Below are 112,651 nucleotides of genomic sequence, written 5' to 3'. Positions count from 1 at the left end.
TCCTGTACAACCAGGCGTTCTGCGTGTGGCCGGACAGCACGAAGCCGGGGACGGGGACGGCGGTGTGCCGGACGGACGCGCCGAAGCCCGGCGAAATCGCGGCTTCCGGTGGCGGCGGCAACTATCTCAGCAATGAATCGATGTACCGCGGCAACCGGTTGCGTACGGGACTCGGGCTGACCGGGATCGCGGGCGGGCACCTGCACACGCCTGTGCTCGGCACGCCGACCGACCCGGCGGCGCTGACCGACGCCGCTTTCGAGGCGCGGCGGGCGGCGATCTCGTCGCAGATCGTCAGCCTGCTCACGGCCGCCCTCGGTGGCACCGCGGCTCCGAGCGCTACGCCCGCTCCAGGCGCTACGCCCGCTCCAGGCACTTCGCCCGCTCCAGGCACTACGCCCGCTCCGGGCACTTCGCCACGCGCCGACGTCCTCGCCACCCTCGGCACGACCCTCTAACCGCCGCGTTTAGTCCTCTAGTTGCGGTAGTTCGGCGCCGAACTACCGCAACTAGAGGACTAATTGCGGCGTAGTGGGCGCGCTAGATGAGTTCCAGGGGGTCGAGCTGGATCCGGATGGGTTCGGTCGCCTTGCGCGCGTCCCGCTTGGCGGCGGCCTCGTGGACGGCGGCGGCGAGCGCCTTCCCGTCCGGACGGGCGACACGCACCAGGGCGCGCTCACGTTCGGCGTTGCCGTCCTCGTCGACCTCGCCGAGCGGCACCGGGCCCAGCACCTCGCCGCTCTCCGGCAGGGCGAGGTCGTCGAGCAGCCCGGCGACCGCGTCCGGGGTGCCTTCGACGCTCGCCATCCGCATCGCGGGCGGGAAGCCGAGTTCACGCCGCCCGGCCAGTTCCTGGCCCGCGTGCCAGCCCGGGTCCCACCGCACCAGCGCCTGCACGACCGAGAGACCCGCTTCCGCGCCGACGAACACGCGACCGCCTTCGGTACCCGGCCGCACCAGCGCCGCGGCCGCCATCCAGCGGCGCAGGGTCTCCTCCCCCGCGCGCAGGTCCTGCCGCCCCAGCAACGCCCAGCCGTCCAGCAGCAACGCCGCGCCGTAACCGCCTTCCGCGACCGGCTCGGCTCCCGGCGTGCACACCACCAGCGCCGGTTTTCCGGGCACTGAAGCCAAAACCTCCGACGCGCCCGAGGTCCGCACCGGGAATCCCGAGAACGCGCGGCCCAGTTCCTCCGCGGTTCGCTTTGAGCCGACGACGACCGCCCGCAGCCGCACGGAACCGCAAGCGGCGCAATGGAAGTTCGTCTCGGGGACACCGCACCACCGGCAGGCGGGCGGCCTCGGCGCGCCGTCGATCAGCCCACCCGGCAAGGAAAGCGGTCCCGCGCAGCGACGGCAGTGCGCGGACGTCCGGCAGTTGCCGCACGCGAGCCCTGGAACGTACCCGCGACGCGGAACCTGCACCAGCACGGGGAATCCGCCTGCCAGCGATTGCCGCGCCGCCTCGAAAGCGACCGACGGGAGCCGTGCCGCCTTCGCCGCTTCGTCCCGAGCGACGTCGAAGTCCTCGCCGACCGGCGTCACCCGGGGCGCGGCGGCCCGCAGTTCAGGGCGGGCCGCCACCAGCGGTTGCGCCCAGCCCGATTCGACCAGGAACTGTGCCTCGGCGGTACGCGCGAAACCGGCGACGAGCATGGACCCCTTCGCGGCGTGCGCGCGGTCCATCAGCACATCGCGGACGTGTGGGTAGGGCGCGTGCTGGTCGAGGTGGACGTCGTCGCCGTCGTCCCACACCACGAACAGGCCGGGGTCGGCGACCGGCGCGAACATCGCCGCGCGCGTGCCGACGACGACCCGCACCGCGCCCCGCAGTACCGCGAGCCAGCGGCGGTAGCGCTCGGCGGGGCCCAGCCCCGCGATCAGCGCGACCACGGCATCGGCCCCCATCAGCTGGGAACACGCGTCGTGCAGGCGGGTGAGGTCACGGTGGTCCGGCACGACCATCACGACGCCACGGTGGCTTGTGGAAGCCGCCACCGCCGCGGCTTCGGCGAGCCGGCGCGGCCAGTCCTCCCCCGGCAGGGCCTGCCAGACGGCGTTGGCGGGCCGCCGTTCCGCGACGGCCTCCAAAAACGCCGGTCCGCTCTGGTACTTCTCCCAGGCGGTGGTCTCGGGCGCCTCCGGTGTCGGCGCGGGCTCGGCGGGCGGCTCGCCCTCGACCTTCGCGTGCCGGGACGGGATGGCCAGCCGCAGGACGTCGCTGAGCGTGCCGCCGTACCGGTCCGCGACCGAGCGGCAGAGCGTGTGCAGCGCCGGGGGCAGCACCGGCTCGCTGGAGGTCACGCGGTCGATGTACGCGAGCTTCCCGGTGAAGTCCGTGGTGTCGGCGCGTTCGACGAGATACCCGTCTACGAGCTGGCCCGCGAACCGGACACGCACCCGGCAGCCGGGCACCGCGGCCTCGTGCAGCTTTTCCGGGATCTGGTAGTCGAAGGTCCGGTCGAGATGCGTGAGCGGGATGTCCACGACGATCCGCGCGACCGGGTTCTCGGGCGCGGGGTTCTGCGCGCCCCGACGGCTGGCGCTTTTCGCACGGGACGGTTTGGCCTTCCGCGCCGGTTCGGCTTTCGGAGGCTCCGGAAGGTCCCACAACGGGGCCGGTTCGGGACTGCTGCTCACCCGGTGATCTCTACCAGACTCTCCCGACACAGCCTGTCACCGCCGTGAGATGAACGGAGCTTTCCCTTGCAAATTTTGCAGAGAAAGTCCCGTTCATCTCATTGGCAGAGCGTCGAAAATCAGGCGCCGGCGGCCGACTTCAAGGCCGCCGCCCGCGCCGTGCTCTCCCAGGGGAGACCCAGCTCGGGGCGGCCGAAGTGGCCGTACGCGGCCGTCGGTGCGTAGATCGGGCGAAGCAGGTCGAGGTCGCGGATGATCGCGGCCGGACGCAGGTCGAAGACCTCCGTGATGGCGGCCTGGATCTTCGACGGGTCCACCGTTTCGGTGCCGAACGTCTCGACGAAGAGGCCCACCGGGGCCGCCTTGCCGATCGCGTACGCGACCTGGACCTCGGCGCGCGTGGCGAGCCCGGCGGCGATGACGTTCTTCGCCACCCAGCGCATCGCGTACGCGGCCGAACGGTCGACCTTGGAGGGATCCTTGCCGGAGAACGCGCCGCCACCGTGACGGGCCATGCCGCCGTAGGTGTCGACGATGATCTTGCGGCCGGTCAGGCCCGCGTCACCCATCGGGCCGCCGATGACGAAGCGGCCGGTCGGGTTGACCAGCAGCCGCACGTTGGAGGTGTCGAGACCGAGTTCGGCGAGCTCCGGGGCGACCACGTGCTCGCGGACGTCGACGCCGAGCATCTGCTCCAGGTCGATGCCGTCCGCGTGCTGGGTGGACACGACCACCGTGTCGAGCCGCACCGGCTGATCGCCGGCGTACTCGATGGTGACCTGCGTCTTGCCGTCCGGGCGCAGGTACGGCAGCACGCCGTCCTTGCGGACCCGGGTCAGCCGCTGCGAGAGCCGGTGCGCCAGCGCGATCGGCAGCGGCATCAACTCGGGGGTGTCCGAGCAGGCGTAGCCGAACATCAGGCCCTGGTCGCCGGCACCCTGACGGTTGATCTCGTCCTCGTCGGACTCGACGCGGGACTCGTACGCGGTGTCGACGCCCTGCGCGATGTCGGGCGACTGGGAGCCGATGGCGACGTTGACGCCACACGAGTTGCCGTCGAAACCCTTGGCCGAAGAGTCGTAGCCGATCTTCAGGATCACGTCGCGGACGATGGTCGGGATGTCCGCGTAGGCCTCGGTGGTCACCTCTCCGGCGACATGCACCTGCCCGGTGGTGATGAGGGTTTCTACCGCCACCCGGCTGCGCGGATCCTTGGCCAGCAGGCCGTCTAGGATCGAATCGCTGATGGCATCGCAAATCTTGTCGGGATGACCCTCAGTCACCGATTCAGATGTAAACAGTCTACTCGTGGACGCGGTCACGGTGGCCGTCACTTCCTCACCTAGACGTCTGATGCCCAGAAAGTTAGGCACCCCTCAGTTGCTATAAGCCTACTTACTATCGTTCGAAGGCCGGTCAACGCTTCATCAAGTTCACCACCGCGTCCCACAATGTGGACGCCAGTTCGGACTTGGCGCCCAGCGGGATCGGGATCTCGGTTCCGTCGGCCCCCAGCAGCCAACCCGAATTGTCCTCGGTCCCGAACGCTTTTCCCTCGCCGACGGCGTTCACCACCAGCAGGTCCGCACCCTTACGCTTCAATTTGACCCGCGCGTGGTCCAGAACGCCGCCCTTGTCGTCGCCGGTTTCCGCGGCGAACCCGACGACCAACTGGCCTTCTGTCCGGTTCCGCACCAGTTCGGCCAGGATGTCCGCGTTGCGCGCCAGCTCGACCACCGGATCCGGCGCGTCGTCGGACTTCTTGATCTTGTGGTCGGCCCGGTTCGACGGCCGGAAGTCGGCGACGGCGGCGGCCATCACCAGGATGTCCGCGGCGGCGGCCTCGGCGTGCATCGCCTGGCGCATCTCCTCGGCTGTCGACACGTGGACGACCTTCGCGCCCGCCGGCTCCGGCAGCGCGACGGTGTGCGCGGTGACCAGAGTGACCTCGGCGCCGCGCTGGGCGGCGACTCGAGCCAGCGCGTAGCCCTGTTTGCCCGACGAGCGGTTGCCCAGGTAGCGGACCGGGTCCAGCGGCTCGCGGGTGCCGCCCGCCGAAATCGCCACCCGCACGCCTTCGAGGTCGCGCGGGAGGGCGTCCGGCACGGCGAGCAGGAGCCGGGCCAGGTCGACGATCTCGGCCGGGTCGGCGAGCCGCCCCTTGCCGGTGTCGGCGCCGGTGAGCCTGCCCGCGGCGGGTTCGGCGACGATCAGCCCGCGCGAACGCAGCAGCGCCACGTTGTCGCGGGTGGCCGGGTGCTCCCACATCTCGGTGTGCATCGCCGGGAAGAAGGCGATCGGGCACCGGGCGGTGAGCAGGGTGTTCGTCAGCAGGTCGTCCGCGATGCCGTGCGCGGCCTTGGCGAGCAGGTTCGCCGTGGCGGGCACGACCACCACCAGATCGGCTTCCTTGCCGACGCGGACGTGCTGGACCTCGGGCACCTCGGTGAACACACCGGTGTGCACCGGGTGGCCGGAGAGTGCCTCGAAGGTGGCCGCGCCGACGAAGTTCAGCGCGGCTTCCGTGGGGACCACGCGGACGTCGTGACCGGATTCGGTCAGCCCGCGCAGAACCTCACAGGCCTTGTAGGCGGCGATCCCGCCGCCTACGCCCAGAACGATCTTGGGTTTACTCAACGGTGTTCTCGGCGGTTTTGCGCGGGATCACCTTGACAGCCGCCGTGGCCATTGAGTCCCTACTCACCCTCGGTGTGCTCGAGCAGGCCGCCATGGATCTCGCGCAGTGCGATGGACAGCGGCTTCTCGCGCGAGCCCGGCTCGACCAGCGGGCCGACGTACTCCAGCAGGCCCTCGCCCAGCTGGGCGTAGTAGTCGTTGATCTGACGAGCGCGCTTGGCCGCGTAGATCGCCAGCGCGTACTTCGAGCTGACCTTTTCGAGCAGGTCGTCGATCGGCGGGTTGGTGATGCCTTCGAGCTCTTCGTGAATACCGAGCGTGGACATGGTCGTCACTCGTGGTGCTCCGAATCTTCAAGTGTCAGGTCGCCGATCACCAAGTTTAGCAACTGCTCGGCGGCGTCTCGCACGTCGGCGTTGACGACTCGCTCGTCGAACTCCCCGGCGGCGGCGAGTTCGCGCTCCGCCTCGGCCAGCCTGGCCTTCACCGCGGCCTCGTTCTCGGTGCCGCGGCCGGTCAGCCTTCCGACCAGTTCGTCCCACGACGGCGGCATCAGCATCACCAGCCGCGCCTCCGGCATCGCCTTGCGGACCTGTCGCGCGCCCTGGAGTTCGATCTCCAGCACGGCGTTGCGGCCTGCCGCCAAAGCCCGTTCCACGGGCTCGCGCGGGGTGCCGTAGCAGTTGCCGGCGAACTCGGCGTGCTCCAGCAGTTCGCCCGCGGCGACCATGCGGTCGAACTCGGTGCGGTCGATGAAGTGGTAGTGCTCGCCGTCGACCTCACCCGGCCTCGGCTTCCTGGTGGTCACCGAGACGCTGAAATAGATTTCCGGATCCAGCTTGCGCAGCTCCCCCGCCACGCTCGACTTCCCGACCCCCGAAGGCCCTGATACGACCGTGAGCCGGTGCCGGGAGGAAACTCCCGCCACCGGCTCACCGCCGCGGTCAGCGCCCGGGGTCACCGGGTGGTCCTGACCGACGCCGCTCACTCGCCGCTGAATTCGGCCAGCAGCGCCTTGCGCTGCCGGTCGCCGAGGCCGCGAAGACGACGGCTGGGTGCGATCTCCAGTCGTTCCATGGTCTGCTGGGCACGGACCTTGCCGACACCCGGAAGAGCCTCGAGCAGAGCCGAGACCTTCATCTTGCCGAGGACTTCGTTCTCCTCGGCCTGCTTCAGCACCTCGACCAGAGTGGTACCGCCCCGCTTCAGCCGCTCCTTCAGCTCAGCACGGATGCGGCGGGCGGCGGCGGCCTTCTCCAGCGCCGCAGCGCGCTGTTCCTCTGTCAGCTGGGGAAGTGCCACGTTTTCCTCCGGTAGTTCTCAAATCTGGGTGGGTGTGGCGACGGTACCCACCCGTTACCTCGGCCCACAATGCGGGGGTGGCTGGTCATGACGGATTCCCGGGCCTGCTATTGGCCGTTTTCCAGGGAACCGAGGGAATCCCGTGTCCTCCGAACGGCCGCACGCAACGCTTCGGGGTCCGGCCCGTGCTTGAGCACATCACGCGAAGACGCCGGGAGCACACCCGGCAGCCGCGGCCCGAAAAGGGCCCGCAAATCGGCCGGAGTGGCCCCCTGCGCCCCGAAACCGGGTGCCAGCACGGGACCGTTCAGCTTGCTCAGATCGAGCTCTCCCGGCGTGACGGTGGCACCGACGACGACACCGACGTCACCCAGTGGCCCGACGCCCGCGTTATGCGCGCCCGCCGTGTCGACGATGTCCTGCGCGACGGTCTTTCCGTTGGGCAGCAAGGCGTTCTGCAGTCCCCGCGCCTCCGGGTTGGAGGTGCGCGCGAGGACGAACAGGCCCTTGCCTTGCTGCTGTGCAACCTCGACGGCGAAGTCCAGCGAGCCGAACCCGAGGTACGGCGACACGGTGATGGCGTCGGCCTCGAGTTCCGCCCCCGTGGGCAGGAACGCCGCCGTGTACGCCGCCATGGTCGAACCGATGTCGCCGCGTTTGACGTCCAGCAGGACGAGCGCGCCCGCTTCGCGGCACACCTTCATCGTCTTGGCCAGAACGGCGACCCCAGGAGGCCCGTAGGCCTCGAAAAAGGCCGATTGGGGCTTGATCACCGCGACCTCGGGCGCGATCGTCTCAGCGGCTGTGAGCGCGAACTTCTCCAAACCGCCCGCGTCCGCCGGAAGCCCCCACGCCTGGAGCAACCCGGGATGGGGGTCGATTCCGGCGCAGAGCGGCCCCTTCTCCGCGATCGCCCGCGCCAGCCTCGACCCGAACCGCCCGCTCACGCCTTGGCCTTCAGCGCCGCCTGGAGGCTCTGCAGCGACCGCACGCCGATGTCGCCCTTGATGACGGCCTCTATCCCGTGCACGGCCGCCGCGGCGCCCTGCACCGTGGTGATACAGGGAATGTCCCGCGACACCGCGGCGGTACGGATTTCGTAGCCGTCGATGCGGGGACCGCTGTTGCCGTAAGGGGTGTTGATCACCATCTGCACCTCACCGCTGAGGATGACGTCCACGACGTTCTGCTCCCCTTCGGCCGAACCTTCGTAGTGCTTGCGCACGACGGTGCAGGGAATCCCGTTGCGCCGCAACACTTCCGCCGTACCGGAGGTGGCGAGGATCTCGAAACCGAGGTCCGCCAGCCGCTTCACCGGGAACACCAGCGAGCGCTTGTCGCGGTTGGCGACGGAGACGAACACCTTGCCCGACGTCGGCAGCGAACCGTAGGCACCGGCCTGGGACTTGGCGAACGCCTTCCCGAAGGAGACGTCGACACCCATGACCTCGCCGGTGGACTTCATCTCCGGGCCGAGCAGCGAATCGACGCCGTGCCCCTCGGGGGTGCGGAAGCGGTGGAACGGCAGGACCGCCTCCTTGACCGCGACCGGCGAATCGGCGGGCATGTGGCCCCCGTCACCCTCGGCCGGGAGGACGCCGGACCCGCGCAGGTCCTTGATCGACGAGCCGGTCATGATCAGCGCCGCGGCCTTGGCCAGCGGCACCGCAGTCGCCTTCGACACGAACGGCACCGTCCGCGACGCGCGCGGGTTCGCCTCCAGGACGTACAGGACGTCGTCCTTGAGCGCGTACTGGACGTTCAGCAGCCCGCGGACGCCGACACCACGCGCGATGGCCTCGGTCGAGCGGCGCACCGTCTCGATGTCGGTCCGGCCCAGCGTGATCGGCGGGAGCGCGCAGGAGGAGTCGCCGGAGTGGATCCCGGCCTCCTCGATGTGCTCCATGACGCCGCCGAGGAAGAGGTCGTCACCGTCGAACAGCGCGTCGACGTCGATCTCGATGGCGTCGTCGAGGAACCGGTCCACCAGCACCGGGTGCTCGGGGGTGACCTCGGTGGCGCGGTGGATGTAGCCGGCGAGGGACTCCTCGTCGTACACGATCTCCATGCCGCGCCCGCCGAGTACGTAGGACGGCCGCACCAGGACCGGGTAGCCGATCTTGTCGGCGATCCGCTTCGCGCCCTCGAACGAGGTCGCCGTGCCGTACTTCGGCGCGGGCAGTCCGGCGTCGGTGAGGACCTCGCCGAACGCGCCGCGGTCCTCGGCGAGGTGGATCGCGTCCGGGGAGGTGCCGATCACCGGGACACCTGCGTCAGCGAGGCGCTTCGCGAGCGAGAGCGGTGTCTGGCCGCCCAGCTGCACGATGACCCCGGTGACGGTGCCCGACTCCTGCTCGGCGTGAACCACTTCCAGGACGTCTTCGAACGACAGCGGCTCGAAGTAGAGCCTGTCCGAGGTGTCGTAGTCGGTGGAGACGGTCTCGGGGTTGCAGTTGACCATGACCGCTTCGAAACCGGCCTCGCGCAACGCGATGGCGGCGTGCACGCACGAGTAGTCGAACTCGATGCCCTGCCCGATGCGGTTCGGCCCGGAGCCGAGGATCAGCACCTTCGGCTTCTCGGTCTGCGCGGTGATCTCCGACTGGGCCGCGGGGTCGGTCTCGTAGGCCGAGTAATGGTACGGCGTCTTGGCCGCGAACTCGGCCGCGCAGGTGTCGACGGTCTTGTACACCGGCCGCACGCCGAGACGGCGGCGCAGCGCGCGGACACCGTCCTCGCCCGCCAGCTCCGGCCGCAGCGCGGCGATCTGCTGGTCCGACAGGCCGGTGCGCTTCGCCCGCCGCAGCAGCGGCTCGTCGAGCACCAGCGCGTCACGGACCTCGGAGCCGACCTCACCGATGAGGGCGATCTGGTCGATGAACCACGGGTCGATGCCCGACGCTTCGTGGATCTGCTCGACGGTGCCGCCGAACCGCAGTGCCCGCTCGACCTCGTAGAGGCGCCCGTCGTGCGGCGTGCGCAGGGCGTCCAAAATGGACTCGAGCGTCGCGCCATCGGGGTCGGGCCGGGTCCAGAAGCCGGTGGCCTTGGTGTCGATGGAGCGCAGTGCCTTGCCGAGCGCTTCGGGGAAGCTGCGGCCGAACGACATCGCCTCGCCGACGCTCTTCATCGTCGTCGTCAGCGTGGGGTCGGCGCCAGGGAACTTCTCGAAGGCGAACCGCGGAACCTTCACCACGACGTAGTCCAGCGTCGGCTCGAAGGCCGCCGGGGTCTCGCCGGTGATGTCGTTGCGGATCTCGTCGAGGGTGTAGCCGATGGCGAGCTTCGCGGCGATCTTGGCGATCGGGAAGCCGGTCGCCTTCGACGCCAGCGCGCTCGACCGGGAGACGCGCGGGTTCATCTCGATGACGACCATGCGGCCGTCGGCCGGGTCGATCGCGAACTGGATGTTGCAGCCGCCGGTGTCGACGCCGACCTCGCGCAGCACCGCGATGCCGACGTCGCGCATGTGCTGGTACTCGCGGTCGGTCAGCGTCATCGCGGGCGCGACGGTGACCGAGTCGCCGGTGTGCACGCCCATCGCGTCGATGTTCTCGATCGAGCAGACGACCACCACGTTGTCGTGCCGGTCGCGCATGAGCTCGAGTTCGAACTCCTTCCAGCCGAGGACGCTCTCCTCGATGAGCACCTCGGTGACCGGCGACTCGTCGAGCCCGGTGGAGGCGAGCCGCTCCAGTTCCGCGTCGGTGTGCGCCATGCCGGAGCCGAGCCCGCCCATGGTGAACGATGGCCGGATGACCACCGGGAGGCCGACCTCGGCGACGGTCGCGCGGACCTCGTCCATGTCGTGGCAGACCCGCGAACGCGGCACCTCGGCGCCGATCGTGCGGACGATGTCCTTGAACTTCTGCCGGTCCTCGCCGCGCTGGATGGCCTCGACGTCGGCGCCGATCAGCTCGACGCCGTACTTCTCCAGTACACCGCGCTCGTGCAGGGCGACAGCGCAGTTGAGCGCGGTCTGCCCGCCGAGGGTCGCGAGGATCGCGTCGGGGCGCTCCAAAGCGATGACCTTCTCGACGAATTCCGGGGTGACCGGCTCGATGTAGGTGGCGTCGGCGAACTCGGGGTCGGTCATGATGGTCGCCGGGTTCGAGTTCACCAGCGAGACGCGCAGTCCCTCTTCGCGGAGTACGCGGCAGGCCTGGGTGCCGGAGTAGTCGAACTCCGCCGCCTGGCCGATCACGATCGGCCCGGAGCCGATCACCAGCACGTGCTGGATGTCTGTCCTCTTCGGCATTAGTTTTCCTCACTCACCAGGCGCCGCAAACCGTCGCGGAAGACCTGAAAACTCTGGGAACGATTGTTCTCTACATCCATGTGTGGCGCGATATCACGGGCGGCGATCATCTTCGCCAGCCCCTTCTTGTGGTAGCCGTGCTGCTGGAACAAGTGCTCCAGCGCTTCCCACGCTCCACCAGGCACATCTTCCGGCTCTCGGAACTTGACCCGCTTCACCAGATCAAGGGAAACCCTGGGATAAGCCGCATGCACCGCCGGAACATCGCCGAGGAACCACGCTTCGAGTTCCTCGATCACGATCCGGAACAGAACAGCCTCGGCCGGAAGCCCGGCTTCCTTCGCCATCCGGGACAGCTGAGCCTTGAGCTCCAGGCAGTCATCGTCATCGCGGTCGACCAGCACCACGACTCGTGAGTTGACCGCCCTCCAGTAGTACGTGTACTCGCGAAACCGGTGCGGCAGCTTGCGGAGCAGGTCTTCCTTGCCGTCGAACGGGGCAATCCGAAAAGCCACGCCGGGCGTGATCTTCGGAAGCAAGGCACGCAAAGCCTCATCCGCCGAACGCTCTTCGACCAGCACCACGAGATTCACCGGACTGCCTGCGCTCACGCCTGCTCCGCGAGGGGGTCGCCGAACCGGAAGTAACCTTCGGTCCACAGATCACCGAGCGCACCACCGGATTCCACCATCCGAACCAACTGAGGCTGGACAGAAGCGTGCATCACCTCGGTGTTGCCGGCGACTCCTCGTGCGAACATCCAAACCTCGTTCGGCCGCGTCGCGTCGACGAAACGCGGTGAGTGCGTCGCGACGATCACCTGGCCGCTCTCCGACATCCTCGCTTCGTCAGCGAGTGGGTAGTGCAGCCTGGGGTGCACCTGGTTTTCCGGTTCTTCGAGCAACAAGACGGAAGCTGGATCGCGCATGGCGACCAGGTAGGCCAGCAGCGTGAGCGTCCCGTCCGAGATGTGGTCCGGCGAGATCAGTTCATCGGCGCCTCGCTCCTTCAACCGGACGATGAAACTGCCATCGCCCAGCTGCATCGACGAGAAATCCTCGAGCCTCGGAACATAGCGTCGTAGTGAACGGAGTATCCCGGCCCAGACCTCTGGGCGTCGTTCTTGGAGTTGCTCGACGACTATGGCGATGTTGTCGCCTGATGAGGAAAGCCGCGTAGCCTTCCCGCCCTTTTTGGCACCCTTGCGCATCTGTTCGACATCGATGTGCACCGAATGCCAGTCCAGCACGAGCTTCCGGAATTCGGCGACTCGGTTGTAGCGGTTGAGACGACCGAAGGTGTCCAAAGCCAGTGCCTCACCGTCGGCCAGATCCTCCCTGAGCCTCTGGTCACCGGACTCGGAGTACACGACGCCTTGCCCACCGTGGAACTCGAGCAGTGCCCGCCAGCCCGGCGCGCCAGCCGGCCGCCACCGCAGAATCTCCTCGGGGGCACCGGTTCCGTCGAAGGCCAGTCGATACTCGAACGCGCCTTCCTCGGTCTGATAGCCGACCTCGATCTCGACGCGCTCCGTGGAACCGATGGTCCTGATCTCCGGAAGGCCACCGCGACGGGCAAGCGCGAAACCCAGGCCGCGCTGTACAGCCTCGCTGACGAAGAGCAGCGCGTCCAGCAAGGTGGACTTGCCGCTGCCGTTCGGACCGAGAAGCGCCGTGATGGGCGTCAGGCCGTCCAGCTCGACGTCCCGAAGCACCCGGTAATTCCGGATCCGGATCCGCTCGATTCCGGTCGTGACCGTCATCGCCCGGCCTTCTTCTCCATCAAGCTCACGAACTCGTCGAACAGGGGGGCCGCGTCGTGCGGGCCGGCGGCGGCCTCGGGGTGGTACTGCACCGAGAACGCGGGGACGTCGAACACGCGGACACCTTCGACGGTGTCGTCGTTCGGGCAGTAGTGCGAGATCTGCGCGGCGCCGAACGGCGTCTCGAACCGCTGACCCGGCTCGCCTTCGAGAGCGAAACCGTGGTTCTGCGCGGTGATCGCGACCCGTTTGGTCGCCACGTCGATCACCGGGATGTTGATCCCACGGTGGCCGTAGCGCATCTTGTAGGTGCCCAGTCCCAGCGCGCGGCCGAGGATCTGGTTGCCGAAGCAGATGCCGAACAGCGGGATCTCCCGCTGCAGCACCGCTTTCGTCAGCTCCGTCGCGTGCGCGGTGGTCGCCGGGTCGCCGGGGCCGTTGGACAGGAACACACCGTCCGCCTCGACCGCGAGCAGTTCGTCCACAGTGGACGACGAGGGCAGGACGTGGACCTCGATGCCGCGCGCGGCCATCTGCCTCGGAGTGTTGGACTTGATGCCCAGGTCCAGCGCGGCGACGCGGAACTTCCGCTCCCCTTGCGCTTCGACGACGTACGACTGCTTGGTGCTGACCTCGCCGGCGAGATCGGCACCCTTCATCTGCGGACTGGCCTGCACCTGCGCGAGCATCTCTTCGTCACTGTCCAGCGCGTCACCGGAGAACACGCCGGACCGCATGGCGCCCCGTTCGCGCAGATGCCGGGTCAGCGTGCGGGTGTCCACTTCGGAGATCCCGACGACGCCCTGACGCTCCAGTTCCTCGTCCAGCGTGCGCTTCGAGCGCCAGTTGGACGGGGTGCGCGCCGGGTCGCGGACGACGTAGCCCGAGACCCAGATGCGCGAGGACTCGTCGTCCTCGTCGTTCCAGCCGGTGTTCCCGATCTGCGGCGCGGTCTGGACCACGATCTGCCGGTGGTAGGAGGGGTCGGTCAGCGTCTCCTGGTAGCCGGTCATGCCGGTGCAGAACACCGCCTCGCCCAGACTCCGCCCACGGGCGCCGTACGCGGAGCCGCGGAACACGCGGCCGTCTTCGAGGACCAGAGCAGCCGGTGCGCGGGTGCCGTTCGCGGTGCTCATCAGGCACCTCCCTTGATGTCGTTGCGAGTGTCTTGCAAAGCTTCGATCCATTGTGGATAGTCGTCTACGTCGTCGCCGCGGAATCCGGTGTCCAGCTCGACGTCGCCGGCCAGCCAGGTGATGACGAGCAGCGCGTCGATGCCCATCACCTTCCCGGCCATTCCCTTGTCCTTGCGGACGCCGGTGATGGAACCGCGTGGGATCCAGAAGTCCGGGGCACCGCCGCGTTCGATGGCGATGCCGTCGGCGTGCAGCCGCCAGACCGCGCCGGTGCGCAGGCCGGCGCCGCGGGTGACCACGCGCTCCTGCCAGTGCCCCGCCTTCGTCGTGCTGATGTAAACCCCGCTTGACTCCAGTTCGGCGAAACCGGGTTCGGCGGGGATCTCGGCGAACGGCGGTACCTCGACGCTCTGCGCGCGGGACTTCCGCCGCCAGCCGCGCCACATCAGCAGCACGCACAGCAGGAAGAAGGCGAAGACCGCCAGGGTCAGCAGAATCCGGTCACTCATGGGGCGATCTTCCCCTCCCGCGTGGTGATCCGCCCGCGCAGCAACGTCGCCGTCACCACGCCGGGGAGCCGCATTCCTTCGTACGGGGTGTTCGCCGCGATGCTCGCGAACTCCACGCCGCGTACGGTCCATTCCGTGTCCGGGTCCACCAGCGTCAGGTTGGCCGGTTCGCCGACCTCGATCGGACGGCCGTGATCGGACAGGTTCCCGATCTCGGCGGGCCGCTCGCTCATCACCCGCGCCACGCCCCGCCAGTCGAGCAGGCCGGTGCGGACCATGGTCTCGACCACGATCGACAGCGCGGTCTGCAGGCCGAGCATGCCGGGCCGGGCCGAGTTCCACTCACAGTCCTTGTCCTGGACGGCGTGCGGCGCGTGGTCGGTGGCGACGCAGTCGATGACGCCCTCGGCCAGCGCGGCACGCAGCTTTTCGGCGTCGGACCCGGTGCGCAGCGGCGGGTTGACCTTGTTGACCGGGTCGTAGGTGGCGAGCCGCTCGTCGGTCAGCAGCAGATGGTGCGGGGTGACCTCGGCCGAGACCTTGGTGCCGCGCTCCTTGGCCCACTTCAGGATGTCGGCCGTGCCCGAGGTCGAAACGTGGCAGACGTGCAGCCGCGCGTTCGCGTGCTGCGCGAGCAGGCAGTCGCGGGCGACGATCGACTCCTCCGCCGAGGCGGGCCAGCCGGTGTAGCCCAGGCGCGCGGCCTGCTCACCTTCGTGCGCCTGTGCACCGGCGGTCAGCCGGGGCTCCTCGGCGTGCTGGGCGATGACCACACCGAGCGCCGTCGAGTACTCCAGCGCGCGGCGCATCAGCAGCGGGTCCGCGACGCAGAGGCCGTCGTCGGAGAAGACCTTCACCCGCGCTTCGGACTTCGCCATGGTGCCGATTTCGGCGAGCTTCTCGCCCTTGAGGCCCACGGTGACCGCGCCGACCGGATGCACGTCGACCAGGCCGGCCTCCTGGCCGCGGCGCCACACGTGGTCGACGATCACCGCGTTGTCGGCCACCGGGTCGGTGTTGGCCATCGCGAACACCGCGGTGTAGCCGCCGAGCGCGGCCGCGGCCGAACCGGTGGCGATGGTCTCGGTGTCCTCGCGGCCGGGTTCACGCAGGTGGGTGTGCAGGTCGACGAAGCCGGGGAGCAGCACGTGGCCGCCCGCCTCGATCACTTCGGCCTCGTCCGGGACGTCGATCGAACCGATGTCGGTGATCACGCCGTCCTCGACGAGTACGTCGACCGGGTCGCCCTCGCCGTAGGGTCGGGCGCCCTGGATCAGGACGGTGGTCATGCGTCGGCCCCTTCGCTGGCGAGCAGGTGATAAAGGACCGCCATGCGCACGTGGACGCCGTTGCGGACCTGTTCGGTGATGGCCGAGGCCGGGGAGTCGGCGACCGCCGAGGCGATCTCCATCCCGCGCAGCATCGGACCGGGGTGCAGGACGACGGCGTGCTCGGGCAGCAGCTTCATCCGGCGTTCGTTGAGGCCGTACGCGATCGAATACTCGCGCGCCGAGGGAAAAAAGCTCTGCCCTGGCCCCCCGGCTGTCATCCGCTCCGCCTGGACCCGCAGCATCATGACCGCGTCGACCGCGGGCAGTTCGGCGTCGAGTTCGTGCGACACCGTGACCGGGAGGCTTTCCACCCCGACCGGCAGCAGGGTCGGTGGCGCGACGAGCACCACTTCGACACCGAGCGAGGACAGCAGGTGGATGTTCGACCGCGCCACCCGGCTGTGCAAAACGTCGCCGACGATCGCGATGCGGCGACCTTCCAAGGAACCGAGCCGCTCCCGCAGGGTCGCCGCGTCGAGCAGCGCCTGCGTCGGATGCTCGTGGGTGCCGTCCCCCGCGTTGACGACCGCCGTCCCGGCCTCTGCGAGCCAGCCCGAAAGCCGCAGCGCCGCCCCGGAGGCGGGGTGCCGGATGATCACGCAGTCGGCGCCGGCCGCGGCCAGCGTCAGCGCGGTGTCCCGCAGCGATTCGCCCTTGTTGACCGAGGAACTGGACGCGGAGACGTTGATCACGTCGGCGCTCATCCACTTGCCCGCGATCTCGAACGAGACGCGGGTGCGGGTCGAGTTCTCGTAGAACAGGGTGATGACGGTGCGGCCGCGTAACGTCGGCAGTTTGCGGACCTCGCGGCCCAGCAAGGTGTGCTTGAGCTCTTCGGCGGTGTCCAGCACGGCTGTCGCGAGCGCCGGGTCGAGCCCGTCGGTGGCGAGCAGGTGCTTCACGATCGGTCTCCTTCTGATTGCGCCCGCAACAGAACGGTGTCCCGTCCGTCCACTTCGGACAGCAGGACCTCGATCCCCTCGGTACGCGAGGTGGGCACGTTCTTGCCCACGTAGTCGGCGCGGATCGGCAGTTCGCGGTGGCCGCGGTCGACCAGCACGGCCAGCTGGACCGCGCGGGGGCGGCCGTGGTCGCGCAGGGCGTCGAGGGCGGCGCGGATGGTGCGGCCGGAGAACAGCACGTCGTCGACCAGGATCACCACCGCGTCGTCGATGCCGGTCGGCGGCAGCTGCGAATGCTCGAGCGCGCGGGGCGGGCGGCGGCGGAGATCATCACGGTAGAGCGTGATGTCCAGCGCGCCGGTCGGCGGACGGATGCCGGAGAACTCGGCGATCTTGTCCGCGAGCCGCAGGGCGAGCGGGGTACCCCGGGTGGGGATGCCCAGCAACACGGGCGGAGCCGAGCCACCCGCACCGAGAGCGGTCTTCTCGATGACCTGGTGGGCCATTCGGGCGATCGTGCGCGCGACATCGCCGGACGAGAGGAGCTCACGCTCTCCCGCCGGTTCCGCCGCGCCACGTGGACGTGACGACAAGGCGGACCTCCTTCCCCGCCTCTCTGGACGGGTCCTTAAAGGACGTCGACTTCCTGCGTGGCGAGGAAATCGAGTCGACACTAGCAGGATCGGGACCTCAGTCTTATGGGTGGCGCGCCCCAGGTGACGAACGCCTCTCGAAAGCAGCCGCTTGACCTGGTGACAACTATGCGTAACCATTACTCTGAGTATTCGACTCTAGAGTCCCCTGGACCGGTCACTTCGACCGGTTGGGGGTGAGGAAACGGAGAACCACCAGATGGGCGATTACGCCAAGGCGCTCGGGGCCAAGCTCCGCGGGATCCGCCAGCAGCAGGGCCTGTCCCTGCACGGGGTCGAGCAGAAGTCCGGAGGCCGCTGGAAGGCCGTCGTCGTCGGTTCGTACGAGCGCGGCGACCGCGCCGTCACCGTGCAGAAGCTCGCCGAGCTGGCCGATTTCTACGGCGTGCCGGTGGTCGAACTGCTGCCGGAGGGCCGGGTGCCGTCGGGTGCGGAGCCCGCCACGAAGATCGTCATAAACCTGGAGCGCCTACAGCAGCTCCCGGCGGAGAAGGTCGGACCGCTCGCCCGCTACGCGGCCACCATCCAGAGCCAGCGCGGCGACTACAACGGCAAGGTGCTCTCCATCCGCACCGAAGACCTGCGTTCGCTGGCGATCATCTACGACATGACCCCCGGTGAACTCACCGAGCAGCTGATCGACTGGGGTGTGCTGCCGCCCGAGGCTCGACCGTCCAAGGAGGACTAGAGGTGGCGACGTTTTCGGTCCGGGGGGACCGGAAACGCCACCGGCCCCGCCGAGCACGAAAACGGGCCGTGCCCTTGCGAAGAGGACACGGCCCGTTGTAGCACGTCTTCTAGAGGACCGCGCGAAGCCTGTCGGCGATCGTGCCGATCCGGCCGAGCACGCCGTTCACGAACCGCGGCGAGTCGTCGGTCGACAGCTCCTTCGCCAGTCCGACGGCCTCGTCGATGGCGACCGGGTCCGGCACGTCCTCGGCCCACAGCAGCTCGTAGACGCCGACCCGCAGCACCGCGAGATCGACCGGCGGCATCCGGTCCAGCGTCCAGCCCTGTGCGTGTTCCGAAAGCAGCTCGTCGATCTGGGTCTTGCGGGCGGTGACGCCCTCGACCAGCGAGATCGTGTAGTCCCCGATCGGGTCGACCTCGACCGAACCGACCCGGTCCGCCAGCAGCGTCACCGCGTCGGCACCGCGCTGGGCGGCCTCGTACATCATCTCGACGGCACGCTTACGGGCTTGCCGACGGCTGATCGGCCCGCCGCGGTTCGGCGACTTCTTGGATCGATCCGGCCCGGACTTGTCTGAGCCTGCCATCAGTTGGAGACGCGGCCCAGGTAGCGGCCGTCACGGGTGTCGACCTTGATCTTCTCGCCGGTGGTGAGGAACAGCGGCACCTGGATCTCGGCGCCGGTCTCCAACGTGGCCGGCTTGGTGCCGCCGGTGGACCGGTCGCCCTGCAGGCCAGGGTCGGTGTGCTGGACGATCAGCTCGACCGAGGTCGGCAGCTCGATGTACAGCGGGACGCCCTCGTGCACCGCGACCTGGACCTCGAAGTTCTCGAGCAGGTAGTTCGCGTTGTCGCCGACGGTCTCGGCCAGCACGGTGATCTGGTCGTAGGTCTCCGCGTCCATGAACACGAAGTCCGTGCCGTCCTTGTACAGGTACGTCATGTTGCGGCGGTCGACGGTGGCCGTATCGACCTTCGTGCCCGCGTTGAAGGTCTTGTCGACGACCTTGCCGGTCAGCACGTGCTTGAGCGTGGTGCGGACGAACGCACCACCCTTGCCCGGCTTGACGTGCTGGAACGCGGTGACGGTCCAGAGCTGGCCGTCGAGGTTGAGGACGAGCCCGTTCTTCAGGTCGTTGGTGGTGGCCACGAGTGTGCAGTCTCCTGTGTCGATCTTCCGGGCCGCCGTCAGACGACCACGAGTTCCTTGGTGCTCAGCGTGAGGAGTTCGGGCGTACCTTCCCGCACGACCAGCGTGTCCTCGATGCGCACGCCTCCGCGTCCGGGCAGATACACACCAGGCTCGACGGTGACGGCCATACCGGCGGTCAGTGTACCGACGCCGGTGGTGGCGAGACTGGGCGCCTCGTGCACCTGCAGTCCGACCCCGTGGCCGAGGCCGTGGCCGAAACTCTCGCCGCGCCCCGCGGCGGCGATCACGCCACGGGCCGCTTTGTCCACATCGGACACTTCCGCGCCGGGGAGGACGGCGTCGCAGCCCGCCTCCTGCGCCCGCTGGACCAGCTCGTAGACCTCTTCCTGCCACGCCGCCGGCTTGCCGAGGACGAACGTGCGGGTCATGTCGGAGTGGTAGCCGTCGACCGTGGCGCCGAAGTCGATCTTGACGAAGTCGCCGGTCGCCAGCACGGCCGAAGTCGGCCGGTGGTGCGGGATCGCGGAGTTGCCGCCCGCCGCGACGATCGTGTCGAACGACGGCCCGGTCGACCCGTGGCCGAGCATGCGATTCTCCAGGTCACGGGCGACGTCCAGCTCGGTGCGGCCCGGCCGCAGCCCACCGGCGGACACCAGGTCCTCCAGCGCCCTGTCCGCCGCCGCGCACGCCTGGCGCAGCGCCTCGATCTCCTGCTCGTCCTTGACCAGCCGCAGCCGCTCGACGAGACCGGGCGTCCGGACCAGCTGGACGCGGTCGAAGTGCACCTTGAGGTCCTCGTGCTGCTCGACATTGACGTGCTGGCTCTCGAACCCGGTCTTGCCGAATTCTTGTTCGGCCGCCAGCTCGGCGAGCTTGGCCGCGCTCGCGCGGTCCAGCACCCGTTCGAGGTCGGGTACCTCGGTCGCCGACTGGACCGTGTAGCGGCCGTCGGTGCAGAAGATCGTCTTGTCGTCGCCGCTCCCGTGGACGAGGAGAGCGGCGTTGGACCCGGTGAAGCCGGTCAGGTACCTGATGTTGAGCAGGTCCGTGACCAGCAGCGCGTCCACCCCGGAGTCGGTCAGCAGGGAACGCAGCGCCGCGCGGCGGCGAGAGAAGTATTCACGCACGGAATGGAGTTTAGGGGGTCGGCCGCCAACGCGAGGGCCGCTGCCGGACGACTCACGGCCCGCGTTTCGCCGAGGTGGTCCGTGAAGGCCCCCTTCACGTACTTAGGCGGCAAAGCCGAGATCTAACCGGCAGGCGGCTCTTCGTCGCCGCATGAGGCTGTTAAGGAAGGAATGGGGACGTTGAGTATCCCCATTCCTTCATCGTCGCGGAGGCACACCGGTCGCGGAGCTTCGTCAACAGAGGTTCGAGGCCATAACCCCAGGCACACACCCGAGCGGGGCACCAGCGATGCCAAGCTCGGACTACCACCAACAGCGCTGACCAGCAGCTCCGCGACTTTGCCGAGGCCCTGTACTGAGGCGCAAGGAAGGGGGCCTTCACGTACTTGCCGCCCGCGGCACCGAACGTGCGGGCGTGACGATCGCTACTCGCGAGTTAAACTCACCCCATGGCACCGTGGCTGACTCGTGGACTCGTGATGGCGCTGCTGCACGGCGTGGCCGTCACCGTGCTGGCCAAGTACGAGGTCTTCCACCCCACCGACAAGACCCTCGTCACCTCGCTCGCCCTCGCGGTCCTCGTCGGCGCGGCGGCGGGCTGGAGCGCCGTGGACGCCTGGCGGGGCAAACCCGAGCGTGGCCGGAACTGGTTCATCGCGGCGCTGCTCGCCGGCCCGGTCTCGGGCGTGCTGTACGTGATCGGCCGCGCGGTGTTCGTCGACCAGACCGGCGCCTCCGAACTCGGCGGCGCGCTCACCGGCGGCGCCGCGTTCTCGGCCCTGCTGGTGCTCATCCCGGCCGGGCTGGGCCTGTTCGCCGGCGGCCTGATCGGCAAGAAGGCGCCTGCCGAAGACGAAGAAGAAGCTCAGCCCGCGAGCGAGAAACCGGCAGGGAAGCCGTCCCAGGCCTGATCGCTGATCTCCTCGACGGCCGAGTCGTTCAGCGCCGCGGCCCCGGCGTCCGGCACGGCGAACAGCCTGCCGTCCAGCACCACGCCCATCCCGCGGCCGGGAGCGCGCACCATCCTCGCTCCGGCGCTCAACCGCGCGGCCTGCGGAAACCTGTCGACGACCTTGAGCCGCTGGTTCAGCACCTCACCGGCGAGCACCGCCGCCACCGAACGCCGGTCGACCCTGACCAGCTTTCCGTCGGCCACCAGATCGATCGTCCGCTGCGGCGACGGCATCGCGACGCCTTCGAACGCCGTCCGGACCCGGGCGTCGCCGTCGCAGGCCCGCGAGCCCCGGACGTCCAGGCCGAAATGCCTGAGGTCGGTCGGCGCCCCCGCGCCGCCGACGATCGTGGCGCGGACGACGTCGAACGGGACCCGGTCGCAGACGTCACCCGAAGAGAGCGGCGCGTGGCCGTCGGGCCGCCGGACCAGTCCGGGGCCCTCCTTCCAGGCGCCGGGGACGACCACCGGCCGGTACGGCTGCGCGGAGAAGTCCCTGGTCCAGAAGGTGAGCGTGGTGCCGGTGTCGGTCTCGTGCGCGATCACGAAAGCGTCGAGCGAGCCGACCCACATCAGGTCGGTGCTGAACCCGTCGACCAGTGAGCGGGTGCGGGGCGAGGTCGTCCCGGGCTTGGGCACGAAGCCCTGCTCTCCCAACGTCTCCACGCCCTTACTGAAGGCCGCGTTCTTGGCGCGCAGCAGGAACTGCCCGGCGCCGTTCCACCCGGCGGCCTTGGCCGTGGTGTCGGTGAAGAGCACGTAGAACCAGCCGTCGAGGTACACGGCCGAGGGCTGACCGGCGCCGTAGACGTTGGCGCGATGCACGTCGTGCGAGGGCACGATGATCGGCTTTCCGCCCGCGGCGCGGGTCCAGGTGAGGCCGTCGGTGCTGGTGGCGAGGCCGATCGAGTTGCCGAGCGCGTGGTCGCCCGCCGCGCCGGTGTAGTACATGTAATAGGTCGAGCCGACCCTGATCACCGAGGGGTCGCAGGTGTGCATCCCGTCGAAACCGCCGGGCGCGCCGGAGAACACCGCCGCCGGGCCACCCCCGGACGGGCCGGTGAAGGGCCCGTCGAGCGAGGGCGACTGCGCGTAGAGGATGTCGTCACCGGGAGGCTGGGCGCTGCCGTACTGGCTGCACCACCACATCCGGAGCTTGCCGCCGTCCCGCATCACGGTCGGGCCGTAGTTGTAGACCGCGTCCTGATCGCCGGCGCCGACCACGCCGGCGCCGGCCCGGGGATCGCTCGTGGCGAGTTCGACGTCCGTCGGCCGGGGCTGCTCGCTGGGCGGCGTCAGCTGGGCTCCGCCGATCCCACCGCCCTTGCCGTCGGCCTGGGGTTGGGCGAGGCCGTCACTGCACGCCGCGAGGACCACGCCGACCGCGAGGACGGCCACCACGACACGGGCGGGTCGCCGACCCCCACGAAAAAGGCGCATGATGGCCGAGTGTAGCGAGACTTAACCCAGCCGGGTGACGTCGCTCCCCGGTAGGGCTACCAACTCCACCTCGAACCCGTCGGTGTTTTCGAGGTAGGCGGCGTAGTGCTGATCACCGCCCGCATACGGATACTTGTCCGCGAACATCGCCGACCAGCCGTGTTCGAGAGCCTCCGAAGCCAAGTCGTTCACCCGATCGCGGGTATCGACGTGCAGGGCGAGATGGTTCAGGCCCGGCGCGGTGCGCTCGTGCTTTTCGCCGCTGAGCGCGGGAGAACGTTCGACGACGAGGTAGGTCGCGCCGTGCTTCCAGCTGACCCCGGCGGGCCAGCGCTGGAACTCCCGCCAGCCGAGTGCGCCGAGCAGCCAGCCCCAGCTCTCCTCGGCCCGCGCGAGATCCGGCACCCACAGTTCGATGTGGTGGGCCCGCCCGTGATCCGACGGCAACGCGACGAGCACGCGGTGCGGGCCGCTGCCGTAGTGGTCACCGCCGCCGACGTCCAGGAAACCCAACCGCCGCACCAAGTTCAGACTGGCCACATTGGACTCGCCGATCAGTGCCCACACCGACGACAGACCGAGTCCGACGAGTCCGTGGTCGAGCAGCGCGCTCGCGGCCTCGGTCGCCAGGCCCTGTCCGCCGTACGCACGCGCCAGGTAGTAGCCGATCTCCGGCACTTCGCCGGGCAACTCCGCCGACGGCCGCAGATGCGCGAGGCCGATCACCTCGCCGTCGCGTTCGATCGCCCAGTGCCCCATCCCGGCCGGGCCGTCGTACGCCAGCCGCCGTCCGACCATCTCGCGGACAAGGTCCGGTTCGGTGAGCGGAACCGCGAAATGCGCGCTCAACGCCGGGTCGGCGAAGAGTTCGACGATCGCCTCGGTGTCGGACCCGGCCAGCGGGCGCAGCCGCAGCCGCGCGGTCTCGAGCCCGGGCGGGTTGTTCATCCCGCGTTCGCGGCAATCCAACGCAGGGCCAGCGGGTAACCGTCGACCCCGAGCCCGGCGAGGACGGCGGTGGCGATATCCGAAAGCACGCTCTGGTGCCGGAACTGCTCGCGTTTTTGCACGTTGGAGATGTGCAGTTCGATCAGCGGCGCCTTGAGCTGGGCGGCGGCGTCGCGGACCGCGATCGAGTAGTGCGTCCACGCGGCCGCGTTGAGCACCACCGGCCAGCCGGCGTCGGCGGCTTCGTGCAGCCAGCCGACCATCTCGCCCTCGTGGTCGGTCTGGCGGACCTCGACGTCGATCCCGAGTTCCTTCCCGGTGCCGACACAGGTCGAGACCAGGTCCGCGTGCGTGGCCGAACCGTAGATCCCCGGTTCGCGCAGGCCGAGCCTGCCGAGGTTAGGGCCGTTGAGGACGAGCACCTTCACAGCAGCACGCTCCCGCCGGACTTGGGGGCCTCGCCCGCCACCACCGAGTACGCCGCCGCGAGCAGTGACGGGTCGGGGCCTTCCAGCCTGCCGGGCTTGGCGAGCCCGTCCAGGACGACGAAGCGCAGCACGCCCGACCGGGTCTTCTTGTCGCCCTTCATCGTCTCCAGCAGGTGCGGGAGCGCCTCCGGGTCGTAGGTGGTCGGCAGGCCCAGCAGCTTGAGCACGGCCGTGTGCCGCTCCGCGGTGGCGTCGTCGAGACGACCCGCCAGGCGCGCGAGCTCGGCGGCGAACACCAGCCCGACACTGACCGCGGCACCATGACGCCACCGGTACTTCTCGCGGCGTTCGATGGCGTGGGCGAGGGTGTGGCCGTAGTTGAGGATCTCGCGCAGGTTCGACTCGCGCAGGTCCGCGGCGACGACGTCGGCCTTGACCTGGATCGAGCGGCGGACCAGCTCGCCGATGATTTCACCGGTGGTGTCCAGCGCCGCGGCCGAGTTCTGCTCGACGAGCTCGAGGATGCGCGGGTCCGCGATGAACCCGGCCTTGACGACCTCGGCCATCCCGGCGACGAGTTCGTTGGGCGGCAACGTTTCCAGCGTCGCGAGGTCGACAAGGACCGCGCTCGGCTCGTGGAAGACGCCGACGAGGTTCTTGCCGGCCTCGGTGTTGATGCCGGTCTTTCCGCCGAGCGAGGCGTCGACCATGCCCAGCAGCGTGGTGGGGACGTTGACCAGCCGTACGCCGCGCATCCAGGTCGCGGCGACGAAGCCCGCCAGATCGGTCACGGCACCGCCGCCGAGCCCGACGACCACTCCTTGACGGTCCAGGCCCATGCGGCCGAGGACCTCCCAGCAGAAGCTGGCGACGGTGAGCGCCTTGCCGTCCTCGGCATCGGGGATCTCGACCCGGTGCGCGTCGATCCCGGCGGCGGCCAGTTCGTCGCGGATGGCCTCGGCGGTGGTCGTCAGCGTCGGCGGGTGGATCAGCGCGACCTTGGAGGCGTCGGCGAGCTGCTCGGCGAGCTCGCCGAGCAGGCCCCGGCCGATGACGACGTCGTACGGCTTGGCGGTGTTGACGGTGATGCGGACCGGTTCGGTCATCGTTTCCCTCACTTCGGCGGAAGCCGCTTGGCCCTGGCGACCTCGCAGGAGATCTTGCCCTTGACCGGGGTGTCGCCCGGGATCTCTTCGGTCACCTTCTCACCCGGCGTCATCCGGTCCTTCGCGAACAGCGCTTCACCGGAGGCCTTGCCCTCGGCGTCCTTGATCGCGATGGTGACGGCGTAACGCGCGTCCTCACCGGTGCTGTTCGTGACCTCGATGGTGACCTTCGGGGTGTAGCTGTTGCTGTCGCACTTCATGACCTGGACGTCGGCGGCGACATCGGTTTCGGGCGCGGCCGATGCGGTGGCCGAGCCGGTCGCCGCGGCGCCGGTCTGGATCACGTCCGCTCCGGCGGGCTGCTTCTCGTCGCCGCAAGCGGTCAGGGTCAGGGCCATGACGGCGAGAAAAACGCCGGTGATGGTGCGCTTCATGCTCGTTCCTTGCTGGCTTCGTTCAGCCCGGCGACGGCGGCTTCGACGACCTCGTCCGGGGTGCGGTGATCGGTCTCGATCTCGATCGTGGCCACCTCGCGGTACACCGGCAGCCGTGCGTCGAGGAGCGCCTTATAGGTGGCGCGGGGGTTCACCCCGGCCAGCAGCGGGCGCGCGGTCGACAGACCGGCGCGCTGAACGCCCGCGGCCATCCCGACGTTGAGGAAGACCACGGTGTGCCCGCCCAGCCGGGCCCTGGTGCCCGCGGTGATCGGCGCTCCCCCGCCCAGGGAGAGGACGCCGTCGTGCTCGGCCAGCGCCTTCGCGACCATCTCCTCCTCCAGCGCGCGGAAGGCGGGCTCGCCCTCGTCGGCGAAGATGTCGGTGATGGGCTTGCCCGCGCTCGCGACGATGTCGTCGTCGCTGTCACGGAAGGCGAGGCCGAGCCGGGCGGCGAGCGCCGGGCCGACCGTGCTCTTGCCCGAGCCCGGCGGCCCGATGATCACCGCGCGTGGGGTCACCAGCGCTCCTCGAGCGCCTTCAGGTACGCCTCGGCGTTGCGCTTGCCCTCGATCAGCGAGTCACCGCCGAACTTCTCCAGCGCGGCGTCCGCGAGGACCAGCGCGACCACCGACTCCAGCACGACCCCGGCACGGGGTACCGCGCAGACGTCGGAACGCTGGTGGATGGCCACCGCGGGTTCACCGGTCGTGACATCCACAGTGGACAATGCTTTGGGAACGGTCGAAATCGGCTTCATGGCGACGCGCACGCGCAGCGGTTCGCCGTTGGTGATGCCACCTTCGAGGCCGCCCGCCCGGTTGGACCGGCGGGTCACCCCGACCGGGCCGGTGCCGCGGTCGATCTCGTCGTGGGCCTGGCTGCCCCAGCGCTTGGCCGTGGTGAAGCCGTCGCCGACCTCAACGCCCTTCATCGCCTGCACGCCCATGAGCGCGCCGGCGAGCCGGGCGTCGAGCCTGCGGTCCCAGTGCACATGCGAGCCGAGGCCCGGCGGCAGCCCGTAGACGATCACCTCGATCACGCCGCCGACGGTGTCACCCGCCTTCCGCACGGCGTCGACCTCGGCGACCATCGCGTCGGTCCCCTCCTGACCGAACGCCCGGACCGGGCTCTCGTCGATGGCGGGCAGGTCCGCCGCCACGGGCAGCGGGCCCTCCGGCGCCGAGGCACCGCCGATGGACACGACGTGGCTGAGGATCTCGACCCCGAGCAGCTGCTTGAGGTACGCGCGGGCCACCGTGCCAAGCGCCGTACGGGACGCCGTCTCGCGGGCGCTCGCGCGCTCCAGCACCGGACGGGCCTCGGGGAAGCCGTACTTCTGCATGCCGGGCAGGTCCGCGTGGCCGGGCCGGGGACGGGTCAGCGGCTCGTTGCGCGCCAGGCCATCCAGCTCCTCGGCGGGCACGGGATCGGCCGACATGACCTTCTCCCACTTGGGCCACTCGGCGTTCTCGATCTGGACCGCGACGGGGCCACCCTGGGTGAGCCCGTGCCGGACACCTCCGGTGAACTCGATGTGGTCGGTCTCGAAGCCCATCCGGGGGCTGCGGCCGAAGCCGAGCCTCCGTCGCGCGAGCTGCTCGCCCACTTCGGCGGTGGTGACCTCGACCCCGGCAGGCATCCCTTCCAGGATGGCGGCGAGGGCGGGTCCGTGCGATTCCCCTGCGGTTATCCAGCGCAACACCTGACAGATCCTGTCACAGTCTCCCTCTCGTTCCTGGACAGGCCGGGCTATCCCGGACCAGGTCCGGCGAAGACGGCGAGTGCCCAGGCCGCGACCAGGAGGCCAGGCCCGTGCGGCACCGTGGGATGCCGGGGTCCGCCCACCGCGAGCGCCACGCTCAGCAGAGCCGCGGCGACGGCACCGAGCACGACCGACGGCCAGCCGGTCGCGGCGAGGACCGCGCCGAGGCTCCCGGCCAGCTTCACGTCACCGGCGCCGAGCGAGCGCGGCGACAGCACGTGGACGAGCGCGTGCGCGCCGCCGAAGACCAGCGCGCCGAGCACGGCCCGCCAGGCGATGTCCACCCCTCCCCCGGCCGCCGCGACCCCCAGCGCGACGGCCAGCGCCGGGTACGCGGGCAGGGTCAGGACGTCGGGCAGGCGGCGGTACTTGAGGTCGGCGAGCGCCAGCGGGACCGCGAAGACCGTCAGCACGGCCGGGACCGCGAGCCACCACGACGGCCAGGCTCCGCCTTGGTGACGGAGGCAGACCGCGAGGAGCAACGCGGCCGCGAGCGCCGCCGCCCAAGCCGTCACCGGCGCTCCCGCGCGGCGTAGGCAGGAGCGGGTGGCGAGCGCCGATCCGGCGCCCGCCACCGCGAAGGCGATCGGCATGAACACAAGATCAAGAGTGCGCCCGTCGCGCTCGGTGTGGCAAGAATTTTCTTTTCGTGACAGGGACTTTCACGAACTTTCGCCTGGTCGGGCCTTCCGCAAGTAGTCGACTACTTGCGGAAGGGAGGCCGTTCGTGGCGGTGGGACGGATGCCCACGTCTCACGCGGCGAAGGGAGCTTTCGCCGCGTCCGATGCGGGGAAAGCTCCCTTCAGCCCGCAGCGGCCGGTTGCGGGTCGGATGTGACCAGTAGTGCTCATGCGACCGGCTGGGCGCTTTCCGAGTACGTGAAGGCCCCCTTCACGTACTTAGGCGCAGGGTCACGGCAAAGTCGCAGAGCCACTGGTCAGCGCTGCTGCTGGTAATCCGGACTCAGCATCGCTAGTGACCCCGCGACGATGTAGGAATGGGGACACTCAACGTCCCCATTCCTACATCGTCAGCCTCACACAGCGACGAACAACCGCCTGACCTGCAAGACCTCGACTTTGCCGGAAACTTGGCGCTAGACGCAAGGAAGGGGCCTTCATGAGCGCCGCGGCGTGCTCTTCGTGCAAAGCCCGCATCAGCCGGTCCTCCGCGAATTCCTTCACCGATCCGTGCCTTCGCGGGCGAAGAGCAGGGGGAGGGCGAAGACCACGCAAACCACTTCGGTGATCAAGCCCCAGAACTCGGCCTGGGTGGTGAAGCGCTCCGAGACGCCGAAGAACCCTGTGGTCAGCGAAAGCACGTACGCGCCCAGTGTGGCCAAGCCGAAGCCGATCGCCGCGAACACGGAAAGCCAGTGGTGCCAGACCAGGACGGCGACCGCGATGACCACGCCGGCCACCACGTTCACCAGAAAGAGTGGACCGACCACGTCCGTTTCGGCCGCCCAGTCCTGCCATACGACGTAATGCACCCACGCCGAGCCGAGCAGGCCCGCCGCCACCACCGCCCGCGACAACCACCGGATCATGTCCGCGTCTCTTTTCCCGTGTTCGGTTCCCCCATGCCTGTGAACACGGAAAAGAGGGGTGCTCGGTTCAATTCGGCACCCGATGGTCGGCGAAAGTGAACCGGATGGGTGCTCCGACCGTGTGTAGGGGCATGACTGCCGAACTCCACTCCCGCCGCACCGTCCTGACCACCGGGGCCGCCGTCGCCGGCGCGGCCGTCGGTGCCGTGGCCATCACGGCCTGCGGAAGCGACACCCCGTCGTCCGGCTCGGCCGCCGCGCCGCCCGCCGCGGCTCCGGGCGAGACCCTGACCGCGCTCTCCGACATCGAGGTCGGCCAGGCGAAGGCCGCGAAGACAGCGGATGGCAAGGACGTCATCGTGACCAGGACCGCCGAAGGCGCCGCGGCCGCGTTCAGCGCGATCTGCACGCACCAGGGCTGCGCGGTCGTCCCGGACGGCGCGGAGCTCAAGTGTCCATGCCACAACTCGATCTTCGACGCGGCGACCGGCGCGGTCAAAAAGGGGCCGGCGGACAAACCGCTGCCCTCGGTCGCGGTCAAGGTCACGAACGGTCAGGTCGTCACGGCCTGAGCACAGCGAAGGGTCCCTTTAGGACGGAGAACGTCCTAAAGGGACCCTTTCGCGTAAAGCGTTCAGCTGTCCCAGGTGAAGATCGGGTCGCCCGCCTCGACGTCGCCGTCGATGCGCAGTCCGGAAAGGACCTCGGCCTTCGCGTCCAGCGCCACCACCGGCACGATCGGCGAGTAGCCGGCGGCCACGACCGCTTCGGGGTCCCATTCGACGACCGGCTGCCCGGCACGGACGGTCTCACCCTTGACGACGTGGAGGGTGAACCCCTCGCCCTTCTGCTTGACCGTGTCGATCCCGAGGTGGACCAGCACGCCGCGGCCGTCCTCGGTGGCCACCACGAAGGCGTGCGGATGCAGGGTCACGACCGTCCCGTCGACCGGTGAGACCGCGTCCTGGCGCCCGCCCGAGGGCAGGACCGCGAGTCCGGGTCCGACCATCGCCTGCGCGAAGACCGGATCGGGTACTTCGGTCATAGCGGTCGTCTTACCGCTTACCGGGCTCAGAATTTCGAGGCTCACATCAGGTCCTCGATGTCACTGGCGATCGTGTCGGCCTCCGGCCCCACGATCACCTGGACACCGGCTCCCATGCGCACGACGCCCATCGCGCCGGCGGCCTTCAGCGCCGCCTCGTCGAGCAGGCTCATGTCTTCGAGTTCACAACGCAGCCGGGTGATGCACCCCTCGACCTCGATGACGTTCTCGGCACCGCCGAGGCCCGCGAGGATTTTTTCCGCCCTGTCATCCGCCATCGCGGTCTCCCTGTTCCCTGTCGGTTTCCCACATGCGAACCAGCTGTACTACGCCGTTCGCCGACTCGCACGTGATCCCTGGCCACGAACGCGTAACGGTGGTTGACACCCGCTCGTGCGACGGAGCATCCTGCCCCATCGGACCATTGGTCTAGACCGGAACGTACCAATCTTCCGGACCAGATGCGAGTACGGGTTACCCGAAGCGACCGCCCCGAAAGGACGGTGACCGTCATGAGCGCTTCGGCGCAGCAGCCGCCGTCCGACCGTGTGATCAACGGACCGACGCCCAAGCACGCCCAGCTGCGGGAGATTCTGCGCCGCACGGTGGAGCGCGAGCTACCCCCCGGCTCACCTATCCCCTCGGAACGTGACCTCGCCGAGACCTATCAGGTGTCGAGGCTCACCGTCCGGTCGGCGATCGGCAAGCTGGTCGAAGAAGGGCTCTTGTCGCGCGTGCGCGGCAAGGGGACGTTCACCGCCGCGAGGCGCATGGAACTGCAGCTCTACCTGATGTCCTTCACCGAGGACATGCGCCGTCGCGGGATGACCCCGACCACGGAGGTCGTCAAGACCGCCACCGAGGTCCCGCCCGCCCCCTCGGCGCACGCCCTCGGCCTGACCGCCGGGACCCCGGCACACCGGCTGGTACGGCTCCGCCGTGCCGACGGGGTGCCACTGGCTGTCGAGCGTGGCTGGTATCACGCGGGCCGGATGCCCGGTCTGCTCGATCTCGATCTCACTCGATCGTTGTACGTCCAACTCGCCCAGTCGTATGACCTCCGCCCGGATCACGCGTGGCAGACGGTCTGGGCCGAATCCGCGGACCGCGAAACGGCACGCCTGCTCGGCATGCGCGCCGGCAGTCCGCTCCTTGTCTTCCGCCGGGTCTCCAGCGTCAACGGGGAACCGATCGAAGACATGACTTCCTGGTACCGGGGCGATCACTACCAGGTCACTATGCAGCTGGACCGGAACACCCCGGATTCCGGTCACCATCCTCACTACGGAGGTACCCGATGAGCTCCACCACCGCCGAGGGGGCGAAGAGCAAGGGCAAGGGACTGGCCGGGCTTCAGCGCTTCGGCCGCAGCCTCATGCTCCCCATCGCCGCTCTGCCCGCCGCCGCGCTCCTCAACAGGTTCGGTCAACCTGACCTGCTCGGCGAGGAAGGACTCGGCTGGACCAAAGTGGCCGAGGTTCTCGGTGCGGCGGGCAACTCGCTGTTCAATTGGCTGCCGCTCCTGTTCGCGGTGGGTATCGCCGTCGGCTTCGCCCGGAAGAGCGACGGCGCGACCGCGCTGGCCGCCGTGGTCGGCTTCTTCGTGTTCACCAGCGTCCTCCAGGTCTTCGCGCCGTTCTCCGAGCTGCCGGGCTGGAACCCCGAGAAGCCCGCGGGCCTGATGCTCAACCCGATGAAGTGGCCCTACAGTGTGCTGGCCGGTGTGATCGTCGGTTTGGTCACCGCCCTGTTGTGGCAGAAGTTCTATCGCATCAAGTTGCCGCCCTACCTGGCCTTCTTCGGCGGCCGCCGCTTCGTGCCGATCGTCACCGCCCTGACGCTGATGCTCCTCGCCGTGCCCTTCGGCCTGGTCTTCCACTGGGTCAACGAAGGCATCCAGGCCGCGGGAGAGGCAGTCACCGGCGCACCGGTCGTCGGTGGCGGTATCTACGGTGTCCTGAACCGGTTGCTGATCCCGGTCGGTCTGCACCAGCTGCTGAACGTGCCGGTATGGTTCATCTTCGACGGTGGTGACCTCACCCAGTTCTTCGAGGGCGACCCCACCCGTGGCACCTTCATGACCGGCTTCTTCCCGATCTTCATGTTCGCCATCCCCGCCGCGGCACTGGCGATCTGGCAGAGCGCGAAGCCCAGCCAGAAGAAGATCGTCGGCGGTGTGATGATCGCCGGTGCGCTGACCTCGTTCCTGACCGGTATCACCGAGCCGATCGAATTCTCGTTCATGTTCGTCGCGTGGCCGCTGTACCTGATCCACGCGGTCCTGACCGGCACGTCGATGGCACTGGTGAACGCGCTCGACATCCACCTCGGCTTCGGCTTCTCCGCCGGGGCGATCGACTTCGCGCTTAACAGCGGTCTCCCGGCGGCGAGCAGCAACGTCTGGCTGCTCATCCCGATCGGTTTGGCCTATGGAGTCCTTTACTACGTGATCTTCCGCTTCGTGATCAAGAAGTGGAACCTGCGGACCCCTGGCCGCGAGGACGACGCGATCGAGGCCGATCTCGAAGCCACCGCGGCCAAACCCGTCAAGTAGTTTCAGCACAGCAGAACCGAAGGCACGAAGGGAAAGAACATGCCGGAGAAACGCGTCACCGTGGCCAGCAAGGTGGGCCTGCACGCCAGGCCCGCGGCGACGGTCGCCAAGGCGGCCGCGGCGCAGCCCGTCGCGGTGTCCATCGCCAAGGCGGGCGGCGACCCGGTCGCGGCCGGCAGCGTGCTGAACCTGATGACCCTCGCCGCCGGCTACGGCGACGAGGTCATCATCAGTGCCGAAGGTGAGGGCGCCGAGGCGGCCGTCGACGCCATCGCCGAGCTGGTGGCGACCGACCTCGACGCCTGATCCCCTCCCTGCGAAGCCCGGGCCGCCCCGACCGGCCCGGGCTTCGTAGGGTGTTGGGCATGGAGAGCGTGCGCGAGATCGAACAGTGGCCGTCTGCCAACGCCGCCACGGCCGTGGTGACCGTCGCCGGTGACGTGTTGGGTACGCACGGCGACACGACGAAGGTCTACAAGCTGGCGTCGGTGACGAAGCCGCTGACGGCCTACGCCGCGCTGATCGCCATCGAAGAGGGCGTCGTCGAACTCGACACCCCCGCCGGGCCGGAAGGCTCGACGATCCGGCACCTGCTCGCGCACACCTCCGGGCTCGCCTTCAACGAGCACAAGCCGATGGCCGCGCCCGGCAACCGGCGCCTGTACTCCAACGCCGGGTTCGAGCAGCTCGCCGACGCGCTCACCGAGCACTCCGGCATCCCCTTCGCCGACTATCAGGCGGAGGCGCTTTTCCAGCCGCTGGGCATGAAGGCGACCAAGCTGACCGGCTCCCCCGCTTCGGGCGCCGAGTCCACCGTGGACGACCTGGTCGCGTTCGCCGCCGAGCTGCAGGCCCCGAAGCTGATCGCCGCCGAGACGGTGCGCGAGGCGACTTCCGTGGTCTTCCCCGGCCTTTCCGGTGTCCTGCCCGGCTTCGGCCACCAGAAGCCGAACGACTGGGGCCTCGGTTTCGAGATCCGCGACCACAAGAGTCCACATTGGACCGGCTCGTCGAGCTCGCCGCGGACCTTCGGCCACTTCGGGCAGTCCGGCACGTTCCTCTGGGTCGACCCCGACGCCGGTGCCGCCTGTGTCGCGCTCACCGACCACGCTTTCGGCCCGTGGGCGGCCGAGGTGTGGCCGCCCTATACCGACGCCGTCCTCTCGGAACTGCGCGGCCTCACTCCATGACGCGGACCGGCGAACCCGCCTGGAAGGCCGCGATGTCCTCGACCGCGTCGCGATAGAAGATCTCGTAGGTCTCGCGGGTGACGTAGCCGATGTGCGGGGTGAGCACGACGTTGTCCAGTGTCCGCAGCGGATGCTCCGAGGGCAGCGGCTCGACGTCGTAGACATCGAGCGCGGCGACCGCGATCTCCTTGCGGCGCAAGGCGTCCACCAGGGCGGCCTCGTCCACGATCGGGCCGCGCGAGGTGTTGACGAGCATCGCCGTCGGCTTCATCGCGGCGAGTTCCGGTGCGCCGACCAGTCCGCGGCTGCGGTCGCTGAGCACCAGATGAACCGACAAAACGTCCGCGCGGGCGAACAATTCGTCCTTCGCCACCGCCGTCACGCCGTGGGGATCGGCCTTCTCCTGGGTCAGGTTCTGACTCCAGGCGATGGTCTCCATGCCGAACGCCTGGCCGATCTTGGCCGCGCCGGCACCGAGCCTGCCGAGCCCGAGCAGCCCGAGGGTCTTGCCTGCCAGGACCGTGCCGACCGTGGTCTGCCAGCCGCCCTCACGCATGTTCTCCGACTCCACCGGCACGTTCCGCGCGGCGGCGAGGATCAGCGCCCAGGTGTGCTCGGCCGCCGGGGCCGCGAGGTACCCGGTGGAGGAGACGACCACGCCGTTGCGCCGGGCGGCGGCCACGTCGATCGCGGCGTTGCGGTGGCCGGTGCTCACCAGCAGCTTGAGCGCGGGCAACCGGTCGAGGACTTCGGCGGGGAACCGGGTGCGCTCGCGCATCGCGACCACGACGTCGAACTCCCGCAGGCGGGCGACCACGTCGGCGGGGTCCGCGAACGGCTCGGTGAACACCTTGGTCTCGGCGCCGAGGGAGGCCCAGTCCCCGAAGCCGAGCGCCACTTCCTGGTAGTCGTCGAGAATCGCGATCTTCATACCGCCCAGGCTAGGGTCGTGCCCGGAACCGTGCCCGAGGAGGCCGCCCCCTTCCTGGAAACTGCGGGACCGCACGTCATCGATTACGGTCGTTCCTTGGTCGCCGAAGACGGTCGAGAAGAGGCCTGGTCGAAGGAGCCGCGCGAGGCGATGGAAGCACTCAGACGGGCTTGAGGAAGAGGACACCGGGTATGAATGTGGACGAGGGCAAGGTGCTGGCCTGGACCGAGGCCGAGCGGCTGAGCGTGGCGGATCTGCTCGAAGGACTCGACGAGAAGGACTGGTCCGCGCACACCCTGTGCCCGAAATGGACCGTCCACGAAATGGCCGCCCACCTGGCGCTCTCGCCCCGGACCGGGCTCAAGGACACCATCCTGGGCGCCATCAAGGCGAAAGGGAATTGGGACCGGATGACCGCCGACCAGGCCATCGGCCACGCCACCCGGTTCGAGCCGGCCGAACTCATCGCCCAGATCCGGGAGGACGCGGGGTCGGACCACCGCTCCCCCGGCGCCAAGCCGATCGACCCGCTCGCCGACGTCCTCATCCACGGCCAGGACATCGTCCGCCCGCTGGGCCGCGTCCGGCCCATGCCCGAGGAGCCGGCGATCGCGTCGCTGGAGCACATCCTCGCCAGCCCGTTCTGGGGCGCCCGGAAACGCTGCAAGGGCGTGAAGATGATCGCCACCGACGCCGACTGGACCGGTGGCGAGGGGCCCGACGAAGTACGGGGCCCGCTCGCCGACCTGCTCATGGCGACGACCGGCCGGGGCACCGGCCTCGCCGCGCTCACCGGCTCGGGCAAGGCTCAGCTCGGCGCCCACTGCGATCCGCCGGTCTCGGTCTGAGACCTACCAGCGCGGGACGAACACGTCGACCCGCACCAGATGGTGGTCCGAGGCGTCGTTGAGCCGCGCCAGCGGTGAATCGGGCAGCGGCCAGAAAACCTCGGCACGCCAGGGGAACAGGCCCCTCGACGGCAGGACGTAGTCGATCCGCAGGTTCCCCGGCGCGTTGTCGTTGAAGTCGCCGGTGTCGAAGAAGGGGTCGCCCTTCTGGCCGATGTTGGCACCTGCCTGGTCCTGGGCGGCGCGCACCGCGCCTTCGCTGCCCGGGCGCGTCTCGAGGACGCGAGGCGCGTTCAGCAGGCGGGAGATCGCGCCGGGGACGCTGTCGCCGTCGAGCGGGTCGGAGTTGTAGTCGCCGGCGATGACGAACTTCTCGTGCGCGCCCAGCCCGCCGCGACGGCCGCGGTCGTCGTAGATGTAGCGGCCCTTGCCCGGCGTCACGTAATCCGCCCAGAAGCGGATTTCGTCGTTGTTGCGGGTGCCGTTGCGGTCTTCGGGGCCGTCGAAGGTGGGCGGTGTCGGGTGCGCGGCCAGGAAGTGCACGGTGGACCGGCCGACGCGGACGGGGACGTCCCAGTGCGACTTCGACGACAGGCGCAGCACGTCGAGTGCCTGCGGCGAGTACCAGTCGCTCGGCGCCGGGGTGGCCGGGTCGTCCGGGAGCAGCGCCCCCGGCATGTCCTTCCACCGGAACTTCTGGAACGTCCGCACGCTCTTGGTGTCGATGGGGTACTTGGACAGCACGAGCATGCCGTACTGCCCCTCGAAGAGGCCGAAGCCGTGCGCGTCGTTGCCCCCGCCGACCTGGCCGTTGCGGTCGAGGTCGACTCCCGTCGCGACACCGGTGTTCGACGGCGCGGTGAAGGCGTACGGGTAGTCGATCGGCGCGGCGCCGTTCTGGCCGCGCTTCAGGTAGTTCTCGCGGAACAGGTTCGCGGCGCGGTTTTCCGGCACGTAGTCGAACTCGTTGATCAGCAGCACGTCCGGCCGGTTGCGCTGGATCACCTCGGCGACTTCGTTCGCCTGCGCGTTGCCCGGCTGCGACAGGTCGGTCACCAGCTGACCCGCGGCTCCGCGGTTGAGCGAAGCGTTGTACGTCGCGAAGCGGACGTTCTGTCCGACGGTGGCTTCCGCCGGAGTGGCGGCCAGCAGGGTCCCTGCCAGCAGAGCGCCCGATGTGAGCACGGCGGCGATGCGTTTCACGGTCTTACCTCCCGGAGTCGGTGCGACCTTACGCACCCCGGGCGGCCGGGTGGGTGAGCTTCAGATGAACAGCACCTCTTGAACGTGTTCAAAATCTGGGCTACGGTTCTTCTTGAACACGTTCAAAAGGAGGTCCCCATGCAACCCGTAGTCGTGGCCTACGCGCTCTACCTGGCCATCACCGTCCCGCTGACCGTGCTGGTCGCCCGCACGCTGAGCAGGCACGGCAAGACGTTCCTGGAGGACGTCTTCCAGGAAAAGCAGGCACTGGCACATTCGGTCAACCAACTGCTCGTCGTCGGGTTCTACCTGGTCAGCCTGGGTTTCGTGGCCTTGTTCCTGACCAGCAACGACACCGTCCTCGACGCGCGCGACGTCTTCGAGATGCTGTCGGTCAAGGTCGGCACCGTCGCGCTCGTGCTCGGCGTGATGCACGTCGGGAACGTGCTGGTGTTCAACGGAATCCGCCGCAAGCACCTGAACCACGCCACCGCGTGGCCCGCGCCGACGCCGCCGCCCTACCCCGGCCACCCGGCGCCCGCTCCGCATCCCGCGCCCTGACCGGATAACGTGCAGTGGTGGCGAAGAGTGAGGAAACCAGGTCGCTGATCGTGGCGACCGCGTTGCGGCTGTTCGCCGAGAACGGCTACGACCGCACGACCATGCGGGCGATCGCGGGCGAAGCGGGTGTGTCGGTCGGGAACGCCTATTACTACTTCGCCTCGAAAGACCAGCTGATCCAGGGTTTCTACGACGAGATCGCCAAAGTGCACCTGACGACGGCACGCCAGTCGATCGAAGGTGAGCGGGACTTCAGCGCGCGGCTCAAGACCGTCCTGCTCACCTGGCTCGACGTCGCCGAGCCGTACCACCGCTTCGGCACCCAGTTCTTCGTCAACGCCGCCGACCCGGACTCGCCGCTGAGCCCGTTCAGCGAGGAGTCGACACCCGCGCGGGACGCCTCCATCGGCCTGATGCGCGACGTCATCGCCGACTCCGACGCCAAACTCGACCCGGACCTGCGCGACGACCTGCCCGACCTGCTGTGGCTGTACCAGATGGGCGTCGTGCTGTTCTGGGTCCACGACCGGTCGCGTGGGCAGAAGCGGAGCCGCGTGCTCGTGGAGCGGACGGTGCCACTGATCGCGCGGCTGGTGGGGCTGTCGCGGCTGCGGGTGCTGCGGCCGGTGAGCCGGGAGATCGTCTCGCTGATCCGGGACCTCTCGAAGCGGGACGACACCTGAGGCTCGCGCCGCAAGCACTCCGCGGGCCCCTCTGGTCACGACAAGTCCCGGGGCGGGTCCGGAAGTACAGGAACCGCGGCTTCGTCCGCAGGTTCGCGTACCACCGGGGGTCGGACTCGGCGATCGACTCTTCCGGCATCGGCTCCACCAGCCTGTCGACGGCGAACCCGGCGTCCCGCACGGCGCCGAACGTCCAGCTCAGCGGCCGCCGGTAGAACCGCACCTTCTGTCCCTGCGGGAATTCGTCTTCGAGCAGTTCGAGCTGGAAGTAGTTCTGCTTCTCGAACCAGCGCCAGTCCTCACCGGGATGGTGCACGGAGAACACCAGCAGCCCGCCCGGCTTCAGCACCCGCCGGAACTCCGCCAGCGCCGGAGCCCACTCCTTCAGGTAGTGCAGCACCAGCGACGCCGTGACGACGTCGATGGAGCCGTCCTCCAGGAACGTCAACGGCCGCGTGACATCGGCCGTCTCGAACTTCGCGACGTCGCCGAACTTCTCCCGCGCGATGGCGACCATGCCCTCGCTGGCGTCGACGCCGAGGACGTCCCCGCCCTTCGCGGCGAGCAACGCGCTGAGGTGCCCCGCCGCGCAGCCGACGTCCAGCACCCGCTTACCCGCCACGTCACCGGCCAGTTCGACGATGGCGGGGCGGTCGTAGTGGGCGTTGGTACTGCTGGTTTCGGCGTGCGCGGCGTAGAGCCGGGCGAAACCGTCGTATTGGGCGGCGCGGGCCCGTTCGATGATCTCGTCGATCACCTGGGTCTTGGCGTCGGCGTAGTGCTGGATGTACTTCCAGGTGCGCGCGGCCAGTTCGCGTTTCTTGGTCTCGTAGAGCTTCAGTTCGTCCTCGTGCGCGATCAACCTCTCCCGGAAGAGGCGGTAGCGCTCGGCCTGGCCGTTGTCCGGCGAGTAGACGTGCAGGTTGATGTCGGTGTCCGGGCCCTTGAAGCTGCGGTGCTTCTCCCAGTCCGGCTCACGGATGACGAGCTGGTAGCCCTCCGCCTCCAACTGCGGCAGGTAGGCGTCCTCGTCGTCCGAGTCCGGGACGATCAGCATGATGTCGATGATCGGTTTCGCGCAGAGCCCGGGCACCGACGTGGAGCCGACGTGCTCCAGCACCAGCGCACGCTCCCCCAGGATCCCCCTGATGCGCTTGGCTTCCCGTTCGAACAGTTCGGGCCACTCCGGGTCGTATTCGGCCAGGGTGACGGTGGAATTCAGTACCGGAGCCTGCTCGACCCACGCGTTGTTGATGTCGTCTTCGGTGTAGTCGTCTCGATCGGGTTTAGGCATCGACTCCTCGTTCCTCTCTCAAGGCAGTCGGCCAGATTATCGAACCCGAACGATCTTGTCAGCTGATTGGCAAGGAAAGGATCCCGCCGGTGGCCTCGCGCAGCGCGTTTCGCATCGCCGCCCGCGGCGCGGGCTGTCCGGTGAAGTACTCGGCCTGCCCGAAAGCCTGGTGCAGCAGCATGTCCAGCCCGGTCGCGAGCCTGCCGCCCCGGTCGGCGACGGCTTCGGCGAGCGCCGTCGGCCAGGGGTGATAGATGACGTCGAGGACGCAGCCGATGCCTGCCAGCTCGGCCAGATGGGGCCGGACGGCGTCCGGGGGCACGGTGTTGGCCAGCACCGCCGAGTCCGCCGCGAGCTTCCCGAAGTCGGCGTCGGCCCAGCGAAGGACCTCGACGTCCAAGCCCGCCCGCTTCGCCGCCTCGACCGTTTCCGTCGCCCGTGCGGGATCCCGCACGACGAGCCGCACCGTCCGCACGCCGAGTGAGGCCAGTCCGACGACGGCCGCCGCGGCCGTGCCGCCCGCGCCGAGGACGACGGCCGCGTCGTCCTCACCGGGCGAGTAGCCACCGGCGACCCGCAGGGCTTCGGTGACACCGTCGACGTCGGTGCAGTCGGCGAGCCAGCCGGTTTCCCGGCGCACCAGCGTGTTCGCCGCGCCGACCGCGGCCGCCCGCGGCGTGACCTCGTCGGCGTATTCCAGCGCGGCCCGTTTCCCTGGCATGGTCACCGACAGGCCGGTCCACTCCGGACCGAGACCGCGGACGAACCCTGGCAGCCCTGAACCGTCCATCTCGACCCGCTCGTAGGTCCAGCCGTCCAGGCCCAGCGCGCGGAAAGCGGCGCCGTGCAGTACGGGCGAGAGCGAGTGTTCGACCGGTTTCCCGAGGATCGCGGCCTTGCGGTCAGTAGACACCACGTTTTTGCGCGTCCAACCTGTTCTTGTTGTGCTCGTCGTTCGTCACCGCGAAGCAGGAGAGCCCGTTCTTCTCGCACTTGACGAAGAAGATCCATTCCCCGGCGGTCGGCTTCAGCGCGGCCTGGATCGCCTCCGCGCTCGGCACCGAGATCGGCGTCGGGGTCAGCCCGAGGGACTTGTAGGTGTTGTACGCCCCCGCTTTGTCCCGTTCCTCGGGTTTGGTGAGCAGGGTCGGCCGGTCGAGGATGTAGTTGACCGTCGAGTCCATCTCGAGCTTCATCTTCTCGTCGAGCCGGTTGTAGATGACCCGCGAGATCTTCCCGAAGTCGGCCTTCACCGCCTCACGTTCGATGATCGACGCGATGACGAGCGTCTCGTACGGCGTCCTGCCTTCGCCCTTCGACTGATCGCTCAACCCGGCGTCGAGGATGCGCTTCGCCGAGGTCTTCGCAACGTCGGTGAGCAGTTCTTCGGCCGTCCACCCGGGCTTGACGTTGAAGATGCCCGGGGCGATCAGGCCTTCGAGCCGCCGTTCCCTGCGCTCGGCCTTCGAGGCGGCTTCGACCGCCCACGACGGGATTCCCAGCTTCGCGAGGTCCGCCGTTTCGACCGTCTTGCGCAGTTCTTCGACCGGGACGCAGGTGCTCGTGCCGTTCAGGTCCGCACAGGAAGCCTTCGACAGCAGCGTGTAGATACCGGGCGTCACCTTGCCGTCGGGCTGGGTGATGTCGTCGAACTGGGTGTACGGCCGGATTTCGACCTGGCCGACCTTCGAAGCTGCCGCGGTCATCTTCTCGACCGCGCTGGCGCCGGACATCTTCGTCTTCATGACGTAGTAGCCCTGCTGCAACCGCGAGACGGCGGTGTTGTCCTCGCCCGCCTTCACGAACGCCTTGCCGCTGGCGACCACCCCGGCCGCTTGCAGCCGGTTGCCGATCGCCGACGTCGAGTCGCCCTTCTCCACCTGGACGAGGACGTCGCTTTCGCCGGTGCCTTCGAAGTCGTCGTAGCCGAAGATCTCGGTGAAACCGTAGTAAGCGCCACCGGCGAGCAGGACGAGCACGGCCAGCGCGGCCACCCAGCCCAGCGCGCGCTTCTTCTTGCGCTTCTTGGGCGGCGGTCCCTTGCGGTCCGGACGCTCGTCCTCGATACGTTCGGGCTCGGCGCGGTCTTCGTCCTCGAAGTCCTGTTCGTCTTCGTATTCGTCGTACTCGTCGTAGTCCTCGTACTCGTCGTACGCGTTTTCGCCGAAGATCTCGTCGTATTCCTCTTCGCTGCCCTGAGACGGCGGAGGAGCCGTGCCGGGGCGCCGGGCCAGTGGCGCCTCCTGGATCGCGGGGATGATGTCGGTCGGCCGCTCGTCCGGGAGCGGGCCGTCGTCCTCGCGGCGCCTGCGGCGGCCGGGACGCGGGGGCTCGTCCTGGGCGTAGACAGGCATGCCGGGACCACGGTCACCCGGCTGGGGGAACCGCCGTGGCGGTACGGGAGGAGAAGGCGGCGCGGTGGGAGGCAACGGTGCCACCGGTTCTGGAGCGCGCCTCGGCGCCGGACGCTGTACGCGGGGCGGCGGAGGCGGGGGCTCTTCAGGTGCGGCCCGGCGACGAGGCGGCGCCGGCGGGGGAACCTCATCGGGCTCCTGCCGGACGTGCCGCCGACGAGCGACGGGCTCCACCGGTGGTTGCGGCTCAGGACGGCGGCGAGGCGGAGCCGGTGGCGGGCTGGCCTCCTCAGGCTCTTCCCGCAACCTTCGTCTACCGCCCTGACGGCGCTCGGGCCGGCCGTGGGGCTCGGTCATGTATCGCCCTTCCGTGCGCGATGTGCCGCTACCGCGTCGATCCAGGCCTGCAGGATCTCGACCGCGGCCGCCTGATCGACGACGGCACGAAGCTTGCGTCCCTTCACCCCACGCTGCGACAGCATCCTGGATGCCGTCACCGTGGTCAACCGCTCGTCGGCCAGCCGCACCGGCACCGGAGCGATCCTGGTGGCGACCTTTTCGGCGTAGTCCAGCGCCGCTTCGGCCGCCGGGCCGTGACGGTCCTTGAGCGTCCTCGGCAAGCCGACGACGACTTCGACCACGTCGTGTTCCGTGACGAGTTCGACGAGCTGGTCGACGTCTTTGTCGCCTGCCGCGTCGCGAGTGAGGGTAACGAGCGGGCTGGCGAGGATGGGGTCGGGATCACTCAAGGCGATCCCGACCCGGACTGATCCGACATCCACGCCAAGCCGCCTGCCGCGCCCCGGATCGGTCTCCCCCGGCCGGTCCGGGCGCCGCCCGACGGCGTCGTCAGCCAACTTGGGCGACCGCCGCGCGCAGTGAGGCGATGGCCTCCTCGGCACCGGCCGGGTTGGTGCCACCGCCCTGGGCCATGTCCGGTTTGCCGCCACCACGGCCGCCGATCGCCTCGGCGAACGACGGGACGAGCTTGCCTGCCGCGATGCCCTTCTCCTGGGCCGCCTTGGTGGTCGCGACGATGAAGGCGACCTTCTCGCCCTGCGGCGCGAACAGCGCGACGATGCCGGGACGGGCGCCGAGCCTGCCGCGGATGTCCGAGGCGAGCGCGCGCAGACCGTTCGAGTCGACGCCCTCGCCGAGCTTCTCCGCGACGACCGCGATCCCGCCGATGTCCTCGGCTTTGTCCGCGAGCGAGCCCGCCGAGCCGAGCACCTGCCGGGTGCGCAGCTGCTCGATCTCCTTCTCGGCGTTCTTGAGCCGGGTGAGCACGTCGTCGATCCGCGACGGCAGCTGCTCCGACGGCACCTTGAAGGTGCTCGCGAGCTGCGAGACGAGCAGCTGCTCCTTGCGGACGTACTTGAGCGCGTCCGTGCCGACCAGCGCCTCGACGCGGTGCACGCCGGAACCGATGGACGAGTCGCCCACCAGCTTCACCAGGCCGAGCTGGCCGATGCGGTCGACGTGGGTACCGCCGCAGAGCTCGCGGGAGTACTCGCCCATGTCGACGACGCGGACGTCGTTGCCGTACTTCTCGCCGAACAGCGCGACCGCGCCGAGTTCGAGGGCCTTGTCCTTCGTGGTGACGAAGGTGTTCACCTCGACGTTGGTCTGGAGGTAGTCGTTGACCTCCTCCTCGACCTCGGTCAGCACGTCGGCCGAAACCCCGCCGGAAGTGGTGAAGTCGAACCGCATCCGGCCCGGCGAGTTGAGCGAACCGGCCTGCGCCGCGCGCTTGCCATACGCGCCGCGCACGGCCGCGTGGACCAGGTGTGTCGCGGAGTGGGACCGCTCGATCGACAGGCGGCGGTGCTGGTCGACCGAACCGGTCAGCGCGCTGCCGATGCCGACCTCGCCGTCGAGCACCTCGACGCGGTGCACGAACAGGCCAGGCACGATCTTCTGCACGTCGTGGACCTTGAGCTCGACGCCGTCGCCGAGCAGCACGCCGGTGTCGGCGACCTGGCCGCCGCTCTCGGCGTAGAACGGCGTGCGGTCCAGGACCAGCTCCGCCTTCTTGCCCGCGCCGACGCCGCGGACGGGAACGCCGTCTTCCAGCAGCGCGACGACCTTCGCGTCGGCCTGCAGGTCGCCGTAGCCGAGAAACTCGGTCTCGCCGTGCTGTTCGAGCACCTTGCGGTACTCGGACAGGTCGCCGTGGCCGGTCTTGCGCGACGCCGCGTCGGCCTTCGCCCGCTGCCGCTGCTCGTTCATGAGCGTGCGGAAGCCCTCTTCGTCGACGGTCAGGCCCTGCTCGGACGCCATCTCGAGGGTCAGGTCGATCGGGAAGCCGTAGGTGTCGTGCAGCTGGAACGCCTTGTCGCCGGCCAGCAGCGAGCCACCCTCGCGTTTGGTCTCCTCGGCTGCCATGTCGAAGATGCGCGAACCGCTGGTGAGCGTGGAGAGGAAGGCCTCCTCCTCGGCACGCACGACGTCCTCGATGCGGTCGAAACCGGAGAGCAGCTCGGGGTACGTCGGGCCCATGGTGTCGCGGACGACCGCGGCGAAGGCGGGCAGCACCGGCTCGTGCACGCCGAGCAGGCGCGCGGAGCGGATGATGCGGCGCAGCAGGCGGCGCAGCACGTAACCCCGGCCGTCGTTGCCGGGGGTGACGCCGTCGCCGATGAGCAGCACGCCGGTGCGGGCGTGGTCGGCGATGACGCGGAAGCGGACGTCGTCGGTGTGGTCGCCGCCGTAGCGGCGGCCGGAGAACTCCTCGGCGCGGCCGATCACCGGACGGACGAGGTCGGTCTCATAGACGTTCTCGACGCCCTGCAGGATCGTCGCGACGCGCTCGACGCCCATGCCGGTGTCGATGTTCTTCTTCGGCAGCTCGCCGATCGGCTTGTGGCCGTGCTTCGGGCTCTTCTCGCCCCGCACGTCCTGCATGAAGACGAGGTTCCAGATCTCGATGTAGCGGTCCTCGTCGGCGACCGGGCCGCCCTCACGGCCGTAGTCCGGGCCACGGTCGTAGTAGATCTCCGAGCACGGGCCGCCGGGGCCGGGCACGCCCATGTCCCAGTAGTTGTCCTTGCCGTCACGGGCCTGGATACGCTCGCCGGGCAGGCCGGTGAGCTTCTTCCACAGGCCCGCCGCCTCGGAGTCGTCCTCGTAGACGGTCGCCCAGACGCGCGCCGGGTCGAGGCCGTAACCGCCATCGCTGCGGGGCTTGGTGATCAGCTCCCACGCCGCCTCGATGGCGCCTTCCTTGAAGTAGTCGCCGAAGGAGAAGTTCCCGGCCATCTGGAAGAACGTGTTGTGCCGGGTGGTCTTGCCGACCTCGTCGATGTCCGGGGTGCGGACGCACTTCTGGACGCTGGTCGCGCGCGGGTACGGCGGCGGGACCTCGCCGAGGAAGTACGGCTTGAACTGGACCATTCCCGCGTTGACGAACAGCAGGTTCGGGTCGTCGAGGATCAGGGGCGCGCTCGGCACGCGCGTATGCCCCTTGTTTTCGAAATGGCTCAGAAAACGCTGGGTGATTTCGTGTGTTTCCACGGGTTCGTCCTTGTATACGGGCTCGCGCGAAAGCGCTGGGCTTTGCCGGCAAAGCGCCTGGGAGTGCGGACAGGCTGGAACGGCGGGGGGCTCTGGTCGCGGACGCGACCGAATCAGCCCTCCGCCCGGCGAGCTCGCCGGGCCGGGCGCCGCGGCTGTGCCGCGTGCCTGCCCGCAGGGCCTTCCAAGGCCGTGCTCAAGCCGGACCGCTCCGACACCATGTCGTGCAACTCCTGTTCCCGCTCGCTCATCCCGGCGCGGACCTCCGCGCCGAACGAACCGACGGCGCCCGCGAGTTCCCGCACGGCGTCGCCCAGGTTCGAGGCTAGCCCCGCGGGCGTGGCCTGGCGAGCGGTTTCGGTGGCCTTGCGTGACAGGGCGACGCCGGCGACCACGCCGACGCCGAGCCAGAACAGGCGCTTCACTTGCGGCCCCGCTTCTTCGCCGGGCGCGCGGCCTTCGCTTCCGCCTTCTTGCGGCGGGCCTTGATGGCCTTGCTCAGACCGTAGGACAGCGCGGCCGTCTTCACCAGCGGTCCACCGAGCGTGGCGGTGAACACCGACGACAGCGCGGACACGTTGCCGCTGACTGCCTGCGCGTTGGCGGTGATGCCGTCGACCCGCTCCAGCTGCGCGTTGACGTGCGTGATCGTCTCGTTCGCGCCGATCAGCAACGGGTCGGTGTTCTCATGCGCCTTGCGGATCGCGATCGTGGCCTCGTCCAGGGTCCGGCCGAGCTTGAACAGCACGATCGCCAGCAGCACGACGAGTACGACGAATGCTCCTGCGGCGATCAGCGCGGCGATCTGCCCTGCCGACACGGGCCCTCCTCAAGGGTCTGCGGTCTTGGTGCCCGTGAGGTTACCGTCCCGCCAGCCGTTCGGCGGTGTGACCCCGCCGGACGGTCACCCAGCGCAGTGAACCGGGACGGCGGGCGTGGCGAACGCTGTTCGCCTTGAGGACGACCTGTTCGGTTCTTGTGCCGTTCACCTCGCTCGGCAAAGGTCGCGCGCATGCCTGAACTGTCACGCCGCACACTGCTCGGCGCCACCGGCGCCGCGGCCGCCACCACCCTCCTGCCCCCGTCAGTGCACGCCGCGATGGCCGAACCCCTGCGGCGAGGCGGACTCGACGCCATCGAACACGTCATCGTGCTCATGCAGGAGAACCGGTCGTTCGACCACTACTACGGCAGCCTGCGCGGCGTCCGGGGCTTCTCCGACACCCATCCGCTGGAACTGCCGTCGGGGAAGTCGGTGTTCGAGCAGCCGAACCCGGCGGGCGGCACGGTGCTGCCGTTCTCGCTGCGCAAGGCGGCCGAACTCGCCGGCCGGAAAGCGGACGACATCCAGTACCTCGGCGACCTCGACCACAGCTGGAACGGCAGCGGCAAGGCGTGGGCGCGCGGCTGGAACAACGGCTGGATCGCGGCGAAGACCCCCGCCACGATGACGTACTACGAGCGCCGCGACATCGCGCTGCAGTACGAACTCGCGGACACCTTCACCATCTGCGACGCCTACCACTGCTCGATCTTCGGCTCGACCAACCCGAACCGGAACTTCCTCTGGACCGGGACCACGGGCTTCGAACCGGGCAGCACCACGAACCGCGCGGTCACGAACGCGGCGTACTCCTACGACCACAAGGGCTACGACTGGACGACCTACCCGGAGCGCCTCGAAGCCGCCGGGGTGCCGTGGCGGATCTACCAGGAGTGGGACAACTTCACCGACAACGCGGTCGAATACTTCGTGCCGTTCAAGAAGGTCGGCACGAAGATCCTGGCCTCGGTCGAGGAGAAGTTCCGCACCACCGAGGAGTTCTACTCCGCGCTGCTGGAGAAGACCCCCGAGGAGCGCAAGAAGCTGCAGGCACAGTTCGACGCCGGTGTCGCCACACTGACGCCCGCCGAAAGCAACCTGTTCAAGAAGGCGATGTACCGCAGCGAGCCGGAGACGCTGGTGACCCGGCTGAAGGCGGACATCCAGGCGCGACGGCTGCCCGCGGTGACCTGGCTGGTGCCGTCGGCGGTGGACTCGGAGCACCCCGGCGCGTCCACCCCGGTCGGCAGCGCGAACCTGATCTACCGCGTGCTCGACGCCATCGCGTCCGACCGCGAAACGTGGTCCAAGACGGTGCTGCTGATCAACTTCGACGAGAACGACGGCTATTTCGACCACGTCCCGCCGCCGATGCCGCCCGGGAACGCGGCGAACGACGCCGACCACTTCAACGGCCAGCCGCTCGGTTTCGGCCCGCGTGTGCCGATGACGGTCGTCTCGCCGTGGTCGATCGGCGGCAACGTCGACTCCACCGTGTACGACCACACCTCGGTGCTGCGGTTCCTCGAGCGCTGGACCGGGATCGCCGAGCCGAACATCAGCAAGTGGCGCCGGACCGTCGCGGGCGATCTCACCGGCGCCTTCGACTTCTCGCGCGCCGGACGCCAGCCGCGGGTGACGCGGCCGGGCCCGGTGCCCGCGCCGGTCAGCCGCTGGCGTCCGTCCGCGCCGACGGAGCAGGCCCTGCCGGTGGCCGAGCCCGGCAACCGGCCGTCGCGTCCGCTGCCGTACCAGGTCTCGGTGTCCGGCGTCGTGAAGTCCGGTTCCCTCGCACTTTCGCTGGCGAACAGCGGCTCGTCGTCGGCGCATTTCGCGCTGTACCCGTACAAGGGCGAATTCCCCGAACCCGCGCACCGCGATGTCCGCGGCGAGGCTTCGGAAAACGTGAAGCTGGGCGGTGACGAATACCGCGTCGTCGTCCAGGGACCGAACCGATCGTGGTGGGAACTGCGCGGAAACCGTTCCGGAGCCGCTGCGGGCGTCGACGTCCGGACTCGGTTCCTGACTTGGCGTTCGGGGGTCGAGTTCAAGCTCTCCAACTCGGGTTCATCGGCGCTGACGCTGCGGCTGTCGTCGTCGCGGTTCACGCGGGTGGTGCGGGTCGGCGCCGGGCGTTCGGTCACTGTGGACTGGCCGGTTTCGAACGGCTGGTACGACGTGAAGGTGACCGCGGACGGGGATCCGTCGTTCCTGCGGACACTGACGGCGCGGGTGGAGAACGGGCGGACCGGCGTCTCCTGCTGACGTCCCCGGGAATGGTGCCTGACGCAAGTAGTCCTCTAGTGGCGGTAGTTGCGTGTGCAAGGACCGCAACTAGAGGACTACTTGCGGCCGGTGGGCGTGAACGCTAATCCGGTGCGCGCCGCGGATACGGTCGCCTTTCGGTGCACCCTGGCAAGATCGGCCCGCATACACGCATCGAGGGAAATGGCGTAATAGCACTGACGGGATGTGGCCGGGAGCATGGCCATCCCCGAACCTTGTTGAAAGCCTGACTTACGCGCCGCCTCTCGAACAGCCTTCGATCTTCGACGGAGACCAGACCTGACGACGCACAGGTCCGCCTCGCTCTACGGCACAGGATGGAAATTGGTCTACACCTATTGACGCGCGCCTGGTCAGCGGCCCAAGCTGCTGAGACCGAGGGCCATCTTCCACTGTCGGAGGTTCGGCGTGCCAAGGAGAACCAGGAAACTACTCCCCCTGCTGGCGTCGCTCATCGCGCTGGCCGGACTCATGATCGTCGTCGTCACCCCGTCCACGTCGAACGCGGCAGGCCATGAGGACTGCCGTCCCGACGGCCTCTACCGGACGACCGGCGTCGACACCCCCTACTGCACCGTCTATGACACGAACGGCCGGGAATCGCTGGGGGCGGAACATTCCCGTCGCGTGATCGGCTACTTCACCAGCTGGCGCACCGGTAAGAACGGTTCGCCCTCCTACCTGGTCAACAACATCCCGTGGTCGAAGGTGACCCACCTCAACTACGCGTTCGCCCACGTCGACGCGCAGAACAAGGTTTCGGTCGGCAACCCGGGCGCGAACAACGAGGCCATCGGCATGGAATGGCCGGGCATCCCCGGCGCCGAGATGGATCCTTCGTTGCCCTATAAGGGACATTTCAATCTGCTGACCAAGTACAAGAAGCAGAACCCGAACGTGAAGTCGCTGATCTCGATCGGCGGCTGGGCCGAGACCGGTGGCTTCCTCAACCCGGACGGCACACGCAACGCGTCGGGCGGGTTCTACAAGATGACGCAAAGCCAGGCGAGTATTGACGTCTTCGCGGATTCCGTCGTGAAGTTCTTGCGCGACTACGGATTCAACGGCGCCGACATCGACTACGAGTACGCGACGTCGGCCAGTTACGCAGGAAACCCGGACGACTACTGGATCGCGCAGTCCAACCGCGGCACCCTGTGGGCGGGTTACGAGAACCTGATGCGCACGCTGCGCGAGAAGATCGACCGGGCCGGTGCCGCCGACGGCAAGCACTACCTGCTGACCGCGGCCGTGCCCGCGTCCGGCTGGCTGCTGCGCGGCCAGGAGGTCTACGGCGTCACACGGTATCTCGACTACGCCAACATGATGAGCTACGACCTGCACGGCGCGTGGAACCAGTTCGTCGGGCCGAACGCGGCGCTCTACGACGCCGGGAACGACGCGGAACTCGCACACTGGCAGGTGTACACGACACCGCAGTACGACGGTCAGGGGTATCTCAACACCGACTGGGCCTATCACTACTTCCGAGGCGCGATGCAAGCCGGCCGGATCAACATCGGCGTCGGGTTCTACACCCGCGGCTGGCAAGGAGTGAGCGGCGGGACGAACGGACTGTGGGGTAAGGCTCCACTACCGGATCAGAAACAGTGTCCACCGGGCACCGGATCCCAGGTCGGTTCGACAGTGCCCTGTGGTAACGGCGCGATCGGCATCGACAACCTCTGGCACGACCTCGGCCTGGCCGGGGGCGAGGTACCCGCGGGCGCGAACCCCATGTGGCACGCCAAGAACCTCGAGAACGAGATCACCCCGGACTACCTGGAGGCGTACGGGCTCACTCCCAAGACCGACCCGACAGACCGGGTTTCGGGAGCCTACAACAGGTATTACGACAACACGATGGTGACGCCTTGGCTGTGGAACAACGACAAGAAGGTGTTCCTGTCCACTGAGGACGAAGCCTCGCTCGCCACGAAGGCCAAGTACGTGGCCGACAAGGGCATCGGCGGCATCATGATCTGGGAGCTGGCCGGCGACTACGCCTTCGACGAGGCCAAGGGCCAGTACTTCATGGGTGACACGCTGATCACGAAGATCAACGACAGCCTCCGCGGCGCCGCCCCGTACGGCAACACCAAGTCGTCGCGTCCCGCGCCGTCTTCGGTGCTCGACGTGAACGTCAACCTCACCGGGTTCGCGCTGGGCGACGCGAACTACCCGATCACCCCGCGGATGCGCGTCACCAACAATTCGACCACCACCATCCCCGGCGGTACGAAGATCGAGTTCGACTACGGCACGAGCGCTCCCGGCACTATGTCCGACCAATCCGGCTTCGGCCTGACGGTCACGAGCAAGGGCCATAGCGGGCCCAACGTCGGTGGTATGAAGGGAGACTTCCAGCACGTCGCGGTGACCGTGCCGACCTGGCAGACGATCGCGCCGGGCGCCACGATCGAAGTCCGGTTGAACTACTACATGCCGATCGCGTCCCCGTCGAACTTCACCTTCACCTTCGGCGGGACGACCTACGCGATCGCGTCGGACCACCCGCGTGGCGGCGGTGCTCCACCGACGACCACGACGACGCCCACCACCGGTACGACGACCACGACACCCACGACAACGACCAGTTCGACGACCACCACCCGACCGACCACCACCACGCCGACGACGACGACCACGGCGCCGTCCGACGCCTGGAAGCCGAACGTCGACTACGCGACGGGCACCAGGGTGACCCACAACGGCACGGCCTACGTGTGCCGCCAGGGCCACCGCTCCCTGCCCGGCTGGGAGCCGCCGAACGTGCCGGCCCTCTGGACCCGCGCCTGACAAACCCGGCAGCGCGGGCCGTTCCCTAGCGCAAGTAGTCCTCTAGTTGCGGTACATGCACACGCAAGGATCGCAACTAGAGGACTACTTGCGTCGGAGGTCAGCGACGCCCAACGCTCAGCGTGCGGTGTCGAGCAGGGGCAGCAGGCCGGATTCGCGCAGCAAGCCGATTTCGGCCACCGGGAGCCGTCCGGCGAGGTCCCGCTCGGCCGCGTCCGCCGCCAGGGCGCCCGCCAGCTCGAGCGCCGCTTCGCGCCACACTTCGGTCATTCCGCCCCTTCCAACTCGATCAGCGCGTCGAGCGCCGTGCGAGTCGCCCTCGCCACCCCGGCGGCCACGACGTCGCGGTGCGGGTCGTAGGCCGACGGGTCGGGATGCTCGGGCCCCGCGTCGCCGTCGATCACGAGCACACCACCGGCCCGCAGGCCACGCAATGCCGCGAACACCAGCAGCGCGGAAAGTTTCCTCTCGCTGGCGATGACCCGCGCAGCCAGGTAATCGTCCATCGGGAGGGTGAGCACCAGCGGGCTGAACGCGGCCCGCGTCCACACCACGCCCCGGTGTGTCTCCGGGGGCGGCGAACGCCGGATACCGCGGCATCGGGGCGTCGTCGCCGGTGATCGTGAAGAACTAGAACACCCGCCGACCGACGTATAGGTCGTTATACGTCAGGCATGCCGGACGGTGCGAACCGGCGGAACCGGTTGCTCTACGCCGTCAGAAGCGACCCTGGGACTTGTCCGCGGCGGCGGCGGTGAAGATGTCCGTTTCCAGGAAGATCCGCCATTGGGCGGGCGATTCGCTCTGCAAGGCACGATAGGCGGCGGCCTGGACCTGGCTGCCTGCCCTCGCCCTGTTCCAGATCTCGCGGACCAAGGGACCTTCCTGGAGGTACCTGGCGTATCCGGCGTCGATACCGACGACGGCGGCGGCGCGCACCTTGATGGCGTCCACCTTGTCCTTGGCCGCGGCCTCGAAGATGCCGGTGTCGATGAAGGCTCGCCACTGCTCCGGCGTCCGGCTGCGGTACGCCCGGTTCCACACCTCGGAGTCCCGGGGCGCCAGGTCACGGGTCCAGATGTGCTCCACGAAGTACTCGTCCGTCAGCTGCGCGGCCAGTGCCGGGTCCATGCCCACCACGGTGGCGGCCTTCACCCGCACGTCGCGAAGCTTCTTTTCCGCGGCTTCTTTCTCGGCCGCTTCCTGCGCCGCGTCCAGGTCACGCTGGTGCTCGACGAAGATCGCGCGAACGATGAAGTCCTTCTGCTCCGCCGGTGTCCCGCCGAAAGCGGTACCCGCGGCGGACCTCACGAACGTTCCCCTTGCGGCCCGCTCCCACAACGCGAAGACGAAGTTCTTGTCATCCTGGGCCAGGAGGATCGAGGTCAGCTCGAAACCGAGCAGCGTGGCGGCGGGCTGCCGCTCCGCGCGCCGGGCCTGGTACACCGCTTCACGGTCCAGGTCCCGCTGATGCGCCTGATGGATGCCGATGCCCAGGAACAACGAGGTCCACTCGCCGTTGTAGGCGTCGACCGCCGCGAACTGAACCTCCCGCGCGATCTCGCCTTGCAGCTTCGCGGCCTTGTAGATCTCGTAGACGAAGTCACGCTCACTGATCCGCAGCAGCTGCGGAGTGATCGTGAGCCCGACGACGGCGGCGGCGCTGGTGCGCACCTCGTCCGGCGTCTGCGCCACGGCGGCCGAGGCCCCGGCCGGAGCGGCGGTCGCCACCGCCGGGGCAAGCACCCCGGTCATCACGGTCACCGCGGCGAGGACGGCGACAGAGGAGGCCATCAAGCCGCGAATCTCGGAATCACCCATAGTCGTCATAAGTTGAGGCTGTCAGTTTCGTTCTGCTCGCCGACGTGGTCGAGCACGAGGGAACCCCACCCAGAGCGACAACCCGGCGATCCCCCAGCCACAGGGGATATATCCCCCTGATCGACGAACGTTACCGATCTGTTCGCCGTTCGCCACGAATGGTGCGCCGCAACTTCGGCACCCGCTCGTGCAAGGTCCGCTCCGCCCCGCGCTGGGTCGGTTCATAGTAGTCCCGGCCGACCAGTTCGTCCGGCGGATACTGTTGCGCCAGAACCCCTTCCGGCACTTTTTGTGGATGCCGGTACCCCTTCGCGTTCCCGAGTTTCTCGGCTCCCGCGTAGTGCCCGTCACGCAAATGCGGTGGCACGGTCCCGATCCGCCCGGACCGGACGTCGCTGAGGGCGGCGTCGATCGAGGTGACGATGGCGTTCGACTTCGGCGCGGTCGCCAGGTGCACGGTCGCCTGCGCCAGCGCGAGACGCCCTTCCGGCATGCCGATGAACTGCACCGCGTGCGCCGCCGCCACGGCCGACTGCAGCGCCGTCGGGTCGGCCATCCCGATGTCCTCGCTCGCGTGCACGACCAGCCGCCTGGCCAGGAACCGCGGATCCTCCCCCGCCTCGATCATCCGCGCCAGGTAGTGCAGCGCGGCGTCCACATCGGACCCTCGGATCGATTTGATGAACGCGCTGATCACGTCGTAGTGCTGGTCGCCATCGCGGTCGTAGCGCACCGCCGCCTTGTCCACTGTGGACTCGACGATGGCGAGGTCGACCGTCTTGTGCTCGGTCGCGCTCGCGGCGTCCGCGGCGGCTTCCAATGCGGTGAGCGCGCGCCGCGCGTCGCCGGTGGCCAGCCGCACCAGATGCGCCCGCGCCTCTTCGGTCAGTGTGAGTTCGCCGCCGAGACCGCGTTCGTCGGTCAGCGCGCGGTCGATCAACGCGACGATGTCGTCGTCGGTCAGCGGCCGCAGCTGCAGCACCAGCGACCGCGAGAGCAGCGGGGCGACGACGGAGAACGACGGGTTCTCCGTGGTGGCCGCCACCAGCAGCACCGTGCGATCCTCGACCGCGCCGAGCAAGGCGTCCTGCTGGGTCTTGGAGAACCGGTGGACCTCGTCGATGAACAGGACGGTGTTCTCGGCGTTGTAGTTGCGGCGGCGACGGGCCTCTTCGATGACCCCGCGCACTTCCTTGACCCCGGCCGACAACGCCGACATCGCCACGAACCGGCGCCCGGTCGCGGCCGAAACGAGGTTCGCGAGCGTGGTCTTGCCGGTTCCCGGCGGACCGTAGAGCAGCACGGACGCGGGAGCGGCGCCCTCGACGAGCCGCCGCAGCGGCGCGCCCTCGCGCAGCAGGTGCTGCTGGCCGACGACCTCGCCGAGCGTCCGCGGCCGCATCCGCACGGCCAGCGGCGAGCCCGCAGGTACGGCGACCTCCCTCTGCTCGTCCGCCTCCGGAGGCGGCCCGAGATCGGGGTTCACGGTGAAGAGTTCGTCCTGTGCCACGGTGTCGACGGTAGCCGTTGCCACCGAAGTTCTCTGGCACAGGTCAGCGCAGCCGCTCCCGGAACGAGTGCCACATGATCACGGCCGCGTACGGCACGAACTCACGGCCCCGCCGCCACACCCACGGAAGTCCCTTCAGCACCAGCCAGCCGACGTGCCCGGCGGTGCTCGGCTCCACGCCTCCCGAGCAGGTCAGGCCGACCGGGCGCGGCACCGCGAACCCGGCCTCGGCGAGCCGTTCGGTGAAGCCGGACGCCAGCATCCGGTGCCCGAGTTCCGACGGGTGCAGCCGGTCGACACTCCACGCGGTGAGGTCGTAGGCGCCGGGCAGCAGTTCGAGGTCGAGACACGGCACGCCCTCGCGTTCGACGACGCCGTCGATGGCGGTGTTCAGTTCGGCCACCCGCTCGCTCAGCGCCCGCCGCAGCGACCGCGGGAGCCGGAACACCTTGCCGTGGTCGTGGTAGCGGACGGGTACCACGGTGGTGCCGACGGCGGCGAGCGAGCGGATCACTTCGGTCAGGTCAGCGGCGATCCGTTCGGCGCTGAAATCGGGACGCAGCGTGTCGTTCATCCCCGCCACCACCAGCGCGACGTCCGGCCGGTGCGCCACGGCCGCGGGAAGCTGCTTCGTCACCACGCACCCCATGCGCGCTCCGGCGAACGACGGGTTCAGGTAGCCGTCCGGCTCGACGCCCAGCGCCTCGGCGACGAGCGGGCCCAATCCGCGCCAGCCGCCTCGGTTCGGCAACGGGTCGCCCAGGCCCACGGCCGTCGAATCGCCGAGCACGACCAGTCTGCGGGCGGGGCGGGGTCCGGCAGGGGGCGGCGGAAGGAGAGGTTCGGGACTCGGAGTGACTTCGACACTGATCACGGTCACGGTAGACACCATCGGCCACGCAGACTCACCCGCGGTGATGCCTGGGTAACGCGACGAGGGCGGTCGAGCGAAAAGTCCGTGCGGCGGGGAGCTGAAGGGGACTTTCCCCGCATGACACAGGGGGAAAGCGCCCTTCACCGCGTCTTATGCGGGGATGGTCCCCTTCAGCTCAGCGGAACGCGGGGTAGAACGCCAGGTCCGCGTGCGGACCCAGCCGGGCGCCCAGCGCGGCGGCGACCCGGGTGGCGTGCTCGGAGATGTCCGTCAGGCGGGCACGCAGCGAGTGCTTGGCCAGCTCCCGCCACCAGGTCACCAGCGCGGCCTCCCGGCTGATCGGCGTGGCGTGCCGGTCCAGGTCCAGCTCCGGCAGGATCTCCCAGGTGATGATCCACAGCAGCAGCAACTGACCGTCCATCAGATGCTCGGCCAGCGCGTCCTCGTCCGCGAGCCCGGGCCAGACCGAGACGACCTCGGCCCGCCACGCCGCGATCATCGCCTCGCTCATTCCCGGCGGCAGCGCCAGCGCGTCCGCGGTCGACGCGAACGGCAGCCGCAGGTACGCCGCGTCCATCAGGGTGCTGCGCACCCGGCCGCGTTCGAAGTCGAGGAAACGCACTCCGTCGCTGGTCACAAGGTTGTTGTCCGGGCTGAGATCGGCCGGGCTGAACGCGCGGTAGGACGGGGAGCCCGCCCGCTCGGCGACCTCCATGACCCGTCGCTGCACCGGCTCCGGCGTCTCGACGTCGAGCAGTTCCTCCAGCAGCCCCGGCAGTTGGGCGCAGACCGCGGGCAGCGGCGCGTCCTCGTTCTTGACCGGGCCGCCGAGACGGCGCAGCAGGGCGTTGAAATCGGGCTCGCGGCTCGCGGTGCTCGCGTGCAGCCTGCCAAGCGACCTCGCCCAGGACAGCAGCGCGCGTTCGGCGCCGCGAGCATCACGGGCGTGGAGCTTGTCGTGCAGCGTCGGGACGCCGCCGAGGTCCTCGATCACCAGGACGCGATACCGGCCGTCGTGCGCCAGCAGTTCCGGGCACATCCGGTCCTCCGGCGCGAGCGCGGTGAACAGCTGATAGCTGACCGCCTCCTGCGCGAACGGGTCGGGCCGCCCCGGTTCGGGCGGATCGGGGTAATGCTTGATGACCAGAGTGCGTGGAAGCGCGAACGGCGACGACGCCACCCGCGCCCGCACGACCGTCGCCGGGCCACTGCCCGCGAGGTCTTCGGGTGCGACGAGGGTGATCGCGCTGCCGAATCGGCGTGAAAGGACCGACTCGCCGGCAGCCATTGCGGCTGCGACGGCCCGGGTTTCGACTCCGACTGTCGAATCATCGGCAGAGGAGGTATCGACTGTCATTGCCACCGACCCTACTCGTGACTGAGCGACCATGACCACTGAGATCCGGGCAATCGCGCGCACTGGCGCGATTGCGGTGTCATCCGCGTGAGAGCGGACGTTCCGTCACCCTCGATCGTTGCCCGCGACGGCGTAATGTCAGCACAATGGCCGCAGCTGCAACGATTCCGATGAGATTGACCAGCAGCTGACCGGCCGAATACAGGCACCGTTCCCACTGACCGGCAACCGCCGCGACCACCGCGTAACCCGCGGCGGGCACCGTGGTCACCGAGATGAAGACGCCCACCAGCGCGGCGGATTTGGCCGAAGTCATGGAAAGCATCCCCGCCGCGCCCGCCAGCAGCGCGACGATCAGCGACGCGATTCCCACCTGGTAAATGAAATCCGCTTCGTGGTTGTCCTCGAGCCTGCTCACCTCGAGCACGCCGGTGGCGTTGCCGACCAGGACGACACCGAGCGTGACCACCATGGCGATCGGAAATCCGCCGAACAGTGCCACACAACCCTGCTTCACCAGATCACTCCGGCGCAGCACCAGCCCCACCGCGATCGCCGCCAGCGGGCCGAACTCCGGCCCCACCACCATCGCGCCGACGATGGTGACCGACGAGTTCGTGATCACGCCGACCGCGGCCAGCAGGCAAGCGATGGTCAGAAACGCCTGAAATGTCCAGGTAAGCCGGGATTCCTCGCCGGTGCGGCCGACAAGTTCCTGCCACACCACCGCGTCCGCGCCCTCGCCCGGCGCGGCTTCCTCGGCCTTGTCGGCGGCGTCGGACACCGCGGTGTCCAGCGCTTCCAACGTGATGCCGCCGGTGTGGTCGAGGTCGAGACCGCACAGCGACTCGACGATCTCGTCGGTCGCCTCGCGGGCGACGTCAGCCTCGATCAGGTCACCCTCCGGAGCGATCGCCACCCCGTGATGCACGACGAGATGCGCGATCCCGGAGTGTGCCCGCAGGATCCGGATCGCTTCCGCGGTCCGGTCCGGCGGGCACACGGCTCTGAGATGGAGCATCAGTTCTTGGCGGGCGGTGCGGGCTTCGCGTCGATGCCCGCTTCCTTGCGCTGCTCCGGCGTGATCGGCGCCGGGGCGGCGGTCAGCGGGTCGAACCCACCGCCGGTCTTCGGGAACGCGATCACGTCACGCAGCGAATCGGCCTTGGCCAGCAGCATGACGATCCGGTCCCAGCCGAACGCGATGCCGCCGTGCGGCGGCGGACCGAAGGCGAAGGCGTCGAGCAGGAATCCGAACTTCTCCTGCGCCTCTTCCTCGCCGAGGCCCATCAGGTCGAACACCTGCTTCTGCAGTTCCTGCTGGTGGATACGGATCGACCCGCCGCCGATCTCGTTGCCGTTGCAGACGATGTCGTAGGCGTAGGCCAGTGCGCCGCCGGGGTCGTCGGCGAGCTTGCCGATCCACTCCGGGGTCGGCGAGGTGAAGGCGTGGTGCAGGGCCTTCCACTTGCCGCTGCCGACCGCGACGTCGTCGGACTCCTCGGCCGAGATGAACATCGGGAAGTCGACGACCCACACGAACGACCAGGCGTTCTCGTCGATCAGGCCGAGACGGCTGCCGATCTCCAGCCGGGTGGCGCCGAGCAGCGCACGCGCGTCGGCGGGTTTGCCGGCGGCGAAGAAGACGCAGTCGCCGGGCTTGGCGCCGACGGCCTCGGCGACGGTCTCGCGCTCCTTCTCCGAAAGGTTCTTCGCGACCGGCCCGCCGAGCGTGCCGTCCTCGTTCACCAGGATGTAGGCGAGTCCGCGGTGCCCGCGCTGCTTGGCGAAGTCCTGCCAGGCGTCGAGGGTGCGGCGCGGCTGGCCGGCCCCGCCCGCCATCACGACGGCGCCGACGTACGGCGCCTGGAACACGCGGAACGGGGTGTCGGCGAAGAACGCCGTCATGTCGGTGAGCTCGAGGTCGAAGCGCAGGTCCGGCTTGTCCGAACCGTACTTCTCCATCGCCTCGGCGTAGGTGATGCGCTGGAACGGCCGGGGGATCTCGGCGCCGATCAGCTTCCACAGCGCGGCGACGATGTCCTCGCCGAGCGCGATGACGTCGTCCTGCTCGACGAAACTCATCTCGATGTCGAGCTGGGTGAACTCCGGCTGCCGGTCGGCGCGGAAGTCCTCGTCCCGGTAGCAGCGCGCGATCTGGTAGTACCGCTCGAGCCCGCCGACCATGAGCAGCTGCTTGAACAGCTGCGGCGACTGCGGGAGCGCGTACCAGGAACCGGGCTTGAGACGGGCCGGGACCACGAAGTCGCGGGCGCCTTCGGGGGTGGAGCGGGTCATGGTCGGGGTCTCGACCTCGACGAACTCCTGCGCGTGCAGCACCTCGCGGGCCGCGCGGTTGACCTCACTGCGCAGGCGCATCGCGGCGGCGGGGCCGCTGCGGCGCAGGTCGAGGTAGCGGTGCTTGAGACGCACCTCTTCGCCGACGTCGACCCGGTCGTCGATCGGGAACGGCAGCACGGCGGCCTCGGACAGCACCTCGAGCTCGGTGGCCAGTACCTCGATCGCCCCAGTGGGGATCTCGGCGTTGGCGTTGCCCTCCGGGCGCTTCGAAACTTCGCCGACGATGCGGAGGCAGTACTCCGAGCGCAACTGGTGGGCGCGCTCGGCCATCTCGCCCTCGCGGAAGACGACCTGGCTCACGCCACTGGCGTCACGCAGATCGATGAAGATGACGCCGCCGTGATCGCGCCGCCGAGCCACCCATCCGGTGAGGGTGACCGTCTGACCGGCGTGCTCGGCACGCAAGGTGCCGGCTTTGTGGGTGCGAAGCACTGCGGGTGCTCTCCTTCGGCATCACGTTCTGCGATTCGACGGCTTTTCGCCGACGTCAAAGGCTAACGAATCGCCCCGGATGCCTCGCGACCAGGTGTTCTCAGATCGTCGGCCAGGCCTCGAGTGCCGCGACCATCCACCGGGTGTGCGCCAGGTAGTCGGGCACGGACAGGACGCGGGCGTCGATGTTCTCCAGCAACCAGCCCGCGGCCGCCTCCTTCGAGGCGAAGAACTGCGTGCAGACCAGCGCCTCGACGTAGTCCTGGCCGAGGGTGAGGTCGACGCCGGGCAGCCGCGACGCGGCGACGACGGCGTGCGGCGGGTCGACACTCAGCACGTGCGCACGGGTGAAGTGGACGCGGACACGCGCTCCGGTCGCCGGGCAGACCGAATCCGCGTGCACCGGTTCACCGGTGGCGACGGCCAGCAGGAACAGGTCCACCCGGAACAGGTCGGAGCCTGCCCGGTCGGCCGGGCCGGGCCGGGAGCCGCGGTCCATCACGACCAAGCCGTCGCGGATGACGAAACCCATCAGGTCCATCAGCCGGTGAGCCTCGGTGGGGTCCATGCCGACGGTGGCGGCGAGTCTGCCGATGGCGATGGGGTGTCTGCCCGCTCTGGTCAGCTTGGTCGCGGCCCAGGCGATGCGGACAGCGGCGGTGCGGTCGATCCGGGTGGTCAACAGGCACCTCCTCGCCTTCGTCCCTTCGAGATTAATCACGAAAGGAAGTTCCGCCAAGTGACTAAGCCGAACGGCCGAATCCGTTGTGACTCAGGAAGATTCACAGTGCGCACCGGACAGCGGGGAGAGATTTCCAGCGGCGGGCGGGTAGGCCTTGCGCACGTGACGTTCTTACGCGAAGTGTCTCGGCGTCGACCGCTTAGCGGCGGCGGATCAGCGCTGGCAGGGCACTGCGGGGCACATTGGTCGCACTGGCCGTTTCGCGTGATTGGTTGGACGGCACGGGTGACCAGCGGGACGACACGCGTGACGGAACGGACGACACACGCGCGCCCGGGCTCAGCGTCGAGTCGTCCCTCTGGACACGCGTGTCGTCCATCCCGTCACGCGAGTCGTCCCGCTGGTCACGCGAAACCGCCACCCGCGCACCGCAGTAGGTGCCTGAAACACCCTTGGCCCTAACCGTCCTTACCGCTCACAGCAGCTTGAGTTGTTCCGCCGTCTCCCCCGCGCGCTGCACGGGTATCGGCACCCGCATTCGGTCTCCGTCGTCCGTATGGGAACCGAAGCCGTGACGGCGCAACAGCGGACCGACGCGGGTTCCCAGCCGCTCCCGATAGGACTTCGGGAGATAGGCGCCGCGCGAGTACAGCTCGCGGTACTTCGGCACCAGTTCGGGATGTTCCCGGCCGAGCCAGCGCGCGAACCATTCCCGCGCGCCCGGCCGCAGGTGCAACGGGAGGACGGTGACCCGCGTGGCGCCCGCCTCGGCCAGCCGGGCGAACAAGGTGTCGAGCGCCTCCACCGAGTCGGTCAGATAGGGCAGCACCGGGGCGACCAGCACCGAGCACGGGAGCCCGGCGTCGCGCGCCTTGCGGATCAGTTCGAGCCTCGCCTTCGGGCTCGGCGTCCCCGGTTCGAGACGACGTTGCAGCCCCTCGTCCAACAGCGCTAACGAGATCGCCAGCCCGGCGGGCACGTCCTTCGACACCGACTCCAGCAACGGCAGATCTCTGGCCAGCACGGTGCCCTTCGTCAGGATGGACAGCGGCGTCCCCGAGTCCGCCAGCGCGGCGATGATGCGCGGCATCAGCTTGTACCGGCCTTCGGCGCGCTGATAGGGGTCGGTGTTCGTGCCCATCGCGACATGCTCGCGTGACCAGCTTGGCCGCCGTAGTTGCGCGGCCAGCACTTCGGGTGCGTTGACCTTGACGATCACCTGGGTGTCGAAATCGCGCCCGGAGTCGAGATCCAGGTACGTGTGGGTGTTCCGCGCGAAGCAGTTGTGCGTGACCATGCCGTCGGCGATGAAGTCACCGGTGCCGGTGGTGATGTCGAACAGGGGCAGCTCGATGCCGAGTGCCTCGATGGACGAGACCTTCCGCCGGGTCCGGCCGATGGCGAGGCCGTCGAGCGACCGTTTCCAGCCGACGGCGGGATCGGCGAGGTGGAAGAAACGCATCTCCTCCGACGGCCCGCCGAGCAGCTGAACCGTCCACAACGGACTGAACTTGACGTTTTCGGTCTTCACGTAACGGAAACCGAAGTTGTCGAGCGCGGCACAGAAGGTCGAGACGATGTCCTGCTCGTCGTGGGTGACGCGCAGCGCGCCGTGCCGGTAGCTGCCGGCGAGGTCGAACAGCCCGGCCAGGAATCCCCGCTGCCAATGGGAATCCGGTGACGGCGGCACCTGCACGAAGCCGACCGACGCGCCGAAGTCGGGCAGGTACCTGAGCGCGCGGTCCGCTGCGGCCTGTTCGGCCGAGAATCCGCCGGACCGCAGCATTCCGCAGAGGAACCCGGCGCGGTATCCGATGGTGTCGTCCTGGGTGCGGGTGAGCTTCCCGACCCCGACGAGTTCGGTTCCCCCGACCAGATGCGGTCGCTGCGCCGCGCCGAAGCGGGAGCCCGTGACGTGCTTCCACCCGCGGCCGGTGAGGAACCGGTGGTCGCCACTGGCCACGATGGACGTGCCGTCGTCGAGGGTCAGGCGGTACGCCGGTTTGAGCGTCGACCAGTGCGCGAGGACGGTCGTGGGCACCAGCCGACGCCCCGCGCCGCGCCCTCGCGTCCCGTAGATTTCGTCGCCGGGCGCCAGGTCCGCCAACGGTTTCGTCCGGCCATCGGCCGTCAGGACCGGTGTCCCGCCTTCGAGGCAGTACGTGCACGCGTGGGAGCAGCCACGATACGGATTCACCGTCCAGCCGAACGGGACCCCCGAGCCCTCGGGCACCTTGTTCAGCACGGATTTGGCGTGCACCTCGTGAAAGGTGACGCCGTCGAACTCGGGCGCGCGCACCGAACGCCGCAACCCGTCCAATCCGGGCAGGACCGGCTCGCCGCCGTCCGCCCGCTGTCGTTCCCATCGCACCCGGCCAGTCGAACACACGTTCTAGACCGGTGTCAAACAGGTGTTCGAACACGGGTGACCTTAGCCGCAAGTAGTCCTCTAGTTGCGGTAGTTGCGCGTGCAAGTACCGCAACTAGAGGACTACTTGCGGCAGGGTCAGAGCTTCGTGACTTCGTCGGTGACGTATCCGGCGGGCTGGATGAGACCAGAGCACCGGCTGTCCGCGCGCGGCGTCGCCGACCGGCGGCGCACCGTCACCGAGTAGAAGTCCTCACCACCGCGCACCGTGACCACCCGCGCGTCGGATTCGAGCAGCGGCTCCTCCTGGACGGCGAGCACGTCGTCCAGACCGGACAGGTTCAGCTGCCGTCGGATCGCGATCTCCGCGTACTGCGCCCACGCCGTCCGCGCGGACGTACGGCCGCGAAGCTGGTCCGGTTCGACCCGCCCGCGCAGGGCGGCCTTGGCGACCAGCGCGGCCTCCGCCGGGTTGAGCTGGCCGTGCAGGAAGCCATCGGGGACCACGAGGAGGTTGCCCGCCCAGCGGTCGCCGCCGACGTGGCTGACCTCCCAGGACCTGCCTGGGTGGTTGACGTTGAGCGCCGAAGCCAGCGGACGGCCGAGCACCGCGCAGCACATGTCCTTGGTGCCGTGCGTGCAGACCAGGAACAGCGGTCCGTCCTCGCGGGTGCCGAGTCCGCCGACGCCGTCCGCGACCGCCTCGAGGTCCAGCTCGGCCAATTCGCTCAGATCGCGGATCTCCAGGCGCTCCAGCCAGCGGTTACCCGGTTCGCCCCCGCCGACGTACACAGCGCGGGGGCGATCCGGGTCGCGCTGATGCTTGCCGGGACGGCGGATCAGCAGCGGGCGGAGCCCATGTGAACGTCGCAGGTTCTTGAGCAACTCACGGCGTTCGGCGGGGAAGGCCTCGTCGAGGACGTCTTCCAGCGCGTCCGCGGTCCAGGGGCCCGGCTGCTCGATGAGCAGCCAGCAGCGCATGTCGGCCGCGGTGCCGGCGGGGCTCGCGCCCAGCATGCGCGCGACGGTCGCGCAGCCCGGCAAAGCGGCGGGCGGCGCTGGGCTGGCCGGCACTGGGGTGTCCGAGAGCTGAACAGTCATCGGCCGCTCCCTCCGGACGTCACCTTAGGCATGCCTTAGCTTACCCCGTCCGGACTTCCTCCACACTCCTCGCCCCTTGTGACTTTCAGCCGATCGAGAGAAGCCCCTGTGTGGTGAGCTCGCCGAGGAAGGCCCGCACGGTCCCCTGATCGAGTTCGGACAGCTCGGCGAGTCGCTTGACCGCCTGGGGCGTGCCGTCGAGCAGTGCCTCCAGCACCGGGGCCGCGGCGGCCGCGAAGACGAACCGCTTACCCGCCGCGAACAGGGTCACCCGGCCGTCGCCTTCTTCGAGCACCGCTCTCGGGACGAGGAACCGGACCTCGGTCGCGTCGCCGTCCGGCAGCAGGCTGGCAGTCGCAGCCCAGGGCAGCCCGACCCGCGGATGCGCCGGGGCCGACGAGTCGCGCTCGGCGAGGAACCTGTCGACGACGTCGGTGGACAGCGTGGCTTCCAGTTCCGTGCGCAGGGCGGCGGCACGGTCCGCACGTTCCTCCGCCGTGCCGAACCTCGGGAGGTCCTGACGGAACACGGTGCTCGCCCGCAGCTTGTCGGCGAGCCAGGACACCAGGTCGATCCCGGTGGCCGGGCTGAAACCGAACGTGAGGTGCAGCGACATCTCCCCCACCGCGGTGACGTCGTGCCAGTGCCCGCGCGGGACGTAGAGGACTTCACCGTCTTCGAGGACGAAGTCGTCGATCGGCTCACCGGGCCGCTCGGGCTGTTCGACGTCGCGGTGCAGCGGAGCGGGCCTGGTCGGGCCGTGCATCCGCCAGCGCTTGCGGCCGGCGACCTGGATGATGAACGCGTCGTGGTCGTCCCAGTGCACGTCGAAGCCGTGAGTCACGCCCCAGCCGGCATACAGGTTGACCTGGACGCTCTCGCGGAGGTCGTGTTCGAGACTCCTGGCGAGATCGCCGATCGGGTCGCTGAGTTCCTGGATGGCGTCGAGCACCATCGTCGCGCCGCCGCGGAGGTGCTCGGTGAACGGAGCGGCCTGCAGGCGGGGGACGGTGCCACTGCGGCGGGTGGGGACGAGATCGGTGTAGCTCTCCATCGGCACCGGGGTGCCATCGAGCGCCAGGCGCAGCCGCGGGAACTCCAGGCGGTGCTGCCGGAGGATCGCGTTCAGCGTCGGCCAGGGCAACAGGTCGGCGAACCGGCCCGCGCGGCCTTCGAACCGGCGATAGGTCTTGCCCTGGACGTCTTGGAAGAACTGGCTGACCCCGAGCGGAGCCACGAGGTCAGCCAGTGTCGGCGTTTCGGGCACTCAGCCGTCGTTGCCGTCGTTGTCGGCTGCCGCGCCGTTGGCCTTCCCACGATCGACCGCGGTCGGGATCTTCTCGACCTCCAGCAGCAAACCACTGTCGGGAGCCTGCGTACCTGACTGTTCCTGCGCCATCCTGCCACCTTTTTCTGGACGAACGGACGGACCGAAAATCGGCCTGGAGCGTCGCCAAGCCTACGACACGTTTCGAGAAAATTCACCGCCCAGCAGGGAGAAATGGCCTGGCGAGCGATCTTCGACACCACGGCGCGTGTTCACTCGGACAGCGGTTCTAAGCTGCCGTCCATGGCTGATCCGGCATCCGTCCCGCGTCCGCGATGGGACGTGCTCGCGGCCGTCGGCGCGGGTGGCGCGTTGGGCAGCCTCGCCCGCTACGGTCTGTCGGTCGCGCTCCCCCATTCGCGGGGCCAGTTCGTGCTTTCCACCTTCACCACCAACGTTTCCGGCTGCCTCCTGATCGGTGTCCTGATGGCACTGCTGACCGCGGCGGCCGACCCGCACCGGCTGCTGCGGCCCTTCCTCGGGGTCGGGATCCTGGGCGGTTACACCACGTTCTCGACCTACGCGACGGACTCACTCAGTCTTGTGACGACGGGGCACCCGTTCACCGGGTTGGCGTACGCGTTCGGCACGGTGGCCGCCGCCTTGGTAGCGGTCTGCACCGGATACGAAATCACCCGCGCGGTGAAGAAATGACCGTCCTTTTCGTCTCGCTCGGTGGTGGCCTCGGCGCGATCCTGCGCTATCTGACCGACCTTCGGGTGCGGGCCTGGCGAGGTGCCGCCTTCCCTTGGGGCACGCTGGCGGTCAATGTCGTGGGCTCGGCGATCCTCGGCGTCCTCACCGGCTGGGCTCTGCACGGTGGCCAGCCGGACACGGTTCGCTCCCTGCTGGCCGTCGGCTTCTGCGGCGGGCTCACGACGTTCTCGACCTTCGGGTACGAAACGCTGCTCCTGTTCACCGGGCAGACGCGGCGCCGCGCCGCGCTGAACGTCGGCGTCACGATGGTCGCCGGGATCGGTGCCGCGGCAGCGGGGCTCCTGCTCGCCGCCGTCTGGCACTGACTTCAGTCTCCGGGCGCCATCCGCCACGCGGCCGCCGCGATCGCCTCGCGCTGTTCGACCGGAAGACCCACCGCCATCTCCTCCAGCTTCTCGACGACGCCTTCGTGAGCGGCGTTCGCGAGCCGGTGGCCCTCCTCGGTCAGGGTGATCTTCAGCGCCCGGCGATCGCAGGAATCCGCGACCCGCTCGACGAGCGCGCGCCGCTGCACCCGGTCCACCAGGCCGGTGACGCTGGACTTCTCCAGGTTCAGCAGCCGTCCGAGCTCGGTCATCCCGACACCCGTCTCCCCCTGCGCCAGCACGCAGAGCAGCTGCGCCTGCTGCGGAGTGAGGTCGTGGGAACGGCCGACGTCGATGAAAGCCCGCTGCACCAGATGTGAGAGCCGCACCAGCGCCGTCGCGAATCCGAGGTCTTCGGCCGTGGTCATGAACCCAGCTTACTTGACGATCGTTCGGAGTACGAACTACTGTAGTTCGCAGTACCAACATTCCGTATTATGAACTAAGGAGACCTCATGACCACGACCGTGGCCGTCATCGGCGGGGGATACGGCGGAACCACCGTCGCCAAGGCACTGGACTCGTTCACCGAGGTCGTCCTCGTCGAACCGCGCGAGGACTTCGTCCACCACGTCGCCGCGTTGCGCGGGCTCGTCGATCCCGAATGGACGGATCGGCTCTTCTACCCGTACGCCCGGCTTCTCGACCGGGGACGGGTAATCCGCGACCGCGCCGCGAGCGTGGATCAGGGCGGTGTCACGCTCGCGTCGGGCGAACGGCTCACGCCGGACTACATCGTGCTGGCGACCGGTTCGGCGTACCCGTTCCCGGCGAAGATCGATTTCCAGGACAGCGCTTCGGCGAAGGCGAAGATCCGTGCGACGCGGGAGGAACTCGTCGGCGCGGAGAGGGTGCTGCTGCTCGGCGCGGGGCCGGTGGGCCTCGAACTGGCGGGCGAGATCAAGGCGGTGTGGCCGGAAAAGGCCGTGACGATCGTCGACCCGGCGGAGGGGATCCTGCCCGGCTTCCCGGACGAGTTCCGCGCGGAGGTCCGCCGCCAGCTCGACGAACTGGGCGTCGAACTCCTGCTCGGCACTTCGCTGACCGAATCACCGGTCTCGGAACCGGGGCAGGCGAAGACGTTCACCGCCGCGCTGACCGGCGGCGGCGAGGTGACCGCCGACCTGTGGTTCCAGTGCTTCGGCGGCGCGCCGCACACGGCTTACCTCGACGGCGATCTCACCGCGGCACGGCAGGTGAACGGTCAGGTGGAGGTCACCGCCGACCTGCGGCTTCCGGGGCAGTCAAGGATTTTCGCGCTCGGTGACATCACCGCGCTGCCGGAGGCGAAACTGGCGAAGTCGGCCGGTGACCACGCGGAGGTCGTCGTGGCCAACATCCGGGCACTGGTCGAAGGCGGCGAGCTGCGGACCTACACGCCGGGCGGGCCGATGATTTCGCTGCCGCTCGGGCCCACCGGGGGCGCGACCTACGCGGAGGAGGTCGGCGTCCTGGACGCGGCGACGACGTCGGAGATCAAGGGGTCGCATATGATGACTTCGCGGTACGAGGAGATGTTCGGGACCGCGTGACGTGCCCCCGGGCGTGCCCGCTGGGCCGTGAAGGCCTCCATAACGGACCCAGGGTCCCTCAAAGTTCCCTTCATCCGCCACGGACAGCACCTGTGGTCCCAGTAACCCCACCAGCCACGATGACGGCGTATGTAAGGCCCCTTCCTGCGCTAGTGTCGCGTGAATCCTGCAGGTCTTACCCGTGATCAGACGGCGATCTCCGGAGATCGCCGTCCAATTACGCGAGATCGCCGTCTGATCACGCGTAACCGCCGTCTGAGCACGCGAGATCGCCGTCCGAGGAACGAAACCCAACGTCAAGCAAGCAGGATCACGCGACACTAGGCGCAAGGAAGGGGGACTTCCTGTACGTCAGACGGACAAGGCATGGGGAGACTCGCCACGCGAAGGACGCTTTCCCCGCATGCCATGCAGGGAAAGTCCCCTTCGGCCCCCACCCAGGATGTATCAGCTGTTTATGAACGGGACTTTCAGTGCAAAATTTCGCACTGAAAGTCCCGTTCATAAACATCGGCGGGCGTCAGCGCGGAGCGAGACCCCGCACGTGCGCGAACGGATCCTCACCCGTCGGCAGCAGCGCGATGATCGGCGTCGTCAGCCCGTTGTCCACATAGGACCGCACCTGCTCGCGACAGGAATCGAGGCTGCCGTGGACGATCAGGTCGTCGACGACCTCGTCCGGGATGACCTGGTTGGCCTTCTGCCGGTCGCCGGCCGCCCACGCCTCGTGCATCGGCGCCAAAGCTTCGCCGCGGCCGAGCCACTCGTGGAACGCCGCGTACACCGGCACGGTCAAATAGGACGAGATGAGCATCCGGCCGAGTCCACGCGCGGCGGCCTTGTCCTCGGTCGGGCAGACGAAGATCCGCGCGGCCAGCTCCGCGTCCGGCCCGATCTCCTTGCGCACCTTCGGCACATCGGAGGCGGCGAGCCAGTTGGTGATGGCGCCGTCGGCCTCCTTCGCGGCCAGCCGCAGCATGCCCGGCCGCAGCGCGGCGAGCATGATCGACGGCGGCGGGTCGGTGGGCCGCTCCAGCCGGAACTTGCTGACGGAGAAGGTCTCGTAGTCCTCGGTGACCTTCTCCCCCGCCAGCGCCGACCGCAGGAACCGCAGCGTGTCACGGGAACGCGCGAACGGGGCCTCGAACTCGGCGGCGTTCCAGTTCTTCACGATCACCGGCGACGACGCCCCGATGCCGAGCACGAACCGGCCGGGCGCCAGTTCCGCGACGGTCGCCGCGCTCATCGCCAGCAGGCCGGGGCCACGGGTGTACACCGGCACGATCGCGGTGCCCAGCCGCAGCTGCGGCGCCCACTGCGAAGCCAGCACCAGCGGGGTGAAGGCGTCGTTGCCCGCCGTCTCGGCCGACCACGCGTCGGTGTAGCCGAGATCGGGCAGCTGTTCGACCATCTCCTGGTGCGCCGCGAGCGGCACCCCGGTCAGCGGAATGGTGATGCCCCACCGTTTCATGCGTTCTCCTCGCTCTTCGCCGCGCCACCGGACAGCTCGCGCACGATCCAGTCCACCTGCGTGCGCATCAGGTTCTCCGCGACCTCTTCGGCTTGCGGCGTCATATGCGTCGCGCCGGCCAGCGGCAGGAACACGTGGGCGCGTCCCTTGGCCAGCAGTGCCGACGACAGGCGCAACGAGTGGGCGACGAAAACGTTGTCGTCGGCGAGGCCGTGCACGATCAGCAGCGCCCGCGACAGGTCACCGGCGCCGGCGATCAGCGAGTTGTGCTCGTACGACGCCGTTTCCTCCTGCGGGAGCCCGAGGTAACGCTCGGTGTAGTGCGTGTCGTACAACGACCAGTCGGTCACGGGGGCGCCCGCGACACCGGCGTGGAAGACGTCGGGACGGCGCAACACGGCCAGCGCGGACAGGTAGCCGCCGTAGGACCAGCCTCGGATCGCGACCCGCTCGAGGTCCAGTTCCGGATGGAGCGCGGCCGCCGCGTGCAGGGCGTCGACCTGGTCGGCGAGGGTGACGTCGGCGAGCTTGCCCGCGATCTCCTTCTCCCAGGCGGGACCGCGGCCGGGTGTCCCGCGCCCGTCGGCGACCAGCACCGCGAAACCCTGGTCCGCCAGCCACTGCGGGGTCAGGAAGGCGTTGCGGGTCTGCAGGACACGTTGGGCGTGCGGGCCACCGTACGGGTCGAGCAGCACCGGGAGCTTGCCTTCGCTCGCGTCATACCCCGTCGGCAGCACCAGCGCGGCGCGCAGGCCGCGCTCCCCCAGCGTCAGCCAGGTCAGGTTCGGCACGACGTCCGGATCCACGGGGTAGGAACCGATACGCGCCACCGTCTTCTCGCCGTCGACGACGGTCACCACCGGGCCGCTGCGGTCCAGGCTCCACGAAGAGAGCACGGCCAGCGAAGCGTTCCCGGAGCCGACGTGCACACCGTCCTCAGTGGACAGACGGCGGACCTCGCCGCCTTCGGTGCGGAAGACGTGGATCTGCGTCGGATCGGCTTCCGACGCGCTGAACAGCACCTCGGCGCCGACGTGCAGGATCGAGCGCACCTGCAGTCCCGGCGGGGTGACCGCGACCCCGTCGACGACCAGCCGGTGGTTGCCGTCGGCGGCGCTCTCGCGCACCAGACGGCCGTCGGTGGTCCACGCCGGGACGCCGGCGGCGATCTCGACCCAGTGCTCGTCGGTCTCGGTGTGCAGCACCTCGACCGAACCGTCCGCGGGGTCGACCGCCTGGATCTCCAGTTTCCGCTGGTCACGCGACTGCACGGACAGCAACGGCTTCCCCGCCGCCGACCAGTGCACCGCGGCCAGGTACTCCCAGCCGGCCTTCGCGACGTCGACGCGTGAGCCGTCGAGCCCGAGGAACGCCAGCGTCACGTCGGCGTTCGCCGTTCCCGCCGCCGGGTACGCGACGACGTTGGCGGGTGACTGCGGATTGGCCGGGTCGGCGATCGTCCAGCGTGGCACGCCCGCCCGGTCGGAGCGTTCGACCAGCAGGCTTTTCCCGTCCGGGGCCCACCAATAGCCCCTGGTACGGTCCATCTCCTCGGCCGCGATGAACTCCGCGAGCCCCCAGGCGATGTCTTCGCCGTCTTCCTCGACGAGCGCCCGGTCTTCACCGGTGGCGCGGTCGATCACCCGCAGGCGCCGGTCACGGACGTAGGCGACCCTGGTGCCGTCCGGGCTGGGCCGCGGGTCGACGACCGAGCGGTCGACCAGGACGGACACCGCTCCGGTGGTCAGGTCGAGCGTGTGGAGCTTGCCCGAGAGCGAGAACGCCGCGACGGTGAAGGCGTCGTCGACCGCGTAGCCGACCACACCCCCGCCGGTCTCCCGGCTGCGCTCGCGACGGGCCCGTTCCTCGGGCGGCAGGTCCTCTTCACCGGGCAGCAGCTCGGCCGCGTCGACCAGCTTCGTCTCCTCGCCCGACACGACGTCGAACGACCACAGGCTGTGCCGAGGGTCGGTGCCGGACTCGGACCGCAGGAACAGGATGCGGGAGCCGTCCGGGGCGACCTTGAACTCTTTCGGCGCGCCGAGGGTGAAGCGCTGGGTACGGGCCTGACGGCGGAGGAACGGGAGATCTTCGAGGCTGGTGTCGGTCACGTCCGCACTCTTTCAGAAAACACCGCCAGACGATCAGGGGGATACGCCAAGTACTTCCAGCTTCTTCAGTTCCGTCTCAGGGTCGAAGTCGGCCTGGGGGAACTTCGGGTCCATCTCCTCGATCGTCTCGATCAGGAGCCGCGCGACCAGCCAGTTGCGGTACCACTTGTGGTCGGCCGGGACGGCGTACCAAGGCGCTGTCGGCGTGGAGGTCTTGGCGAAGATGTCGGCATACGCCTTCTGGTAGTCGTTCCACTGTGCGCGGGCGTCGAGGTCGGCGGGGTTGTACTTCCACCACTTCGCCGGGGTCTCCAGCCTCGCCTTGAGCCGCCGCAGCTGTTCCTCCGGCGAGATGTCGAGGAACACCTTCACGACGGTGGTGCCGGCGTCGGCCAGTTCCTGTTCGAAAGCGTTGATCTCGGCGTAGCGCTCGCGCCATTCCGCGGCGGGCACCAGTTTCTGGACGCGTGGGACCAGGATGTCCTCGTAGTGGGAGCGGTCGAAGACCCCGACCTGCCCCGGCACGGGGAGCTGCTTGCGGATCCGCCACAGGTAGTGGTGGCGCCGCTCGGCCGCGGTCGGCTTCTTGAACCCCGAGTAGCGCACCCCCATCGGGTTGACCAGGCCGAGGACGTGCCCGACCGTGCCGCCCTTTCCGGAGGTGTCCATCCCCTGCAGGACGAGGAGGAGACTGCGGCCACCGCCGCCGACGCCTTCCGCATAGAGGGCTTCCTGCAGCTTCGCGAGCTTGTCGCCGGATGCGGTGAGGTCCCCAAGAGCCTTGGCCTTCTTGTGCGGTCCGACCGGGAACGATCCCGGATCGTGCCGCTCGGTTTTCTTGCCGATCCTCAGCGCGTCCCGGACGGAGACGTGGTCCTTTTTCGCCATCCGGCGACGATAACCGCGGTCCGCGTCACGCGCCTGCGGTGATCAAGTACGCCGATGCATGATTTCGCCGCCCGAAGGAGTTTATACGCAACGAACGACGGGTCAAAGCAACGTTTCCCGGATGAAGGCAGGCGGATAGGCGCCTAACCTGAACGCATGACGACCGCCGACTTCATCGCGCTCGACGAGCAGTGGAGCACGCACAACTACCACCCCCTGCCCGTCGTGATCGCCACCGCCGAGGGCGCTTCGGTCACCGACGTCGAGGGCAAGAGCTACCTCGACTTCCTTTCCGGCTATTCCGCGCTGAACTTCGGGCACCGCCACCCCGGGCTCATCGCCGCCGCGATCGAGCAGTTCGGCCGGGTCACGCTGACCTCGCGCGCCTTCCACCACGACCAGCTCGGACTGTTCTGCCGGGAACTCGCCGAGCTGACCGGTACCGAGATGACGTTGCCGATGAACTCCGGCGCGGAGGCCGTCGAGTCCGCGGTGAAGATCGCCAGGAAGTGGGCGTACCAGGTCAAGGGCGTCCCCGACGGGACCGCGGAGATCGTCGTCGCGGGCTCGAACTTCCACGGCCGCACGACGACCATCGTGTCCTTCTCCACCGACGAGACCGCACGCGCCGGCTTCGGCCCGTTCACGCCGGGCTTCGTCACCGTCAAGTACGGCGACGCCGAAGCACTGCGTGACGCCATCACCGAACGCACCGCCGCGATCCTGCTGGAGCCGGTCCAGGGTGAGGCGGGCGTGATCGTGCCGCCCACCGGCTACTTCACCGAGGCACGGCGGCTGTGTGACGAGCACGACGTCCTGCTGATCGCCGACGAGATCCAGTCCGGCCTCGCCCGCACCGGCACCGTCCTCGCGCTCGACCACGAAGGCGTCCGCGCCGACCTCTACACGCTGGGCAAGGCGCTCGGCGGCGGGATCATGCCGGTCTCGGCGGTGGTCGGCGGCCAGGCCGTGCTCGGCGTGCTGCGGCCGGGCGAGCACGGGTCGACCTTCGGCGGGAACCCGGTCGCCTGCGCGATCGGACGGGCCGTGGTCGGGCTGCTGAAGACCGGCGAGTTCCAGGAGCGTTCGCGAGAACTGGGCGCCCACCTGCACGGCAGGCTCGGTGAACTGGTCGGGAACGGACTGGCCGAGGTCCGCGGCCGCGGGCTCTGGGCGGGCATCGACATCGCGCCCGGCGGGCCGACCGGCCGGGAGGCGTCCACCGCGCTGGCCGGACGCGGCGTCCTGTGCAAGGAGACGCACGACCACACGCTGCGGATCGCGCCGCCGCTGGTGATCACCCGCGAGGAACTCGACCGCGGTATCGACGCGATCACGGAGGTCGTCAAGATCCGGTGAACCTTTCGGGCGGCCGGTACGTTGGCTGTCCATGGGAGACGAGCGGGAGTGGGTGGAGCGGCCGCTGGTCGGCACCGAGACGGTGTCGCCGGAGGACTGGTTCGCGAGGGGTAAGGCGCTGCGGGACGAGGCGCCGACGGCCGCGCACGATCACGCGGCGGCGGGCGACGGCCGTCCCGGGGTGGCGGAATGCTTCGCGCGGACCAACGAAGGCCGCCTGCCGGACCTGGTGGGGCTGCGGCGCGAGCGCATGCTCGCGTCGCCGTTCACCTTCTACCGCGGCGCGGCCGGACTGATGGCCGCGGATCTGGCGGGTTCGCCGTCGTCCGGGCTGACAGCGCAGCTCTGCGGGGACGCGCACGCGGCGAACTTCGGGCTGTACGGCACACCCGAGGGCCAGATCGTGATGGACATCAACGACTTCGACGAGTCCGTGCCAGGGCCGTGGGAGTGGGACCTCAAGCGGCTCGCCGCGAGTCTCGTGCTCGCCGGGCGTGAGGGCGGCATCGGCGAATCAGGCTGCCGTGAGGCCGCCGAAGACGCGGTGAAATCCTACCGGCGCACCATCCGGGGGCTGGCGGGGCTGCCGTTCCTGCGGTCGTGGAACGCGCTGCCGGACGCGTCGGTGCTGAGCGCGGTCAAGGCGCACGAGCTGATCGACGACTTCGAGGAAGCCGCCGAGAAGGCACGGAAGAACACCAGCGCCAAGGTCACCGCGAAGTGGACCCGGCGGATCGACGACCACGAGACCGGCCTCGAACGGCACCGGTTCGTCGAAGACCCGCCGGTGCTCACGCACGTCGACGACGCGACCGCGGAAGCCGTCGTCACCGGACTGGTGTCCTATGTGGACACCATCCGCGAATCGCGGCGGACGCTGATCTCGCGGTACCGGGTGTCCGATGTGGCCTTCCGGGTGGTCGGCACCGGCAGTGTCGGACTGCGCAGCTACGTCGCGCTGCTGCATGGAAACAGCGGCGAAGACCTTGTACTGCAAGTGAAGCAGGCCAATCCCTCGGCACTGGCGCAGTACCTCGGCCTGGCGGCGCCGGAGCACGAGGGCCGCCGGATCGTCGAGGGCGCGCGGCTCGTGCAGGCCGAGACGGACATCCTGCTCGGCTGGACGACCATCGACGGCTTGCCCTATATCGTGCGGCAGTTCCGGAACCTCAAGGGCGACATCGATCCCGCGGAGCTGAAGAAGGACCACCTCGACGACTACGGCAGACTCGCGGGCGCGTTGCTGGCTCGGGCGCACGCGAGGTCGCTGCATCCGCAGATGCTGGCGGGGTACTTCGAGGACGACGAAGACCTCGATGAGGCTATCGGGGCCTACGCGGTGCGGTACGCGGATCAGACCGAAGCGGACTTCGCCGCCTTCGAAGCTCTCTGACTCGCTTCGCCACCCGCTCACCAACACCGAACTCACGTGCCCGAATGGCGATCTCCCGTGATTAAACGGAGATCTCGCGTGATCAGATGGCGATCTCCCGTGGTTAGGCGGCGATCTCGCCTGATCACGGGTGTTCTCCGTCTGATCACGCGTGATCGCCGTCTGATCACGGGTGGGCGCCACCTACTTGCGGTGGGTCTTGCGTGATTCCCGCTACAGGCCGTTCTGGCGGGTGGTCACGTAATCTCGCCGGATGAGCGGAAGAGCGCCGTACGGGCTGGTAGCGACGACCTGCGCCGTGCTCATGGTCGTCCTCGGCCTGCTGGTCTCCGGCGAAGGCCTTTCCGGCCCTGACGCACTGGCCGACGAGTGGGTGCGGCGCAGCTTCGACACCGACCTTCTGCGACTCCTCGTGCTGCCGACCGAGGCCTACGTCCTGATCCCGGTCGCGGTCCTCGCCGCCGCACTCCGCCTGCTGGGACGGCGCAAACCCGAAGCGGCCTTGGCCATCGTCGGCCCGCTCATCGCCATCTTCGCCAACACCTGGGTGCTCAAACCCCTTTTCGGCCGCTGGAAGAACACGTGGCTCGCCTATCCCAGCGGGCACACCGTCGCGCTGGTCGCGGTGCTGACCGTGCTCGTCCTGCTCGCCAGGCCCGGCGTCGCGACGGTCGTCATCTCGCTCGTGGGCGCGGTGGTGCTCGGTGGTGTCACGATCGGCATGATCGGCCTCGGCTACCACTACCTGACCGACGTCGTGGGTGGCACGTTCTTCGCCGTCGCGGTCGTATGCGCGACGTGGATGCTGCTCAGCCGGGTTGCACGGCGTCGCGCGCCAGTGCTGTCAGGCGGCTGACGGCACGCAGGTACTTCTTGCGGTAGCCGCCGTTCACCATCTCCTCGGTGAACAGCAGCGGCACCGGCTCGCCCGAGACCATCAGCGGGATCGCGCGGTCGTAGAGCCGGTCGGCGAAAGCGACCAGCCGCAGTCCGACGTTCTGGTCGGGCACCGGGTGGATGTCGCGCAGGTGCACGCGGCTCACGCCGTCGAGAAGCCTGCCGTAGCGCGAAGGGTGCAGCCCGCCGAGGTGGTCGCACAACGCGTCGAAGTCGTCCACAGTGGACTCGGGGTGCGCGGCGGCGGAGGCTTCCAGCTCCTCCGGGCTCGCTGGCGGCGGCGCGTCCGGCAGGCCTCGGTGACGGTAGTCCGGGCCGTCGACGCGGCAGACGCCGAACCGGGCGGACAGCGACTGGATCTCGCGCAGGAAGTCCGCGGCGGCGAACCGGCCCTCACCGAGTTTGTCCGGCAGCGTGTTGGAGGTCGCCGCCACGAACACCCCGGCCGAGATCAGCTCCCGCAGCAGCCGGGTGACGAGCATGGTGTCGCCGGGGTCGTCGAGTTCGAACTCGTCGATCGCCAGGAACCGGTGCTCGGAAAGGCGTCGCACCGCCTCGGCGAACCCGAGCGCGCCGACGAGGTGGGTCAGCTCCACGAACGTCCCGTACGCCTTGGGCGAAGGCGTCTCGTGCCACGTCGAGGCGAGCAGGTGGGTCTTGCCGACGCCGAAACCGCCGTCCAGGTAGAGCCCCCTCGGCCCGGTGGGCGCGTCGTCCCCGCCGCCGAACAGCGCGCGCAGCTTCGACTTCGGCTTCCGGTTCGCGGCTTCCGCGACGCGCTTCGCGAACGCGCCACAGTCGACGACGGCCTCAGCCTGGCTCGGCTCGTCCGGGTTGGGCACGTAAGTGGAGAACCGGACCGCGTCGAACCGGGGCGGCGGGACGAGCGCGGTGATCAGCTCGTCGGCGGACAGCTCCGGACGGCGATCGATCAGGCGGGCGGGCATTCGCCGAGAGTAACCGCACCGGCGGCGGCCGTTCACCCTCCCTGACCGGGCGTATCCCCCGCTCAGCGGTGCCGTCGGGCTCGTGCTGGGATGGAGGTGTGCAGCTTTTGTGGCCAACGACACCGGCGGATCCCGTCTCCGACGCCGACCTGGAGCGGCTCTACGGGTATCCCGAGAACCTGACCCGTCCCTGGGTCCAGGTCAACTTCGTCAGTTCCGCCGACGGCGCGGTCGCGGTCGACGAGCTGTCCGAGGGCCTTTCGCACCCCGCCGACAAGCGGATCTTCCTGCTGGGGCGGCTGCTTTCCGACGTGATCGTGGTCGGCGCGGGCACGGCTCGCGCCGAGGGTTACCGCGGCGCGCGGATCAACCCCGAACGCACCGCCCGCCGGGTCTCGCTCGGGTTGTCCGACGTCCCGCCGATCGCGGTGGTGACCCGTTCCGGTGAACTCGACCCCGCGGGCCCGCTGTTCACCGACACCAAGGTCCCGCCGATCGTCATCACCACCGAGAAGGCACCACGAGCCGCGCTGGAACGCGCGGGCGCCGACGTGCTCGTCGCCGGAACCGATGACGTCGACCTCCACGAGGCGCTGAAACTCCTGGCCGGGCGAGGGCTGTACCGCGTCGACTGCGAAGGCGGGCCGACGCTGTTCGGTGACCTGATCGCGGCCGACCTCGTCGACCAGCTGTGCCTGACCATCGCTCCGCTGCTGGCGGGTGCTGGCGAGCGCCGGATCGCCGACGGCCGGCCCGCCCCGGAACCGCGCCGGATGGACGTCGCGTCGATGCTGTTCGAGGACGGATTCACCATGCTGCGCTACCGCCGCCGGGAGGGCGGGTGAGCGAGCCCGCGCCGGTTTCGGACCAGGAACTGGTGACCAGAGCCGCCAGCGGGGACCACGGTGCCTTCGACACCTTGGTGCGGCGCCACACGGCCCGGATGTACCGCGTGGCGCTGAGGATCACCGGCAGCGCGTCGGAGGCAGAGGACGTCGTCCAGGAGGCCTGGCTTTCCGCGTGGCGCGCGCTGCCAGGGTTCCGGCACGAGTCCGCGTTCTCCACGTGGCTCTATCGGGTGACGACGAACGGCGCGCTCGGTCAGGTCCGGCGCCGGAAACCGACCGTGCCGCTCGACGAGGGCGACGCCGGGATCGTGCCTGGCCCGGAGGGTCACGTGGTGAGCGCCGAGCAGGTCGGCACCGTGCTGCGCGCGATCGCCGAACTCGATGTCGGCCAGCGGATCCCGCTGATTCTGCGAGAATTCGAGGGGATGACCTACGAGGAGGTGGCCGAGGTTCTGGAAGTCAGTGTGCCCGCCTTGCGTGCCCGACTGCACCGCGCGAGGGTGGCGCTGCTGGCGAAGCTCGGCGAGACTTTCAGACCGGGGGAACGGTGAAGAGCGAGGATCCGCGCGACGACCCCCGGTGGGAGCAGGTGCGCGCCGCCGCGAGCCGCCCCGTGCCGACACCGCCAGGGCTCGTCGAACGTGTGCTTCGCTCGGTCGGCGGCGCCCGCGGCAGGCACACCACGGCACCGCTCGACCTGCCCTCGGCAGGGGGGAAGACCCAGGTGTCGGAACGGGCACTGGTCCTGATGACCAGGGGGCTCGCCGCCGAGATCGGCCGCGACCTCGGCGGGGTCCACGTCTCGGCCGTCGCGCTCGAAGACGACGTGCTCCAGGTGCTGGTGACGGTCCGGTTCGGCGTCGAAGCGGTCGCCGCGGAACTGTTGCGGCACCGCGTCACCGCGGCGCTGACCGGCCAGCTCGGCTCGGCCCCGCCCGCGATCAACGTCCACGTCGTCGACGTCCACCCGGACTGAACCCCGGAAGTGATTACCCCGTTCGGGGGACATCGCGGGACGGCTCGGCATGCGCGTGTGTCCTGGTCGGTGAGAGCGTTAGGAACGCCGCGCGCGCAGGTCGCGCGGCGCAAGTGCGAGAAGGAGCGAACTTCATGACGCAACCGAGCGCGAGTAAGCCCGACACCCTCGTGACGGGGTCGTCCCTCAACGAGGAAGGCGCCGCCGGCAAGACCACGATCTCGTCGGTGGTGGTGCAGAAGGTGGCCGGTCTCGCCACCCGTGAGGTGACCGGGATCCACGCGCTGGGCGGCGGGGTCTCGCGGGCCTTCGGCGCGATCCGCGAGCGGATCCCCGGTTCCGGCACGGTCACCACGTCCGGTGTCTCGGTCGAGGTCGGCGAGAAGCAGGCGGCGATCGACCTCGACGTGGTCGTCGAGTACGGCGCGCGCATCGTCGACGTCGCGCGGGCGGTGCGCCGCAACGTGATCGGCCAGGTCGAGCAGATCACCGGCCTCGAAGTGATCGAGGTCAACATCGCGGTCAACGACATCCACCTGCCCGACGAGAACGGCGGCGAGACCGAGACCTCGCGGGTCGCATGATGAACGGAACCCAGACCGGCCTGCTCGCCGGGCTCATCCTCGGCCTCGCCGCGACACAGGGTTTCACCGCGTTCCTGGTGACTCTGGCCGTCGGCGTCATCGGCCTCGTCCTCGGCCGCGTACTCGACGGCGAACTCGACCTCGGCGACCTGTTCGGCCGGGGCCGCGACAAATGACCGTCCCGCCCGACCCCGGCACCCCTGACGATCGCGGCTCCCTCACCATCGCGCCGTCCGTGGTCCGCAAGATCGCGCAGCACGCCGCGGACCAGGTCGACGGGACCATCCTCGCCGAGCGGCGGATCGCCGGACTCGGGCTGGGGACCCACGGCGCGAGCGCGAAGGTCGGCGGTGAGGGCAACGACGTCGACCTCGTGCTCGACGTTGCCTTGAAGTACCCGGCACCGGTGCGGCGGGTCGTCGGCGATCTGCGCGCCCGGGTCACCGAGGAGGTCGAACGGATCACCTCGTACCAGGTCCGCGACATCTCGGTGACGGTCTCCGCGCTCCTGCCCGACATCGCGCCCCGCGTCCGTTAAGGAGCATCCGCATGCGTTTGTTCGTCCGCCTGCTGTCCGCCCTGATCGGGCTGGCGCTGGCCGCCGCCGGGGTCCTGCTGGCCTTGGAGGTCGGCTGGGGCTGGTGGCGGCCGGGGCGGGGACCGCTGTTCGTGCCGTGGGACGACTGGCGCGACAGGCTCGCGGAACTGTCCTGGAGCGCTCCGGCTGTCCGGTACGTCGCGATCGGCGTCGCGATCGTGGGGCTGCTGCTGATCCTGGCGGCGGCCTCGGCCGGGCGGCGCGCCATCCGGCTGACCGATCCGGCGAACGAGGTCAGCGTGACCACGTCGCCGCGTTCGCTGGCCCGGCTGGTGGGGGTGACCGTGCGGGCGCAGGACAACGTCGCCGGCGCGAAGGTCACCGCCACCGCCAAGAAGGTCCGTGTCCGCGCGACGAGCAGGCTGGAAACCGAAGGGCAGCTGCGCCCGCGGCTGCTGGAGACGGTCTCCGGCCTGCTTGACGATGTCCCCCTGGTGCGACGGCCGAAGGTGTCCGTCGTCGTCGACTCCCCGAAGGACCGCCGATGACCCGTTCGGTCTCCGCCAAGGCGCTCGGCCGGTCCACCGGCACGGAACGCACCCTGACCGTCCTCATCGGACTCCTCGCGCTGCTCGGCGGGGCCGCCGTGCTCGTGGTCGGCGCGGGGTGGCTCGGCACGTACCGCGCCGGCCGCTCGCTCGTGGATCCGATCGCGCTCGACTGGCTCTCGCAGCACGCGCCCGCCGCCCGCGTCGGCGCGATCGTGCTCGGCGTCCTCCTGTTGTGGCTGGGACTGTGGTGGTTCTTCCGGTCGTCGCGTCCGGAAGGCCGTCCCGACCTCGAACTCGACGACGACCTCGTGGTGACCTCCTCGGCCATCTCCGAGGCCGTCCGCGCCGACGCCGAGACGATCGACGGTGTCGGACGCGCCAGGGTCCGCGCGGTCGGCGACAGCGAGAACCCGGCTCTGCGGATCACGCTCTGGCTGAGCGAGGGCACCGACCTGAAACGGGTTTGGGAGCAGCTCGACCTCACCGTGCTGGCCCGCGCGCGGGAATCACTCGGGGTCGACGTGCTGCCGACCGCCGTCCGGCTCGAACTCGACACGGGAGCACCGCAACGGGTGCGCTGAGCACGTCGCCTGCGCGAGAATGGCCGTCATGTCGCTTCCCTTGACACCGCCGGTCAAACCGATGCTCGCCAAACCGGCGAAGGCGATCCCCGATTCCGGCGGCCTGCTGTTCGAGCCGAAGTGGGACGGGTACCGCTGCCTGGTGTTCCGCGACGGCGACGAGCTGACCCTGCAGTCGCGGTCGGAGAAGCCGCTCAACCGGTACTTCCCCGAGGTCGTCGAGCGGCTGAAGGCGGCGCTGCCCGAACGGATCGTGCTCGACGGCGAACTGGTGGTCGGCCGGGACGGGAAACTGGACTTCGACGCGCTCACCGACCGGATCCATCCCGCCGAAAGCCGGACCAAGCTGCTGGCGGAGCAGACCCCGGCGGAGTTCGTCGCGTTCGACCTGCTGGCGCTCGGCGACGAGTCCTATCTGGACGAACCGACGTCGAAACGGCGGGAACTGCTGGAGAAGCTGGCCTCCGACGGCATCCACCTGACCCCGGCCACCTCGGATCCGGCGATCGCGCGGCACTGGTTCGAACTGTTCGAGGGCGCCGGTCTCGACGGCGTCATCGGCAAACCGCTCGACGAGCCGTACACCCCCGGCAAACGGGTGCTGCTGAAGTACAAGCACTCGCGCACCGCCGACTGTGTGCTCGCGGGACTGCGGTGGCACGTCGACGGCGAAGCGGGCGAGATGGTCGGCTCGTTCCTGCTCGGGCTCTACGACGAGGACGGCGTGCTGCACCACCCCGGTGTCGTCGGGTCGTTCCCGGTCACCCGGCGGCGTGAACTGGCCGAGGAACTGGCGCCGCTGATCACCGACGGGGCCGATCACCCGTGGCTGGGCGACAACGTGCGAGAGCACCAGCGGATCCCCGGCGGGGTCACCCGGTGGAAGTCCAAGGAAGCCCCGTGGGTGCCGCTGAAACTGGAAAAGGTGGTGGAGGTCGGCTACGAGCACACGGAAGGCGGTTACCCGTCGCGTTTCCGCCACACCGCGCAGTTCAAGCGCTGGCGTCCCGACCGCGAACCGGATTCCTGCACCTACGCCCAGCTCGACGAGGTCGCCCGGTACGACCTGGACGCGGTGTTCCGCGGCGAGGTCAAGCGCACCCGCTAACCGTGTCCTGACATCCGACCTGCGAAGCTCTCCTCAGAGCTTTGTCATGCCCGGAAAGTGAGGACCAGCCCGTGCGCCCCGCCAGCACCGTCCGCCGCAGGCCACGGCTGATCCTGATGACGGCCATGGTCGCGACCGTGCTCGCGGGCTGCACGGCCGGGCCGTCGGTCCGGCCCGCAGTGATCGACAACGACGGCAAACCCACTCCCGGCGGTTCGTCGTCGGCGCAGCCGGTGCCGCTGCCGCCACTCACCGAACCGCGGTCGCCGTCCATCAAATGGGAGGACTGCGACGAAGCGACCCGGCAGCGGCTGGGCCAGCCGCCCGTGCCGGACACGCTGAAGTTCTCCTGTGCCAGGGTGCCCACCACGCTCGACGCGCCGGACCTGCCCGGCCGCGGGCTTTCGCGGCTGTCGGTGGTCAGGACCGGGGGCGGGCCGATCCCGCTCGTCGTGGTCAACGACGTCGACGGTGAACCCGGGTCGCTTTACGCCGCCCGGCTGGCCGCGACGCTGCCGCCCGAGTACCTGCGGAAGTTCTCCCTGATCGGCGTGGACCGGCGCGGGACCGGGACTTCCGCGCCGGTGCAATGCATCCCCACGGAGATCCGCACCGACCTGCTCGGCGGCGATCCGGCAGCCGGCGACCTCGAAGCCGTGGTCGACGCGGCGCGCAGGGCGGGCCAGCAGTGCACGATCGAGCTGGACGACTCGCAGGTCGCGATGGACAGCTGGCGGGCCGCGGGTGACCTCGACGAACTGCGGGAGCAACTGGGGCTGGACAAACTGCACGCGTTGGGACGCGGTGACGGATCGAAGGTCCTCGCCGAGTACGCCGTGCGGTTCCCCGCGCAAGTCGGCCGCGTCATGCTCGACGGGCTGCCCGACCCGGCCCCCGACGCGGCCGCCGTCCAGGAATCCGTCGCCGCGAGCGCGCAGGCCACCCTCGACGCGTTCGGCGCCGACTGCCTCGCCAAGGGCTGCCCGATCGGCGACGCCCGATCGGCCGTGACCGCCGTCGCGGACCGGCTTCGCGCCGCTCCCGCGACGACCTCCGACGGGGTGGAGATCACGCCGGGGATCGCGCTGTACGCCGTCCATTCCGGGCTCGCGCAGCGCTCGCGCTGGGTGGAGCTCGCCGAGGCGCTCAAGACCGCGCGGACCGGCGACGTCACGCCGCTGGCCGCGTTCGCCGAACCGGTGCTGAAGGACTCCCGGGCACGGCCGTCCCGCCTGGACGGCACGCTCGCGACCAAGTGCAACGACAGCGCGACGCGGCTCTCGGCCGAAGAACTCACGCGCGTGACCACGACCTTGCGCGACAAGTACCCGCAGTTCGGCGTCTTCGCCGCGCAGCAACTGGCGTGGTGCAGCCCGTGGCCCGTCCGCCGCGAACCACTTCCGCCAGCCGGCGCCCCGGGCGCCCCGCCGATCCTCGTCGCGGGCACCGCGACCGACCCGGTCACGCCGGAACAGGGCACCGGCCGGGCCGCCGACCAGATGCCGAGCGCGGTGACGATCACCTGGCAGGGCGCCGGGCACGGCGCGCTGAGCCTCTCCCCCTGCGTCACCGACGCGACGCGGGCTTTCCTGATCGACGGGAAGATCCCGGTCGACGGAACGCTTTGCCCGGTCTGAGGCACCCTCGCAAGCTGAAGGGGACTTTCCCCGCATGACATGGGGGCAAAGCGCCCTTCACCGCGTGAGACGCGGGGAAAGTCCCCTTCAGCCCCCGCCGGAAAGCGCTACTGCCGGTAGGACTCGACCTCGCTGACGGGCCGCGCCGAAGCCTGGTCCGGGTCCTCGTCGAACTCGACCCGCGCCCGCCGCTGCCGCAGCAGGTCCCAGCACTGGTCCAGCTGCTGCTCCACACCCGCGAGCCGGGCGCGGTCGTCCGAGCTCAGCCCGGACCCGATCGCCCGCGAGCGGAGTTCGTGCTCCACGCTGACCAGCTCGTCGATCCGGCTGAGGATGTCTCCGTCGGCCATGCGCACCTCCTTCTGAGTTGCTCCACCGCAGACGCTACGCGCTCTCGCGGGAATGTGCGTCCGGCCTGTTTCGTTACGCCGGTCATGAGCACAGTTGAGCTGACCGCCGCCAACTTCGATCAGGTCGTGTCCGAGAACGACTTCGTGATCATCGACTTCTGGGCCGGCTGGTGCATGCCGTGCCGCCAGTTCGCGCCGACCTACGAAAAGGTGTCGGGCAAGCACGACGACATCGTGTTCGCGAGCGTCGACACCGAGGCCGAGCAGCAGTTGGCCGCCGCCTTCGACGTGCGCTCGATCCCCACGCTCGCGGTGATCCGCGACAAGACGGTCATCTACGCGCAGCCAGGCGCGCTCCCGGAGAAGACCCTCGAGGACCTGATCCAGCAGGCGCGCGACATCGACATGGACAAGCTCAAGGAAGAGGGTCAGGAAGCCTGAGAAAACGTAAGAAGGGGCCCTTCCCGGCGGATTTCGCCGGGAAGGGCCCCTTTGTACTTCAGCGGAACCGTGCCACCAGGGACCGGGTCAGCCCCGGGTGGCGAGTCCGCGCAGGAAGAACGCCAGGTTCGCCGGGCGTTCCGCCAGCCTGCGCATGAAATAGCCGTACCATTCGTCGCCGTAGGGGACGTAGACGCGCATCGTCTTACCGTCACCCGCGATCCGGCGCTGCTCTTCGGGACGGATCCCGTACAGCATCTGGAATTCGTGATCGTCCGCCTTGCGGCCGGTGTCCATCGCGAGCTTCTCTGCGATCGCGATCATCCGGGGGTCGTGTGAGGCGACCATCGGATAACCCTTACCCCGCATGAGGATCTTCAGGCAGCGCACGTAGGACTTGTCCACTTCGGACTTGTCCAGGAACGCGACCTCTTCGGGTTCGGCGTACGCACCCTTGCACAACCGGACGCGGGAGCCCTCCCCGGCGAGGTCGCGGCAGTCCTGTTCGGTACGCCGCAGATAAGCCTGCAGCACCGCGCCGACCCACGGGTACTCGGTGCGCAGTTCCCGCAGGATGCCCAGCGTCGAGTCGGTGGTGGTGTGGTCCTCCATGTCGAGGGTCACCGTGGCACCGACCGCTTCGGCCGCCGCACAGATCTTGCGGGCGTTCTCCAGCGCGACCTTCTCACCGTCGGCCGGCAGGAACTGGCCGACCGCGGACAGCTTCACCGAGACGTCCGCGCCGAACGCGAGGCCGTCGGCCGCCAGCGCGGACAGCAGTTCCTCGTAGGCACGGACGGTCGTCGTGGCCTGCTCGGCGTCGGTGGTGTCCTCGCCGAGGTGGTCGAGGGTGACCCGAAGACCGTCGTCGGCCAGTTCGCGGACCACCCTGGCGGCGTCGGGCGTCCCGGCGCCGGCGACGAACCGACCTACCACCGATCGGGTGGCGGGGACGACCTCGACCAGCTTGCGCATCCGCTGGGATCGAGCGGCGGCGAGCAGCGGGGCACGCAACATCACGGACTCCTGGAGAACTCAGCCCTGGTGGGGGTAACGGACGCTGGTCGGCGGAACGAAGGTCTCCTTGATCGAGCGCGGGCTCGTCCAGCGGAGGAGGTTGAACACCGAACCGGCCTTGTCGTTGGTGCCGGAAGCGCGGGCACCGCCGAAGGGCTGCTGGCCGACGACCGCGCCGGTCGGCTTGTCGTTGACGTAGAAGTTGCCGGCGGCGAAGCGAAGCGCCTCGGCCGCCTTCGCGACGGCCGTGCGGTCGTTGGCGATGACGGCACCGGTGAGCGCGTAGTCGGCGGTCTCGTCGACCAGCTTCAGCACGTTGTCGAAGTCCGCTTCGGTGTCGTCTTCGTAAACGTGGATCGAGAGGATCGGGCCGAAGTACTCGGTGCGGAAGATCTCGTGCTTCGGGTTGTCCGAAACGAGGATCGTCGGGCGCACGAAGTAGCCGACGCTGTCGTCCGCGGTGCCACCGGCGATGACCTCGACCTCGGCGTCCTCGGCGGCGCTCTTCAGCACGGCGGCGTGCTTGTCGAAGGCACGGCGGTCGATCACGGCGCCACCGAAGTTGCTCAGGTCGTTGACGTCGCCGTAGGTGATGGCCTCGGTCTCGGAGACCAAGTCGTCCTTCAGGCTCGCCCAGAGCGAACGCGGGACGTAGGCGCGGGACGCGGCCGAGCACTTCTGGCCCTGGTACTCGAACGCGCCGCGGATCAGCGCGGTGCGCAGGATGTCGACGTCGGCCGAGGCGTGCGCGAGCACGAAGTCCTTGCCGCCGGTCTCGCCGACCAGGCGCGGGTACGTGCGGTAGCCGCCGATGTTGGCGCCGACGGTGCCCCACAGGTGCTGGAACGTCGGGGTGGACCCGGTGAAGTGGATCCCGGCCAGGTCGCGGTGGGTCAGGGCGACCTCGGAGACGGCCTTGCCGTCACCCGGCAGCAGGTTGATCACGCCCGGCGGCATACCGGCCTCTTCGAGCAGACGCATCAGCATGTGCGCGGCGTAGCTCTGCGTCGGCGACGGCTTCCACAGCACGACGTTGCCCATCAGCGCGGGCGCGGTCGGCAGGTTGCCCGCGATCGCGGTGAAGTTGAACGGCGTGATGGCGTACACGAAGCCCTCGAGCGGGCGGTGCTCCATCCGGTTCCAGATTCCGGGCGAACTGACCGGCTGCTCGGCGAGGATCTGACGGCCGAAGGCGACGTTGAAACGCCAGAAGTCGATCAGCTCGCAGGCGGAGTCGATCTCGGCCTGGAGGGCGGTCTTCGACTGACCGAGCATGGTGGCGGCGTTCAGCCGGGCACGCCACGGGCCGGCCAGCAGGTCGGCGGCACGCAGGATGATCGCGGCGCGGTCGTCGTAGGACAGCGCGCGCCAGCCGGGAGCGGCGGCCTTCGCGGCGGCGATCGCGTCGTGGGTGTCCTGCGCGGTCGCGCTGTGGATGACGCCCAGCACCGCCTTGTGGTTGTGCGGCTGGACGACCTCGATCTTCTCGCCGCCGCCCTTGCGCTGCTCACCACCGATCGTCACGGTGAGGTCGATGGGGTCCGCGCCGCCCAGCGACTTGAGCGCGCCCTCGAGTTCAGCGCGCTCGGCGCTGCCCGGTGCGTAGTTCAGCACCGGCTCGTTCTTCGGGGCGGGGGTCTGGGTCACGGCGTCCACTGACTGCTCCTGACTTCACTTCGCCGGTTAGAGGTCTCACCCCGAACGCTAGACCGGACGCCTCCGCTACGGCTTGTTCAACTGGCTAGAATCAGGGTGACCATCTTGTCCGATCGGCTTAATTCGGTGATTACAGCGACTACGGATTTGACTACTGGCGCTTCCCTGCGGCATGTCCTCGCCACACTCGGGGAACCGCTGGTCAGAGTGCTCGCGGCCCCGGGCGGACTCGGGGATCAGGTGGAGGACGTCGTCATCCACGATCCGGAGGATCCGCCCGACGCCCATCCGGGTGATCTCGTCCTGGTGATCGGGGCTCGCGGCCGGGCCGCCGCGGGCGCGATCCGGGCGGCGGGGCGGTCCGGCGCGGCCGCCGTGGCGGTCAAGAACGGCTCGGCCGTCGTCAACGTCGCGAGCGACTCCGGGATCGCACTGATCGAGGTCGGCCACGAGGCACGCTGGGAACAGGTCGAGGCGCTGGCCAGGGGTGTCGTCGACGCGGCCCGCGCCGGTGGCGAAGCGGACAGCGGCGAGGTGCTGGGCGACCTGTTCTCGCTCGCGCAGACCATCGCGACGCTCACTGGCGGCCTGGTCAGCATCGAGGACACCTCGAGCCGCGTACTGGCCTATTCGCGGGCGGGCGACGAGGTGGACGAACTGCGCCGTCTCTCAATCCTCGGCCGCGAAGGCCCGGAACGGTACCTCGCGATGCTGCGCGAATGGGGTATCTACCAGCGGCTTCGCGCCGGGGAAGGCATCGTCCGCGTCGACGAGCGGCCCGATCTCGGCATCCGGCGCCGAATCGCGGCCGGGATCCACGCCGGGTCACAAGCGTTAGGCACGATCTGGGTGCAGGAGGGCACGCATCCGCTCACCGAACGCGCGGAAGTCGCGTTGCTCGGGGCGAGCCGGGCGCTCGCGCCCCAGCTGATCCGGCACCGGACCCTGCCCAGCCCGGAACTCCGGCTGCGCGAGGACCTGCTGGCTGGGCTGCTCGACGGCCGTTTAGAGGTCGAATCCGTGGCCGACGACATCGGCGCGGATCCCGGGAAACCCGCCATGGTGCTGGGGTTCTCGCTCCCCCGCGACCGGGCGGCGACCGACCGGCAACTGCGGCGAGCCGAACTGGTGCACCTGATCACCGTGCACACCGCCGCGTACCGGCGGAGCGCGCTGGTGAGCGTGATCGGCGGCCGGGTCTACGCGCTCCTGCCGGATCTGCCCGAGCACGCCGAGACGCGGATCCTGGCGCTGGCCAAGGAAATCGTCGGCACCGCGCAACGACATCTCGACGTCCGGGTGCGCGCGGCGCTGGGCGGTGTCGTCCCCCGGCTCTCCGACGCGGCCGCCTCGCGTGGCGACGCGGACCGCGTGCTCGCGACGATGGCGCGCGGGCACGGCACCGCGGACGTCGCCTCACTGGCCGACGTCCGCGCCGAGGTCCTGCTGTCCGAGGTACTCGCTTTCCTCGGTGAGCAACCGAGAATCCGCGACCCTCGCTTGCTCGAACTGATCGCGCACGACGCGGAGCACGGCGGCATCCTGGTACCCGCGGTGCTCACGTACCTCGACGCGTTCGGAGATGTCCGGCGCGCCGCGCGGGAGCTGAACATCCACCCGAACACGGTGCGGTACCGGGTGCGGCGCGCCGCAGAGGTGTCCGGGATCGACCTGGACGACCCCGCGCAGCGCGTCCTCACCCAGCTTCTCTTGCGCCTCTAGCGTTTCGGACCATCGTGCCGGCGACGCGCACGATCATCGGCCACGTCACCGAAGGCTTCGGCAGGCAGCCGCGGGACGAGCACGATCTCCGCGGACGAGTACGACCGCCTCGGCCGCGCCGACACCGCGGACCGGCTGCGCGCCGAGGCCGCCGTGCTGGAACACGCCCTCGCCCAAGACCGCAAGTAGTCCTCTAGTTGCGGTTGTACGCGTCACGAACTACCGCAACCAGAGGACTAAACGCGCCGGACCCACTCGCGCAGACGTCCGTGAAGGCCTCCTTAAGGGACTCTGGGTCCCTTAAGGAGGCCTTCACGGACTTCACGCAGCGTCACCCGCAGCCCTGAGCGACTGGTTCATGAGTGGGGAGGATTGGGGACGCTGAACGTCTTCAATCCTCCCCAGCGCCACAGGCCAAGCCGCAAGTAGTCCTCTGGTTGCGATAGTTGCGCGTGCAAGGACCGCAACCAGAGGACTGAACGCGAGGGGTCGTCAAGCCAGGGTCAGGCTGAACCGCCGGTTCTGGACGTCCAGCTTGTCGAGCCGCACCGCGACGGCCGCACCCGCGGTGAGCGGACCGGCACCGCCGACGGTGGGCAAGAGACCTTCCATCCCTTGGGCCACTTCGACGAACGCGCCGAACGGCAGCACCCGCGTGACGACGCCGTCCAGCACACCGCCGTCGGCGTTGGCGACGACGAAATCACGCCAGTTCTCGTTGGGGGACATGCGATTCACCTCCTCTCCGCGCATCGTCCACTTCGCAGGGACACACGCGGAGGCGGGCTGCGGGCCCGCGCGGAGATCAAATGTCGGCCGGGGAACCCGTCCGCTCACGGCACGAGGCCGACCCGGCAGTCATGGCCGCGACACTAGCAAGGATCACGACGCCGCGGCGAGACTCCGCAGCCCCGCCACTTCGGCGAGGGCCCGATAGGAGTCCAGCCGGTCGGCTTGGTCGAAGGTGCTGGTGGTCACGAGGATCTCGTCGGCGCCGGTCTTGGCGACGAGGCCGGACAGCCGGTCGCCCACCTCGTCCGGAGTGCCGGCGAGCTGACCGTCGAGCGCCCGGTCCAGTCTCTCCTGGTCCCGTTCGGACAGTGGCCCCGCGAGGATCTCCTCCACCGGCGACAGCGGCGGGAAAACCCCGTGCGTGCGCGAGTAGACCGTCGACCACGCTTCGGGGATCAGCAGTCGTCGAGCGGCTTCGGCCGTCTCCGCGACCGCGATCGCCGTGGACATCACGACATACGGTCGCGAAGCCTGCGCGGACGGACGGAAGCCGGAGCGGTAGCCCTCGATGGCTTCGAGCAGCGGCCCCTCGCCCCGGACCGGCGCGATCACCAGCGGCAGCCCCAGTTCCGCGGCCAGCCGCGCCCCGGCACCGGTGGCCAGCAGGAACGCGGGTACGCGCAACCCTTCCGCCGGAATGGCGTGCACACCCGGATACGCCGTCTGGTCACCCGCCAGGAAGCCCAGCAGTTCCCGGACCTGGTCACCGAAGTCGTCGGCGTCGTCCTTCTCGTGCCCGAGCGCTTGGCGGACCCCGCCGGTGAACCCGACCGACCGGCCCAGCCCCATGTCGATCCGGCCGGGGAACAGCGATTCGAGGACGCCGAACTGTTCCGAGACCACCAGCGGCCGGTGGTTCGGCAACATCACGCCGCCGGTGCCGACCCGGATCCGCTCGGTCGCCGAAGCGACCGCGGCCGCCAGCACCGTCGGTGCCGAACCGGCCACGCCGGGCACACTGTGATGCTCGGAAACCCAGAACCGGTGATAGCCCAGCGCTTCGATGTCCCGTGCGAAGGCGACCGTGTCCCGCAACGCGCGGGGCGCGTCGCCACCGCGGCGGGTCGGGGACCGGTCCAGTACCGAAAGCGTGATCACCCCCGGATCAACGCGCCCGGCCCCGCCTGGCATTCCCCGCTCAGGGGCGCCAGCGTTCGCTGTAGTCCGGATGGTCGGCGTGGGGAAGGGCGAGCAGCCGCAGGGTCAGGCACCAGTTCGTCCCGGCCTCGTCGGCGGGCACGTTGCACGTCTCGCACCAGTACTCGTTGCCGTACAGGGGAAATCCCGGGACCTTCTCCGAAACCGTGGTGCGGTGCGCCTGCAGGAGCCGCCGGGTCGCCTCGATCTCGTTGATCATCTGATTGACCACGTCGAGTTCGATGTCGTGCAGCGACCGGATCTTCTTTTCGATGACGACCTTGGTCTCACCACGATTGAGGGATTCGCTGATCTCGGTTTTCTTGACCGCCTGCATGATCAACGCCTGGCGCTGTCCGACACGCGCGGCGAGAAAGGCGATCAAGTCGTCCACAGGCACTCCTTCGTCTCCCCCACCGTAAACGTTCGACGGGAATTGTCGCTGGCAGGAGCCCTGCCGTTACGACTGGGCCGCACGCGTCACACAGTCTCGTATCGGTTCGCCGTGGAGCGGTAACAGGTTTCTCGATCGACACGAAAGCGCAATCACTCTGCGAGCAAAGCGAAGAAGAGACGGATGACAAGTACGAATTCGTCACCGAAACCGCACGCACCGTCACGAAATAAGAAGCCGCTTGTGGCCGGGCTCACTGTGGCGCTCACCTTTGGGCGCGGGCATCGGCGTGGTGGCGGCCACATCTCCGAGAGCGCCCGCCTCGCCGATGGCCGCCGCGACGGTCACCGTCACGGCGGAGGCCGCGCCCGCGTCGACCGTGACTGTCTCGGCGCCCCCGGACCGGCGCCCGGCGGCAACGGGCTGTGTCGCACAAGCCAGTTTCGGGACATCAGACGTCGCGAAAGTGGCTTTCGCGACACGCTCGGCCGCGCTCGACGCGTGGGTCACGGGTCCGTCGGGTGGGCCGTGAGTGAAAGGGTGCCTGGTGTCCTGACCGGCCTTCACAGCATCAGCACCCCAGGTGGCTTAGGTGTCGTCGCGCGCCTTGCTGGGCTGGACCCGCTTCGGCTCGCCCGGCATTTTCGGGTAGTCCGGCGGATAAGGCATCTCGCGGAGGCCGTGATCGCGCTCGTCCCGCGCGTACCACTCCAGCAGCGTCTCGATGCCGAACGCCTGCTCGTCCATCGGCACGTGGAGGTCGCCGCGCTCGGCGTAGAAGGCACCGGCGGTGAGGACGTCGAAGTCGTCCGGGTCGACCTCGGTCAGCAGGTCCCAGGTGAGCGGGGTCGACACGGTGGCACGCGGGGTGCCGCGGACCGACCACGCCGAGGCCACCGTGCGGTCGCGCGCGGCCTGGTTGTAGTCGATGAAGACCCGGCCGCCGCGTTCTTCCTTCCACCACGCGATGGTCGCCTTCTCGGGGATCCGGCGCTCGACCTCGCGGCCCAGCGCGATCACCGCGTGGCGGACGTCGATGAAGTCCCATTCGGGCCGGATGCGCACCAGGACGTGCACGCCGCGGCCGCCCGACGTCTTCGGGTAGCCGACGAGCCCGGCCGAGTCGAGCACCTCACGCACCACGCCGGCGACCTCGACAGCGTCGCTGAACCCGGCCTCGTCCGGCGGGTCGACGTCGATGCGGAGTTCGTCGGGGTGGTCGACGTCGGGACGCCGCACCGGCCACGGGTGGAAGTCGAACGTGCCCAGGTTCGCCGCCCAGGCGAACACGGCGGCCTCGGTCGGGCAGACCTCCTCGGCGGTCCGGCCCGACGGGAAGGTGATCTTCGCGGTCTCCACCCACTCCGGGGCGCCCTTCGGCACGCGCTTCGCGTAGAACCACTCGCCCTCGACGCCATCGACGTAACGCTTCAGCGTCGTGGGCCGCTCCCCGACCGCGCGCAGCAACGGCTCGCCGATCGCGACATAGTGCTCCACGACCTGGCGCTTCGTGATCCCGCGGGCCGGGAAGTACACCTTGTCCGGGCTGGACACCCTGACCTTGCGCTCGCCTACCTCGACTTCGATCGGCTCACCGTTCTTGGGCATGCGCCCACCGTAGCCAGTCCGGCGCGACTCAGGGCCGTGGATCGTTCTTCAGAAGTGCCATCGTGATGACGTCATGCCACTCGCCGTCCCACCACAGGGCTTCCCGCTGAAGCCCCTCGCGGACGAACCCGCACTTCTCGTAGACACGTTGGGCCCGCAGGTTGAACTCGAACACCTCCAGCGAGACGCGATGGACACCGACGATGTCGAACGCGAAGTCCAGGATCAGCTTCGTCGCCTCGGTGCCGTAGCCCTTGCCGAAGACGTCGGGCCCGGTCAGCGCGATCCGGAACGCGGCGGAGCGGTTGTCCTCGTCGAAGTCCGAAAGCACGACTTCGCCGAGGTAGACCCGATCCGCCTTGCGCAGGATCGCGTAGTCGGCCCGGTCGTCGAGGCCCGGCCGCGAGGCCAGCCACTCGCGGATCTGGTCCTCGGTGAAGACGGTGTGCGTGCCGGTCAGCCGGGTGGTCTCCGGCTCCCGCAGGGCCCGCCAGGCGGACTCGAAGTAGGACTCGTCGAGCTGCGCCAACACGACGTTCTCGCCGGTGAGTTCGGGCTGCGCTCGCAGCGCCTCGGTGTCGATCACAGCGAATACCGTACGGTTGACGCGGTGTCCGGCCGTACCAAATTGATTCTCGCGCTCACCGTGCTCGCCCTCTTCGTGACGGCCGCGGTGCTCCTGCCGATCCCGAGCCCGGCCGGGCTGCGGGCCTGGGCGGCCGGACTCGGCCCGGCCACACCGCTGGTGTTCTTCCTGATCTATTCGGTACTCACCGTGGCACCGATCCCGCGCACCGTGTTCAACCTGGCAGGCGGCCTTCTGCTCGGCGCCACGACGGGCATCGTCGTCGGCATCCTGGCGACCACGGTCGCCTCCGGCCTCTCGTTCACCCTTTCGCGGGCACTCGGCCGCGACCTCGTCACCCGGCACCTGCACCGGGCCAAGGTCCGCGCGGTCAACGACCGGCTTTCCGACGGCGGGGTACTGGCGATCACCTCCTTACGGCTGATCCCGATGGTGCCGTTCGCTCCGTTCAGTTACCTGTGCGGAGTGTCGTCGGTCCGTTTCGTTCCGTATCTGATCGGGACCGCGCTCGGCAGCCTGCCGGGGACGGTCGCGGTCGTCGTCCTCGGCGACGCGCTGACCGGGGAAACACCGCCCGCCCTCCTGGTCTGTTACGCCGTGTTCGCCGCCGCGGGGGCCATCGGGCTGGTGCAGGTCTTCCGGCGGAAGGCCGTTCCGGTGGCCGAACCGGTCGATGAGGAAGATGCGCCCGCATCCGCACCGGCGAGCTGACGGGGAACCGAAACCGTCGCCCGCTACACTCGATCGGGTGCGCGCGACCATCACGACCGCGTAACGCCACCGTCACCCCGGAATGTGCTAGTCAAAGAATGTGTCAGGAGCAGTCGCCATCGACACCGGTCAGCTGATCGCTGGGCACTATCGCCTGGTCGAGCAAATTGGTAGCGGTGCCATGGGGGTGGTCTGGCGTGCCATCGATGTCCGCCTCGAGCGCTCGGTGGCGGTCAAGCAGATCCTCCCGCAGCCAGGTGTCTCGGAGGCCGAGCGCGACAACATGCGCCAGCGCGCCATGCGCGAGGCGAAGAACGCGGCCCGTTTCCAGCATCCGAACGCGATCGTGGTGTTCGACATCGCCGAACACGGCGGCGACCCCTGCCTGGTGATGGAGTACCTGAACGGCCCGAGCCTCTCGGCGATCATCTCCGATGAGGGCACGCTGCCGCTGGGACGCGTCGCGAAGATCGGCGAGCAGGTCGCGTCGGCGCTGGTCGCCGCGCACCGCGCCGGGATCGTGCACCGCGACGTCAAACCAGGGAACATCCTGATCGACGAGTCCGGCACCGCGAAGATCACCGACTTCGGCATCTCGCGCGCGGCGGGCGACATGACGCTCACCCAGACCGGCCTGATCGGCGGCACCCCTGCCTACCTCGCGCCCGAACTGGCACGCGGCTCGGACCCGGTGCCCAGCTCCGACGTCTTCGCGCTCGGCGCGACGCTCTACCAGGCGATCGAGGGTCAGACGCCGTACGGGAACAGCTCCAACCAGCTCGCACTGCTGTACGCGGCCGCGAACGGGCAGATCAACCCGCCGCAGCAGGCGGGCGCCGCGACGGCGCTGCTGATGAGCCTTCTGCGCACCGAACCGACCGAACGCCCGACCATGGCCGAGGCCCGGGAGCGGCTCGCCGCGCTGGCGGCGAACGAGTCGGGCGCGGGCACGGCGGCCTCGCCGCGGCTCTTCGGATCGGGCGGCGGCGGCAGACAGCCCGCCGTGCCTGACACACCTGGGCACGGCATTCCCGGCGGGGACCGGCCGCCGTGGCAGCGGACCGAGAAACCGGCCCAGTCCGCCGCCACCCCTCCTCCGCCTCCTCCCGCCAAGCAGCACACGCCGACCGCCGCGTTCATGCCGATGCGCTCGCAGGCCGCCCCGCCGAACACCCCGCCGCGCCCGGTCGCCGCGATGAGCCAGCCGCCGTCCGCGGCCGCCCCGATGCGACCGTCGCCGGCGAAGCCCTCGGACGGCAAGCGCAAAGCCGTCCTGTTCGCGGGCGCCGGCGCCGCGGTCGTGGTGATCGCCGTGATCGTGTTCCTGGTGCTGAATTCCAGCAACGGCGGCGGCAACAACCAGGGCGGCAACAACGCCGGCGCCAACCCCCAGCCCGGCACCTCGACCTCCAAAACGACTCCCCCGTCGTCTTCGAAGGCGAGCCAGGCGGGGCTTGGCAAGACGGAGAGCGAGCGGGTCACCAACTACTCGAGCGTGGGCACCTTCGTCCTCGAATTCTTCGACACGGGCAAGATCGGGACGTCCGCGAGCTGGAAGAAGCTCACAGACGCCGCGAAGGGCGTCTACGGCTCGGAGCAGGCTTTCGCCGATTACTGGAGCACCCACAAGGTCACCGGTGCCGACACCGCTCGAGCGGACAAGGGCGGCGGCAACGCCGACGGCTCGATCGACATGAACATCACGCTCAACAAGGGAACGCGTCCCGCGCTGCGTGTCGTCCAGGTCGGCGGGGAGTACTTCATCGACGCCGACACACGAGTACTCGGTAACTGACGCAACGTGGCGGTGGTGAGACCCGCCTCGCCAGTGGTAGGCCAATCGCCGCTTTTGGCTTACTGTTGCTGGTATGGCCGATAGCGGACCTTTCGGACCTGGCCAGAATCCTCGGTTCGACGAGGACCTGGTAGGTCTCGACCCGTACGACCCCGAAGCTCGCGCCTTCGCCGAGCATCTGGACCGCATCGAGCGCTGCGGCCCCAACTTCACCGTGGAAGCCTGCCTCGACGGTGTCTCCGAATTCGCCGACTCCAGCAATCGCCTCGGCGGTCTGCGCTGGTGGATTTCGGCATTGGTGGTGATCCTCATCGTGCTCGGCGTGATGGTCACCGCATGGGACATCATCGGCCGGGCCATCGCGTGGCTCGCGGGGTAACGTGGAACCGGTGAAAGGCATGAAACCCGTTGTCGGAGCCACGCCACGCGTGGTCAAGTCCGAGCAGGAATGGCGGGAACAGCTCAGCCCCGACGAGTACGCCGTGCTCCGCCAGGCGGGTACCGAGCGCCCCTTCACCGGGGAGTACACCGATGCGAAGACCACCGGTGTCTACCAGTGCCGCGCCTGTGGCGCCGAGCTGTTCCGCAGCGACACGAAGTTCGAGAGCCACTGCGGCTGGCCATCGTTCTACGACCCGGCCGATACCGACGCCGTCCTCCTCCGCGAGGACACCGCCATGGGGATGCGCCGGATCGAGGTGCTGTGCAAGTCGTGCCACAGCCACCTCGGGCACGTCTTCGAAGGCGAGGGATACGCCACGCCGACGGATCAGCGGTACTGCATCAACTCGATCTCGCTGACGCTCGTTCCCGAGTCGTAACCAACCGAAGCGAACCACCGCCCTCCTCGACGCGTTCTCGATGGACAAGACAGCGTCGGGGAGGGCTTTTGGGTAGGGGGCTTTGCTGTCGTATGAACGAACCCTGGGGTATCAGCGGACCGGGCTTCGCCTGGCTGTACGGCTGTCTGGTCGCCATCCCGTTCGCGCTCGCCGGGGTAGCGACCGGGTCGCCGACACCGCCGTCGCCTGCCTGCTCGAGCGGCAGGGTCTCCGGCTCGACGGCCCCGGAACCCTGTACCCGGTCAGGCCCGCTCCAGCCGATCCCTTCGAGCACGCGGTCATTTCGTTCGTACCCGGCAGCGGCATCGGTCTCCGCCATCTTCGGTCACGGATGGCACGGCACGCGGTCATCAAGGACCTTCGCGACGACTTGCAACGAAGGGGCCTGGAGGTCGCCGGGTGGGCTGGCAGTGCGCGTTGGTCGCTTACGTGGCCGTTCTCGTCGTGGGGACCGCGCGCCTGGCGAACGCCGTTCCGGCGAAGCGGCCCGCCGACATCCTCATCGTGCTGATCCTCGCCGTGCTCGCGGCCATCGGCCTCACCGGCTGGCTCCAGCGGCCGGACCGGGCCGGCCGCGCGACCACCGCCGGCGAGCTGGCTCCACTACGGCGACTGGGATCGTGACCTGGCCAGGTAACTCTTCGCGGTTTGAACGCCTTCCCCGACCCGATTCTCGCGGCCACGCTGGTCAGGACGGGCGACGTAGGGTCGACGGGCACGGCGAGTACGTGTGGCAAAGGCGCGTCCTTCGCCGTCGGTTCCTCGTGCGGCGGTGGCTCGTCGTGCGGAGGCGGAGGCGGAAGTGGTTGCGGCCGCTGACGGTCCAACTACCGTCGCGAAAGTCCACTCCGGCTGTTCGAATCACGGAAACCATGACCGGACGGAAGAGCGTCCGACTACGGTAAGCGCATCTGCTCGTGAAAGGCCCGTGCGATGGAAGACACCTGGGGCATCCCCGGACCCACTTTCCTGGCGGTCTACGCCGCCCTGCTGGTGCTGCCGCTGGTCGTCGGTCTCTTGTGGACGATCACGGTCAAGCTGGGCCGCAAGGCACCACGTGCCACCGTGAGCGGACCGCTGCCGACGGTGTACGAACTCGCCTACCTCGCCGGCGGCCCGGACAGGGTGGTCGACACGGCCATCGCGGCGCTGGTCGACCGCGGGACGTTGCGGGTCAGCAGCTCGAAGCAGCTCCAGCTGACCGGTCCGGAGCCCGCCGACCGGATCGAGAGGGCCGTCGCCAAGGGCGCCAAACCGGGTTACAACGCCACGACTCGCGGCATGCGCGACCGGCTTCGGATGTCGGGGCCGATGCAGGCGCTCGGCCAGGGTCTGGAGGCGCGGGGACTCGTGGTCGTCAACCAGGCGCCGCGGATCCGCCGGGTCGTGTTCTTCCTGTATCTCGCGGTTCTGGTCCTCGGGGTGGTGCGCCTGTTCGCCGGGATCTCCGCCGACCACGCCGTCGGCTTCCTGATCCCGCTGCTGATCGCGGCCACGTTCGCGACGCTGGTCGCCAGGGCCGTCAAGAACAAGCGGACGGGCCCGCGCCCGACCAGCGAAGGCAACCGAATCCTCGGCAGCGCCAACCGTGCGCTGGCGCGGGAGCGCGGAATCCCCGACCAGCCTGCCGTGGGCGGCATGGCCGGTGGCGCTCTGCTGGGCGGCGCCGCGGCGGCGGTCGCGTTGGGCGGACTCGCCTTCTACCCGGACGAGGAGCTGAGCGCGGCGCTGATCCCGCCGCCCGTCTCGGGTGCCTTCGGTGGCGGCGGTTCGTCCGGCGGCAGCACCTGCGGCACCGGTGGATCCTCGTGCGGCGGCGGGAGTGGCGGTGGCAGCTCCTGCGGTGGCGGGGGCTGCGGTGGCTGACCGGCCAGGGCACCTCGGGATCGGCATCGGCTGGCGGCATGAGCTCGACCTGTCGATCGCGCGGCTGCCCGGCGTCGACTGGGTCGAGGTCGTCGCCGAGAACCTGCACGCCGGGCAGCTCCCCGAAACGCTGACCGCCTTGCGGGACAAGGGAATCCCGGTGCTGCCGCACGCGGTCTCGCTGTCGCTCGGCGGGGCCGAACCGCTGGACACCGCGCGCGTCGAGCATCTCGCGGAGATCTCCCGTGAACTCGGCGCGCCGCTGGCCAGCGACCACGTGTGCTTCGTGCGCGCGGGCGGCCTCGACTCGGGCCACCTGATGCCGCTCCCCCGCACCCGGGACGCGCTCGATGTCCTGGTGGACAACGTCAAGCTGACCCAGTCCATCGTGGACGCGCCGTTCGCGGTGGAGAACATCGCGGCGGTACTGGAATGGCCGGACGCGGAGTTCTCGGAGTCGGAATTCCTGCGGGAACTGACCGATCGGACCGGCTGTCTGCTGATCATCGACGTCGCCAACCTGTACGCCAACGCCCGCAACCTCGGCACCGATCCCGAACGGTTCCTCGACGAGATCCCGTGGGAACGGCTGGCGTACACCCATATGGCGGGCGGCGTCGAACGCGACGGCGTCTACCACGACACGCATGCCCATCCGATCGTCCCGGAAGTGCTGGACCTGCTGCGCGAACTGCGGCGGCGCACCGAGCCGCCCGGTGTACTGCTGGAACGCGACGACGACTACCCGCCCGACAGTGAACTGGCGGCCGAGCTGGCCGCGCTGCGGGAAGCGGTCTCGCCATGACTTCGCCCCGGGAGCGGCTCGCCGGGCAGCAAGCCGAGCTGCTCAAGGCGCTCCTCGCCGGAGGCGACGCCCCGGCGGGTTTCGAGGCGGACAGGCTCCGCATCGAGGCGAACGTGCTGCGGAACAAGCAGCGCAGGCTCGCCGCCTTCCTGCGGCCCGACCTCGCGGAAGCGCTCGGCGACCGGTTCGCCGCCCTGTTCCGCGAGTACTCGGCGAGCCACCCGAAGACCGACACGATCCGCGCGCGGGCCTACGCGGACGAGTTCGGCGCCTGGCTCGTCGAACGCGGCGCGATCCCGAAGCCACGGAGCCGGTTCACGAGGTGGGTGCGCAGGAGCTGAAGGGGACTTTCCCCGCATCTCACGCGGCGAAGGGCGCTTTCACCTCATGGCATGCGGGGAAAGTCCCCTTCAGCTACCACACCGGGCGGTCGCTCCCCGCCACATGCGTTCCTTCTGTCCACTGTGGATTCGCACCCGGCAGCACGCCCGCCATCTTGACCCGGGTCAGCCGCCCGAGCGGACTGTCGACGTCCTCCAGGAATTCGGTGGCGTCGAACTCGGTCGCGCCGGCTTCCTTGCGTCCCAAGGAATTCAGCCACTCCGCGGTTCCGGCCAGCGAGGTGCGGACGTGCCGGCTGCCGCCTTCGGTGGCCGCTCGGCGGACGGCGGTCATGATCGCCGCCGCGGTGAGCCAGCCGGTCGCGTGGTCGAGCGCCTGCACCGGCAGCGGTCCCGGGCCGTCGATCCCGGCGGTCCTGCCGCCTTCGTCGGCGATCCCCGACGCCATCTGCACCAGGCTGTCGAAGCCACGCCTGCGCGCCCACGGCCCTTCCCAGCCATAGGCGGACAGGTCCGCGACCACGATCCCCGGCCGGAGTTCGGCGATCGCCTCCGGCGAGAAACCCTTGGTCACCAGCGATCCCGGCCGGAAGCCCTGCAGGACGACATCGGCGCGGGCGATCAGCTTGCGCAGCCGCGAACGCCCGGCTTCGGTCTCCAGGTCGACGTACGCCGAGAGTTTGCCCATCCCGGTGTCCACGGCCAGTGGTGGCACGGTCGGCAGCCGATCCGACCCGATGTGCATGACGGTGGCACCGTGCGCGGCGAGCACCCGGCCCGCGACAGGCCCGGCGATGACGTGGGTCAGGTCCAGGATCCGCACCCCGCCCAGCGGCCGATCGGACTCGAACAGCCGCACCGGCTCCGACGGCCCGAGCGACCGGATCTCGGCGATGGGCTGTCCGCTGGCCACCTGTCCTTGCTTGTGCGCCAGCCACTCCTCGCGGGTGCGCAGCACGGCCGCGGCACCGCCGGCGCCGATCACCGCCGACTCGACCTCGAACTTCGACTTGGCCGCGACGACCTTCTCGAACGCCTCGCGGGTCGCCGGTACGCCGAGGCCCCAGCACACGGCGGAGACGTGCCGCGGATAGTTGCAGTGCAACCGCACCCAGCCGTCGTTCGCGCGGTAGTCGCCGGACAGCGGCGCGCTGAACGGCACCGGCTCCCCGTCGACGCGGATGTACTGCTCGCTGTGGAACGACGCGGCGGCGTGCCGAGTGTCGACCGAGACCCGGCCGGGCTCGATCCCCCGCAGCCGCAACAGTTCCCCTGCCGCCAGTGTCGCCGCGGCGATGCTGGTCGTCGCCGCCTCCTCGACCCGGAAAATGCCGGGCAGCACGGAATCGGGGCCGGTGACCTCGACGGCGTCTTCGGCGAGCGTGTCGCCGGTGAGCGTGGTCCAGACGCGGGAGTCCAGTGGTGCGTTCACTAGGGCAGCAGGGTGATCAGCTCGGCGGGTTCCACCTTGGTCCCGGTGTAGAACGGGATCTCCTCGCGCACGTGGAGGCGGGCCTCGGTGCCGCGCAGGTGACGCATCAGGTCGACGATGCGGTGCAGTTCGTCGGCCTCGAAGGCCAGGATCCACTCGTAGTCGCCCAGCGCGAACGACGCGACCGTGTTGGCGCGGACGTCCGGATAGTCGCGAGCCTCCTTGCCGTGATCGGCGAGCATCTTGCGGCGCTCGTCGTCCGGCAGCAGATACCACTCGTAGGAACGCACGAACGGATAGACGCAGATGAACTTGCGGGCCTCTTCACCGGCGAGGAACGCCGGGATGTGGCTCTTGTTGAACTCCGCCGGGCGGTGCAGCGCGACCTGGCTCCACACCGGCACCGAGGCGCGGCCGAGCGGCGTGTGCCGGAAACCGCTGTAGGCCGCCTGGACCTGCTCGATCTCCTCGGCGTGCCACCAGACCATGTAGTCGGCGTCGGCCCGCAGCCCTGAGAGGTCGTAGAGGCCGCGGACGATGACGCCCTTGCCCTCCAGCGCGTCGAGGTACTCGGTGGTCTCCGCGGTCGCTCGCGCGCGGTCGTCACCGAGCTTGCCCTGCTCGGCCCGGAAGACCGACCAGGCGGTGTAGCGGATGGTGTCATTGAGCTCGTTGTAGTTCAGCCGCGCCATACCGCCATCTTGGCACTGCCGGTGCTCAGGAGCCCTCGTGGGTCGGTGTGATCCCGGCGATGCGGCGGGCGGCCGCGTCGGCGGTGGCGATGCACGCCGGAAGCCCCACACCGTGCAGCGTCGCGCCTGCCACGGCGAGCCCCGGCACGTCCGCGACGGCGCGTTCGATCCGCTCGACGAGTTCGAGGTGGCCGGTGCCGTACTGCGGGAGCCCGCCGCCCCACCGGGTCACCCGGGTTTCGATCGGCGCGGCGGCGACCCCGGTCAGCCGGGCGAGGTCGTCGCGGACCACGCGCACGAGTTCGTCGTCGTCGGCGTGCAGGGCGCCCAGTTCGCCGAACCGGCCGACGGAGCCGCGCACCAGGACCGGGCCCTCGCCGTACTGCGCCCACTTGCGGGAGGAGAAGGTGAACGCCTTGGCGGCGAACGGTTTCCCGGCCGCGTCCCGCTCCCCCGCGCCGATCAGCACGCCGGACGACTCCGGCAGGTCGGTGCCCGGCGGAAACGCGAGCGCGATCACCGCCATCGACGCCAGTTCGACCTCGGCGAACGCCGACGACGCCACACCCGCGACGCCGTCGAGCAACCTCCGGGCCGAGGGCGCGGGGACGGCGAGAAGGACGAAGTCGGCTTCGAGACCGTCGACCATCCAGCCGGTCGCGGTGCGGTTCAGCGCCGTCACCGTGACCCCGGTCCGGATCTCGGCACGCGAAAGCTCCGCGAGCCGCTGGATCAAGGTGCCGAGCCCGCCAAGCAGGGTTCCGAAGACCGGCTCCGTACTCGGCGAGGCGGGCATGAGCGAGGCGGCGCCTTCGGTGAGCGAACGCGCGCCGCGATCGACCGCCGACGCGAGACCGGGCATCGTCGCGCGGAGGCCGAGGCCGTCCGCTCCCCCGGCGTAGACTCCGCCCAGCAGCGGGTCGACCAGCCGGTCGACCAGTTCGTCGCCGAACCGCTCGCGCAGCAGCGGGCCCAGCGGGGTGTCCCCGGCCGGAAGTTCCACCGGCTTCAGCGAAGACTCGGCCTCGACCAGGGCGCGGCCCTTCTCCGACAGCACTCCGGAGACCGCGTCGGCCGAGGCGGGAACGCCCATGACCGTGCCAGGAGGCAGGCCGAGCACGGATCCACCGGCGTGGATCTTGGCACGGGCCTTGGTGGGGTGGACGAGGCTTTCGCCCAGCCCGACCTCGCGGACCAGGGCGAGCGCCTCAGGACGGCGGGCGAGGAAGGCCTCCGCGCCGACGTCGTAGCGCTCACCGGCGAGTTCGATCGTGCGGAGCTTCCCGCCGAGGGACTCCGTCGCCTCGAAGACGACGATCCGCGCGTCTTCGCCGAGCAGCGTCCGCAGGCGGTAGGCCGCGGTCAGTCCCGAGATACCGCCACCGACGACGGCGGCGATCTTCACGGCCGGAGCTCGTGCACCAGCCCGACCACGCGCGTCAAGACGTCCGGGTCGACGCCGGGCAGCACGCCGTGGCCGAGGTTGAAGATGTGGCCGTCGGCCGCGCGGCCTTCGGCGTGGATGCGCCGGACCTCCGCTTCGAGCACCGGCCAGGACGCGTGCAGCAGCGCGGGGTCGAGGTTGCCCTGGACGACACCGCCGCCGAGGCGCCGGACGGCCTCGTCGAGCGGGATACGCCAGTCGACGCCGACCACGTCGGCGCCCGCGTCACGCATGGCCACCAGCAGCTCGCCGGTGCCGACGCCGAAGTGGATACGCGGGACCCCATACCCGGCGACCGCGGACAGGACCTTCGCCGAATGCGGCAGGACGAACTCGCGGTAATCCCGCTCGGAGAGCGCGCCCGCCCATGAGTCGAACAGCTGGATCGCGTCGGCTCCGGCGTCGAGTTGCGCGGACAGGAACGTGCTCGCCATATCCGCCAGGCGCCCCGCCAGCTCGTGCCACAGCTCCGGCTCGGAGTGCATGAGCGCCTTGGTGTGCTCGTGGTTGCGGCTCGGCCCGCCTTCGATGAGGTAGGAGGCCAAGGTGAACGGCGCGCCGGCGAAGCCGATCAGCGGCGTCTCGCCCAGCGACCCGACCAGCAGCCGGACACCGTCGGCGACCCGCTCCACCTGCTCCGGGGCCAGGACCGGCAGCGCGCGCACGCCCGCGGCGTCACGGATCGGCTCGGCGACGACCGGGCCGGTGCCCGCGACGATGTCGATGTCGAGGCCCGCCGCCTTGAGCGGGACGACGATGTCACTGAAGAGGATGGCCGCGTCGACGCCGTGACGGCGGATCGGCTGGAGCGTGATCTCGGCGAGCATCTCCGGGTCGAAGCACGCGTCGAACATCGAGGTGCCTTCGCGCAGCGCCCGGTACTCGGGCAGCGACCGGCCGGCCTGGCGCATGAACCACACGGGAGTGCGGTCCGGGCGTTCGCCACGCGCGGCGGCCAAGAACGGCGAACCGGGCAGGGCGCGACGGGCCGACGAGACGGTCTGCGCGGAAGAAGCAGCTGAAGGAGACATCACGGTTCATGGTGCCATGGGCGCTCCGCGGCCTTACTCTCGGCGCGTCTGCGCCCCGAACCGGACACTCGCGTCTTACAGTCGGTTGGTGACCGCGATGACGTCAGTACCCGACCTCTTCCGTGAAGCCGTCGCGGCGTTGCAATCGGTCCGGCCCCGCCCCGAAGTGCAGCTGGAGACGATGCGCCCGCCGCAGCGACTGGCGCCATGGTCCTACGCGGTGAGTTGCGAGGTGGAAGGTCCGGCCGACGTGCTGGCGTCGGGGCGGCTCGTGCTGCTGCACGACCCGGACGGCCAGGAAGGCTGGGACGGGGTCCTGCGGCTGGTCATGTACGTCCGCGCGGAACTCGACCGGGAACTGGCGACCGATCCCTTCCTTCCCGCCGTCGGCTGGTCGTGGCTGACCGATGCGCTGGAAAGCTCCGGCGCGGAGTGGACGGCGCTGGGCGGCACGGTCACCGAGACGTCGTCGGCCCGCTTCGGCGACATCTCCGGCCCCGCGCGCACCGACGATCTGGAACTGCGGGCGTCCTGGACGCCGACCGACGCCGCGCTGCGGCCGCACGGGCAGGCCTTCTGCCAGGTCATGGCGAGTGTTGTCGGACTGCCGCCGGTCGGCGTGACCCTCTTCGAGCAGCGTCAGTCCTCCTGAAGCCCGCCGGCCTCCGAAACTCCAAGTCCGCGAAGGCCTCCTTCCTACCTTGAGGTCAGGTCCCGGCAAAGTCGAGGTCTTACAGGTCAGGCGGCTCTTCGCCGCTCCGGTAGTGGAGCTTGATCAACAAGGGTTCAGGAAGACATGCCCCCGGCACACGCCGAGTGGGGAGGATTTCGGACGTTCAACGTCCGAAATCCTCCCCACTCGGCCCCTGCAGGCACCAGCTATGCCAAGCCCGGATCACCACCAGCAGCCCTGCGACTTTGCCGGCCCCTGACGCTCAAGGCAGGGAAAGAGGCCTTCACTACGTCGCCTCCCGGCGTGGGGCGAGAGCGCCACGACCTTGAACCGTGAAGGACGCCTTCCCCGCATGCCATGCGGGGAAAGTCCCCTTCACCCTCACTCGACGAAGGACCATGCCCTCCGGAGACCCGACACGCCGGAGTCCCAGTAATCGAGACATAGCATTTGGGTTATTCTGCGATTTGCGGCCATCTAGCGCCGCTAGGAAAGCTAGCGGCACTAAAGGTCCCTTGCTCCCCCGCCCGAAACGACGGCCCGAGTACGTGAAGGACCCCTTCACTGAGCCCAACGCAAGCAAGGGGCCCTTCACGTACTGTCGACAACCCGCGAGAACCCCGAAGCGCCTTCACGTACTCCGGACTCAAGCCCCCCAGAGCGACCGTAGGCCATCGAGACGACCGCCAGGGCCAGATGGGCTCCGACCAGCGGCGAGCGGGCCGTCCGGAGGTCTGGACCACCCCGTTCGTGCTACGCACAGTGTCACCGTCAGCGACAGGATCAAGCCTGCCGGAACCGAGCGCCCGGACACCTCGAGACGCTTTCGGAGCGTTACCATCGCGGTCACCGAACGAAGCGATCATGACGCTCCGCGAAGTTGATCAGGCCCCAAGCCGGAGGGGGTTTCCGACGTTCGAAGCGCTGGTCTCCCAGGGTCCCGGGCAGAGGCACCGGCAGCTGCACGGCCCATCTGCACAGTCGGTTGCACCCCGGTAACTGGAGTCCATCGTGTTCTTTGGGCGATGTGTTAGCCACCGGCTGTGTACTAGCCCGATCGTGTTACAACGAACTCCCTGAGTAACCACTGGTTTGAGATAGATACCCATTCGATCCCCCCGTGAAGGCCCCAGGGCGGCTACAGTGCCAACGACGACACCACTTTCGGTCTAAAGCTGGCGCGGCTAAACGGCCGAAAGTCCCGGTGCCGGTCGGGGGGCACGACCGACTCCAGGGAGGTAGTGACGTGGCTACCGTCGGCATTTCTCAGGCCGTCCGATCCACGCCAGCCGGTTCATTGCCGGCGAGCATGGTTCCGCATCCGCGGGAAGAGCTTTTTTCCGTGTTGGTGGTCGATGACCACCCGCTGTTGAGGGAGGCAATCTCAGCAAGACTCGCACAGATGGGTGCGGGCACCGTCCACGAGGCCGCCACGGTGGCCGAGGCGAGGGCGCGAGCACAGGCCACTGGGCCTTGTGACCTGGCGATCCTTGATCTCGGACTGCCGGATGGCAGCGGCATCGAGCTGGTTACGGAACTCCGTAGCCATGGCTGGCCTCGAGTAGTGGTGCTCGCTTCATCGGACGACCCGTACGCGGTCAGGTCGGCGTTCCAGGCCGGCGCCCAGGCATACCTGCTCAAGTCGGCATCGCCGGTCGTAGTGACCGACGGCGTCCGCAGGGTGCTCGAGGGCGGCGTCTACGCGGACCCGAGCGTCGCACCGGTCTTGGCCACCGGCACCCGAGTCGCCGGCACCGACAACACCCCACGCGAGCTTTCGGCGCGCGAGGTCGAGGTGCTGCAGCTCGTGGCCGACGGCCAGTCCAACAAGGAGATCGGCGAGGAACTCAGCCTCTCCGCTCTCACCGTGAAGTCTCACCTCTCCCGCATCGGGCGCAAGCTCGGCACGGGTGACCGGGCTCAGATGGTGGCGCTGGCCATGCGTGCCGGCGTGATCCGCTGACAAAGGCGAACTGCCCTGCGGGGCGGGCGGACCAGGCGCGGCCCGCTCGTCCCGTAGGGTCTTCACCTATGGAAGGCGACCGACCCGGAGAACCGCAGGCGGACTCTATGACCGGCACCGATGACACCAGTGCCGCCGTCTTGTTACGCGAGCCCGCCGAAGGCACTCCACCGGTGATCGCCGACGCGACGGCTCTCGCCGAAGCCTGCGCGAAGATCGCGGGCGGCAGCGGGGCCATCGCCGTGGACACCGAACGCGCGTCCGGCTACCGATACTGGCCGAAGGCCTACTTGGTACAGATTCGCCGTGAAGGTGCCGGTTCCTTCCTCATCGACCCCATTCCGCTCGAAGGGCAGCTCGAACCCCTCGCGGAAGTCCTCAACGACGCCGAATGGGTGTTGCACGCGGCCTCTCAGGACCTGCCGTGTCTCGCCGAACTCGACCTGCGCCCGAAGAGCCTGTTCGACACCGAACTCGCCGGACGGCTCGCGGGGTACGAACGGGTCGCCCTCGGCACCCTCGTCGAACTCCTCCTCGGCTACCAGCTGGAGAAGGGGCACAGCGCCGCCGACTGGTCGAAGCGCCCGCTTCCCGTCGACTGGCTGAACTACGCCGCCCTCGACGTCGAACTGCTCATCGAACTGCGCGAGAAGCTCGAAACCGACCTCGCGGCCCAGGGCAAACTCGAATGGGCCCAGCAGGAATTCGAAGCCGTCCGCAACGCGCCGCCACCCGCCCCTCGGGCCGAGCCGTGGCGTCGGACGTCCGGAGTGCACAAGATCCGCAGTGCGCGCGGGCTCGCCGCCGTGCGCGAACTGTGGCAGGCGCGGGACGAACTCGCCCGCAAACGCGACCGCGCGCCGAGCCGGATCCTGCCCGACAGCGCGATCATCAACGCCGTCACCGCGGACCCGAAGACCGTCGATCAGCTGCAGGCGCTGCCGGTGTTCAGCGGCCGGGTCCAGCGCAAGTACACCGCGAGCTGGCTGCGGCATTTGCAGGCCGCCCGCGCGCTCCCCGCCGACGAATTGCCCACCCCGGCACAACAGACCGACGGTCCGCCGCCGGTGAACCGGTGGTCGGACAAGGACCCCGACGCCGCCGCCCGGCTCTCGGCCGCCCGCGCGGCGCTCGCCGCGATCGCGGAAGATCGCAGGCTGCCGGTGGAGAATCTGCTGCTGCCGGAACTCGTGCGCCGCACCTGCTGGCGCCCGCCCGCGGACCTGAGCGAGGATTCGGTCGCCAAGGTCCTCGGTGACGGCGGCGCCCGGCCGTGGCAGATCGAGCTGACCGTGGCGGCGCTGAGCAAGGCGCTCCACGCCACCCCCGCCTGACCCGGTTTCAGTCCTCCAGCAACGTGCGCGCGGAAGCCCGCAGTTCGGCGTCCGGTTCCCCGAGGCCGGCGAGCCGCAAGACGCTGTCCGCACCTTCGACGGCGTGTGCCTCGACGTCCAGATCCGGGTGGTCCCGCCGGACGATCGCGATGCTCTCGATGAGTCCGAACACGAGGTCGGTCCGGATGCCGAGCAGGTCGTCGCGGACGCCGGACGCCGCGACGAGGGCGCCGTAGACGTTCTTGAGCTCCGTCCGTTCGGCTCGGAAGCGCCCCAGCCTCGGCGAGGAGATCTCCGGTAGCAGGTACAGGGCACCGAGGTTGTGGCGCGCGCTGCCGAGCAGGTGGATGTCCGCGTACGCCAGCGCCCACAGCCGCGCGCCGACGGGCGCCAGCTGCACTGACAGGCCGCCCGCGACGTCCAGTGACGGCCGGACGGTGTCCTCCAGCAGCGCCGCGAGAATGTCCTCTTTGGACGGAAAGTGGTAGTAGAGCGACGCCTGGCGCAGGCCGGCGCGTTCGGCGATGGCCCGTGTGGTCGTCGCCGCGTACCCGGCGCCGGTGAACAGCTCCCCCGCCGCGTCCAAAACCGCGAGCCGCGCTTCCCGCTTGCTCGCGGCGGCGCCGCTGGCTCTCGGCCTGCCCACCCCGGTCGTTTTAGTCATCTATCCGATCCTGCCATTTCTTCGCGGCGATCTTTGTTACGTCCGGCGGTCGGCTCAGGTTACCGAATCCGGTATCTGTTAACACCGCGCTTACCCGGCGGAGATCGGAAGGACCCCGCACGCGCTTAATTTCGGTCAGCCGATCGAAATTCGGCCCTTCAGACAGGAGCCCCCGTAATGCCGTCCGAAGACCTTTCCGCCTTCGGTTACCGTCAAGAACTACGCCGGACGCTGGGCGGTTTTTCCGCCTTCGCCGCCGGATTCTCCTTCGTTTCCATCCTGACCACGGTGTTTCAGCTGTTCGCGTTCGGCTATTCCTTCGGCGACACGCTGTTCTTCTGGACCTGGCCGCTGGTGATCATCGGCCAATTGCTCGTCGCGCTGAACTTCGCCGAACTCGCGGCCCGATTCCCGCTGGCCGGATCGGTTTACCAGTGGGCGAAACACCTCTCCCCCGGATTCGCGGGCTGGCTGGCGGGCTGGATGATGCTGGTGGGCTGCGTCGTCGCGCTCGCCGGTGCCGCCATCGCGTTGCAGGTCGTCCTCCCGTCGGTCTGGGGCGGCTTCCAGCTGGTCGGCGGGGACCCGGCGATCACGTCTCCGACCGGCGCCACCAACGCGGTACTGCTCGGTGCCCTGCTGGTCGTTTTCACCACCGCGATCAACGCGGGCGGCGTGCGGCTCATGGCGCGGATCAACGACGTCGGGGTCGCGGCCGAACTCGTCGGCGTCCTCATCCTGATCACCGGGCTCGCACTCTTCGCAGTCCGCGGACCGCAGGTCGTGCTCCAGCCGACGGGCGAAAGCCCGGGAGCCGGCGGGGTCCTCGCTTCGGCGCTGATGGCCGCGTACGTCCTGTACGGGTTCGACACCGCGGCTTCGGTCGCCGAAGAGACCAAGGACGCCCGCCGCACCGCGCCACGCGCCGTGCTCCGCGCGCTCCTGATCTCCGGCATCGGCGGCCTCGCCGTCGTCATCACCGCTCTGATGGCGGCGCCGAGCCTCACCGACGGTCAGCTCGCCGGGAAGGGCCTGCCGTATGTGATCACGGCCGTCTTCGGGGACACACTCGGCCGGATCTTCCTCGCCGACGTCGCGGTCGCGGTCGTCGTCTGCACCCTGACCATCCAGACCGGCACCGTCCGGCTGATCTACGCGATGGCCCGCGACGGGGCGCTTCCCGGCGCCAAACGGCTTTCCGCGGTCAACGCCCGCACCGGGACGCCGATCGCGCCAGCCGTCCTGTCCGGCGTACTCGCCATCGGGCTTCTGCTGCTGAATCTGGGGAATCCGACGATCTTCAGCACCATCACCGGCACCTCGGTGGTCGTGGTCTACCTCGCCTATCTCCTGGTGACCGGACCACTGCTGGTCCGGCGCCGCCAAGGCCGTTTCACCGCCGAACCCGGCCATTTCTCCCTGGGGCGATGGGCTATTCCGGTCAACGTCGCGGCAGTAGGGTACGGCGCGATGATGATCGTCAACATCGCTTGGCCACGAGCCGAGATCTACGACCTGGCGGGCACCGGCTCCGTCTGGGCCCTGTTGTTCCCGATCGAGTTCGTCGGCGCCGCGATCCTCACCGGCTATCTCTGCTGGCGCCGCCGCTCCGCGCTCACCACGGTTCCCGTCCCCGCGATCTGAAGGAAGGTCCCATGAGCACGACATCGACCACGTACGGCGCTCGCGACCACGCGCGCGCCCAAGCGGGCACGGTGACCGAAGCGATGCCCGCGATCCCGGCGTCCACCTGGCCGGATCCGCCGCCCGGGATCGACCCGGCGAAGCTGGTCTGGGCCGAGACCGTCGCCGGTGGCGGCTACACCCACAAGGTCCTCGCCCGCGGCACCGAACTGCGGCTGACCGACATCGAAGGCGACGCCTGCGCGCATCTGCTGCTGTTCAACGCCGACCAGCCGTGGGAGCGGCTGAACGTCGCGGACACCGTGAAGGTCCAGTGGAACGCCTACCTCGGCGAGGCGATCGCGCTGCTGTCGGATCAGGCACGGGTGCTCGCGACGGTCGTCACCGACGAGAGCGGCAAGCACGACGCGCTGTGCGGTACGTCCACTGTGGACGGTAACGCGGAACGCTACGGCGACGGCGGCCCGCAGGGTGGTTCGCCGTCCGGGAACGCGCTGTTCACGCTGGCCGCCGCGAAGCACGGCCTCACCCCGCGCGATCTGCCGCCGAGCCTGTCCTTCTTCCAGGGCATCCACGTGGAGACCGACGGCGGGCTGACGTTCACCGGTTCGGCCGGACCTGGTAAATCCGTGATCCTGCGGACCGAACTCCCGGTCGTCGTCCTGATCGCGAACGTGGCGCATCCGCTCGACCCGCGCCCGGACTACACGGTCACCCCGTTGCGCGTCCTCGCCCAGCACGGCGCTCCGTCCACTCCGGACAGTCCTGAATGGACGGCTTCGCCCGAGGGGCGGCGCGCCTTCGAGAACACCGCCGACTATCTCACCGCCAGGAGCTTGGCATGACCATCATTTCCGACAGCGAGGTCGCCGCGCGGGCCCCGTACTCCACCGTGCTCCGCAAAGGCGAGACGCTCGCGATCATCGATCTCGGCGGCAACCAGGCCGTCGACTTCCTCTGCTACGACGCCGCCGACACGGCGAAGCGGTACAGCGCGGCCGCCACGATCTCCGCGCAGGGCAACATCTTCCTCACCACCGGCAGTGTGCTGCGCACCGGTGAGGGCGCCCCGCTGCTCACCGTCGTCGAAGACACCTGCGGGCGGCACGACACGATCGGTGGCGCCTGCAGCAAGGAATCGAACAGCCTCCGCTACGGCCAGCACACGCGCTACCAGCACGCCTGCGTCGAGAACTTCCTGACCGAGGGCGCGAAATGGGGCCTGGGGAAACGGGACCTGGTCAGCAACGTCAACTGGTACATGAACGTGCCGGTCGAACAGGACGGTACGCTCGGCATCGTCGACGGTATTTCCGGGCCCGGCATGGAGGTCAAACTGCGCGCCGAGACCGACGTCCTGGTACTGGTCTCGAACTGCCCGCAGATCAACAACCCGTGCAACGGGTTCGACCCGACCCCGGTCAGAATGATCGTCACCGGCGGTGACGTGTGAAGCTGCTCGTCGCCAACCGGGGGGAAATAGCGGTCCGGATCATCCGGACCGCGAAGGAGATGGGCATCGCGACGGTGGCGGTCTACTCCGACGCGGACCGCACCGCCGCACACGTGAGGCTCGCCGACGAGGCCATCCGACTGGGCCCCGCGCCCGCCAGGGAGAGTTATCTCCTCGGCGACGCGATCATCGAAGCCGCACTGAAGACCGGGGCGGACACGATCCACCCCGGCTATGGGTTCCTTTCCGAGGACGCCGCTTTCGCCCGGACGGCGGAAGCGGCCGGGATCCGGTTCGCCGGTCCCACCGCGGACCAGCTCGAAGTCTTCGGCAGCAAGCACACCGCGCGGGCTAAGGCCGTCGACGCCGGTGTCCCGCTGCTGCCGGGCACCGGGTTGTTGGACACCCTCGCCGACGCCGAGGCCGCGGCCGCCGAGATCGGCTACCCGGTGATGCTCAAGGCCACCGGCGGTGGTGGCGGGATCGGCATGCGCGCCTGCGCTTCGGCCGAGGAGTTGCGGGAAGCCTGGGACGCGGTGCGGAGCATCGTGGCGAAGAGCTTCTCGACGTCGGGTGTGTTCCTGGAACGCCTGGTGACGCGAGCCCGGCATGTCGAGGTCCAGGTGTTCGGTGACGGCGCGGGTGAGGTGCTGGCGCTGGGCACCCGGGACTGCACGCTGCAGCGGCGCAATCAGAAGGTGCTCGAAGAATGCCCCGCCCCGGGGCTTTCCGAAGCGGTGCGCGAGAAACTGGTGTCCGCGGCCGTCGATCTCTGCGCGTCGGTGCGCTACCGGTCGGCGGGCACGGTCGAGTTCATCTACGACCCGGACCGTGAGGAGGCCGCGTTCCTCGAGGTGAACACGCGACTGCAGGTCGAGCATCCGGTCACCGAGGCGGTCTACGGAATCGACCTGGTCGCGTGGATGCTGCGCCTCGCCGACGGCGACACCGCGATGTTCGCCACGACCCCGGAGCCACATGGGCACGCCGTCGAAGCACGGGTCTACGCCGAGGACCCGGCCGCCGGGCACCGGCCGAGCGCGGGCCTGCTGACCCGTGCCGACTTCCCCGCCGAGGTCCGGGTGGATACCTGGGTCGAGGCGGGCACCAAGGTGACG

General features: G+C 69.2%; 115 protein-coding genes and 3 pseudogenes (2 of these 118 only partly in view). 47 read left to right on the top strand and 71 right to left on the bottom strand.

What is annotated here, in order from left to right:
• Positions 1–458, top strand: the 3' end of a protein-coding gene (locus ACM6LR_RS20770) for a hypothetical protein (protein WP_414944332.1). The gene continues 985 nt to the left of window position 1, outside the view; the window shows 458 of its 1,443 coding nt (coding positions 986–1,443); the start codon falls outside the window, past its left edge; its stop codon occupies positions 456–458.
• 82 nt (positions 459–540) lie between these two features.
• On the opposite strand, the gene ACM6LR_RS20765 is transcribed toward ACM6LR_RS20770, so the two are convergent.
• The 15 genes from ACM6LR_RS20765 to pyrR all read right to left on the bottom strand — a co-directional run bounded on the left by ACM6LR_RS20765 (position 541) and on the right by pyrR (position 17,067).
• Complete coding sequence (locus tag ACM6LR_RS20765; protein ID WP_414937662.1) at positions 541–2,637, bottom strand: primosomal protein N'; 2,097 nt, start codon at positions 2,635–2,637, stop codon at positions 541–543.
• Between the two features lie 119 nt (positions 2,638–2,756).
• Positions 2,757–3,959 (bottom strand): methionine adenosyltransferase, encoded by a 1,203-nt coding sequence (gene metK / locus ACM6LR_RS20760; RefSeq protein ID WP_414937954.1) that lies wholly within the window; start codon positions 3,957–3,959, stop codon positions 2,757–2,759.
• 94 nt (positions 3,960–4,053) lie between these two features.
• Entirely contained in the window at positions 4,054–5,274 is a 1,221-nt protein-coding gene (gene coaBC / locus ACM6LR_RS20755) for a bifunctional phosphopantothenoylcysteine decarboxylase/phosphopantothenate--cysteine ligase CoaBC (RefSeq protein ID WP_414944331.1), read from the bottom strand.
• Between the two features lie 59 nt (positions 5,275–5,333).
• Positions 5,334–5,600, bottom strand: coding sequence for a DNA-directed RNA polymerase subunit omega (rpoZ, locus tag ACM6LR_RS20750; RefSeq protein WP_414944330.1), 267 nt, complete (start codon positions 5,598–5,600; stop codon positions 5,334–5,336).
• A gap of 5 nt (positions 5,601–5,605) precedes the next feature.
• The gene (gene gmk / locus ACM6LR_RS20745) at positions 5,606–6,262 is read right to left on the bottom strand and encodes a guanylate kinase (RefSeq protein ID WP_414937660.1); all 657 of its coding nucleotides are present in this window, start codon (positions 6,260–6,262) and stop codon (positions 5,606–5,608) included.
• Positions 6,259–6,576 carry an integration host factor, actinobacterial type gene (gene mihF, locus ACM6LR_RS20740; RefSeq protein WP_364025209.1) on the bottom strand — a complete coding sequence of 106 codons (318 nt, stop codon included), beginning with the start codon at positions 6,574–6,576 and terminating at the stop codon, positions 6,259–6,261. The genes gmk and mihF overlap by 4 nt, the downstream gene beginning before the upstream one ends.
• Before the next feature lie 107 nt (positions 6,577–6,683).
• On the bottom strand, positions 6,684–7,523 hold the full coding sequence (gene pyrF / locus ACM6LR_RS20735) for an orotidine-5'-phosphate decarboxylase (protein WP_414944329.1): 840 nt from the start codon (positions 7,521–7,523) through the stop codon (positions 6,684–6,686).
• Positions 7,520–10,834: a carbamoyl-phosphate synthase large subunit gene (gene carB / locus ACM6LR_RS20730; RefSeq protein WP_414937658.1), complete on the bottom strand. Its 3,315-nt coding sequence runs from the start codon at positions 10,832–10,834 to the stop codon at positions 7,520–7,522. The genes pyrF and carB overlap by 4 nt, the downstream gene beginning before the upstream one ends.
• Complete coding sequence (locus ACM6LR_RS20725) at positions 10,834–11,445, bottom strand: DUF4276 family protein (protein WP_414944328.1); 612 nt, start codon at positions 11,443–11,445, stop codon at positions 10,834–10,836. Before ACM6LR_RS20725 ends, carB begins: the two co-directional genes overlap by 1 nt.
• Entirely contained in the window at positions 11,442–12,596 is a 1,155-nt protein-coding gene (locus tag ACM6LR_RS20720; protein WP_414937656.1) for an AAA family ATPase, read from the bottom strand. The genes ACM6LR_RS20725 and ACM6LR_RS20720 overlap by 4 nt, the downstream gene beginning before the upstream one ends.
• Positions 12,593–13,732, bottom strand: coding sequence for a glutamine-hydrolyzing carbamoyl-phosphate synthase small subunit (gene carA / locus ACM6LR_RS20715; protein WP_414937655.1), 1,140 nt, complete (start codon positions 13,730–13,732; stop codon positions 12,593–12,595). The genes ACM6LR_RS20720 and carA overlap by 4 nt, the downstream gene beginning before the upstream one ends.
• Positions 13,732–14,241, bottom strand: a complete 510-nt coding sequence (locus ACM6LR_RS20710; RefSeq protein ID WP_414944327.1) for a transporter — start codon at positions 14,239–14,241, stop codon at positions 13,732–13,734. The genes carA and ACM6LR_RS20710 overlap by 1 nt, the downstream gene beginning before the upstream one ends.
• Positions 14,238–15,530, bottom strand: coding sequence for a dihydroorotase (locus ACM6LR_RS20705; protein WP_414944326.1), 1,293 nt, complete (start codon positions 15,528–15,530; stop codon positions 14,238–14,240). Before ACM6LR_RS20705 ends, ACM6LR_RS20710 begins: the two co-directional genes overlap by 4 nt.
• The gene (locus tag ACM6LR_RS20700) at positions 15,527–16,474 is read right to left on the bottom strand and encodes an aspartate carbamoyltransferase catalytic subunit (RefSeq protein ID WP_414944325.1); all 948 of its coding nucleotides are present in this window, start codon (positions 16,472–16,474) and stop codon (positions 15,527–15,529) included. The genes ACM6LR_RS20705 and ACM6LR_RS20700 overlap by 4 nt, the downstream gene beginning before the upstream one ends.
• Positions 16,471–17,067 carry a bifunctional pyr operon transcriptional regulator/uracil phosphoribosyltransferase PyrR gene (gene pyrR / locus ACM6LR_RS20695; RefSeq protein WP_414937651.1) on the bottom strand — a complete coding sequence of 199 codons (597 nt, stop codon included), beginning with the start codon at positions 17,065–17,067 and terminating at the stop codon, positions 16,471–16,473. Before pyrR ends, ACM6LR_RS20700 begins: the two co-directional genes overlap by 4 nt.
• Positions 17,068–17,326: 259 nt before the next feature.
• On the opposite strand from pyrR, the gene ACM6LR_RS20690 reads away from it, so the two are divergent.
• Positions 17,327–17,815 (top strand): transcriptional regulator, encoded by a 489-nt coding sequence (locus ACM6LR_RS20690; RefSeq protein ID WP_003096372.1) that lies wholly within the window; start codon positions 17,327–17,329, stop codon positions 17,813–17,815.
• 109 nt (positions 17,816–17,924) lie between these two features.
• Here the strand turns inward: ACM6LR_RS20690 and nusB are convergent, their stop codons facing one another.
• Genes nusB through ACM6LR_RS20675 form a run of 3 tightly spaced genes read right to left on the bottom strand, consistent with a single transcriptional unit; the run spans position 17,925 to position 20,097 of the window.
• Positions 17,925–18,404: a transcription antitermination factor NusB gene (nusB, locus tag ACM6LR_RS20685; protein WP_414944324.1), complete on the bottom strand. Its 480-nt coding sequence runs from the start codon at positions 18,402–18,404 to the stop codon at positions 17,925–17,927.
• Positions 18,404–18,967 carry an elongation factor P gene (efp, locus tag ACM6LR_RS20680; protein WP_125783626.1) on the bottom strand — a complete coding sequence of 188 codons (564 nt, stop codon included), beginning with the start codon at positions 18,965–18,967 and terminating at the stop codon, positions 18,404–18,406. The genes nusB and efp overlap by 1 nt, the downstream gene beginning before the upstream one ends.
• 38 nt (positions 18,968–19,005) lie before the next feature.
• Positions 19,006–20,097: a M24 family metallopeptidase gene (locus ACM6LR_RS20675; RefSeq protein WP_414944323.1), complete on the bottom strand. Its 1,092-nt coding sequence runs from the start codon at positions 20,095–20,097 to the stop codon at positions 19,006–19,008.
• Positions 20,098–20,576: 479 nt separating this feature from the next.
• Here ACM6LR_RS20675 and ACM6LR_RS20670 point away from each other — a divergent pair, with 479 nt between their 5' ends.
• Entirely contained in the window at positions 20,577–21,008 is a 432-nt protein-coding gene (locus tag ACM6LR_RS20670; RefSeq protein WP_414937953.1) for a B-4DMT family transporter, read from the top strand.
• On the opposite strand, the gene ACM6LR_RS20665 is transcribed toward ACM6LR_RS20670, so the two are convergent.
• The 9 genes from ACM6LR_RS20665 to ACM6LR_RS20625 form a co-directional block, all read right to left on the bottom strand.
• Positions 20,963–22,450 (bottom strand): beta-xylosidase, encoded by a 1,488-nt coding sequence (locus ACM6LR_RS20665; RefSeq protein ID WP_414944397.1) that lies wholly within the window; start codon positions 22,448–22,450, stop codon positions 20,963–20,965. The genes ACM6LR_RS20670 and ACM6LR_RS20665 overlap by 46 nt on opposite strands.
• Before the next feature lie 60 nt (positions 22,451–22,510).
• Positions 22,511–23,437, bottom strand: a complete 927-nt coding sequence (locus ACM6LR_RS20660) for a GNAT family N-acetyltransferase (RefSeq protein WP_414944322.1) — start codon at positions 23,435–23,437, stop codon at positions 22,511–22,513.
• A complete protein-coding gene (aroQ, locus tag ACM6LR_RS20655; protein ID WP_414944321.1) occupies positions 23,434–23,865 on the bottom strand; it encodes a type II 3-dehydroquinate dehydratase in 432 nt (143 codons plus the stop codon). The genes ACM6LR_RS20660 and aroQ overlap by 4 nt, the downstream gene beginning before the upstream one ends.
• Positions 23,862–24,971 (bottom strand): 3-dehydroquinate synthase, encoded by a 1,110-nt coding sequence (gene aroB, locus ACM6LR_RS20650; protein ID WP_414937646.1) that lies wholly within the window; start codon positions 24,969–24,971, stop codon positions 23,862–23,864. Before aroB ends, aroQ begins: the two co-directional genes overlap by 4 nt.
• Positions 24,972–24,979: 8 nt before the next feature.
• Positions 24,980–25,405 carry a hypothetical protein gene (locus ACM6LR_RS20645; protein WP_414937645.1) on the bottom strand — a complete coding sequence of 142 codons (426 nt, stop codon included), beginning with the start codon at positions 25,403–25,405 and terminating at the stop codon, positions 24,980–24,982.
• Positions 25,402–25,926, bottom strand: a complete 525-nt coding sequence (locus ACM6LR_RS20640) for a shikimate kinase (protein WP_414937644.1) — start codon at positions 25,924–25,926, stop codon at positions 25,402–25,404. Before ACM6LR_RS20640 ends, ACM6LR_RS20645 begins: the two co-directional genes overlap by 4 nt.
• Complete coding sequence (gene aroC, locus ACM6LR_RS20635; protein ID WP_414937643.1) at positions 25,923–27,110, bottom strand: chorismate synthase; 1,188 nt, start codon at positions 27,108–27,110, stop codon at positions 25,923–25,925. Before aroC ends, ACM6LR_RS20640 begins: the two co-directional genes overlap by 4 nt.
• A 47-nt stretch (positions 27,111–27,157) precedes the next feature.
• Positions 27,158–27,769 (bottom strand): prepilin peptidase, encoded by a 612-nt coding sequence (locus tag ACM6LR_RS20630; protein WP_414937642.1) that lies wholly within the window; start codon positions 27,767–27,769, stop codon positions 27,158–27,160.
• A gap of 582 nt (positions 27,770–28,351) precedes the next feature.
• The gene (locus ACM6LR_RS20625) at positions 28,352–28,720 is read right to left on the bottom strand and encodes a hypothetical protein (protein ID WP_414937641.1); all 369 of its coding nucleotides are present in this window, start codon (positions 28,718–28,720) and stop codon (positions 28,352–28,354) included.
• Between the two features lie 131 nt (positions 28,721–28,851).
• Here ACM6LR_RS20625 and ACM6LR_RS20620 point away from each other — a divergent pair, with 131 nt between their 5' ends.
• Positions 28,852–29,292 carry a ubiquinol-cytochrome c reductase iron-sulfur subunit gene (locus ACM6LR_RS20620; protein WP_414937640.1) on the top strand — a complete coding sequence of 147 codons (441 nt, stop codon included), beginning with the start codon at positions 28,852–28,854 and terminating at the stop codon, positions 29,290–29,292.
• Positions 29,293–29,354: 62 nt separating this feature from the next.
• Here the strand turns inward: ACM6LR_RS20620 and ACM6LR_RS20615 are convergent, their stop codons facing one another.
• Together ACM6LR_RS20615 and ACM6LR_RS20610 are read right to left on the bottom strand one after the other, a co-directional pair.
• The gene (locus ACM6LR_RS20615) at positions 29,355–29,810 is read right to left on the bottom strand and encodes a PTS sugar transporter subunit IIA (protein WP_414937639.1); all 456 of its coding nucleotides are present in this window, start codon (positions 29,808–29,810) and stop codon (positions 29,355–29,357) included.
• Positions 29,807–30,052 (bottom strand): annotated as a pseudogene (locus ACM6LR_RS20610) (glucose PTS transporter subunit EIIB); the annotation flags it as partial. The pseudogene ACM6LR_RS20610 and the gene ACM6LR_RS20615, both read right to left, overlap by 4 nt.
• 225 nt (positions 30,053–30,277) lie before the next feature.
• Here ACM6LR_RS20610 and ACM6LR_RS20605 point away from each other — a divergent pair.
• From ACM6LR_RS20605 to ACM6LR_RS20590, 4 genes are read left to right on the top strand one after another with little or no spacing between them, the layout of a single operon-like run.
• Positions 30,278–31,066, top strand: a complete 789-nt coding sequence (locus tag ACM6LR_RS20605) for a GntR family transcriptional regulator (protein ID WP_414937638.1) — start codon at positions 30,278–30,280, stop codon at positions 31,064–31,066.
• A complete protein-coding gene (locus ACM6LR_RS20600; protein ID WP_414937637.1) occupies positions 31,063–32,319 on the top strand; it encodes a PTS transporter subunit EIIC in 1,257 nt (418 codons plus the stop codon). Before ACM6LR_RS20605 ends, ACM6LR_RS20600 begins: the two co-directional genes overlap by 4 nt.
• 39 nt (positions 32,320–32,358) lie before the next feature.
• The gene (locus tag ACM6LR_RS20595; RefSeq protein WP_076163675.1) at positions 32,359–32,625 is read left to right on the top strand and encodes an HPr family phosphocarrier protein; all 267 of its coding nucleotides are present in this window, start codon (positions 32,359–32,361) and stop codon (positions 32,623–32,625) included.
• Positions 32,626–32,684: 59 nt separating this feature from the next.
• Entirely contained in the window at positions 32,685–33,509 is an 825-nt protein-coding gene (locus ACM6LR_RS20590) for a serine hydrolase domain-containing protein (protein WP_414937636.1), read from the top strand.
• Here ACM6LR_RS20590 and ACM6LR_RS20585 read toward each other — a convergent pair.
• A complete protein-coding gene (locus ACM6LR_RS20585; RefSeq protein ID WP_414937635.1) occupies positions 33,499–34,440 on the bottom strand; it encodes a D-2-hydroxyacid dehydrogenase family protein in 942 nt (313 codons plus the stop codon). The genes ACM6LR_RS20590 and ACM6LR_RS20585 overlap by 11 nt on opposite strands.
• 191 nt (positions 34,441–34,631) lie before the next feature.
• Here ACM6LR_RS20585 and ACM6LR_RS20580 point away from each other — a divergent pair, with 191 nt between their 5' ends.
• Complete coding sequence (locus ACM6LR_RS20580; RefSeq protein ID WP_414937634.1) at positions 34,632–35,288, top strand: maleylpyruvate isomerase family mycothiol-dependent enzyme; 657 nt, start codon at positions 34,632–34,634, stop codon at positions 35,286–35,288.
• A 3-nt stretch (positions 35,289–35,291) separates the two neighbouring features.
• Here ACM6LR_RS20580 and ACM6LR_RS20575 read toward each other — a convergent pair whose 3' ends face one another.
• Positions 35,292–36,491 (bottom strand): endonuclease/exonuclease/phosphatase family protein, encoded by a 1,200-nt coding sequence (locus ACM6LR_RS20575; protein WP_414937633.1) that lies wholly within the window; start codon positions 36,489–36,491, stop codon positions 35,292–35,294.
• A 138-nt stretch (positions 36,492–36,629) separates the two neighbouring features.
• Here ACM6LR_RS20575 and ACM6LR_RS20570 point away from each other — a divergent pair, with 138 nt between their 5' ends.
• Together ACM6LR_RS20570 and ACM6LR_RS20565 are read left to right on the top strand one after the other, a co-directional pair.
• The gene (locus ACM6LR_RS20570; protein WP_414944320.1) at positions 36,630–37,052 is read left to right on the top strand and encodes a hypothetical protein; all 423 of its coding nucleotides are present in this window, start codon (positions 36,630–36,632) and stop codon (positions 37,050–37,052) included.
• A gap of 17 nt (positions 37,053–37,069) precedes the next feature.
• Positions 37,070–37,735: a TetR family transcriptional regulator gene (locus ACM6LR_RS20565; protein WP_414937630.1), complete on the top strand. Its 666-nt coding sequence runs from the start codon at positions 37,070–37,072 to the stop codon at positions 37,733–37,735.
• 55 nt (positions 37,736–37,790) lie between these two features.
• On the opposite strand, the pseudogene ACM6LR_RS20560 reads toward ACM6LR_RS20565, so the two are convergent.
• The 8 genes and pseudogenes from ACM6LR_RS20560 to ACM6LR_RS20525 form a co-directional block, all read right to left on the bottom strand.
• Positions 37,791–39,029: pseudogene (locus ACM6LR_RS20560) on the bottom strand (GrpB family protein); the annotation flags it as partial.
• Positions 39,030–39,087: 58 nt separating this feature from the next.
• Positions 39,088–39,945: a shikimate dehydrogenase gene (locus tag ACM6LR_RS20555; protein ID WP_414944319.1), complete on the bottom strand. Its 858-nt coding sequence runs from the start codon at positions 39,943–39,945 to the stop codon at positions 39,088–39,090.
• Positions 39,932–41,383 (bottom strand): endolytic transglycosylase MltG, encoded by a 1,452-nt coding sequence (mltG, locus tag ACM6LR_RS20550; RefSeq protein ID WP_414937627.1) that lies wholly within the window; start codon positions 41,381–41,383, stop codon positions 39,932–39,934. Before mltG ends, ACM6LR_RS20555 begins: the two co-directional genes overlap by 14 nt.
• 353 nt (positions 41,384–41,736) lie before the next feature.
• Positions 41,737–42,165 (bottom strand): Holliday junction resolvase RuvX, encoded by a 429-nt coding sequence (gene ruvX, locus ACM6LR_RS20545; RefSeq protein WP_414944318.1) that lies wholly within the window; start codon positions 42,163–42,165, stop codon positions 41,737–41,739.
• Positions 42,166–42,232: 67 nt separating this feature from the next.
• Positions 42,233–44,896 (bottom strand): alanine--tRNA ligase, encoded by a 2,664-nt coding sequence (gene alaS, locus ACM6LR_RS20540; protein ID WP_414944317.1) that lies wholly within the window; start codon positions 44,894–44,896, stop codon positions 42,233–42,235.
• A 113-nt stretch (positions 44,897–45,009) separates the two neighbouring features.
• Positions 45,010–45,321 (bottom strand): hypothetical protein, encoded by a 312-nt coding sequence (locus tag ACM6LR_RS20535; RefSeq protein WP_414937624.1) that lies wholly within the window; start codon positions 45,319–45,321, stop codon positions 45,010–45,012.
• Entirely contained in the window at positions 45,318–45,716 is a 399-nt protein-coding gene (locus ACM6LR_RS20530; RefSeq protein ID WP_414937623.1) for a DUF948 domain-containing protein, read from the bottom strand. Before ACM6LR_RS20530 ends, ACM6LR_RS20535 begins: the two co-directional genes overlap by 4 nt.
• A gap of 40 nt (positions 45,717–45,756) precedes the next feature.
• The gene (locus ACM6LR_RS20525; protein WP_414937622.1) at positions 45,757–45,885 is read right to left on the bottom strand and encodes a hypothetical protein; all 129 of its coding nucleotides are present in this window, start codon (positions 45,883–45,885) and stop codon (positions 45,757–45,759) included.
• A 23-nt stretch (positions 45,886–45,908) separates the two neighbouring features.
• On the opposite strand from ACM6LR_RS20525, the gene ACM6LR_RS20520 reads away from it, so the two are divergent.
• The gene (locus ACM6LR_RS20520) at positions 45,909–47,984 is read left to right on the top strand and encodes a phosphocholine-specific phospholipase C (RefSeq protein ID WP_414937621.1); all 2,076 of its coding nucleotides are present in this window, start codon (positions 45,909–45,911) and stop codon (positions 47,982–47,984) included.
• Between the two features lie 429 nt (positions 47,985–48,413).
• On the top strand, positions 48,414–50,804 hold the full coding sequence (locus ACM6LR_RS20515) for a chitinase C-terminal domain-containing protein (protein ID WP_414937619.1): 2,391 nt from the start codon (positions 48,414–48,416) through the stop codon (positions 50,802–50,804).
• A gap of 117 nt (positions 50,805–50,921) precedes the next feature.
• On the opposite strand, the gene ACM6LR_RS20510 is transcribed toward ACM6LR_RS20515, so the two are convergent.
• From ACM6LR_RS20510 to ACM6LR_RS20450, 13 genes are all read right to left on the bottom strand, one after another.
• Positions 50,922–51,074 carry a hypothetical protein gene (locus ACM6LR_RS20510; protein ID WP_414937618.1) on the bottom strand — a complete coding sequence of 51 codons (153 nt, stop codon included), beginning with the start codon at positions 51,072–51,074 and terminating at the stop codon, positions 50,922–50,924.
• Positions 51,071–51,358: a hypothetical protein gene (locus ACM6LR_RS20505; RefSeq protein WP_414944316.1), complete on the bottom strand. Its 288-nt coding sequence runs from the start codon at positions 51,356–51,358 to the stop codon at positions 51,071–51,073. Before ACM6LR_RS20505 ends, ACM6LR_RS20510 begins: the two co-directional genes overlap by 4 nt.
• 163 nt (positions 51,359–51,521) lie before the next feature.
• A complete protein-coding gene (locus ACM6LR_RS20500) occupies positions 51,522–52,634 on the bottom strand; it encodes a hypothetical protein (protein ID WP_414944315.1) in 1,113 nt (370 codons plus the stop codon).
• 121 nt (positions 52,635–52,755) lie between these two features.
• Positions 52,756–54,135: a replication-associated recombination protein A gene (locus tag ACM6LR_RS20495; RefSeq protein ID WP_414937615.1), complete on the bottom strand. Its 1,380-nt coding sequence runs from the start codon at positions 54,133–54,135 to the stop codon at positions 52,756–52,758.
• A 43-nt stretch (positions 54,136–54,178) separates the two neighbouring features.
• On the bottom strand, positions 54,179–55,027 hold the full coding sequence (locus tag ACM6LR_RS20490; RefSeq protein WP_414937614.1) for an SGNH/GDSL hydrolase family protein: 849 nt from the start codon (positions 55,025–55,027) through the stop codon (positions 54,179–54,181).
• A gap of 157 nt (positions 55,028–55,184) precedes the next feature.
• Positions 55,185–56,366, bottom strand: coding sequence for a phosphotransferase (locus ACM6LR_RS20485; RefSeq protein ID WP_414937613.1), 1,182 nt, complete (start codon positions 56,364–56,366; stop codon positions 55,185–55,187).
• A 79-nt stretch (positions 56,367–56,445) separates the two neighbouring features.
• Positions 56,446–57,387 carry a DUF389 domain-containing protein gene (locus ACM6LR_RS20480; protein WP_414937612.1) on the bottom strand — a complete coding sequence of 314 codons (942 nt, stop codon included), beginning with the start codon at positions 57,385–57,387 and terminating at the stop codon, positions 56,446–56,448.
• On the bottom strand, positions 57,387–59,159 hold the full coding sequence (gene aspS / locus ACM6LR_RS20475) for an aspartate--tRNA ligase (RefSeq protein WP_414944314.1): 1,773 nt from the start codon (positions 59,157–59,159) through the stop codon (positions 57,387–57,389). The genes ACM6LR_RS20480 and aspS overlap by 1 nt, the downstream gene beginning before the upstream one ends.
• Before the next feature lie 100 nt (positions 59,160–59,259).
• Positions 59,260–59,841 (bottom strand): organomercurial lyase, encoded by a 582-nt coding sequence (gene merB / locus ACM6LR_RS20470; protein ID WP_414937610.1) that lies wholly within the window; start codon positions 59,839–59,841, stop codon positions 59,260–59,262.
• A gap of 475 nt (positions 59,842–60,316) precedes the next feature.
• Complete coding sequence (locus tag ACM6LR_RS20465) at positions 60,317–62,212, bottom strand: intein-containing Rv2578c family radical SAM protein (RefSeq protein WP_414937609.1); 1,896 nt, start codon at positions 62,210–62,212, stop codon at positions 60,317–60,319.
• A 135-nt stretch (positions 62,213–62,347) separates the two neighbouring features.
• Entirely contained in the window at positions 62,348–63,310 is a 963-nt protein-coding gene (locus ACM6LR_RS20460; protein WP_414937608.1) for a sucrase ferredoxin, read from the bottom strand.
• Positions 63,311–63,395: 85 nt separating this feature from the next.
• Positions 63,396–64,577, bottom strand: coding sequence for a cupin domain-containing protein (locus ACM6LR_RS20455; protein WP_414937607.1), 1,182 nt, complete (start codon positions 64,575–64,577; stop codon positions 63,396–63,398).
• Complete coding sequence (locus ACM6LR_RS20450) at positions 64,578–64,709, bottom strand: hypothetical protein (protein ID WP_005157133.1); 132 nt, start codon at positions 64,707–64,709, stop codon at positions 64,578–64,580.
• A 171-nt stretch (positions 64,710–64,880) separates the two neighbouring features.
• On the opposite strand from ACM6LR_RS20450, the gene ACM6LR_RS20445 reads away from it, so the two are divergent.
• Positions 64,881–65,291: a fluoride efflux transporter FluC gene (locus ACM6LR_RS20445; protein ID WP_414937606.1), complete on the top strand. Its 411-nt coding sequence runs from the start codon at positions 64,881–64,883 to the stop codon at positions 65,289–65,291.
• Entirely contained in the window at positions 65,288–65,659 is a 372-nt protein-coding gene (crcB, locus tag ACM6LR_RS20440; protein WP_414944313.1) for a fluoride efflux transporter CrcB, read from the top strand. The genes ACM6LR_RS20445 and crcB overlap by 4 nt, the downstream gene beginning before the upstream one ends.
• A 2-nt stretch (positions 65,660–65,661) precedes the next feature.
• Here the strand turns inward: crcB and ACM6LR_RS20435 are convergent, their stop codons facing one another.
• Positions 65,662–66,087, bottom strand: a complete 426-nt coding sequence (locus ACM6LR_RS20435; RefSeq protein ID WP_414937604.1) for a MarR family winged helix-turn-helix transcriptional regulator — start codon at positions 66,085–66,087, stop codon at positions 65,662–65,664.
• An 87-nt stretch (positions 66,088–66,174) separates the two neighbouring features.
• On the opposite strand from ACM6LR_RS20435, the gene ACM6LR_RS20430 reads away from it, so the two are divergent.
• Positions 66,175–67,251 (top strand): NAD(P)/FAD-dependent oxidoreductase, encoded by a 1,077-nt coding sequence (locus ACM6LR_RS20430; RefSeq protein WP_414944312.1) that lies wholly within the window; start codon positions 66,175–66,177, stop codon positions 67,249–67,251.
• A 520-nt stretch (positions 67,252–67,771) separates the two neighbouring features.
• On the opposite strand, the gene ACM6LR_RS20425 is transcribed toward ACM6LR_RS20430, so the two are convergent.
• The 3 genes from ACM6LR_RS20425 to ACM6LR_RS20415 are packed head-to-tail and all read right to left on the bottom strand — an operon-like array spanning position 67,772 to position 71,721.
• Positions 67,772–68,722, bottom strand: coding sequence for an LLM class F420-dependent oxidoreductase (locus tag ACM6LR_RS20425; protein WP_414944311.1), 951 nt, complete (start codon positions 68,720–68,722; stop codon positions 67,772–67,774).
• The gene (locus ACM6LR_RS20420) at positions 68,719–70,833 is read right to left on the bottom strand and encodes a prolyl oligopeptidase family serine peptidase (protein WP_414944310.1); all 2,115 of its coding nucleotides are present in this window, start codon (positions 70,831–70,833) and stop codon (positions 68,719–68,721) included. Before ACM6LR_RS20420 ends, ACM6LR_RS20425 begins: the two co-directional genes overlap by 4 nt.
• Positions 70,834–70,866: 33 nt before the next feature.
• Positions 70,867–71,721, bottom strand: coding sequence for a PPK2 family polyphosphate kinase (locus tag ACM6LR_RS20415; RefSeq protein WP_414944309.1), 855 nt, complete (start codon positions 71,719–71,721; stop codon positions 70,867–70,869).
• A gap of 156 nt (positions 71,722–71,877) precedes the next feature.
• Between ACM6LR_RS20415 and rocD the strand changes: the two genes are divergently transcribed.
• The 3 genes from rocD to ACM6LR_RS20400 all read left to right on the top strand — a co-directional run bounded on the left by rocD (position 71,878) and on the right by ACM6LR_RS20400 (position 75,329).
• Entirely contained in the window at positions 71,878–73,080 is a 1,203-nt protein-coding gene (gene rocD, locus ACM6LR_RS20410) for an ornithine--oxo-acid transaminase (RefSeq protein WP_414944308.1), read from the top strand.
• A gap of 31 nt (positions 73,081–73,111) precedes the next feature.
• Positions 73,112–74,473, top strand: a complete 1,362-nt coding sequence (locus tag ACM6LR_RS20405; protein WP_414944307.1) for a DUF2252 domain-containing protein — start codon at positions 73,112–73,114, stop codon at positions 74,471–74,473.
• A 253-nt stretch (positions 74,474–74,726) separates the two neighbouring features.
• Positions 74,727–75,329 carry a phosphatase PAP2 family protein gene (locus ACM6LR_RS20400; RefSeq protein ID WP_414944306.1) on the top strand — a complete coding sequence of 201 codons (603 nt, stop codon included), beginning with the start codon at positions 74,727–74,729 and terminating at the stop codon, positions 75,327–75,329.
• Here ACM6LR_RS20400 and zapE read toward each other — a convergent pair.
• Positions 75,283–76,317, bottom strand: a complete 1,035-nt coding sequence (gene zapE, locus ACM6LR_RS20395; protein WP_414944305.1) for a cell division protein ZapE — start codon at positions 76,315–76,317, stop codon at positions 75,283–75,285. The genes ACM6LR_RS20400 and zapE overlap by 47 nt on opposite strands.
• A gap of 98 nt (positions 76,318–76,415) precedes the next feature.
• Here zapE and ACM6LR_RS20390 point away from each other — a divergent pair, with 98 nt between their 5' ends.
• The 10 genes from ACM6LR_RS20390 (at position 76,416) to ACM6LR_RS20345 (ending at position 83,140) form a co-directional block, all read left to right on the top strand.
• Positions 76,416–77,162, top strand: coding sequence for a pyrimidine reductase family protein (locus ACM6LR_RS20390; RefSeq protein WP_414944304.1), 747 nt, complete (start codon positions 76,416–76,418; stop codon positions 77,160–77,162).
• Complete coding sequence (locus ACM6LR_RS20385) at positions 77,159–77,716, top strand: RNA polymerase sigma factor (protein ID WP_414944303.1); 558 nt, start codon at positions 77,159–77,161, stop codon at positions 77,714–77,716. The genes ACM6LR_RS20390 and ACM6LR_RS20385 overlap by 4 nt, the downstream gene beginning before the upstream one ends.
• Positions 77,713–78,141, top strand: coding sequence for a hypothetical protein (locus ACM6LR_RS20380; RefSeq protein ID WP_414937593.1), 429 nt, complete (start codon positions 77,713–77,715; stop codon positions 78,139–78,141). The genes ACM6LR_RS20385 and ACM6LR_RS20380 overlap by 4 nt, the downstream gene beginning before the upstream one ends.
• Positions 78,142–78,275: 134 nt before the next feature.
• Positions 78,276–78,725: an Asp23/Gls24 family envelope stress response protein gene (locus ACM6LR_RS20375; RefSeq protein ID WP_414937592.1), complete on the top strand. Its 450-nt coding sequence runs from the start codon at positions 78,276–78,278 to the stop codon at positions 78,723–78,725.
• A complete protein-coding gene (locus ACM6LR_RS20370; protein WP_005157087.1) occupies positions 78,725–78,901 on the top strand; it encodes a hypothetical protein in 177 nt (58 codons plus the stop codon). Before ACM6LR_RS20375 ends, ACM6LR_RS20370 begins: the two co-directional genes overlap by 1 nt.
• Positions 78,898–79,263, top strand: a complete 366-nt coding sequence (locus tag ACM6LR_RS20365; protein WP_414937591.1) for an Asp23/Gls24 family envelope stress response protein — start codon at positions 78,898–78,900, stop codon at positions 79,261–79,263. Before ACM6LR_RS20370 ends, ACM6LR_RS20365 begins: the two co-directional genes overlap by 4 nt.
• Before the next feature lie 11 nt (positions 79,264–79,274).
• Positions 79,275–79,811, top strand: coding sequence for a DUF6286 domain-containing protein (locus ACM6LR_RS20360; RefSeq protein WP_414937590.1), 537 nt, complete (start codon positions 79,275–79,277; stop codon positions 79,809–79,811).
• Positions 79,808–80,395, top strand: a complete 588-nt coding sequence (locus tag ACM6LR_RS20355) for an alkaline shock response membrane anchor protein AmaP (protein WP_414937589.1) — start codon at positions 79,808–79,810, stop codon at positions 80,393–80,395. The genes ACM6LR_RS20360 and ACM6LR_RS20355 overlap by 4 nt, the downstream gene beginning before the upstream one ends.
• Before the next feature lie 28 nt (positions 80,396–80,423).
• A complete protein-coding gene (locus ACM6LR_RS20350) occupies positions 80,424–81,503 on the top strand; it encodes an ATP-dependent DNA ligase (RefSeq protein WP_414944302.1) in 1,080 nt (359 codons plus the stop codon).
• A 71-nt stretch (positions 81,504–81,574) separates the two neighbouring features.
• The gene (locus tag ACM6LR_RS20345; RefSeq protein ID WP_414944301.1) at positions 81,575–83,140 is read left to right on the top strand and encodes an alpha/beta hydrolase; all 1,566 of its coding nucleotides are present in this window, start codon (positions 81,575–81,577) and stop codon (positions 83,138–83,140) included.
• Positions 83,141–83,247: 107 nt separating this feature from the next.
• On the opposite strand, the gene ACM6LR_RS20340 is transcribed toward ACM6LR_RS20345, so the two are convergent.
• Positions 83,248–83,490 carry a DUF2630 family protein gene (locus tag ACM6LR_RS20340; protein WP_414937586.1) on the bottom strand — a complete coding sequence of 81 codons (243 nt, stop codon included), beginning with the start codon at positions 83,488–83,490 and terminating at the stop codon, positions 83,248–83,250.
• 84 nt (positions 83,491–83,574) lie between these two features.
• On the opposite strand from ACM6LR_RS20340, the gene ACM6LR_RS20335 reads away from it, so the two are divergent.
• The gene (locus ACM6LR_RS20335; RefSeq protein WP_414937585.1) at positions 83,575–83,931 is read left to right on the top strand and encodes a thioredoxin family protein; all 357 of its coding nucleotides are present in this window, start codon (positions 83,575–83,577) and stop codon (positions 83,929–83,931) included.
• Positions 83,932–84,018: 87 nt separating this feature from the next.
• Here ACM6LR_RS20335 and ACM6LR_RS20330 read toward each other — a convergent pair whose 3' ends face one another.
• A complete protein-coding gene (locus ACM6LR_RS20330; RefSeq protein WP_414937584.1) occupies positions 84,019–84,948 on the bottom strand; it encodes a proline dehydrogenase family protein in 930 nt (309 codons plus the stop codon).
• A gap of 18 nt (positions 84,949–84,966) precedes the next feature.
• Positions 84,967–86,604: an L-glutamate gamma-semialdehyde dehydrogenase gene (gene pruA / locus ACM6LR_RS20325; RefSeq protein ID WP_414937583.1), complete on the bottom strand. Its 1,638-nt coding sequence runs from the start codon at positions 86,602–86,604 to the stop codon at positions 84,967–84,969.
• Positions 86,605–86,751: 147 nt separating this feature from the next.
• Between pruA and ACM6LR_RS20320 the strand changes: the two genes are divergently transcribed.
• Positions 86,752–88,326, top strand: a complete 1,575-nt coding sequence (locus ACM6LR_RS20320; protein WP_414944300.1) for a PucR family transcriptional regulator — start codon at positions 86,752–86,754, stop codon at positions 88,324–88,326.
• Between the two features lie 492 nt (positions 88,327–88,818).
• Here the strand turns inward: ACM6LR_RS20320 and ACM6LR_RS20315 are convergent, their stop codons facing one another.
• From ACM6LR_RS20315 to ACM6LR_RS20290, 6 genes are all read right to left on the bottom strand, one after another.
• Complete coding sequence (locus ACM6LR_RS20315; RefSeq protein WP_414937581.1) at positions 88,819–89,055, bottom strand: S1 RNA-binding domain-containing protein; 237 nt, start codon at positions 89,053–89,055, stop codon at positions 88,819–88,821.
• Between the two features lie 153 nt (positions 89,056–89,208).
• Positions 89,209–90,249 (bottom strand): LLM class flavin-dependent oxidoreductase, encoded by a 1,041-nt coding sequence (locus ACM6LR_RS20310; protein WP_414944299.1) that lies wholly within the window; start codon positions 90,247–90,249, stop codon positions 89,209–89,211.
• A 7-nt stretch (positions 90,250–90,256) separates the two neighbouring features.
• Positions 90,257–90,649, bottom strand: a complete 393-nt coding sequence (locus tag ACM6LR_RS20305) for a DUF6221 family protein (protein ID WP_414937579.1) — start codon at positions 90,647–90,649, stop codon at positions 90,257–90,259.
• Between the two features lie 222 nt (positions 90,650–90,871).
• Positions 90,872–91,159 carry a hypothetical protein gene (locus ACM6LR_RS20300; RefSeq protein WP_414944298.1) on the bottom strand — a complete coding sequence of 96 codons (288 nt, stop codon included), beginning with the start codon at positions 91,157–91,159 and terminating at the stop codon, positions 90,872–90,874.
• Between the two features lie 78 nt (positions 91,160–91,237).
• Entirely contained in the window at positions 91,238–92,257 is a 1,020-nt protein-coding gene (locus ACM6LR_RS20295; RefSeq protein WP_414944297.1) for a DNA polymerase domain-containing protein, read from the bottom strand.
• Between the two features lie 28 nt (positions 92,258–92,285).
• The gene (locus tag ACM6LR_RS20290) at positions 92,286–92,843 is read right to left on the bottom strand and encodes a GNAT family N-acetyltransferase (RefSeq protein ID WP_414937576.1); all 558 of its coding nucleotides are present in this window, start codon (positions 92,841–92,843) and stop codon (positions 92,286–92,288) included.
• Between the two features lie 24 nt (positions 92,844–92,867).
• Here ACM6LR_RS20290 and ACM6LR_RS20285 point away from each other — a divergent pair, with 24 nt between their 5' ends.
• The 9 genes and pseudogenes from ACM6LR_RS20285 to ACM6LR_RS20245 all read left to right on the top strand — a co-directional run bounded on the left by ACM6LR_RS20285 (position 92,868) and on the right by ACM6LR_RS20245 (position 99,203).
• The gene (locus tag ACM6LR_RS20285) at positions 92,868–93,554 is read left to right on the top strand and encodes a TVP38/TMEM64 family protein (protein WP_414937575.1); all 687 of its coding nucleotides are present in this window, start codon (positions 92,868–92,870) and stop codon (positions 93,552–93,554) included.
• Positions 93,555–93,735: 181 nt separating this feature from the next.
• Positions 93,736–95,349 (top strand): protein kinase domain-containing protein, encoded by a 1,614-nt coding sequence (locus ACM6LR_RS20280; RefSeq protein WP_414937951.1) that lies wholly within the window; start codon positions 93,736–93,738, stop codon positions 95,347–95,349.
• Between the two features lie 73 nt (positions 95,350–95,422).
• Positions 95,423–95,728 carry a hypothetical protein gene (locus ACM6LR_RS20275; protein ID WP_414937574.1) on the top strand — a complete coding sequence of 102 codons (306 nt, stop codon included), beginning with the start codon at positions 95,423–95,425 and terminating at the stop codon, positions 95,726–95,728.
• Positions 95,729–95,747: 19 nt separating this feature from the next.
• Positions 95,748–96,170, top strand: coding sequence for a peptide-methionine (R)-S-oxide reductase MsrB (gene msrB, locus ACM6LR_RS20270; protein WP_184902764.1), 423 nt, complete (start codon positions 95,748–95,750; stop codon positions 96,168–96,170).
• A gap of 82 nt (positions 96,171–96,252) precedes the next feature.
• Positions 96,253–96,531 (top strand): annotated as a pseudogene (locus ACM6LR_RS20265) (hypothetical protein); the annotation flags it as partial.
• A gap of 59 nt (positions 96,532–96,590) precedes the next feature.
• Positions 96,591–96,815 (top strand): hypothetical protein, encoded by a 225-nt coding sequence (locus tag ACM6LR_RS20260; protein ID WP_414937979.1) that lies wholly within the window; start codon positions 96,591–96,593, stop codon positions 96,813–96,815.
• Positions 96,816–97,124: 309 nt separating this feature from the next.
• Positions 97,125–98,057 (top strand): TIGR04222 domain-containing membrane protein, encoded by a 933-nt coding sequence (locus ACM6LR_RS20255; protein ID WP_414937573.1) that lies wholly within the window; start codon positions 97,125–97,127, stop codon positions 98,055–98,057.
• Positions 98,050–98,862, top strand: coding sequence for a DUF692 domain-containing protein (locus tag ACM6LR_RS20250; RefSeq protein WP_414937572.1), 813 nt, complete (start codon positions 98,050–98,052; stop codon positions 98,860–98,862). Before ACM6LR_RS20255 ends, ACM6LR_RS20250 begins: the two co-directional genes overlap by 8 nt.
• Positions 98,859–99,203 carry a hypothetical protein gene (locus tag ACM6LR_RS20245; RefSeq protein WP_414937571.1) on the top strand — a complete coding sequence of 115 codons (345 nt, stop codon included), beginning with the start codon at positions 98,859–98,861 and terminating at the stop codon, positions 99,201–99,203. The genes ACM6LR_RS20250 and ACM6LR_RS20245 overlap by 4 nt, the downstream gene beginning before the upstream one ends.
• A gap of 73 nt (positions 99,204–99,276) precedes the next feature.
• Here the strand turns inward: ACM6LR_RS20245 and ACM6LR_RS20240 are convergent, their stop codons facing one another.
• The 4 genes from ACM6LR_RS20240 to hemE are packed head-to-tail and all read right to left on the bottom strand — an operon-like array spanning position 99,277 to position 103,802.
• Complete coding sequence (locus ACM6LR_RS20240) at positions 99,277–100,623, bottom strand: CoA transferase (RefSeq protein WP_414937950.1); 1,347 nt, start codon at positions 100,621–100,623, stop codon at positions 99,277–99,279.
• Between the two features lie 11 nt (positions 100,624–100,634).
• Entirely contained in the window at positions 100,635–101,327 is a 693-nt protein-coding gene (gene hemQ, locus ACM6LR_RS20235; protein WP_414937570.1) for a hydrogen peroxide-dependent heme synthase, read from the bottom strand.
• A 25-nt stretch (positions 101,328–101,352) separates the two neighbouring features.
• The gene (gene hemG, locus ACM6LR_RS20230; RefSeq protein ID WP_414944296.1) at positions 101,353–102,732 is read right to left on the bottom strand and encodes a protoporphyrinogen oxidase; all 1,380 of its coding nucleotides are present in this window, start codon (positions 102,730–102,732) and stop codon (positions 101,353–101,355) included.
• Entirely contained in the window at positions 102,729–103,802 is a 1,074-nt protein-coding gene (hemE, locus tag ACM6LR_RS20225; protein WP_414944295.1) for a uroporphyrinogen decarboxylase, read from the bottom strand. Before hemE ends, hemG begins: the two co-directional genes overlap by 4 nt.
• A gap of 88 nt (positions 103,803–103,890) precedes the next feature.
• Between hemE and ACM6LR_RS20220 the strand changes: the two genes are divergently transcribed.
• The 3 genes from ACM6LR_RS20220 to ACM6LR_RS20210 all read left to right on the top strand — a co-directional run bounded on the left by ACM6LR_RS20220 (position 103,891) and on the right by ACM6LR_RS20210 (position 107,772).
• The gene (locus ACM6LR_RS20220) at positions 103,891–104,454 is read left to right on the top strand and encodes a DUF3000 domain-containing protein (protein WP_167406136.1); all 564 of its coding nucleotides are present in this window, start codon (positions 103,891–103,893) and stop codon (positions 104,452–104,454) included.
• A gap of 1,267 nt (positions 104,455–105,721) precedes the next feature.
• Positions 105,722–106,438, top strand: a complete 717-nt coding sequence (locus ACM6LR_RS20215) for a response regulator transcription factor (RefSeq protein ID WP_034318331.1) — start codon at positions 105,722–105,724, stop codon at positions 106,436–106,438.
• Positions 106,439–106,545: 107 nt separating this feature from the next.
• Positions 106,546–107,772: an HRDC domain-containing protein gene (locus ACM6LR_RS20210; RefSeq protein ID WP_414937567.1), complete on the top strand. Its 1,227-nt coding sequence runs from the start codon at positions 106,546–106,548 to the stop codon at positions 107,770–107,772.
• 7 nt (positions 107,773–107,779) lie between these two features.
• Here the strand turns inward: ACM6LR_RS20210 and ACM6LR_RS20205 are convergent, their stop codons facing one another.
• Entirely contained in the window at positions 107,780–108,436 is a 657-nt protein-coding gene (locus ACM6LR_RS20205) for a TetR/AcrR family transcriptional regulator (RefSeq protein ID WP_414937566.1), read from the bottom strand.
• A gap of 177 nt (positions 108,437–108,613) precedes the next feature.
• Between ACM6LR_RS20205 and ACM6LR_RS20200 the strand changes: the two genes are divergently transcribed.
• The 4 genes in view from ACM6LR_RS20200 to uca are tightly spaced (at most 11 nt apart) and all read left to right on the top strand, a layout consistent with a single transcriptional unit that may run on beyond the window.
• Positions 108,614–110,080 (top strand): amino acid permease, encoded by a 1,467-nt coding sequence (locus ACM6LR_RS20200; RefSeq protein ID WP_414937565.1) that lies wholly within the window; start codon positions 108,614–108,616, stop codon positions 110,078–110,080.
• A gap of 11 nt (positions 110,081–110,091) precedes the next feature.
• A complete protein-coding gene (locus tag ACM6LR_RS20195) occupies positions 110,092–110,925 on the top strand; it encodes an urea amidolyase associated protein UAAP1 (RefSeq protein ID WP_414937564.1) in 834 nt (277 codons plus the stop codon).
• On the top strand, positions 110,922–111,533 hold the full coding sequence (locus tag ACM6LR_RS20190) for an urea amidolyase associated protein UAAP2 (protein ID WP_414937563.1): 612 nt from the start codon (positions 110,922–110,924) through the stop codon (positions 111,531–111,533). Before ACM6LR_RS20195 ends, ACM6LR_RS20190 begins: the two co-directional genes overlap by 4 nt.
• Positions 111,530–112,651, top strand: partial view of an urea carboxylase gene (gene uca / locus ACM6LR_RS20185; RefSeq protein ID WP_414937562.1) — the beginning only. The gene runs 2,445 nt beyond the window's last position; 1,122 of the gene's 3,567 nt are visible here — the first part of the coding sequence; the start codon lies at positions 111,530–111,532; its stop codon lies off the right edge, out of view. The genes ACM6LR_RS20190 and uca overlap by 4 nt, the downstream gene beginning before the upstream one ends.

This window comes from Amycolatopsis sp. cmx-11-32 (assembly GCF_047608695.1).
Lineage (GTDB): Bacteria > Actinomycetota > Actinomycetes > Mycobacteriales > Pseudonocardiaceae > Amycolatopsis.
The sequence above is the reverse complement of the archived record's forward strand: the minus strand, read 5'-3'. Positions and strand labels throughout refer to the sequence as shown.

Excerpts from the sequence above, each read along its gene's own strand:
- rpoZ (WP_414944330.1), bottom strand. The coding sequence starts at position 5,600 with ATGTCCACGCTCGGTATTCACGAAGAGCTCGAAGGCATCACCAACCCG.
- carB (WP_414937658.1), bottom strand. The coding sequence starts at position 10,834 with ATGCCGAAGAGGACAGACATCCAGCACGTGCTGGTGATCGGCTCCGGG.
- ACM6LR_RS20720 (WP_414937656.1), bottom strand. The coding sequence starts at position 12,596 with ATGACGGTCACGACCGGAATCGAGCGGATCCGGATCCGGAATTACCGG.
- carA (WP_414937655.1), bottom strand. The coding sequence starts at position 13,732 with ATGAGCACCGCGAACGGCACCCGCGCACCGGCTGCTCTGGTCCTCGAA.
- ACM6LR_RS20710 (WP_414944327.1), bottom strand. The coding sequence starts at position 14,241 with ATGAGTGACCGGATTCTGCTGACCCTGGCGGTCTTCGCCTTCTTCCTG.
- ACM6LR_RS20705 (WP_414944326.1), bottom strand. The coding sequence starts at position 15,530 with ATGACCACCGTCCTGATCCAGGGCGCCCGACCCTACGGCGAGGGCGAC.
- ACM6LR_RS20690 (WP_003096372.1), top strand. The coding sequence starts at position 17,327 with ATGGGCGATTACGCCAAGGCGCTCGGGGCCAAGCTCCGCGGGATCCGC.
- nusB (WP_414944324.1), bottom strand. The coding sequence starts at position 18,404 with ATGGCAGGCTCAGACAAGTCCGGGCCGGATCGATCCAAGAAGTCGCCG.
- ACM6LR_RS20670 (WP_414937953.1), top strand. The coding sequence starts at position 20,577 with ATGGCGCTGCTGCACGGCGTGGCCGTCACCGTGCTGGCCAAGTACGAG.
- ACM6LR_RS20660 (WP_414944322.1), bottom strand. The coding sequence starts at position 23,437 with ATGAACAACCCGCCCGGGCTCGAGACCGCGCGGCTGCGGCTGCGCCCG.
- aroB (WP_414937646.1), bottom strand. The coding sequence starts at position 24,971 with ATGACCGAACCGGTCCGCATCACCGTCAACACCGCCAAGCCGTACGAC.
- ACM6LR_RS20645 (WP_414937645.1), bottom strand. The coding sequence starts at position 25,405 with ATGAAGCGCACCATCACCGGCGTTTTTCTCGCCGTCATGGCCCTGACC.
- ACM6LR_RS20625 (WP_414937641.1), bottom strand. The coding sequence starts at position 28,720 with ATGATCCGGTGGTTGTCGCGGGCGGTGGTGGCGGCGGGCCTGCTCGGC.
- ACM6LR_RS20620 (WP_414937640.1), top strand. The coding sequence starts at position 28,852 with ATGACTGCCGAACTCCACTCCCGCCGCACCGTCCTGACCACCGGGGCC.
- ACM6LR_RS20605 (WP_414937638.1), top strand. The coding sequence starts at position 30,278 with ATGAGCGCTTCGGCGCAGCAGCCGCCGTCCGACCGTGTGATCAACGGA.
- ACM6LR_RS20600 (WP_414937637.1), top strand. The coding sequence starts at position 31,063 with ATGAGCTCCACCACCGCCGAGGGGGCGAAGAGCAAGGGCAAGGGACTG.
- ACM6LR_RS20595 (WP_076163675.1), top strand. The coding sequence starts at position 32,359 with ATGCCGGAGAAACGCGTCACCGTGGCCAGCAAGGTGGGCCTGCACGCC.
- ACM6LR_RS20590 (WP_414937636.1), top strand. The coding sequence starts at position 32,685 with ATGGAGAGCGTGCGCGAGATCGAACAGTGGCCGTCTGCCAACGCCGCC.
- ACM6LR_RS20585 (WP_414937635.1), bottom strand. The coding sequence starts at position 34,440 with ATGAAGATCGCGATTCTCGACGACTACCAGGAAGTGGCGCTCGGCTTC.
- ACM6LR_RS20580 (WP_414937634.1), top strand. The coding sequence starts at position 34,632 with ATGAATGTGGACGAGGGCAAGGTGCTGGCCTGGACCGAGGCCGAGCGG.
- ACM6LR_RS20570 (WP_414944320.1), top strand. The coding sequence starts at position 36,630 with ATGCAACCCGTAGTCGTGGCCTACGCGCTCTACCTGGCCATCACCGTC.
- mltG (WP_414937627.1), bottom strand. The coding sequence starts at position 41,383 with ATGCCTGTCTACGCCCAGGACGAGCCCCCGCGTCCCGGCCGCCGCAGG.
- ACM6LR_RS20520 (WP_414937621.1), top strand. The coding sequence starts at position 45,909 with ATGCCTGAACTGTCACGCCGCACACTGCTCGGCGCCACCGGCGCCGCG.
- ACM6LR_RS20510 (WP_414937618.1), bottom strand. The coding sequence starts at position 51,074 with ATGACCGAAGTGTGGCGCGAAGCGGCGCTCGAGCTGGCGGGCGCCCTG.
- ACM6LR_RS20500 (WP_414944315.1), bottom strand. The coding sequence starts at position 52,634 with ATGACGACTATGGGTGATTCCGAGATTCGCGGCTTGATGGCCTCCTCT.
- ACM6LR_RS20490 (WP_414937614.1), bottom strand. The coding sequence starts at position 55,027 with ATGGTGTCTACCGTGACCGTGATCAGTGTCGAAGTCACTCCGAGTCCC.
- ACM6LR_RS20485 (WP_414937613.1), bottom strand. The coding sequence starts at position 56,366 with ATGACAGTCGATACCTCCTCTGCCGATGATTCGACAGTCGGAGTCGAA.
- ACM6LR_RS20480 (WP_414937612.1), bottom strand. The coding sequence starts at position 57,387 with ATGCTCCATCTCAGAGCCGTGTGCCCGCCGGACCGGACCGCGGAAGCG.
- ACM6LR_RS20460 (WP_414937608.1), bottom strand. The coding sequence starts at position 63,310 with ATGACTGTTCAGCTCTCGGACACCCCAGTGCCGGCCAGCCCAGCGCCG.
- ACM6LR_RS20450 (WP_005157133.1), bottom strand. The coding sequence starts at position 64,709 with ATGGCGCAGGAACAGTCAGGTACGCAGGCTCCCGACAGTGGTTTGCTG.
- ACM6LR_RS20445 (WP_414937606.1), top strand. The coding sequence starts at position 64,881 with ATGGCTGATCCGGCATCCGTCCCGCGTCCGCGATGGGACGTGCTCGCG.
- crcB (WP_414944313.1), top strand. The coding sequence starts at position 65,288 with ATGACCGTCCTTTTCGTCTCGCTCGGTGGTGGCCTCGGCGCGATCCTG.
- ACM6LR_RS20435 (WP_414937604.1), bottom strand. The coding sequence starts at position 66,087 with ATGACCACGGCCGAAGACCTCGGATTCGCGACGGCGCTGGTGCGGCTC.
- ACM6LR_RS20430 (WP_414944312.1), top strand. The coding sequence starts at position 66,175 with ATGACCACGACCGTGGCCGTCATCGGCGGGGGATACGGCGGAACCACC.
- ACM6LR_RS20425 (WP_414944311.1), bottom strand. The coding sequence starts at position 68,722 with ATGAAACGGTGGGGCATCACCATTCCGCTGACCGGGGTGCCGCTCGCG.
- ACM6LR_RS20415 (WP_414944309.1), bottom strand. The coding sequence starts at position 71,721 with ATGGCGAAAAAGGACCACGTCTCCGTCCGGGACGCGCTGAGGATCGGC.
- rocD (WP_414944308.1), top strand. The coding sequence starts at position 71,878 with ATGACGACCGCCGACTTCATCGCGCTCGACGAGCAGTGGAGCACGCAC.
- ACM6LR_RS20405 (WP_414944307.1), top strand. The coding sequence starts at position 73,112 with ATGGGAGACGAGCGGGAGTGGGTGGAGCGGCCGCTGGTCGGCACCGAG.
- ACM6LR_RS20400 (WP_414944306.1), top strand. The coding sequence starts at position 74,727 with ATGAGCGGAAGAGCGCCGTACGGGCTGGTAGCGACGACCTGCGCCGTG.
- zapE (WP_414944305.1), bottom strand. The coding sequence starts at position 76,317 with ATGCCCGCCCGCCTGATCGATCGCCGTCCGGAGCTGTCCGCCGACGAG.
- ACM6LR_RS20375 (WP_414937592.1), top strand. The coding sequence starts at position 78,276 with ATGACGCAACCGAGCGCGAGTAAGCCCGACACCCTCGTGACGGGGTCG.
- ACM6LR_RS20370 (WP_005157087.1), top strand. The coding sequence starts at position 78,725 with ATGAACGGAACCCAGACCGGCCTGCTCGCCGGGCTCATCCTCGGCCTC.
- ACM6LR_RS20365 (WP_414937591.1), top strand. The coding sequence starts at position 78,898 with ATGACCGTCCCGCCCGACCCCGGCACCCCTGACGATCGCGGCTCCCTC.
- ACM6LR_RS20360 (WP_414937590.1), top strand. The coding sequence starts at position 79,275 with ATGCGTTTGTTCGTCCGCCTGCTGTCCGCCCTGATCGGGCTGGCGCTG.
- ACM6LR_RS20355 (WP_414937589.1), top strand. The coding sequence starts at position 79,808 with ATGACCCGTTCGGTCTCCGCCAAGGCGCTCGGCCGGTCCACCGGCACG.
- ACM6LR_RS20350 (WP_414944302.1), top strand. The coding sequence starts at position 80,424 with ATGTCGCTTCCCTTGACACCGCCGGTCAAACCGATGCTCGCCAAACCG.
- ACM6LR_RS20340 (WP_414937586.1), bottom strand. The coding sequence starts at position 83,490 with ATGGCCGACGGAGACATCCTCAGCCGGATCGACGAGCTGGTCAGCGTG.
- ACM6LR_RS20335 (WP_414937585.1), top strand. The coding sequence starts at position 83,575 with ATGAGCACAGTTGAGCTGACCGCCGCCAACTTCGATCAGGTCGTGTCC.
- ACM6LR_RS20330 (WP_414937584.1), bottom strand. The coding sequence starts at position 84,948 with ATGTTGCGTGCCCCGCTGCTCGCCGCCGCTCGATCCCAGCGGATGCGC.
- ACM6LR_RS20315 (WP_414937581.1), bottom strand. The coding sequence starts at position 89,055 with ATGTCCCCCAACGAGAACTGGCGTGATTTCGTCGTCGCCAACGCCGAC.
- ACM6LR_RS20310 (WP_414944299.1), bottom strand. The coding sequence starts at position 90,249 with ATGCCAGGCGGGGCCGGGCGCGTTGATCCGGGGGTGATCACGCTTTCG.
- ACM6LR_RS20295 (WP_414944297.1), bottom strand. The coding sequence starts at position 92,257 with ATGCCCAAGAACGGTGAGCCGATCGAAGTCGAGGTAGGCGAGCGCAAG.
- ACM6LR_RS20280 (WP_414937951.1), top strand. The coding sequence starts at position 93,736 with ATGGGGGTGGTCTGGCGTGCCATCGATGTCCGCCTCGAGCGCTCGGTG.
- ACM6LR_RS20275 (WP_414937574.1), top strand. The coding sequence starts at position 95,423 with ATGGCCGATAGCGGACCTTTCGGACCTGGCCAGAATCCTCGGTTCGAC.
- msrB (WP_184902764.1), top strand. The coding sequence starts at position 95,748 with ATGAAACCCGTTGTCGGAGCCACGCCACGCGTGGTCAAGTCCGAGCAG.
- ACM6LR_RS20255 (WP_414937573.1), top strand. The coding sequence starts at position 97,125 with ATGGAAGACACCTGGGGCATCCCCGGACCCACTTTCCTGGCGGTCTAC.
- ACM6LR_RS20245 (WP_414937571.1), top strand. The coding sequence starts at position 98,859 with ATGACTTCGCCCCGGGAGCGGCTCGCCGGGCAGCAAGCCGAGCTGCTC.
- hemQ (WP_414937570.1), bottom strand. The coding sequence starts at position 101,327 with ATGGCGCGGCTGAACTACAACGAGCTCAATGACACCATCCGCTACACC.
- hemE (WP_414944295.1), bottom strand. The coding sequence starts at position 103,802 with ATGTCTCCTTCAGCTGCTTCTTCCGCGCAGACCGTCTCGTCGGCCCGT.
- ACM6LR_RS20210 (WP_414937567.1), top strand. The coding sequence starts at position 106,546 with ATGACCGGCACCGATGACACCAGTGCCGCCGTCTTGTTACGCGAGCCC.
- ACM6LR_RS20205 (WP_414937566.1), bottom strand. The coding sequence starts at position 108,436 with ATGACTAAAACGACCGGGGTGGGCAGGCCGAGAGCCAGCGGCGCCGCC.
- ACM6LR_RS20200 (WP_414937565.1), top strand. The coding sequence starts at position 108,614 with ATGCCGTCCGAAGACCTTTCCGCCTTCGGTTACCGTCAAGAACTACGC.
- ACM6LR_RS20195 (WP_414937564.1), top strand. The coding sequence starts at position 110,092 with ATGAGCACGACATCGACCACGTACGGCGCTCGCGACCACGCGCGCGCC.
- ACM6LR_RS20190 (WP_414937563.1), top strand. The coding sequence starts at position 110,922 with ATGACCATCATTTCCGACAGCGAGGTCGCCGCGCGGGCCCCGTACTCC.